The 115,343-nt window shown below is 52.2% G+C and carries 108 protein-coding genes, 2 pseudogenes and 1 riboswitch (3 of these 111 cut by a window edge); of the genes and pseudogenes, 34 read left to right on the forward strand and 76 right to left on the reverse strand.

Annotation, left to right across the window (positions count from 1 at the left end; translation table 11 throughout):
• Positions 1–688: the 5' end (the start) of a heparinase II/III domain-containing protein gene (locus J6J34_RS01305; protein WP_301898377.1), read on the reverse strand. Its footprint begins 1,745 nt before the window's first position; 688 of the gene's 2,433 nt are visible here — the first part of the coding sequence; it begins with the start codon at positions 686–688; its stop codon lies beyond the left edge, outside the window.
• A gap of 130 nt (positions 689–818) precedes the next feature.
• On the opposite strand from J6J34_RS01305, the gene msrA reads away from it, so the two are divergent.
• Complete coding sequence (gene msrA, locus J6J34_RS01310; protein ID WP_301898378.1) at positions 819–1,349, forward strand: peptide-methionine (S)-S-oxide reductase MsrA; 531 nt, start codon at positions 819–821, stop codon at positions 1,347–1,349.
• 146 nt (positions 1,350–1,495) lie between these two features.
• Here the strand turns inward: msrA and fdx are convergent, their stop codons facing one another.
• The 9 genes from fdx to suhB form a co-directional block, all read right to left on the reverse strand.
• Entirely contained in the window at positions 1,496–1,834 is a 339-nt protein-coding gene (gene fdx / locus J6J34_RS01315) for an ISC system 2Fe-2S type ferredoxin (protein WP_301719562.1), read from the reverse strand.
• Between the two features lie 15 nt (positions 1,835–1,849).
• Positions 1,850–3,745: a Fe-S protein assembly chaperone HscA gene (hscA, locus tag J6J34_RS01320; RefSeq protein WP_301898379.1), complete on the reverse strand. Its 1,896-nt coding sequence runs from the start codon at positions 3,743–3,745 to the stop codon at positions 1,850–1,852.
• 41 nt (positions 3,746–3,786) lie between these two features.
• A complete protein-coding gene (gene hscB / locus J6J34_RS01325; RefSeq protein ID WP_301719560.1) occupies positions 3,787–4,287 on the reverse strand; it encodes a co-chaperone HscB in 501 nt (166 codons plus the stop codon).
• Between the two features lie 2 nt (positions 4,288–4,289).
• Positions 4,290–4,613: an iron-sulfur cluster assembly protein IscA gene (gene iscA, locus J6J34_RS01330; RefSeq protein ID WP_301719559.1), complete on the reverse strand. Its 324-nt coding sequence runs from the start codon at positions 4,611–4,613 to the stop codon at positions 4,290–4,292.
• Between the two features lie 25 nt (positions 4,614–4,638).
• Positions 4,639–5,022, reverse strand: a complete 384-nt coding sequence (gene iscU, locus J6J34_RS01335) for a Fe-S cluster assembly scaffold IscU (RefSeq protein WP_301719558.1) — start codon at positions 5,020–5,022, stop codon at positions 4,639–4,641.
• A gap of 15 nt (positions 5,023–5,037) precedes the next feature.
• Positions 5,038–6,252, reverse strand: coding sequence for an IscS subfamily cysteine desulfurase (locus J6J34_RS01340; RefSeq protein WP_301719557.1), 1,215 nt, complete (start codon positions 6,250–6,252; stop codon positions 5,038–5,040).
• 30 nt (positions 6,253–6,282) lie between these two features.
• Complete coding sequence (gene iscR / locus J6J34_RS01345; protein WP_301719556.1) at positions 6,283–6,771, reverse strand: Fe-S cluster assembly transcriptional regulator IscR; 489 nt, start codon at positions 6,769–6,771, stop codon at positions 6,283–6,285.
• Positions 6,772–6,863: 92 nt separating this feature from the next.
• A complete protein-coding gene (gene trmJ, locus J6J34_RS01350) occupies positions 6,864–7,583 on the reverse strand; it encodes a tRNA (cytosine(32)/uridine(32)-2'-O)-methyltransferase TrmJ (RefSeq protein WP_301774406.1) in 720 nt (239 codons plus the stop codon).
• A gap of 6 nt (positions 7,584–7,589) precedes the next feature.
• Complete coding sequence (gene suhB / locus J6J34_RS01355; protein WP_301719554.1) at positions 7,590–8,390, reverse strand: inositol-1-monophosphatase; 801 nt, start codon at positions 8,388–8,390, stop codon at positions 7,590–7,592.
• A 201-nt stretch (positions 8,391–8,591) separates the two neighbouring features.
• Here suhB and J6J34_RS01360 point away from each other — a divergent pair, with 201 nt between their 5' ends.
• Positions 8,592–8,762, forward strand: a complete 171-nt coding sequence (locus tag J6J34_RS01360; RefSeq protein ID WP_301719553.1) for a DUF3545 family protein — start codon at positions 8,592–8,594, stop codon at positions 8,760–8,762.
• 40 nt (positions 8,763–8,802) lie between these two features.
• Here the strand turns inward: J6J34_RS01360 and ung are convergent, their stop codons facing one another.
• On the reverse strand, positions 8,803–9,450 hold the full coding sequence (ung, locus tag J6J34_RS01365) for a uracil-DNA glycosylase (protein ID WP_301774405.1): 648 nt from the start codon (positions 9,448–9,450) through the stop codon (positions 8,803–8,805).
• Positions 9,451–9,561: 111 nt separating this feature from the next.
• On the opposite strand from ung, the gene J6J34_RS01370 reads away from it, so the two are divergent.
• A complete protein-coding gene (locus J6J34_RS01370) occupies positions 9,562–10,341 on the forward strand; it encodes a glycosyltransferase family 2 protein (RefSeq protein ID WP_301898380.1) in 780 nt (259 codons plus the stop codon).
• A gap of 57 nt (positions 10,342–10,398) precedes the next feature.
• Here J6J34_RS01370 and J6J34_RS01375 read toward each other — a convergent pair whose 3' ends face one another.
• From J6J34_RS01375 to J6J34_RS01415, 9 genes are all read right to left on the reverse strand, one after another.
• Complete coding sequence (locus tag J6J34_RS01375) at positions 10,399–12,417, reverse strand: S9 family peptidase (RefSeq protein ID WP_301898381.1); 2,019 nt, start codon at positions 12,415–12,417, stop codon at positions 10,399–10,401.
• A gap of 201 nt (positions 12,418–12,618) precedes the next feature.
• Positions 12,619–14,445, reverse strand: a complete 1,827-nt coding sequence (locus J6J34_RS01380) for a DUF1302 domain-containing protein (RefSeq protein WP_301836065.1) — start codon at positions 14,443–14,445, stop codon at positions 12,619–12,621.
• A 108-nt stretch (positions 14,446–14,553) separates the two neighbouring features.
• Positions 14,554–15,519, reverse strand: a complete 966-nt coding sequence (locus J6J34_RS01385; protein ID WP_301836066.1) for a hypothetical protein — start codon at positions 15,517–15,519, stop codon at positions 14,554–14,556.
• Between the two features lie 195 nt (positions 15,520–15,714).
• Complete coding sequence (locus J6J34_RS01390; RefSeq protein WP_301719547.1) at positions 15,715–16,755, reverse strand: thrombospondin type 3 repeat-containing protein; 1,041 nt, start codon at positions 16,753–16,755, stop codon at positions 15,715–15,717.
• 121 nt (positions 16,756–16,876) lie between these two features.
• Complete coding sequence (locus J6J34_RS01395; RefSeq protein ID WP_301898382.1) at positions 16,877–17,821, reverse strand: hypothetical protein; 945 nt, start codon at positions 17,819–17,821, stop codon at positions 16,877–16,879.
• A 312-nt stretch (positions 17,822–18,133) separates the two neighbouring features.
• On the reverse strand, positions 18,134–19,129 hold the full coding sequence (locus J6J34_RS01400; protein WP_301836070.1) for a hypothetical protein: 996 nt from the start codon (positions 19,127–19,129) through the stop codon (positions 18,134–18,136).
• Positions 19,130–19,349: 220 nt separating this feature from the next.
• Entirely contained in the window at positions 19,350–20,285 is a 936-nt protein-coding gene (locus tag J6J34_RS01405; protein ID WP_301898383.1) for a hypothetical protein, read from the reverse strand.
• Between the two features lie 207 nt (positions 20,286–20,492).
• Positions 20,493–21,422: an electron transfer flavoprotein subunit alpha/FixB family protein gene (locus J6J34_RS01410; protein ID WP_301719543.1), complete on the reverse strand. Its 930-nt coding sequence runs from the start codon at positions 21,420–21,422 to the stop codon at positions 20,493–20,495.
• Positions 21,419–22,168 (reverse strand): electron transfer flavoprotein subunit beta/FixA family protein, encoded by a 750-nt coding sequence (locus J6J34_RS01415; protein WP_301719542.1) that lies wholly within the window; start codon positions 22,166–22,168, stop codon positions 21,419–21,421. The genes J6J34_RS01410 and J6J34_RS01415 overlap by 4 nt, the downstream gene beginning before the upstream one ends.
• Before the next feature lie 129 nt (positions 22,169–22,297).
• Between J6J34_RS01415 and J6J34_RS01420 the strand changes: the two genes are divergently transcribed.
• Positions 22,298–22,696, forward strand: coding sequence for a SufE family protein (locus tag J6J34_RS01420; RefSeq protein WP_301719540.1), 399 nt, complete (start codon positions 22,298–22,300; stop codon positions 22,694–22,696).
• A 35-nt stretch (positions 22,697–22,731) separates the two neighbouring features.
• Here the strand turns inward: J6J34_RS01420 and J6J34_RS01425 are convergent, their stop codons facing one another.
• From J6J34_RS01425 to rppH, 7 genes are all read right to left on the reverse strand, one after another.
• Positions 22,732–23,232 (reverse strand): DUF1543 domain-containing protein, encoded by a 501-nt coding sequence (locus J6J34_RS01425; RefSeq protein WP_301774396.1) that lies wholly within the window; start codon positions 23,230–23,232, stop codon positions 22,732–22,734.
• The gene (gene tcdA, locus J6J34_RS01430) at positions 23,229–23,996 is read right to left on the reverse strand and encodes a tRNA cyclic N6-threonylcarbamoyladenosine(37) synthase TcdA (protein ID WP_301836073.1); all 768 of its coding nucleotides are present in this window, start codon (positions 23,994–23,996) and stop codon (positions 23,229–23,231) included. Before tcdA ends, J6J34_RS01425 begins: the two co-directional genes overlap by 4 nt.
• An 871-nt stretch (positions 23,997–24,867) precedes the next feature.
• Positions 24,868–25,719, reverse strand: a complete 852-nt coding sequence (locus J6J34_RS01435) for a thymidylate synthase (protein ID WP_301898384.1) — start codon at positions 25,717–25,719, stop codon at positions 24,868–24,870.
• Entirely contained in the window at positions 25,716–26,540 is an 825-nt protein-coding gene (gene lgt / locus J6J34_RS01440) for a prolipoprotein diacylglyceryl transferase (protein ID WP_301835596.1), read from the reverse strand. The genes J6J34_RS01435 and lgt overlap by 4 nt, the downstream gene beginning before the upstream one ends.
• A 3-nt stretch (positions 26,541–26,543) precedes the next feature.
• On the reverse strand, positions 26,544–27,335 hold the full coding sequence (locus tag J6J34_RS01445; RefSeq protein ID WP_301719535.1) for a sulfite exporter TauE/SafE family protein: 792 nt from the start codon (positions 27,333–27,335) through the stop codon (positions 26,544–26,546).
• A 38-nt stretch (positions 27,336–27,373) separates the two neighbouring features.
• Positions 27,374–29,647, reverse strand: a complete 2,274-nt coding sequence (gene ptsP / locus J6J34_RS01450; protein WP_301898385.1) for a phosphoenolpyruvate--protein phosphotransferase — start codon at positions 29,645–29,647, stop codon at positions 27,374–27,376.
• Between the two features lie 2 nt (positions 29,648–29,649).
• Entirely contained in the window at positions 29,650–30,183 is a 534-nt protein-coding gene (gene rppH, locus J6J34_RS01455) for an RNA pyrophosphohydrolase (protein WP_301719533.1), read from the reverse strand.
• A gap of 88 nt (positions 30,184–30,271) precedes the next feature.
• Between rppH and mutH the strand changes: the two genes are divergently transcribed.
• The 8 genes from mutH (at position 30,272) to J6J34_RS01495 (ending at position 37,654) form a co-directional block, all read left to right on the forward strand.
• Positions 30,272–30,937: a DNA mismatch repair endonuclease MutH gene (mutH, locus tag J6J34_RS01460; protein ID WP_301774393.1), complete on the forward strand. Its 666-nt coding sequence runs from the start codon at positions 30,272–30,274 to the stop codon at positions 30,935–30,937.
• 24 nt (positions 30,938–30,961) lie between these two features.
• The gene (locus J6J34_RS01465) at positions 30,962–31,648 is read left to right on the forward strand and encodes a DUF2982 domain-containing protein (RefSeq protein WP_301774392.1); all 687 of its coding nucleotides are present in this window, start codon (positions 30,962–30,964) and stop codon (positions 31,646–31,648) included.
• Positions 31,649–31,720: 72 nt separating this feature from the next.
• On the forward strand, positions 31,721–32,167 hold the full coding sequence (locus J6J34_RS01470; protein WP_301835591.1) for an ATP-dependent zinc protease family protein: 447 nt from the start codon (positions 31,721–31,723) through the stop codon (positions 32,165–32,167).
• Complete coding sequence (gene rimK / locus J6J34_RS01475) at positions 32,164–33,069, forward strand: 30S ribosomal protein S6--L-glutamate ligase (protein WP_301719529.1); 906 nt, start codon at positions 32,164–32,166, stop codon at positions 33,067–33,069. The genes J6J34_RS01470 and rimK overlap by 4 nt, the downstream gene beginning before the upstream one ends.
• Before the next feature lie 104 nt (positions 33,070–33,173).
• Complete coding sequence (locus J6J34_RS01480) at positions 33,174–34,097, forward strand: succinylglutamate desuccinylase/aspartoacylase family protein (protein ID WP_301898386.1); 924 nt, start codon at positions 33,174–33,176, stop codon at positions 34,095–34,097.
• The gene (locus tag J6J34_RS01485; protein ID WP_301898387.1) at positions 34,098–35,177 is read left to right on the forward strand and encodes a class I SAM-dependent methyltransferase; all 1,080 of its coding nucleotides are present in this window, start codon (positions 34,098–34,100) and stop codon (positions 35,175–35,177) included.
• The gene (locus J6J34_RS01490) at positions 35,174–36,784 is read left to right on the forward strand and encodes a sensor histidine kinase (RefSeq protein ID WP_301898388.1); all 1,611 of its coding nucleotides are present in this window, start codon (positions 35,174–35,176) and stop codon (positions 36,782–36,784) included. Before J6J34_RS01485 ends, J6J34_RS01490 begins: the two co-directional genes overlap by 4 nt.
• Positions 36,785–36,898: 114 nt before the next feature.
• Positions 36,899–37,654, forward strand: coding sequence for a response regulator (locus J6J34_RS01495; protein ID WP_301719525.1), 756 nt, complete (start codon positions 36,899–36,901; stop codon positions 37,652–37,654).
• Here J6J34_RS01495 and J6J34_RS01500 read toward each other — a convergent pair.
• Positions 37,631–37,972 carry an Hpt domain-containing protein gene (locus tag J6J34_RS01500; RefSeq protein WP_301898389.1) on the reverse strand — a complete coding sequence of 114 codons (342 nt, stop codon included), beginning with the start codon at positions 37,970–37,972 and terminating at the stop codon, positions 37,631–37,633. The genes J6J34_RS01495 and J6J34_RS01500 overlap by 24 nt on opposite strands.
• Positions 37,973–38,142: 170 nt before the next feature.
• On the opposite strand from J6J34_RS01500, the gene folE2 reads away from it, so the two are divergent.
• From folE2 to J6J34_RS01525, 5 genes are all read left to right on the forward strand, one after another.
• A complete protein-coding gene (gene folE2 / locus J6J34_RS01505; protein WP_301774387.1) occupies positions 38,143–39,081 on the forward strand; it encodes a GTP cyclohydrolase FolE2 in 939 nt (312 codons plus the stop codon).
• Positions 39,082–39,159: 78 nt separating this feature from the next.
• Positions 39,160–40,173: an adenosine kinase gene (locus J6J34_RS01510; protein ID WP_301719522.1), complete on the forward strand. Its 1,014-nt coding sequence runs from the start codon at positions 39,160–39,162 to the stop codon at positions 40,171–40,173.
• A gap of 36 nt (positions 40,174–40,209) precedes the next feature.
• A complete protein-coding gene (gene ahcY, locus J6J34_RS01515) occupies positions 40,210–41,574 on the forward strand; it encodes an adenosylhomocysteinase (RefSeq protein ID WP_301774386.1) in 1,365 nt (454 codons plus the stop codon).
• Between the two features lie 11 nt (positions 41,575–41,585).
• On the forward strand, positions 41,586–42,167 hold the full coding sequence (locus tag J6J34_RS01520) for a GNAT family N-acetyltransferase (RefSeq protein WP_301774385.1): 582 nt from the start codon (positions 41,586–41,588) through the stop codon (positions 42,165–42,167).
• 16 nt (positions 42,168–42,183) lie between these two features.
• Positions 42,184–43,515 (forward strand): NAD(P)/FAD-dependent oxidoreductase, encoded by a 1,332-nt coding sequence (locus tag J6J34_RS01525; protein WP_301898390.1) that lies wholly within the window; start codon positions 42,184–42,186, stop codon positions 43,513–43,515.
• 8 nt (positions 43,516–43,523) lie between these two features.
• Here J6J34_RS01525 and J6J34_RS01530 read toward each other — a convergent pair whose 3' ends face one another.
• The 11 genes from J6J34_RS01530 to mdh all read right to left on the reverse strand — a co-directional run bounded on the left by J6J34_RS01530 (position 43,524) and on the right by mdh (position 52,623).
• The gene (locus tag J6J34_RS01530) at positions 43,524–44,672 is read right to left on the reverse strand and encodes an ABC transporter permease (RefSeq protein ID WP_301774383.1); all 1,149 of its coding nucleotides are present in this window, start codon (positions 44,670–44,672) and stop codon (positions 43,524–43,526) included.
• Positions 44,669–45,403 (reverse strand): ABC transporter ATP-binding protein, encoded by a 735-nt coding sequence (locus J6J34_RS01535; RefSeq protein WP_301719517.1) that lies wholly within the window; start codon positions 45,401–45,403, stop codon positions 44,669–44,671. The genes J6J34_RS01530 and J6J34_RS01535 overlap by 4 nt, the downstream gene beginning before the upstream one ends.
• Before the next feature lie 10 nt (positions 45,404–45,413).
• Positions 45,414–46,880, reverse strand: a complete 1,467-nt coding sequence (locus J6J34_RS01540; protein ID WP_301774382.1) for an alpha/beta hydrolase — start codon at positions 46,878–46,880, stop codon at positions 45,414–45,416.
• Between the two features lie 106 nt (positions 46,881–46,986).
• Positions 46,987–47,382, reverse strand: a complete 396-nt coding sequence (locus J6J34_RS01545; protein ID WP_301774381.1) for a DUF3718 domain-containing protein — start codon at positions 47,380–47,382, stop codon at positions 46,987–46,989.
• A gap of 91 nt (positions 47,383–47,473) precedes the next feature.
• Positions 47,474–47,980, reverse strand: coding sequence for a type 3 dihydrofolate reductase (folA, locus tag J6J34_RS01550; protein ID WP_301719514.1), 507 nt, complete (start codon positions 47,978–47,980; stop codon positions 47,474–47,476).
• Between the two features lie 76 nt (positions 47,981–48,056).
• Complete coding sequence (cgtA, locus tag J6J34_RS01555) at positions 48,057–49,229, reverse strand: Obg family GTPase CgtA (RefSeq protein ID WP_301898391.1); 1,173 nt, start codon at positions 49,227–49,229, stop codon at positions 48,057–48,059.
• Between the two features lie 76 nt (positions 49,230–49,305).
• Positions 49,306–49,563, reverse strand: a complete 258-nt coding sequence (gene rpmA, locus J6J34_RS01560; protein WP_126763782.1) for a 50S ribosomal protein L27 — start codon at positions 49,561–49,563, stop codon at positions 49,306–49,308.
• Positions 49,564–49,580: 17 nt separating this feature from the next.
• Positions 49,581–49,892: a 50S ribosomal protein L21 gene (gene rplU, locus J6J34_RS01565; protein ID WP_126763781.1), complete on the reverse strand. Its 312-nt coding sequence runs from the start codon at positions 49,890–49,892 to the stop codon at positions 49,581–49,583.
• Between the two features lie 143 nt (positions 49,893–50,035).
• The gene (gene ispB / locus J6J34_RS01570; protein WP_301898392.1) at positions 50,036–51,007 is read right to left on the reverse strand and encodes an octaprenyl diphosphate synthase; all 972 of its coding nucleotides are present in this window, start codon (positions 51,005–51,007) and stop codon (positions 50,036–50,038) included.
• A gap of 9 nt (positions 51,008–51,016) precedes the next feature.
• A complete protein-coding gene (gene rrtA / locus J6J34_RS01575) occupies positions 51,017–51,598 on the reverse strand; it encodes a rhombosortase (RefSeq protein ID WP_301719511.1) in 582 nt (193 codons plus the stop codon).
• Positions 51,599–51,690: 92 nt separating this feature from the next.
• Positions 51,691–52,623, reverse strand: coding sequence for a malate dehydrogenase (gene mdh / locus J6J34_RS01580; protein ID WP_301898393.1), 933 nt, complete (start codon positions 52,621–52,623; stop codon positions 51,691–51,693).
• 184 nt (positions 52,624–52,807) lie between these two features.
• Between mdh and argR the strand changes: the two genes are divergently transcribed.
• On the forward strand, positions 52,808–53,275 hold the full coding sequence (gene argR / locus J6J34_RS01585; RefSeq protein WP_301719509.1) for a transcriptional regulator ArgR: 468 nt from the start codon (positions 52,808–52,810) through the stop codon (positions 53,273–53,275).
• 46 nt (positions 53,276–53,321) lie between these two features.
• Here argR and J6J34_RS01590 read toward each other — a convergent pair whose 3' ends face one another.
• Entirely contained in the window at positions 53,322–54,236 is a 915-nt protein-coding gene (locus J6J34_RS01590; protein ID WP_301719508.1) for a Dyp-type peroxidase, read from the reverse strand.
• A gap of 160 nt (positions 54,237–54,396) precedes the next feature.
• Between J6J34_RS01590 and J6J34_RS01595 the strand changes: the two genes are divergently transcribed.
• Entirely contained in the window at positions 54,397–56,184 is a 1,788-nt protein-coding gene (locus J6J34_RS01595) for a DUF885 domain-containing protein (RefSeq protein WP_301898394.1), read from the forward strand.
• Between the two features lie 116 nt (positions 56,185–56,300).
• Here the strand turns inward: J6J34_RS01595 and J6J34_RS01600 are convergent, their stop codons facing one another.
• On the reverse strand, positions 56,301–56,678 hold the full coding sequence (locus J6J34_RS01600; RefSeq protein WP_301719506.1) for a DUF4870 domain-containing protein: 378 nt from the start codon (positions 56,676–56,678) through the stop codon (positions 56,301–56,303).
• A gap of 133 nt (positions 56,679–56,811) precedes the next feature.
• On the opposite strand from J6J34_RS01600, the gene J6J34_RS01605 reads away from it, so the two are divergent.
• Positions 56,812–57,726: an ATP-grasp domain-containing protein gene (locus J6J34_RS01605; RefSeq protein ID WP_301898395.1), complete on the forward strand. Its 915-nt coding sequence runs from the start codon at positions 56,812–56,814 to the stop codon at positions 57,724–57,726.
• Positions 57,727–57,882: 156 nt separating this feature from the next.
• Here J6J34_RS01605 and acnB read toward each other — a convergent pair whose 3' ends face one another.
• Positions 57,883–60,471 carry a bifunctional aconitate hydratase 2/2-methylisocitrate dehydratase gene (gene acnB / locus J6J34_RS01610; protein WP_301898396.1) on the reverse strand — a complete coding sequence of 863 codons (2,589 nt, stop codon included), beginning with the start codon at positions 60,469–60,471 and terminating at the stop codon, positions 57,883–57,885.
• 280 nt (positions 60,472–60,751) lie between these two features.
• On the opposite strand from acnB, the gene J6J34_RS01615 reads away from it, so the two are divergent.
• Complete coding sequence (locus J6J34_RS01615) at positions 60,752–61,150, forward strand: hypothetical protein (RefSeq protein WP_301774373.1); 399 nt, start codon at positions 60,752–60,754, stop codon at positions 61,148–61,150.
• Here the strand turns inward: J6J34_RS01615 and J6J34_RS01620 are convergent.
• Positions 61,064–61,951, reverse strand: coding sequence for a LysR family transcriptional regulator (locus tag J6J34_RS01620; RefSeq protein ID WP_301774372.1), 888 nt, complete (start codon positions 61,949–61,951; stop codon positions 61,064–61,066). The genes J6J34_RS01615 and J6J34_RS01620 overlap by 87 nt on opposite strands.
• A 224-nt stretch (positions 61,952–62,175) precedes the next feature.
• On the opposite strand from J6J34_RS01620, the gene J6J34_RS01625 reads away from it, so the two are divergent.
• From J6J34_RS01625 to J6J34_RS01635, 3 genes are all read left to right on the forward strand, one after another.
• Positions 62,176–62,763: a hypothetical protein gene (locus tag J6J34_RS01625; RefSeq protein WP_301774371.1), complete on the forward strand. Its 588-nt coding sequence runs from the start codon at positions 62,176–62,178 to the stop codon at positions 62,761–62,763.
• A gap of 125 nt (positions 62,764–62,888) precedes the next feature.
• Entirely contained in the window at positions 62,889–64,001 is a 1,113-nt protein-coding gene (locus tag J6J34_RS01630; protein ID WP_301774370.1) for an efflux RND transporter periplasmic adaptor subunit, read from the forward strand.
• Positions 64,001–67,081, forward strand: coding sequence for an efflux RND transporter permease subunit (locus J6J34_RS01635; protein ID WP_301774369.1), 3,081 nt, complete (start codon positions 64,001–64,003; stop codon positions 67,079–67,081). Before J6J34_RS01630 ends, J6J34_RS01635 begins: the two co-directional genes overlap by 1 nt.
• Here the strand turns inward: J6J34_RS01635 and J6J34_RS01640 are convergent.
• The 11 genes from J6J34_RS01640 to ampD all read right to left on the reverse strand — a co-directional run bounded on the left by J6J34_RS01640 (position 67,078) and on the right by ampD (position 82,974).
• On the reverse strand, positions 67,078–70,194 hold the full coding sequence (locus J6J34_RS01640) for an efflux RND transporter permease subunit (RefSeq protein ID WP_301898397.1): 3,117 nt from the start codon (positions 70,192–70,194) through the stop codon (positions 67,078–67,080). The genes J6J34_RS01635 and J6J34_RS01640 overlap by 4 nt on opposite strands.
• The gene (locus J6J34_RS01645; RefSeq protein ID WP_301774367.1) at positions 70,184–71,452 is read right to left on the reverse strand and encodes an efflux RND transporter periplasmic adaptor subunit; all 1,269 of its coding nucleotides are present in this window, start codon (positions 71,450–71,452) and stop codon (positions 70,184–70,186) included. The genes J6J34_RS01640 and J6J34_RS01645 overlap by 11 nt, the downstream gene beginning before the upstream one ends.
• Before the next feature lie 36 nt (positions 71,453–71,488).
• Positions 71,489–71,863 carry a hypothetical protein gene (locus J6J34_RS01650; protein WP_301774366.1) on the reverse strand — a complete coding sequence of 125 codons (375 nt, stop codon included), beginning with the start codon at positions 71,861–71,863 and terminating at the stop codon, positions 71,489–71,491.
• Positions 71,864–71,884: 21 nt separating this feature from the next.
• On the reverse strand, positions 71,885–73,960 hold the full coding sequence (locus J6J34_RS01655; protein WP_301898398.1) for a M13 family metallopeptidase: 2,076 nt from the start codon (positions 73,958–73,960) through the stop codon (positions 71,885–71,887).
• Positions 73,961–74,069: 109 nt separating this feature from the next.
• Positions 74,070–74,354, reverse strand: coding sequence for an encapsulin-associated ferritin-like protein (locus J6J34_RS01660; protein ID WP_126763758.1), 285 nt, complete (start codon positions 74,352–74,354; stop codon positions 74,070–74,072).
• A gap of 213 nt (positions 74,355–74,567) precedes the next feature.
• Positions 74,568–75,998: a dihydrolipoyl dehydrogenase gene (gene lpdA, locus J6J34_RS01665; RefSeq protein ID WP_301719492.1), complete on the reverse strand. Its 1,431-nt coding sequence runs from the start codon at positions 75,996–75,998 to the stop codon at positions 74,568–74,570.
• 89 nt (positions 75,999–76,087) lie between these two features.
• Positions 76,088–77,950 carry a dihydrolipoyllysine-residue acetyltransferase gene (gene aceF / locus J6J34_RS01670; RefSeq protein ID WP_301898399.1) on the reverse strand — a complete coding sequence of 621 codons (1,863 nt, stop codon included), beginning with the start codon at positions 77,948–77,950 and terminating at the stop codon, positions 76,088–76,090.
• 21 nt (positions 77,951–77,971) lie between these two features.
• Positions 77,972–80,641 carry a pyruvate dehydrogenase (acetyl-transferring), homodimeric type gene (aceE, locus tag J6J34_RS01675; RefSeq protein ID WP_301774363.1) on the reverse strand — a complete coding sequence of 890 codons (2,670 nt, stop codon included), beginning with the start codon at positions 80,639–80,641 and terminating at the stop codon, positions 77,972–77,974.
• Positions 80,642–80,659: 18 nt separating this feature from the next.
• A complete protein-coding gene (gene pdhR, locus J6J34_RS01680) occupies positions 80,660–81,406 on the reverse strand; it encodes a pyruvate dehydrogenase complex transcriptional repressor PdhR (RefSeq protein WP_301719489.1) in 747 nt (248 codons plus the stop codon).
• 131 nt (positions 81,407–81,537) lie between these two features.
• Positions 81,538–82,374 carry a regulatory signaling modulator protein AmpE gene (gene ampE, locus J6J34_RS01685; protein WP_301835572.1) on the reverse strand — a complete coding sequence of 279 codons (837 nt, stop codon included), beginning with the start codon at positions 82,372–82,374 and terminating at the stop codon, positions 81,538–81,540.
• Positions 82,375–82,974, reverse strand: a complete 600-nt coding sequence (gene ampD, locus J6J34_RS01690; RefSeq protein WP_301774361.1) for a 1,6-anhydro-N-acetylmuramyl-L-alanine amidase AmpD — start codon at positions 82,972–82,974, stop codon at positions 82,375–82,377.
• A 195-nt stretch (positions 82,975–83,169) separates the two neighbouring features.
• On the opposite strand from ampD, the gene nadC reads away from it, so the two are divergent.
• The 7 genes from nadC to zapD all read left to right on the forward strand — a co-directional run bounded on the left by nadC (position 83,170) and on the right by zapD (position 90,319).
• Positions 83,170–84,036: a carboxylating nicotinate-nucleotide diphosphorylase gene (gene nadC / locus J6J34_RS01695; protein ID WP_418055277.1), complete on the forward strand. Its 867-nt coding sequence runs from the start codon at positions 83,170–83,172 to the stop codon at positions 84,034–84,036.
• 81 nt (positions 84,037–84,117) lie between these two features.
• A riboswitch (cyclic di-GMP riboswitch) is annotated at positions 84,118–84,229 on the forward strand.
• A 170-nt stretch (positions 84,230–84,399) separates the two neighbouring features.
• Positions 84,400–84,885, forward strand: a complete 486-nt coding sequence (locus tag J6J34_RS01700) for a pilin (protein WP_301898401.1) — start codon at positions 84,400–84,402, stop codon at positions 84,883–84,885.
• Between the two features lie 119 nt (positions 84,886–85,004).
• A complete protein-coding gene (pilB, locus tag J6J34_RS01705; protein WP_301898402.1) occupies positions 85,005–86,702 on the forward strand; it encodes a type IV-A pilus assembly ATPase PilB in 1,698 nt (565 codons plus the stop codon).
• 9 nt (positions 86,703–86,711) lie between these two features.
• The gene (locus J6J34_RS01710; RefSeq protein WP_301898403.1) at positions 86,712–87,947 is read left to right on the forward strand and encodes a type II secretion system F family protein; all 1,236 of its coding nucleotides are present in this window, start codon (positions 86,712–86,714) and stop codon (positions 87,945–87,947) included.
• Entirely contained in the window at positions 87,947–88,843 is an 897-nt protein-coding gene (locus tag J6J34_RS01715) for a prepilin peptidase (RefSeq protein ID WP_301898404.1), read from the forward strand. The genes J6J34_RS01710 and J6J34_RS01715 overlap by 1 nt, the downstream gene beginning before the upstream one ends.
• Complete coding sequence (gene coaE / locus J6J34_RS01720) at positions 88,840–89,487, forward strand: dephospho-CoA kinase (RefSeq protein ID WP_301898539.1); 648 nt, start codon at positions 88,840–88,842, stop codon at positions 89,485–89,487. The genes J6J34_RS01715 and coaE overlap by 4 nt, the downstream gene beginning before the upstream one ends.
• Before the next feature lies 1 nt (position 89,488).
• Complete coding sequence (zapD, locus tag J6J34_RS01725; RefSeq protein ID WP_301898405.1) at positions 89,489–90,319, forward strand: cell division protein ZapD; 831 nt, start codon at positions 89,489–89,491, stop codon at positions 90,317–90,319.
• Positions 90,320–90,333: 14 nt separating this feature from the next.
• Here zapD and J6J34_RS01730 read toward each other — a convergent pair whose 3' ends face one another.
• The 4 genes from J6J34_RS01730 to J6J34_RS01745 all read right to left on the reverse strand — a co-directional run bounded on the left by J6J34_RS01730 (position 90,334) and on the right by J6J34_RS01745 (position 95,794).
• Positions 90,334–91,341, reverse strand: a complete 1,008-nt coding sequence (locus J6J34_RS01730) for a hypothetical protein (RefSeq protein WP_301898406.1) — start codon at positions 91,339–91,341, stop codon at positions 90,334–90,336.
• Between the two features lie 373 nt (positions 91,342–91,714).
• On the reverse strand, positions 91,715–92,110 hold the full coding sequence (mutT, locus tag J6J34_RS01735; RefSeq protein ID WP_301719475.1) for an 8-oxo-dGTP diphosphatase MutT: 396 nt from the start codon (positions 92,108–92,110) through the stop codon (positions 91,715–91,717).
• The gene (gene secA, locus J6J34_RS01740) at positions 92,097–94,820 is read right to left on the reverse strand and encodes a preprotein translocase subunit SecA (protein WP_301719474.1); all 2,724 of its coding nucleotides are present in this window, start codon (positions 94,818–94,820) and stop codon (positions 92,097–92,099) included. The genes mutT and secA overlap by 14 nt, the downstream gene beginning before the upstream one ends.
• A 38-nt stretch (positions 94,821–94,858) precedes the next feature.
• Positions 94,859–95,794, reverse strand: a complete 936-nt coding sequence (locus J6J34_RS01745; RefSeq protein WP_301898407.1) for a M23 family metallopeptidase — start codon at positions 95,792–95,794, stop codon at positions 94,859–94,861.
• 44 nt (positions 95,795–95,838) lie between these two features.
• On the opposite strand from J6J34_RS01745, the gene J6J34_RS01750 reads away from it, so the two are divergent.
• Complete coding sequence (locus tag J6J34_RS01750) at positions 95,839–96,303, forward strand: hypothetical protein (protein WP_301719470.1); 465 nt, start codon at positions 95,839–95,841, stop codon at positions 96,301–96,303.
• Positions 96,304–96,326: 23 nt separating this feature from the next.
• On the opposite strand, the gene lpxC is transcribed toward J6J34_RS01750, so the two are convergent.
• From lpxC to J6J34_RS01835, 17 genes are all read right to left on the reverse strand, one after another.
• Positions 96,327–97,238, reverse strand: coding sequence for a UDP-3-O-acyl-N-acetylglucosamine deacetylase (gene lpxC, locus J6J34_RS01755; RefSeq protein WP_301719469.1), 912 nt, complete (start codon positions 97,236–97,238; stop codon positions 96,327–96,329).
• Positions 97,239–97,350: 112 nt separating this feature from the next.
• Positions 97,351–98,568: a cell division protein FtsZ gene (gene ftsZ, locus J6J34_RS01760; RefSeq protein WP_301719467.1), complete on the reverse strand. Its 1,218-nt coding sequence runs from the start codon at positions 98,566–98,568 to the stop codon at positions 97,351–97,353.
• Positions 98,569–98,632: 64 nt separating this feature from the next.
• Positions 98,633–99,865 carry a cell division protein FtsA gene (gene ftsA / locus J6J34_RS01765; RefSeq protein WP_301774351.1) on the reverse strand — a complete coding sequence of 411 codons (1,233 nt, stop codon included), beginning with the start codon at positions 99,863–99,865 and terminating at the stop codon, positions 98,633–98,635.
• Between the two features lie 5 nt (positions 99,866–99,870).
• A complete protein-coding gene (locus tag J6J34_RS01770) occupies positions 99,871–100,629 on the reverse strand; it encodes a cell division protein FtsQ/DivIB (protein ID WP_301719464.1) in 759 nt (252 codons plus the stop codon).
• Positions 100,630–100,631: 2 nt separating this feature from the next.
• Positions 100,632–101,546 carry a D-alanine--D-alanine ligase gene (locus tag J6J34_RS01775; protein WP_301898408.1) on the reverse strand — a complete coding sequence of 305 codons (915 nt, stop codon included), beginning with the start codon at positions 101,544–101,546 and terminating at the stop codon, positions 100,632–100,634.
• Positions 101,543–103,033 (reverse strand): UDP-N-acetylmuramate--L-alanine ligase, encoded by a 1,491-nt coding sequence (gene murC / locus J6J34_RS01780; RefSeq protein WP_301898409.1) that lies wholly within the window; start codon positions 103,031–103,033, stop codon positions 101,543–101,545. Before murC ends, J6J34_RS01775 begins: the two co-directional genes overlap by 4 nt.
• Entirely contained in the window at positions 103,024–104,091 is a 1,068-nt protein-coding gene (gene murG, locus J6J34_RS01785) for an undecaprenyldiphospho-muramoylpentapeptide beta-N-acetylglucosaminyltransferase (RefSeq protein ID WP_301898410.1), read from the reverse strand. The genes murC and murG overlap by 10 nt, the downstream gene beginning before the upstream one ends.
• Positions 104,088–105,335 carry a cell division protein FtsW gene (gene ftsW, locus J6J34_RS01790; RefSeq protein ID WP_323125226.1) on the reverse strand — a complete coding sequence of 416 codons (1,248 nt, stop codon included), beginning with the start codon at positions 105,333–105,335 and terminating at the stop codon, positions 104,088–104,090. The genes murG and ftsW overlap by 4 nt, the downstream gene beginning before the upstream one ends.
• A gap of 25 nt (positions 105,336–105,360) precedes the next feature.
• Positions 105,361–106,746 carry a UDP-N-acetylmuramoyl-L-alanine--D-glutamate ligase gene (murD, locus tag J6J34_RS01795; RefSeq protein WP_301898411.1) on the reverse strand — a complete coding sequence of 462 codons (1,386 nt, stop codon included), beginning with the start codon at positions 106,744–106,746 and terminating at the stop codon, positions 105,361–105,363.
• A gap of 9 nt (positions 106,747–106,755) precedes the next feature.
• Positions 106,756–107,838, reverse strand: coding sequence for a phospho-N-acetylmuramoyl-pentapeptide-transferase (gene mraY, locus J6J34_RS01800; RefSeq protein WP_301719456.1), 1,083 nt, complete (start codon positions 107,836–107,838; stop codon positions 106,756–106,758).
• Positions 107,832–109,268, reverse strand: a complete 1,437-nt coding sequence (locus J6J34_RS01805) for a UDP-N-acetylmuramoyl-tripeptide--D-alanyl-D-alanine ligase (protein WP_301898412.1) — start codon at positions 109,266–109,268, stop codon at positions 107,832–107,834. The genes mraY and J6J34_RS01805 overlap by 7 nt, the downstream gene beginning before the upstream one ends.
• Entirely contained in the window at positions 109,265–110,752 is a 1,488-nt protein-coding gene (gene murE, locus J6J34_RS01810) for a UDP-N-acetylmuramoyl-L-alanyl-D-glutamate--2,6-diaminopimelate ligase (protein WP_301719453.1), read from the reverse strand. The genes J6J34_RS01805 and murE overlap by 4 nt, the downstream gene beginning before the upstream one ends.
• Positions 110,749–112,497, reverse strand: coding sequence for a peptidoglycan D,D-transpeptidase FtsI family protein (locus J6J34_RS01815; protein ID WP_301719451.1), 1,749 nt, complete (start codon positions 112,495–112,497; stop codon positions 110,749–110,751). Before J6J34_RS01815 ends, murE begins: the two co-directional genes overlap by 4 nt.
• The gene (gene ftsL / locus J6J34_RS01820; protein ID WP_301719450.1) at positions 112,488–112,805 is read right to left on the reverse strand and encodes a cell division protein FtsL; all 318 of its coding nucleotides are present in this window, start codon (positions 112,803–112,805) and stop codon (positions 112,488–112,490) included. The genes J6J34_RS01815 and ftsL overlap by 10 nt, the downstream gene beginning before the upstream one ends.
• Complete coding sequence (gene rsmH, locus J6J34_RS01825; protein ID WP_301835617.1) at positions 112,795–113,745, reverse strand: 16S rRNA (cytosine(1402)-N(4))-methyltransferase RsmH; 951 nt, start codon at positions 113,743–113,745, stop codon at positions 112,795–112,797. Before rsmH ends, ftsL begins: the two co-directional genes overlap by 11 nt.
• Complete coding sequence (gene mraZ / locus J6J34_RS01830; RefSeq protein WP_126763691.1) at positions 113,742–114,200, reverse strand: division/cell wall cluster transcriptional repressor MraZ; 459 nt, start codon at positions 114,198–114,200, stop codon at positions 113,742–113,744. Before mraZ ends, rsmH begins: the two co-directional genes overlap by 4 nt.
• A gap of 379 nt (positions 114,201–114,579) precedes the next feature.
• Positions 114,580–114,723, reverse strand: coding sequence for a hypothetical protein (locus J6J34_RS01835; RefSeq protein WP_301898413.1), 144 nt, complete (start codon positions 114,721–114,723; stop codon positions 114,580–114,582).
• 84 nt (positions 114,724–114,807) lie between these two features.
• Here J6J34_RS01835 and J6J34_RS12480 point away from each other — a divergent pair.
• A pseudogene (locus J6J34_RS12480) lies at positions 114,808–114,978 on the forward strand (hypothetical protein); the annotation flags it as partial.
• A 231-nt stretch (positions 114,979–115,209) separates the two neighbouring features.
• Here the strand turns inward: J6J34_RS12480 and J6J34_RS01845 are convergent.
• Positions 115,210–115,343, reverse strand: the 3' portion of a protein-coding gene (locus J6J34_RS01845; RefSeq protein WP_301898414.1) for a hypothetical protein. 46 nt of this gene lie beyond the right edge of the window; the window shows 134 of its 180 coding nt (coding positions 47–180); its start codon lies beyond the right edge, outside the window; it ends in the stop codon at positions 115,210–115,212.
• Positions 115,318–115,343, forward strand: a pseudogene (locus tag J6J34_RS12485) (GGDEF domain-containing protein) (its annotated part continues 373 nt past the right edge of the window); the annotation flags it as partial. The gene J6J34_RS01845 and the pseudogene J6J34_RS12485 sit on opposite strands and share 72 nt — an antisense overlap.

Raw genomic sequence — 115,343 nt, forward strand, 5'->3', positions numbered from 1 at the left:
AAATTGAGCGGATGGTATTATAGAGCTCATTTGGCTCAGGTGTGTTTGAGTAAACATAGTCGAGGGTCAGTTCTTCGCCGTTAAGGACGAATACGAGCTTTTCTGAGCTTGGGATTAGATAGTTAGGGGTTGCATTGTTGTCACTTGGTGTATAGGTCCAGTTGACTATTCGTTCATTGGTGTTTCCGGAAAGAGTAGCTAGCTCTTCACGCTCTCCACTCGTTCGCTGGACCAGCACCTTGACCATCGATTCTTGTAACGGCAACAAAAGTTCAAGTGTGACTGCGTAGCCTGACCCTTCCACCAGATGTTCCTTGGCTAACCTCGCTGACTTAAACCCGTTGTGAAGTTGAATCGTGACCCGAGTGGGGGCCGATGTCGCATTAGCAGTAACGACACGGTATGAAAACTCCTCATCGACCTCTTGCTCTGGAGCTGTATAAGTGAGCGTTCGTGATGTCACCTGGATTGAGCCTGATTTTGGCCCCTCGACCACCTCTAAACGGACGAAGTCATCCACCTGATCATTGCTCAACACATCAAGTTCTAAAGTTTCGACCCAGCTCTCCTCAAACATATCAGCTGCCGTTACTAAGCTCGGTGGGGTTTCAGGGCGCTGTTCTTCACTTCCACCACAACCTGACAGGTAAGCCAAAATAAATACAATGCAAAAAATACGTTTCATCATCTCATTCGTCATGTTGAGTTTTTATTAAATATATCATTTTACCTCATCGAGAAACATAAAATTAGCGCCACTACTGTATTGGTGTTGCCATTTATGATATAGATGTCTAAACGTCTACTAGGAGTAACGTATGACTCAACAAATTACATTAGCTGGCGGTTGTTTTTGGTGCATCGAAGGGGCTTTTAAGCAAGTCCGAGGTGTTTTAAAGGCTGAGTCCGGCTACGCTGGCGGGCACAGAGAGAACCCTACCTACGAGCAGGTGTGCGCTGGCGAGACGGGTCATGCTGAAGTCGTGCAAATCACCTTTGAGCCTACGGCGCTCTCGACTCGTGAAATTTTGGAGATTTTCTTTGCCCTTCATGACCCTACCCAGTTAAATCGCCAAGGTAATGATGTTGGCACCCAATACCGTTCGGCTATTTTTTATCAGAGCGAAGAGCAGCGTGTTGCGGCGGAAGATATTATTGCGGAAATGCGTGACGAGGGAACCTGGAACGATGAGATCGTGACGGAAATCGAGCCGCTGGAAAAGTTTTGGCCCGCCGAGGACTATCACGATAATTACGTTGAGCGTAATCCGCGAAATGCCTATTGTCAGGCTGTGGTCAGCCCCAAGCTTGCGAAGTTCAAACGTACTTTTGCCGAAAAGCTCGAGTAAAGATGTTCGCCATCCACCCTCGAAGTGGATGGCATCTCTCACATAATCTAGAAAGGGCTGCCCTTGGTAATTGGGCCGCCCTTTTTTAGAAGGGCTGCCCTTTCTGATTGGGCCTGCCCTTTTTTGGGAGGGCTGCCCTTTCTTTTCTAGTGGTTTTCTTTGACCATGTTGACGGTGTATTTGGGGATTTCGACGACCAGGTCTTCGCCATTGAGGCGAGCCTGGCAGCTGAGGCGTGAGTCGGGGTCGAGGCCCCAGGCTTTGTCCAGCATGTCATCTTCATCATCGTTAATTTCAGCGAGTGAGTCATAACCTTCGCGCACGTACACGTGGCAGGTCGTGCAAGCACAGACTTTCTCACAGGCATGTTCAATGCCAATACCGTTGCGCAACGCAACGTCGAGGACAGTTTCGCCGTCACTTGCTTCTACTGCGGTTCCCTCAGGGCATAGCTCATCATGGGGTAAGAATACGATTTTTGGCATTACTATTACCTCGGACTAAAGTTCGTTGACATTACTGCCAGACAGCGCTTTGCGAATTCCGGCATCCATGCGGCGTGCGGCGAAATCTTCGCTGGCTTGGTCGACAGCTTCAATGGCTTTCTCGATAGCATCGGCGCTGGTGCCGGCTCGGGCTGTGCGTAACGCTGACATCGCATTGTCGAGACGTTCCCGCTCTTGTTCATCAAGCAGCTCGCCATCAGCAGCTAATGCGCTGCTGAGCGCTTCCAGGACCCGATCGGCTTCGACCTGCTGTTCACGTAACATACGGGCCGCCATATCTTCCTGGGCATTGCTCATTGATGACTGAATCATACTGGAAATATCTTCATCCTTCAGGCCATAAGACGGTTTGACTTGAATCGAAGCGCTTACGCCACTGGATTTCTCCATAGCTGTAACACTCAGCAAGCCGTCCGCATCCACCTGAAAGGTGACCCGTATGTGGGCTGCACCAGCGGCCATCGGCGGGATATCACTGAGCACGAAGCGGGCTAAAGAACGACAGTCATCAACCAGCTCGCGCTCGCCCTGTACGACATGAATCATCATCGCCGTCTGGCCGTCTTTAAAGGTGGTAAATTCTTGCGCTTTAGCGACTGGAATGGTGGTGTTGCGGTCAACAACTTTTTCGACCAGCCCACCCATGGTTTCCAATCCTAACGATAACGGAATGACATCGAGCAACAGCATGTCGGAGTCTGGCTTATTGCCTGCCAGAATGTCCGCCTGCACTGCAGCGCCGATAGCCACGACCTGATCGGGATCAATAGATGTCAGTGGTGCGCGACCGAAAAATTCTCCGACAGCCTCGCGCACACGTGGTACCCGGGTGGAACCGCCGACCATGACGATTTCAAGCACTTCGTCCGCCTTCACGCCGGCGTCTTTCAGTGCTCGTCGGCAGTTCACCAGAGTGCGTCGTACCAAGGGTTCAATTAACGCGTCGAGCTGTTCCCGGGTTAGTGTCGTACGTAACTGCGAACCAGCGGTGATGCCCTCAATGCTGCTGCCAGGAGTGACGGTGACCGCGGTGCTGTCGGCATCGGTCAGAGCTTCTTTTGCCGCTTTCGCGGCGTTGATTAGGTCACGCTCGAAACGGGCCGGCACATCACCGGGTAAGTCCCATTCGGCTTTTAAGTGATTGACGATAAGCTGGTCGAAGTCATCGCCGCCAAGGGCGCTGTCTCCGCCGGTGGCCAGAACTTCAAATACCCCGCCCTGCAAGCGCAACAGCGAAATATCAAAGGTACCGCCGCCTAAGTCATAAACCGCGATCAAACCTTCCTGGCCCGAATCCAAACCGTAGGCTACCGCCGCTGCGGTGGGCTCGTTCAATAAGCGCAACACGTTGAGTCCAGCCAGCTGCGCAGCGTCTTTCGTGCTCTGCCGTTGGGCATCATCAAAATAGGCTGGAACCGTAATGACCACGCCGGTGAGCTCGCCACCAAGCGCTGCCTGCGCACGGGCAGACAAGGTGCGTAAGATATCTGCAGACACTTCGACGGCATTTTTTTCGCCGGCAGCCGTGTGAAAGACTGGCACGCCGTTGTCTGTTTCGCTCATGCGATAGGGTAAGTTGGAAAAGTTGCGCTGCACATCGGCCACGGTGCGGCCAATAAAACGCTTTACTGAAACGATGGTGTTTTCTGTTTCGATGGAGGCATCGGCATGCTTTGCTAATGCTTCATGTCCGGTGAGAACTTCGTCGGCACCGTAGTAGACAACTGACGGCAAGATTGCGCGCCCTTGTTCATCTGTTAATACTTGAGATTCACTGCTACGGACCGTCGCTACCAATGAGTTGGTCGTCCCGAGGTCAATGCCTGCAGCCAGGCGGTGTTGGTGCGGTGCGGTGCTTTGTCCAGGTTCTGCGATTTGCAGTAATGCCATTGAAAACCTCGTTAATCGTTATTCGTACGCGTCGCTGTTGCTTATTCGTCTTCCAACGCTTCTAGTTCGCGGCCCAGCTTTTGCATAAACTTAAGCTTACGAATGGTATCGGCAGCCTCTTCATTGGCGTTCGCTTCGATCTGCTGCTCTAAGGTGTTTTGCAACAGTTTCGTTTCTCGCTCGAGGTCCGCGAAAGCTTCGTCAATCGCTGCAAAATCACCGACGTTCAGCTCTTCAACCCGCTCGCGCCAAGCCATTTGCGCCATCAGAAATTCAGGATCCTGCAAGGTTTTTTGTTCATGCTGCATATCCACACCACGCAGCGAAACAATGTATTCGGCACGCAGCAAGGGATCGCGCAGCGTGTGATACGCATCATTCAACTGCGATGTGCGCTGCACGGCCAGCAACTTGTCGCGCTCACTGGCGTTGGCGAAACGGTCGGGATGCATGGCCTGTTGCAGCTTGCGGTAGCGCAGCTGCAAATCGGCCAGATCAAGAGCATAAACCGGGGTGATATCGAACAATTCGAAATGGTTCATGCTCAAACGTTAAAGCTCTCGCCACAACCGCACTCGCCTTTCGCATTCGGGTTGTTGAACTCAAAGCCCTCGTTCAGACCTTCTTTGACGAAATCAAGTTCAGTACCGTCAAGGTACACGAGACTCTTGCCGTCAATGATGATCTTCACACCTCTTTCTTCAAAAACGGTATCGGTTTCGTCAACTTCGTCAACGAACTCCATTACATAGGCAAGGCCTGAGCACCCGGTGGTTTTTACGCCCAAACGGATGCCCTCACCTTTACCGCGCTGTTCCAAAAACGAGCGGGCACGTTGTGCCGCTGCTTCGGTCATGGTAATTGCCATTGCTTACCCTTTAGCTCTTTTAGCCTTAACCTGCGTGTTTCTTTTTGTAGTCTTCAAGCGCTGCTTTGATGGCGTCTTCCGCCAGAATCGAACAGTGAATTTTCACTGGTGGCAACGCAAGCTCTTCAGCAATCTGAGTATTCTTCAGTTGCGAAGCTTCTTCTACAGACTTGCCTTTCACCCATTCTGTTACCAGAGAGCTTGAGGCAATCGCAGAACCACAGCCGTAGGTTTTGAATTTGGCATCTTCAATAATGCCGGCGTCGCTAATTTTTAACTGCAACTTCATTACATCACCACACGCTGGAGCACCTACCATACCGGTAGCAATCGAGTGGTCATCCTTGTCGAATGCGCCCACGTTACGCGGGTTTTCATAATGGTCGATTACTTTTTGACTATATGCCATAACTGATTACCTCTCTTAGTGTGCCGCCCATTCGACGCTGTCTAAATCAACGCCATCTTTGAACATTTCCCATAGGGGCGACATGTCGCGCAAGCGACCAATTGATTTCTGAATCTGGCTAATTGCATGGTCCACTTCTTCTTCGGTCGTGAAACGACCAAAACTGAAGCGGATAGAGCTGTGTGCTAATTCGTCATTGCGGCCTAGCGCACGAAGTACATAAGACGGCTCAAGACTCGCTGAAGTACAGGCTGAACCCGATGATACTGCAAGATCTTTAAGTGCCATAATCAGGCTCTCACCTTCAACAAAGTTAAAGCTGATATTGAAAATGTGCGGAACGCCCTGTTCCATATTGCCGTTGATGTAAACCTCTTCGATGTCTTTCACGCCGTTCCATAACCGGTCGCGCAGCGCACGGAAACGTTCGCGTTCTGCGGCCATTTCTTGTTTGGCGATGCGTGCAGCTTCACCCATACCCACGATTTGGTGGGTCGGCAAAGTACCAGAACGCATGCCGCGCTCATGACCGCCACCGTGCATCTGTGCATTCAAACGAACCCGCGGACGACGGCGAACATAAAGGGCGCCAATACCTTTCGGGCCATACATTTTGTGGCCAGAGAAGCTCATCAAGTCGACCGGCAAGTTTTGCAAATCAATCTCAATTTTACCTGCACTTTGCGCCGCGTCGACATGGAAAATCGTCTTATTCTCGCGACACAGGTTACCGATTGCTTCGATGTCCTGAATGACGCCAATTTCATTGTTAACGTGCATGATGCTCACCACTACGGTGTCTTCACGCAGGGCTTGCTTGAATACGTCTAAATCAAGCAGACCATCTTCTTTTACATCAAGATAGGTCACTTCGAAACCTTCGCGCTCAAGCTGACGACAGGTATCGAGTACCGCCTTATGCTCGGTTTTCGCGGTGATGATGTGCTTACCTTTCTTCTGATAAAACTCAGCAGCGCCTTTGATACCGAGGTTATCTGACTCGGTTGCGCCTGAGGTAAACACAATCTCACGTGGATCGGCATTGACTAACTCAGCGATCTGGTTACGAGCGATGTCGATAGCTTCTTCCGCTTGCCAGCCAAACCGGTGCGAACGGGATGCAGGGTTACCAAACTGACCATCTGGGGTCAGAAATTGCATCATTTTCTCGGCTACTCGCGGGTCAACCGGAGTGGTAGCTGCGTAATCAAAATAAATCGGTAGTTTCATTCAGTGCTACTCCTTAAGTTGTCAGACTGCTTATAACTGACAATTCAGTGCAATTTGTTGTTCGCGTTTCTTCTGCTCGGCGATAGAGGCATTTTGACGCTGTGCAACTTCATGAACGTCTTGCTGTTTCACCAGTTCCGCTAAGCTAATGTTCGCGAGAAAGTCTTCAATTCGATCACTTAGGTTTGACCAAAGCGAGTGGGTTAAGCAACGGCTGCCACCCTGACATCCGCCCTGTCCGCCACATCGTGTTGCATCAATACTTTCATCGACCGCTTGAATCACTGCGCTAATTGAAATTTCCTGCGGGCTAAAGCCCAGACGGTAACCACCGCCAGGTCCGCGCACACTGCTTACCAGACCATGCTTACGTAAGCGTGCGAATAATTGTTCAAGATAGCTCAGTGAAATTCCCTGCCGCTCCGAAATATCGGCCAGCGGCACGGGGCCTTGTTCTGTATGCAGCGCTACGTCTAACATTGCGGTTACGGCGTAACGTCCTTTCGAGGTTAAGCGCATAGCTAGTTTTCCTCCACGTTTATACCGTAATTTTCGCATTCCCGAGTATTTTAGTCAAGTATTACCAAGGCGGTATAACCTGAGCTGCCTGCTCAGCTTTTTTGCTGCTTATCAATTGAGGCAAGCATGCCGCGCAGAATATTCAGCTCGTTGGTCTCGGGGCGTGCCCGATTGAACAAACGGCGTAACTTAGCCATGACCTGTCCCGGGTGGTTCTTGATGATAAAACCGGTCTCTGTCAGGGTCTGCTCAAGATGTCCGTAAAAGCGCTCAAGGTCTTCTGTGAGTGGGTACTCACTCTCCGCGCCCGGTGGATGTTGATTTGCTTCAAGCCACTGCATGCGGACTTCGTACGCCAGGGTTTGTACCGCCATCGCCAAATTCAGCGAGCTGTAATCCGGGTTTGAGGGGATGTGAACATGGTGCGTACACTGCTGCAATTCGTCGTTAGTCAGGCCGCTACTCTCGCGGCCAAATACTAGTGCCACCTTATAGTTTGCGCTTTCCGCCAGCACTTGACGCGCTGCCTCGCGGGGGCCCAGCAATGGCCAGTCGAGGGTGCGATTACGCGCGCTGGTACCAATCACCAGCCCGCAATCGGCAATGGCGCTGCTTAGATCGTCAACGATGGTCGCGTTATGCAATACGTCGGTAGCTCCGGCCGCAAGTGCTGAGGCGTGACTATCTGGTTTCTGCACAGGATCCACCAGCGTCAACTGACTCAGCCCCATGGTTTTCATCGCTCGCGCCACCGACCCTATGTTGCCGGTGTGCGAGGTGTTGACCAGTACAATTCGGATATTATCCAGCATAACCGTTTACTTCATGCTTGTTGGAAGATGAGGACGAGCTTTGGTCAGCAAGTGCTGAACTACCTTCGGGTTGCCAGCAACCAGGTGCCCACTTTGCATAAAACCATGACCGCCAGCAAAGTCGGTTACCAACCCGCCAGCTTCACGCACAATCAGGCCACCCGCGGCGATATCCCACGGCTCCAGGCTAAATTCCCAGAACCCGTCAAACCGACCGGCGGCAACGTAAGCCAGGTCGAGCGCTGCTGCGCCAGCACGGCGCATGTCTGAGGTGTGCTCGAATAAAGCACCAAATACCGCCTGATAATGCGTTTGCAGGTCTTTGCGTTTGAACGGGAAACCGGTCGCCAGTAAAGCGCCATTAAGATCACGCTGGCTCTTCACCCGCAGGCGTTTGCCGTTCAGTTGTGCACCGGAACCTTTGGTCGCTGTGAAGAGCTCTTCACGCAACGGGTCATAGACGACCGCAGCTTGCACTGAGCCTTTATGCAGGTAAGCGATAGATATTGCGAAATGAGGAATGCCGCGCAGGTAATTGGTGGTGCCATCAAGCGGGTCAATGATCCACTGATGTTCGGGTGTGCTGCCCTCGATCACGCCACTTTCTTCCGCCAGAAAGCTGTGATCCGGGAAGGTCTTTTTAATCGTGTTAATGATCGCCTGTTCGGCTGCCTGATCGATTTCGCTGACGAAATCATTTTGGCTTTTCGCCTGAACATTGAAGTCGGCTTCGACACCGAAATTCTTAGTTAAGATTTTGCCCGCCGCACGCGCAGCGCGCACCGCGATGTTTAACATGGGATGCATACCAATATACCTGTGCTGTAAAAGAACGATTTTGTGGCCGCGGATTATAGTGGTTTCTGTACTCATCCGCAAGAAATCCATGCCTGCTTCTGCACGAATCTCCGGTGATATATCGCACAAGCCTCTTGTCTTTTTTATCGGCAGGTGTTATTAAAGTGTTGCGCTATGCCTAAAATAACAACTATAAGCTAGGAGGATCCAATGGATCATTCACAAGAGCTAAACGGTGTTGAAGCAAAACAAACCAAGTCACGTCGCAGTAAACGTAAGTGGCGGGAAATCGAAGCGCTAAAAGAAAAATACCGACTTCGCGACGAACTCAAAGACATGGACCACGGTCTCGATCTGGAGCTCGACGAACTCGAGTTCTGATGATACCACCCCGGTTCGTGCTTTGAAGTATTGAACGACGCTACCAGTGAATCGGTTGCTCCAGCAGCTCGTTGGTGCGACGGAAGTGTCCGCACGTGAGGAAGCCGCGGTGCGCTGATAATGGCGACGGATGAACTGCTGTCAGTACATGATGGCGTTGCCGGTCAATCAGCGCCCCTTTCTTCTGCGCGTGAGCGCCCCAAAGCAGAAACACAATGCCTTCACAGTGCGCATTGACCTGCTCTATTACCTTGTCGGTAAAACGTTCCCAGCCCCACTTTGCGTGCGAGCCTGCCTGCCCCTGTTCTACGGTCAGAACTGTGTTTAACAGCAACACTCCTTGTTCTGCCCAATGCGTTAGATCCCCGTGTTCTGGGATTTCATAAGCGGGGTAATCATGTTGCAAGGCTTTAAAAATATTCTTCAGCGACGGTGGTGCTGCCACTCCCTTGGGCACTGAAAAACAAAGTCCATGGGCCTGCCCTGGGCCATGGTAGGGATCCTGACCCAGAATCACCACCTTCAGCTGCGCCAGCGGGGTGAGCTTGAACGCGTTGAAAACTTGCTCCGGCGGCGGGTAAATCACCTTACCCTGGTCACGTTCCATTTGCACACGCTGCATCACTTCCTGAAAATAGGGCTGCTGTTTCTCTTCAGCAAGTAAATCGCTCCAACTTCTGTCGCTCATGCTCTGCCTTTTCTTCATTTGGGTTTGGGTTTCACCTTGAGGCGATTGTGCCTGATGGCTTATTTTGCGGTATGATTATGCGGTCTATAGAGTAACAATGCGAGGCTTTGCATGTCAGCAAAAAATGACGTTCCGCCAATGAGTGTCTTTGTCATCACTCTTAACGAGGAAGCGCACTTAGATGAAGTGCTTGAGAGCGTGCGCGGGGTTGAAGAAATTGTCGTGATTGACTCAGGCTCTACGGATCGTACACTCGAGATTGCCGCAAAGCATGGAGCACGGGTTGTCCACAACGACTGGCCTGGCTATCCGAAACAAAAAGAGTTTGGTATTGCCCAGTGTACGCACAACTGGATCCTGAATCTGGATGGCGACGAAGTGATGCCTGCCGGTGGCTTACAGATGATTCGTGAGCGTATCGCAGAGGGTGATATTAACGGGATCTGGATCCATCATGACGATATTTTTATGGGCGAGAGTTTGCGCAAGGCGCGTCACCACAAGTATCGCCGGGTGTACCGTAAAGACAAATGCCACATGAATACCGATGTCCTGGTGCATGAGCATATCGAAGTTGAACCGCCCCTTGCCTACCTGCCGATTTATCTCAAGCACTATGGTTACGATACCGCACACGGCTACATGGATAAGCTCAATACCTACTCATTGCTAAAAGCCAAACAACGTGAACAACAAGGACGGCCTTGCAGCCTGCCTCGTTTACTGCTGATCTTCCCGCTCATGTTCCTAAAGTTTTATTTAGGCCGGCAAATGATCTGGTCCGGTTGGCGCGGCTTTATCAAAGCCAACATCGATGCTTTCCACTTTTTCCTGACCGAAGCCAAACTCTACGAGATCGCCTACCGCAGCAAACAAACCCAAAAAAAATAGGAGGGGCAGCCCTCCTATTTTTCACGTCCTAAAATTGTAAGGGCTGCCCTTTCTTTGTTAGTGGGTTTCGAACCAGTGGAGGATGTAGGCGACTTTGCCGATCAGGTTCGAGGGGCGGCTGTAGATGCCGTGCGGGGCGTCAGGGACGCGTACCATTGCGGTTTCAACACCTGCCAGTTTCAAGGCCTGATAGTACTGTTCCGACTCGGAGATTGGTGTGCGATAGTCAGCTTCGCCGGTCAGTAACATGGTAGGCGTGGTCACATTCCCCACGTAGCTAATCGGTGAGTACTTCATGTAGTGCTCCAGGTTCTCCCATGGTAGGCCCGGGAACCAGTACTTGGTGAAGTAATTGTACATATCCGCGGTTAGCACAAAGCTGTACCAGTTAATCACAGGCTTGGCGACCACCGCCGCAGCAAAACGATCCGTATGACCGACGATCCAGGCAGTTAGCACACCGCCACCACTACCACCGGTGACGTACAGACGCTCTTCGTCAATGAAGCCTTTGGCAATCACGGCATCAACACCATCCATCAGATCATCATAATCCTGGCTTGGGTAGTTATGATGGATCTCCTGAGCGAAGGCTTCACCGTAGCTGGTGCTGCCACGCGGGTTGGTATACAAGACCACGTTACCAGCTGCTGCCATAAGCTGGACTTCAGCGGAAAAGCTCTCAGCATAGGCAGTATGGGGGCCACCATGGATTTCCAGAATTAACGGATACTTCTCTTCTGGATCGAAATCGGGTGGATACACAACCCAGCCCTGGATTTTGTAGTCACCATGTTTGGAGTCATACCAGATCTCTTCTACCCGGCCGAGCTCCTTATGCGCAAACAAATCTTCGTTTAGATGCGTCAACTGACGCGTCACTTTATTATCTTTCAGCATCAGGTCAGCTGGGCGCTGCGGATGCGCCAGTGTATAGACCAGCTGGCCATTACCCTGCACATCAAAGGCGCCGCCGCTATAGGGGCGTCCATAGCTCAAGCCACCCATATCGTCGGTGAGCTGGCTACGCTTGCCATTCAGGTTCTGATACACCACATGACCTTCACCATGACGATCATAGGAGAAGTAGACCCCGCGGCTGTCACCGGCCCATTTCACCTCATCGACACTGTAATCCAGGTCGCTGGTGAGCAAACGAGGCTCGTCGCCACCTAAGTCCATGACATAAAGCTGAGTCAGCTGGTGGCTCATCATTTCATCGTCATAACCTAACCAGGCTAGCTTTTTGCCATCCGGGCTGACACTGGGCGAACGATCCGGACCGACCCGGTCGGTCAACTGCTTGATGCTGCCGTCTTCCAGAGCGACGCGATACAGCTCTGAGTTCGCCGGTTGGTCAAAAGCATCCTCGCGTAAATTCGCCGAGAAGATGATAGATGCGCCATCCTTCGACCACGCCAATTGTCCGCCATGGTTGTACTCGTCCGTGGTCAGTTGTCGTGGCGTACCACCACTTGCTGGCATCACATAAATTTGGGTGTAACCGTCTTTCGCGTAGCCACCGCCATCAAAACGATAGTTGTCTTTATCAATGTACTTTGGCGGTGCTGCCCATTCCGCCCCTTTTGGCGCTTTGGGCAGGCTTACCGGAGGCTTTTCCGGAGCGGGCGTAAACATGGTAAACGCCAGCCATTTCCCGTCAGGTGACCAGCTTAAGTTGCCAGGTGACCCTGTCAGCCGAGTCACCGGCGCTTGATCGCGGGTGTCTGTCCAGTACAAGTGGATCTGGTTGCTGCCACTACGATTCGACACAAAAGCCAGTTTGCTGCCGTCCGGCGACCAGGTTTGCGAATGATCATTTGCGTCACCACCAATTAAGGGACGCATCTCACCTTTATGGTCAACGCGCCACAACGTACCGTATTTACGGTCGGACATAATATCCATGTAGTTGCGCACAAAGACGGTGTAATCACCCTTTGGATGAATCGTGGGTGAGCTGGCGTACTCCAGCTGAAATACGTCTTCAGCGGTAAAATGACTGCTGTTTTCGGCAGCGTTCGCGATGGCGGGAAACGCCAAAGTCGCAAGCGTTAACGCGAGCACTTTTTTCATTATGAACTCCTTTTACGGAAGGATACTTAAGGGCGAGATACGGCAACCATCACCCTGATGATGTTGTCATCTCACTTTAGTCTAAATTTTTTATTTTTACGTCTACTACAAGTACGAAGAATTAGGCACTTACGCAAGTGAAGTGGGATGAAAGGCACAAAAAAACCCGCCGAAGCGGGTTTTTGGTATCAGCAACAAGACTTAGAAGCTGTAGCTAAAGCTTACTGATGCGAAGTCACGATCACTGGCTGGCTCATAATCGCCACCCGTGTTGATGTTGTAACCCACGCCAATTTTGTACGACGACAGGTAGCTTGCATCGACACTTAAGCCAATGGTCTTACGACCTTCAATAAAGTTACTGTTCGGCGAGTAACCTTTTACATCGTGTCCAAAGGCCAGCGTCGGCGTTAAGTTCCAACCGGCTACAACGTTGTTGTACTCCGCAACAAAGCGGGTGCGATAGCCCCATGAAGATGCAGTAACAAAGCCTTCACAGTTAATATCAGCAGCTGGCGACGGGTTGCCCAACATCTGTTGGTCAGCCTGAGTCAGACACTTACCGTAAACTGGGTTACGACCGTAACGCTGTTCATCAAGGCTTGGCAGCGAATGAACTTTGTTCATCGCAACTTCACCGATAAAGGTCAGACGGCTTGCGCCCAAAACGTTATCAAGGAAACGAATACCAGTCAGCTGGAACTGACTTACATCCAGCTCATCGTAACCAGGCTGAAGTTCACCTAAGTTAGTAATCGCACCTGTCTCATCACGACGAATGCGGTTTGAGAATGTGCTCGGCACCCCAGCCCGCAAACCGGCAGTTAAGATTTCAGTGGTGTTGATTTGTACCGCCAGATCTGGACGGAAACTGTATTCACCACCGACCGACCATAGACCAAAGTTCGTACTGAAGCTGGCACCCATGATTTCTTGATCTTCAGGGTACTGCAACACATAGTTTGGACCTGCAATGGGCAAACCATCAGGGTGGCTTAGTCCTGGGCTTGGCTGCTCAACCCAGTTATAGGCTGAAATAATTGGCGTCTGGTTGTGAATGTTCATGTAGTACACACCAAACTCAACATCGAGGTCCATGTTGTAATGGCGCAGGGCAAAACCATACTGGCCACCATCATCAGGCTCGATATTAGGTGAACGGTCGAGGTAAGTACCAAATTCCACAGACTCACGGTCGCTCAAGCTGCTCGACGGCTGACCGGGTACCAAAGTAGGGTTCAGCGTGACCTTATTACAGCCCGGTCCGCCAAGAATATCGACGGTCGAGAAGAAAGTACCACAACCATCAAGCTTGGTGTTGTCCCACTCGTACTGATAGAACATGTCTAAGCTGGTTTCGTCAGTTAAACCTAAATTCAGGTTTACCATGCCTACTGGTAACAAAGCTTCTTTGATTTCAACACCAGGACGACGTACAGCGTTTACATCGATAGGGTTGATGGAGTTCACACCGTTAAAAATAAAGGTGCTTTCACCCCAACTTAATACCTGCCGACCCACCCGCAGGTTAGCTGGCATATCACCCAAATCAAAATAGGCGTAGACAAAAGCATCAAGTAACTCAAAGCCTGAACCTGTCGAATAGTCATCCAGACCATCGTTGTTCAGGGTTACGTCGGGAAAGTAATTGGTGGCTGTGTGACCATGGGGAACTTCATTGTTCTTGATGACATCATCATACCAATACTTGAAACGGACAAAGGCACCGTAATCGCCGCCGTCAATACTGAGGTCATGCACACCTTTGACAACCGAGGAAACAAGATCGCCCTGGTCGTAGTTCAGGTTACCGTCATCAGCAACACCTGACTGGCCCATGCCACCATCCATATTGCCGGGATGGATCAGGCGCATATCACGGTCTTCCATACGCCATGCAGCGCCGTATGAAATAATCGAATCGAACTTCACGCGGAAGTCACCCACTTCAAATTCTGCAGCGTGGGCCCCTGCACTTCCTGCGAATGCCAGCGCTATGGCTGTAGCGAGAGGTAATTTTTTTAGCATAGTTGTTCTTCTTTTCATGTTAGCCACCTAATCCCATTAGGATGTTATTAGCCCAATCATGTCCGATGAGTTGCAAATATGCAAGTGGTGTATTGAGAAAAATCGAACCTAGCGCGGCCGACGTGAATGATACCCAACTTGCGATGCATTGCGTAATACATTGGCCTCTTCCAGGCTTATGGAGCCGTCGTCATTGAGCTGTTTTATAAGCTTCATCGTGCAGTTTGCAGCTGTGTTACAGCGGGCGAACTCATCGCTTATAGTACAACCATCAGCGAATGCATAATTTGTCACCCCTGAGTCGTTCCAATCAAATACAACTGTTGAGCGGGTGTCAGAAGCAGGGCAGCTATCGGCATCATCAGCAATACCGTCCGCGTCAGCATCATCACCGCCGTAAGATACCCTCGTCGCATAACCTTGAACCATGCCCATGTCGCCGGCACCGGTAATGTTATCGATGGTGTTGTCGTAATAAAGGAAGGTGTAGTTGTAACTCCCCTCAGCTAACACGGGATAACCCGATGTATCTGTAAATAAGGAACTAACGCCGGCTGTTACCTCTGCTAACCCACCAAGGTTACGATTAAAAATACTTTGTCCCAAGGTGATCTCACGGCGAATGAACTGCTCATCGGAAGCTGAAATAATAGCCCATAGAGCGCTGCCTGAGGGCTCATCGCTGCCTTGCGCGTCACTACTAAAGAGAAACCACGAGAGCGCATCAACGGAAGCAGCAACTGGGAGATTATCGACATCGACGGTGCGATCATAAAGTACATCGCCAGCCGGCCCTGTTATTTCCATACGTAATGCCAGCGTCGCATTTAAGTAGTCTGTACCTAAACTGAAGAATCCAGCCGGCACAGCCTGCTCCGGATCTTGTACCACTGTCGCAGTAAAGGTTAATGGCTGGCTCAAAGGCCCTTGGTGATCCACTAAAGCAGGTAGGCTTGAGAACAGCAGCTCACCCTTAATTTGAATCGTTTCCTCAGCGGCAAGCGCCATAGGAGCGGCTGTAACTGACCCCATCAAAACGCTGCCAAGCAGAGCCCGGCGGATAGTTGTGCGCATACTGTTCCCCTTACTTATTTTTTGTTTTTTTGGAACGAGCTTCAGTGGCCCGCATGTCATCAACTTAATTGAAAACGGTTCGCTGCACAATATTCGAGCGGGTGTTAAGCAATAAAAAAGGCAATCTCCACCAGGAAGACTGCCCTTTTATGACTTTCCAGTCATTTTACTGAAAAGTTTCGCCTATCGGCTTTCTTAGTTATAAGAAGTATTTAACGCATTACGCAACATACGACCTTCGGTATAATCAATCACACCATCGTCTTGCAGACCATACACAACCTGTTTTTCACAGTAGCTAGGTCCGCTATACACTGGCTGGAACCAGCCCCAAGGTGATGATGGCTCTTCAGCTGCTTCAGCTTCACACTTCGCATAACGATCCATGATCGAGCAACCGTTCTCATCAACCCGGTTTGTCACCCCGGAATCCACCTCACCGAACAGCACGTTTTCATTAAGGATCGACGCCGGGCAGCTATCTACCAAATCCGGAACCCCGTCACCATCTGAGTCGAGATCGCCGTAACTTATAGCGAGTGCAATACCGCTCGCAAAACCACCAGTGCTCGCTACTTCCCGCTCTAGCATTGGCTCGTCATTGTCAAAATTATATTGAAACGGCTGGAATGTCTCGCCAGTTGCAAGTACCGGATAGTTGGTTGTATCTGCAAAAAGTGAACCCATTCCCGGAAAGATTAGCATGGGGACTGGCCCATTTTCACCTTGTGGCTCCTCTGGCCCACTGCTAAATGGGGTGTTACCTAAAGCGATCTCATGGCGTTGAAATCCCGCCTCTGAACTCAGCATAGCTCCCCAAAAAGCCCCCTCCATCATTTGTTCTAATTCCTCACCAGAATTAAAGGTAAATGCAGCAATATTCTCGCCGAATTCTTCACCGGAAGCGCCTTCAATATTCAAGCTCTGCTCAAAAATAAGATTATTATCCGGACCAAATATTTGCATGGCTATCTCGAAGGTCGAGGACCAATAAAATTTAGCATTTGGCTCATCGAACATCAGTTGAGCGGTAGCTGGGTTCTCACCCACACTCGCAACAAAACGCAGCGGGAAAAATTCCTGGTATGGCTGCAGTTCTGCGATATTGCTTTCAAAAATATCCCCTTCAATCACCACGGTCTGTTGCCCGGGTGCTTGTGCGTGTAGCGGCTGACTGAAAAGAGAAGTAACGGCTATAACACCGCTGACGAGAAGGAATGAGCAAATTGAGCGCATAGTATCACCTTGTAAAGTCTTATTATTTGCGAATAGAAAGATACGATTGCTAAAAGTAGACCTTGTGCATTTTTTATACAACCGTATCATTGCCGTGATCTAATGTTTTATTTATGTTAAATCAAAACATAGAGGAGTCATGAGACAGGCGCAAAGCATTACGCAACATGCGGCCTTCGCTGTAATCAATTATGCCCTCGTCCTGGAGCTGATAAACCACTTGCGATTCACAGTAGCTTGGACCGCTATAAACCGGCTGGAACCAGCCCCAAGGTGATGATGGCTGCTGTGCTTCGTCAGCTTTACATGCTGCGTAACGATCCATAATGGTGCAGCCGCTGGCATCGGTATAATTCGTCACACCTGAATCTACCCAATCAAACATTACGGTTTCACTTTCCAGTGAAGCAGCACATTGGTCGAGGTAATCAGGAACACCGTCATTATCGGTATCGACGAACACTACACTAATGGTATCGACATTACCCTCAGCTGACATGGAGATACCTCTACCTTCGTCACCGTTCATAACATAGAACGAGAACAACGCATCTACAGCTCCTTCGGCGATCGCTGGATAGTTCGACGTATCAGTAAGCAGAGTCTGGGTGGTTTCGCTCAGGTTGATCGTGGTATCCATATTGCGGCCATTGATGTCCATGCCTTGCATGGCGTAAGTAGCTTCTTCAGCAACCTGAGGGTCAAACCAAAACTGTGCTGTGCGTGAGTCAATGGAGGGCATGGTCGTCGACGAGTAGGTGGTGACCACAGGTGTTGAGATTGGCACGCCTTGATCGTCATAAAACATGACTTCCATTTGCAACACGGCATCCTCATAAAACTTCATGGTGGCCGTTGCCGAGCTTTCTGTCGCGGTACGATCTTGCTCAATTGTCACCACAAACCTTGAGCCAGGCGCTAATTGCGCAGGCCCCTGGAAGCTGTTCTCCAGTTGCGTAAGTTCACCTTCAATAGTAACGGTATCGGTTAGAGTTTGTGCCTGGCCTAAGCCGGTGAAGAGAGCAAGCCCGCAGCCTGCGATCATAGAATAGAGTGAAACTTTCATAACAATTCCTTGGTAGAGTTAGTGCGAAAAGCATGACCTCTGCTCTACTTCCTACGCTGAAATGTGTAATCCTGCTCAGCATGGACGCTAAACCCAAGCCAAACAACATGAAGTTAGTGTAGTCGATATGTGAGCATCATGTTAAACAAGAGTCTCAAGTATAGAACCCTCAGAGCCTGTCAGAAACAAAAAATCCCGCATAAAAATGCGGGATTTCAGTAGATACAAATGTCGGAAAGTCGCCATATTCCCCCTTGTCGAGCGGGCCGTCCAAGGAGGGGCTTTTAGCAAACATCTCAAACGTTACATAACTTATCGACGCCGGCCGTCCGAGCTATATGACAGGCTTAACGCGTTACGCAGCATACGACCTTCGGTATAATCGATCACGCCTTCATCCTGTAGCTGGTAAACAACCTGCTTCTCGCAGTAGGTTGGACCGCTGTAAACTGGCTGGAACCAGCCCCACGGTGATGTTGGCTCTTCAGCTTCTGCAACTGCACAGGCTGCGTAGTGATCCATGATTGCACAGCCACTTGCGTCAACATAGTTGGTCACCCCAGAGTTCAACCAACCATCGAACATCACAGTTTCGTCCATCAGCGAGGCTGGGCAAGAGTCAGCACTATCGGCGAAACCGTCACCATCCGCATCAAGCTCAGTCGCCAAAATGCTGGTTACCGTGCCGTAAAAGCTAAGATAGTAGTAGTCTTCCTCACCGTAACCATAGGATTCGAGCCAACCATTAAATTGTTGGTTCACGGGCGAAGTAGCGCTCAAAAGTAACGGATACGGGGTAAACTCAGCAAAAAAAGGAGCCATCCCATTATTCGTTATATAGCCGCTAAGACTGTTCCAATCGTTCGTCTCATTGGTCGTTTTACGGCCCCACCATTGCATGTATTTGTAGTCGTTTGTCACACCTCGTTCGGCATAGACATAAGTCTCCAATAATTCTTCCGCAGTCAGCTCTAAATCAAGAGTTGCAGGCGCAGTTATCTCTGCCCCAGCAGCATCATAGAAGGTATAAGATATATTATAGAGGTTTTCTTGAAATTGCTGGTACTCATAAGATGAACCTGAGTAAACGTAGAACGGTAATACCGATGTATCCTGCTCGACAACAAATTTAAAGCTGACAGCATTTTCCAGTTCAACCGGCACTTGGTTGTAATAGTAATGGCTGTAGAAATCCGTCACAGTCCCTTCAATTTCAACAGATTGAATTGTTTGCGCTTGTACCGCCGCAGCTCCCAAAGCTAAAAGACCAACAGCGCCTTGCACTGCATACCTTAGTTGTTTTTTCATTTTTATTTTTCTCTAACTCGTTGCTCTATGAGCATAATGATTGAGCCGATAGATACCGCGCAGCTCCCCTAAACTTTTGTTAGATTACACTGAGAACGCTTAGGATACAGCCATGATAATTGCGTTACTTATTTGTATTTTTTTTGTTCAGCGTTCACATTCTCATAAAAAAGCCCGCAGTGTTATGCGGGCTTACTGTCATTGATTTTGCACTCTGTGATTAAGAGGGCCCCTGTGAGCTATGCGAAAGATTCAAAGCATTACGCAACATCCGACCTTCTGTGTAGTCGATGATGCCGTCATCCTGCAGCCCGTAGACGACTTGTCGTTCACAGTAGGTTGGACCACTGTAGACTGGCTGGAACCAGCCCCAGGGTGATGTTGGTTGGGTTGCTTCTTCAGCTTCACAAGCGGCATAACGATCCATAATAGTGCAGCCACTTTCGTCAACATAGTTAGTAACGCCTGAGTCGACCCAGTCGAACATAACCGTTTCATCAGTCAATGAGAACATGCACGAATCGTTCAGGTTCGAGATACCATCATCATCAAAGTCTTCGTTCAAGCCACCGTAGTAGACGAAGTCGGGTTGGAATCCAACAGTACCGCTGCCTTCCATAGCTGTAAAAATATTGAGAGAACCTTGCAGATTGCCGTCACCGAAGTACTCAACATACCTAAAGGTTCCATTTACGTCTTCAAATACAGCTTGAGAGTTGTCACCGCTGTTCGTCACATCAACATAATAGGTGAACGACTCCATTGCTGCTGTTTCATAGTAGGTGTCAGAGAGTACAATCTGGCTTTGCGACTGAGCGGGTAACGGACCATCGAAATAATGCCATGAGCCGGTCAAAGTACCGTTTGCGTCAGTGGTTAATAGCGTTGGAAACGTCTGCGGAACTTCTACACCTGAACTATCCAAAAACTGAAGCTGGACAGACAGAAACGTATCCGTAAATGTCGCGGAGCCGGCGTAACCTGCAGTACTCATCATGCTTGAATCATAGGTAATTATTGCCCGCACCCGATCTATATCGCCTACGTCACTCAATACATTGCCAGAGGAGTTTATAAACCCCCCTTCAATAACAACGGTTTCTGTGGTCTGTGCCCAAACTGGGTTCATCGCAAAAGCCAGCAGCACAGTAATCATAAAACGTTTCATAATTTTGCCTCGCTAGATTGTTATCAACTTGAAAACTTGCGTTGATGCGCTGACTTCCAACTAGCGCTGTTCAAAAAGTAGTCGCATCGCGGAAATTAGCAACGTTACAAAGCGAAACCCGTAATGTTTTTTTAATGTAAAAAAAAAGCCCGCAACAGGTGCGGGCTTCTTACCAATCAGAGACCTAAAGAACAATTACAACTGCTTCTCTAACTCCGGCAATACCTCAAACAAGTCTGCCACTAAACCATAATCAGCGACCTGGAAGATCGGTGCTTCTTCGTCTTTGTTAATCGCGACGATGACCTTCGAGTCTTTCATACCTGCCAGATGTTGAATTGCGCCACTGATACCTACCGCGATGTAGAGTTCAGGAGCAACAATCTTACCGGTTTGGCCGACTTGCATGTCGTTTGGAACGAAACCTGCGTCCACTGCCGCACGGGAGGCCCCTACCGCAGCGCCAAGCTTGTCAGCGACTTTCTCCAGCAAGTGGAAGTTCTCGCCATTTTGCATGCCGCGACCACCAGAAATCACCACGCGCGCCGAGGTTAAATCAGGACGCTCAGATTCCGCCAGCTGTTCGCCAACAAACTCTGACTTATCATTTTCAATCACGGTATCTACGGTTTCCGTAGCAGCACTACCGCCTTCTGCAGCGACAGCATCAAAGGCTGTGGCTCGCACGGTAATGACTTTAATGGCATCTTCTGACTGCACCGTAGCGATCGCGTTACCCGCGTAGATTGGACGCTTGAAGGTATCCGCACTTTCCACTGCAATGATGTCTGATACTTGTGCAACATCCAGCAAGGCCGCCACACGCGGCATAAAGTTCTTACCCGTGGTGGTCGCAGGAGCCACGATATGGCTGTAATCTTTGCCCAGCTCAGCGACTAACGCGCCCAGATTCTCGGCCAGGAAGTGGCCGTAGACTGCGTTATCAGCAACGCGAACTTTGCTTACACCTGCTACTTTAGCGACTTCATCAGCGACGGACTGACACTCGTGCCCCGCCACTAATACTTCAACCTCGCCGCCCATTTGCTGAGCAGCTGCCAGAGTTTTCAGTGTCGCCGTGCTTAATTCATTATTGTCGTGTTCGGCAATGACTAAAATGCTCATAAAACTTTTGCCTCGTTCTTCAATTTGTCCACCAGTTCAGCAACGTCGGCAACTTTAACACCGGCACTGCGTTCTGCTGGAGACTCAACCTTAAGAAGTTTCACCGTACGGCTGATACTCACGCCCAGCTCATCCGCTGACGTAACATCAAGCGGCTTACGTTTGGCCTTCATGATATTCGGCAGCGACGCGTAGCGTGGCTCATTCAAGCGCAAGTCAGTAGTGACAATCGCAGGTAAGCTGAGTTTTACCGTTTGCAAACCGCCATCAACTTCACGGGTCACATTTACGCTGCCATCGGCCATATCGACTTTCGATGCGAAAGTCCCTTGTGGCATTCCGGTCAAGGCGCCGAGCATCTGTCCCGTCTGGTTGTTGTCAGAGTCGATAGCCTGTTTACCTAAAATCACCAGGTTCGGCTGTTCTTTCTCAACCACGCCTTTTAATAGCTTAGCGACAGCCAAAGAATCAGGCATATCTTCAGTTTCAACCTGAATCGCGCGATCCGCGCCCAGTGCTAAAGCAGTGCGCAATTGCTCCTGCACAGCTTTCGGGCCAATCGAGACCACCACCACTTCTTCGGCGATGCCTTGTTCCTTCAGTCGTACTGCTTCCTCAACCGCGATTTCACAGAACGGGTTCAGGGCCATTTTCACGTTGGCCAGATCAACGTCAGATTGGTCAGCTTTGACCCGCACTTTAACGTTGTAATCAATGACGCGTTTGACCGCCACTAATATTTTCATGTTGTCGTTCCTGTTACGTTATTTGGATTCACGTTATATCTTAGACTGCCCAAGATTAACATTTTTCGCGGCAAAAATGATACTATTCGGCTATCTTTTGCCTTGCGTGAGCGCAATTTTAGAGCTGCTATGGTGTACGGAAAATTAAACGAAAGTGATCTCTCAGCGCTGCAGTGGGAAGCTCAACAGCATCCTCAGCGGCTGAAATTTCTAATCGAACAAGCCGCCAAACTGCCGCCATTTCCACCAGAGAAGCGCGTACCAGAACATGAAGTGCACGGCTGCGAGGCTAAAGTCTGGCTGCTCTGTGAATGGCAAAACGAGCGTTTACTGCTGCAGTTGGACTCCGCCTCACGCGTTGTGAAAGGCCTGCTGGCGCTAATCTTCTTGGCCCTGCACCAGGCGACCCCAGCGCAAGTCGCAGCCTTCGAACTCGATGCCCTGCTGCACCAACTTGGCCTGCAGGATCTTGTCAGTACATCGCGGCGCAATGGCCTGCGCGCCGTGGTCAGTGCTATCCAGAATTAAAAGCAAGCAACTTGCCTGCCGGCACCGGCGGATGCCTACGCAATGACCTCGTAGCCTGACCAGTCAGGAACTAAAGGTTGCTCGACACCATCTTTTACCAGTTTGATGTGCCAGCCATCCAGCAAGTCCAGATTAAGACAATTATCCACATCGTAAAGATCATCTTTGTGCTGCTCGACACTGTCCGTCAATAACCGCTGATACCCCACCCGCTTGGCCTCGTCAGCAGATTTTGCCACCACCAGCGTAAAGTCATGAAATTCCGCCAGCCGATTTGGATAATAGCCGCCAAAATTAACAAACCACAGCTTCTCGGCTTGTTCCACCGGCGCCTGACTCAGCTCAATGCGGTAACCGTCGACATGATGCACCTGCACATAACTGTCCAGATGCAACCCTTGCAACGTGCCGTACCAATTCTTACGCAGCGCCGGATAGCAGTCCGCAACCGACTCGCCAGCCACAAACCGCACATCGTGCACCTCAATGTTCGCGCCCGGCGCCGAACCACCAATGTAAAACATATAGAGTTTCATTTGCGCTCCAGTTTTTCTAACAACAACGCCACCGCCTGCATCGCAAAAGTACAAGTCACCGGCATCGCCGCACCGAAGCCCGTACTGCAATCCATCCGCATCGAACCAGCGCCTGGCTTAGCATGACTCCAGCTACCATCACCTACCGGATAACGTAACTGCTCCGTAGAGTACACCGCCTTAACACCAAAGTTACGGCTTGGATTGCGCGAAAAATTGTAATCGCGCCGCAGCATCGAGCGCACTTTCGCCAATAATGGGTCCTGCGTCGCCTTCGCCAGATCCGCCGAGGTAACCTGCCCCGGATCAACCTGCCCACCAGCACCACCACACGTCACCAGCGGCAGCTTGCGACGCTTACACCAGGCAATTAATGCCGCTTTAACCGGAACACTATCAATAGCATCGAGCACCGCAGTCACCGGCTGACCCAGATAATCATCCAGATTTTCCGCCGCCAGAAAATCATCAATCACCCGCACCTGACACTTAGGATGAATATCACGCACCCGCTGCGCCAGTACCTCAGTTTTCAACTGCCCGACGGTACTCGTCAGCGCCGGCAACTGCCGGTTGATATTGGTCAGGCAGACATCATCCAGGTCAATCAGCGTAATCCCGCCCACTCCTGAGCGCGCCAGCGCCTCCACCGCCCACGAACCAACCCCACCAAGACCAATCACGGCCACATGATGTCGCTGAAAACGAGCAAATTCTTGCGCGCCATACACGCGCTCCACACCTGAAAATCTTTCGTCTGCCATTCGGTTTCTATCGTTAGAGAAATTAATACAATTATCGCAAAGTTTTATGCGAAACGCGACGGCGGGTGTGGGGGATGAACTCCAATGGCACGGGTGTCGGCCGCAGGGATGCGGCCGTCAAGCCCCCAGGGATGGGTTCACGGCGTCCCGTGGCATTGGAGTTCGTTCCCCGCACGAAGCCCGAGCAGGGACGCAGAGGCGGGTGTGGGGGATGAACTCCAATGCAACGGGTGTCGGCCGCAGGGATGCGGCCGTCAAGCCCCCAGGGATGGGTTCACGGCGTCCCGTGACATTGGAGTTCGTTCCCCGCACAAAGCCGCAGCAGGGCCGCGGAGGCGGGTGTGGGGGATGAACTCCAATGGCACGGGTGTCGGCCGCAGGGATGCGGCCGTCAAGCCCCCAGGGACGGGTTCACGGCGTCCCGTGACATTGGAGTTCGTTCACCGCACAAAGCCGCAGCAGCGACGCGGAGGCGAGTGTGGGGGATGAACTCCAATGGCACGGGTGTCGGCCGCAGGGATGCGGCCGCCAAGCCCCCAGGGACGGGTTCACGGCGTCCCGTGACATTGGAGTTCGTTCCCCGCACCAAGCCGCAGCAGCGACGCGGAGGCGGGTGTGGGGGATGAACTCCAATGGTACGGGTGTCGGCCGCAGGGATGCGGCCGTCAAGCCCCCAGGGACGGGTTCACGGCGTCCCGTGACATTGGAGTTCGTTCCCCGCACCAAGCCGCAGCAGCGACGCGGAGGCGAGTGTGGGGGATGACCTCCAATGGCACGGGTGTCGGCCGCAGGGATGCGGCCGCCAAGCCCCCAGGGATGGGTTCACGGCGTCCCGTGACATTGGAGTTCGTTCCCCGCACCAAGCCGCAGCTTAAACGCTAAACGGGTAGCTGATGGGATCGTGGTGTTGGTAGTTGTTGACTTTGAAATCGTCCAGCGTGACCCAGGTTTCCAAATCTTGCAGCGACTTGATATCAGGATTAATTTCTAACTGAGGGGCCGGGAAGGGCTCGCGCTGCAGTTGTACATCGCGCATCAGCGCCAGCTGATCTTCGTAAATGTGAGCATTCACTATCTTGTGATAGGCCTGCCCTGCTTTGTGTCCCGTGATTTGCGCCATCAACGCCAGGAAAGTAAACACCTGAACCTGATTGAAGTTCAAGCCCAGCGGCACATCGCAGGAACGCTGGTAACTGGTCAGATAAAGCGTGTCGCCAAGCAACGAAAAGTTATGGGTATGCATGCAAGGTCGCAAACAGCCCATGTGAAACTCGCCAGGATTATAAAAGCTGATAATCTCACCACGATCATCCACCCCGCGGCTCAGGTTATCGACCACCTTACGTAACTGATCCACATGACCACCATCCGGCTTCGACCAGCGTCGCCCCTGTACCCCATAGACGCGCCCCATATCGTCTTCGCCCTTGCGGTGCGAATTCTGTAACCAGGCTTCATTAAGGTTGGCGTTGGCATCCCAGGTTTTGCACCCTAAGGCACGAAAATCAGCCGCGCTATCGTAACCGCGGATGTAGCCTAAAAACTCTGCAATCGCCGCCTTCCAGTAGCTTTTACGGGTAGTGATTAACGGAAACTGATTGCCCGCAACATCGTATTCAAGATCAGCATTGATCACCGTTAAGCACCGCTTATCCGTGCGCTCGTTGGTCACCCAGACACCGTCATCGACAATGCGCCGGCAGAGTGCGAGATATTGATTCATGCCTGATCCCCTTTAGCGGCACCCCGGTGCGAACGGTACGCCCAAATCATTAAACCAAGACCGCCGATCACCATCGGCAGCGATAGCCACTGGCCCATTGACCAGCCGACGCTGAGCAAACCCAGGTGAGCGTCCGGTTGCCGATAAAATTCAACCACGAAGCGCGCTGTTCCGTAACCTGCCAGGAACAACCCACCAACCGCCCCAGTTGGCCGCGGCTTGCGACTGAACAACGCCAGCACAACAAACAACAACACCCCTTCTAACGCCGCCTGATAAAGTTGCGAAGGGTGGCGCGGCTCAGGCCCTGCGGCCGGGAAAATCATCGCCCATGGCACATCCGTCACGCGGCCCCACAGCTCGCCGTTAATGAAGTTACCAATGCGGCCAAAGGCAAGCCCCATCGGCACTAGGGGAGCGACAAAATCACCCACCTGCAAAAAGTTGATGCGCGTCACTCGCGAGAAAATCGCCAGCACTGTCAGCACACCTAGTAAGCCACCATGGAAAGACATGCCGCCACTGGCCATATCAAATAAATACAGCGGGTTTTCAATGAAGTAATTAAACTGATAAAACAGCACATAACCGATACGGCCGCCTAAAATGACGCCCATAAAGGACCAGAACAGTAGATCGCTAAAGCGTTTTTCCGTCCAGCCTACCGCTGCATAATGCGGCATCTGACACTGCCGCTTGCCCCAGAAATAGGCAAATGCGAGACCCAGGAGGTACATCAAGCCGTACCAACGTAATGCCAGAGGGCCAATACTAAATATGACCGGGTCGATGCCTGGATGCACCATAAACTCAGCTTGCATGTTTTATCCTATGAACAATTCGAGCGCCACCAATATCAGGAAGGCTGCAAATCCTCGTTGTAAATGTTTCACCGGTATACGCTGCGTCAAGGCAGCACCGAATGGTGCGCACAGCACCGAAGCAATTGAAATTGCCAGCCATGCCGGACCGTGGACATAGCCCAGCAGCCCGTTATTGGACTCCATTTGCTGCCCCAGCACAATAAACGCCAGCACCGCGCTGATGCCAATACTTAGGCTGCCCACCGAGGATACCGCAATGGCCTGCCGGATAGGGACCCTTAAACGTTGCAACAGGGGCACCGTCAGCGAACCACCACCGATACCCACCAGCGCCGACAAACTTCCGACCATCGCGCTGATGAACGCCATCAGGCGCTTCGAAACCCCGGTAATGGGCTCGCCGGTGCGTTGGGGTACCAGCATACGAATGGATAGTATCAGCAGCACCGCAGAAAAAATACGCTGCAGCCATTCGGGTTTGAGCTGAGTCGCCAGCCAAGCCCCAAAAATAGCGCCAACCATAAGCCCGGGAATCAGACGCCGCACCCAGAACCAACTGATTTGGCCGTGACGGTAATGCGAGCGCGCAGAGCTCAAAGTGGTCATCACAATCGTCGCAAGGCTGGTGGCGACCGCCATCTGCACCACTAATTCAGGCGGCACACCGAGCACGGGCAGCAGGTAAATCAACAGAGGAACAATAACCAGGCCACCACCAATACCCAACATACCGGCCAATAAGCCAGCAATCACGCCTCCGGCTAAACACCATAACCAGCCTGTGATGAGCACTGTGACTCCTTAGTTACCTGTAAGAATGGTTCCGGCGTTTAGCCGCCGGCACGAACAAAGCCACCTAAGCCCGCCTCTTCCAGCGTCATGGTGACAATTTTCCTGACTTCACGCGGTGACCGTGCGGCTAATGCTTTTGCCAACATTTCATCAAGATCCGCAGCCTTGATGTGCCGAATAATCCAGCGAATACGATCGATATTGTAGCTGTTCATGCTCAAAGTACGATAGCCCATCGCCAACAGCAATAGCGCGCCGCCGGGCTCTCCCGCTAACTCGCCACAGACCGAAACCGGCTTATCAAGTTCGTTTGCGCGCTGAATGATTTGCTGTAACGCGTGTAACACCGCCGGATGAAACGCATCATACAAACCTGCTACCCGTTGATTGTTACGATCGACAGCCAGCATATACTGAGTCAGATCGTTACTCCCCACCGAGAAGAAATCAACTTTATCGACGATGGTATGCATATGATAAACCATTGCCGGGACTTCAATCATGACGCCCAGTTTCGGAGGAATCAACTGCGTACGATCGTGGCCGTTAAATTCTTCAGACACCTCATGATAAGCCTGCTTTACCATTCGTGCAGCTTCATCAACTTCATCAGCACTGGTGATCATCGGCAGCAGAATATGCAGATTGTTACGACCCACCGCGGCCCTTAACATCGCTCGTATCTGCACCAGGAAAATCTCGGGGTGATCCAGCGTCATGCGAATGCCGCGCCATCCAAGGAACGGATTTTCCTCACTCATTGGCAAATAAGGTAGCGGTTTATCACCACCGACATCGAGTGTGCGCATCACCACAGTGCCCGCTTTAAATTGCTCGAGGATTTGCGTGTACAATTCCACCTGCTCATCTTCCGTCGGCAAGCGCTCGCGCATCATAAACGGAATCTCTGTGCGATACAGACCGACGCTGCTGATATCCAGTTCACTGAGCCAGTCACGCTCGGTATTCAGGCCCACGTTCAACTGTAAGGTTAGTCGCACGCCGTCCTCAGTTTCTACCGGCTGACCGCGCGCTTGTTCAACTTTTTCACGCAGCTCCAGTTCTTCTTCAGCCAACTGCCGGTATTCGTTTTCAACCTGCAGGGGTGGGTTCAGAAAGACATCACCATTATAACCATCGACGATCATGGTCTCGCCGTCGAGCTCATTCAGCTCAATATCATCGGCCCCCAGCACTGCAGGAATACCCATGCTACGCGCCATAATCGCTGCGTGGGAATTGCCCGAACCACGAACCGAAACGATGCCAAGAATCTCGGTATTGGGTAACTCTGCCAGCATGGTCGCGGTTACTTCATGGGCAACAAGGATGCATTCCGGAGGTGGCTCCAGGTGCTGCCGGGACTTTTCTTTTAAATGAGAAAGTATCCGCTGGCCAAGATCCCGCACATCACTGGCGCGTTCCCGGATGTACTCATCGTCAAGGTTTTCAAATTGGTTTACAAGATTCTCAACCACTAGCTTCAGCGCGGTTTGCGCGCGCCAACCGTCATTGATGGTTTGCTCGACTTCCTGGCCGAGATTGGTCGAATCCAGCATGGCATGATAAACGTCAAAGATCGCCAACGTCTCATCGGCGATTTGGCCTTTCATGCTTGCACTTAAGTCCAACAGCTCCTGCCGGGTGTGGGCAACAGCGGAACGAAAACGGCGGATTTCATGCTCAGGTTTATCAGATTTTTTCGGGGTGACTTCGCTTAAACGTGCTCGCGGCTTAACCACATAAGCTTGGCCGATGGCCACTCCGGGCGCTGCGGCGATGCCTTTTATGGTTTCCAGCCAGGGCGACTGCTTGGTGGTGCGTAAATAGCCTTTCACTTCGGCGTGCGCGATGACTACCGCCAGCTGCGCTGCCAGGGTCACTACAAAGGCTTCTTCGTCGCGGGTGAAAGCGCGGTCATGTTCCTGCTGCACCGCTAATACACCCAGCACCCGGCGGCGATGGATGACCGGAGCCACCAACATGGCGCTGTAGCGCTCCTCGTCGACCTCTTCTAATTTGAGAAACTTCGGGTGCTCGCTGGCATTGGCAATATTGAGCGGCTCTTCACGTTGCGCGGCAAGTGAGATGACCCCCTCACCAAAAGGCACATGAATCGGTTGATCGGATGAGATCCTGAGGCCGTCAGTTGCGGCCAGAGCAAATTGTTTTTGCTCGTGGTCCGCCAGATACACCGTACACGAGTCGGTTTGCAACGCTTCTTTGACTTGCCGCACCATAGTCTGCAGCGCCAGCTCAAAGTCTGGCGCCTGGTTCACGGCTTCCACAATGCGTTGCAACACTCGCAGCATAGTTAGCGTTTCCGTCTTGGTCCGCGCTGCCGTTTGCCACCAGGCCGCCCCTGGGCGGGATGGCTTGGCATGACAATGGGCGCAAACTCTTTCATCACGCGTCGGTAAACATCTTTCTTAAACGACACGACTTGCCGTACCGGGTACCAATAACTGACCCAACGCCAGTCATCAAACTCCGGATGTGACGAACAAAGCACATTTACGTCTTGCTCTTTGCACGTTAAGCGCAGTAAGAACCATTTCTGTTTTTGACCAATGCAAGTGGGACGTTGCTCGCGGCGCACGAGGCGCTTTGGTAAGCGGTAACGAAACCAGTGACGACTGGTATAGACAATTTCCACCTGATCGGGTTTTAATCCGACTTCTTCCCACAGTTCCCGGTACATGGTCTGTTCTGGTGTCTCACCATCATCAATCCCACCTTGCGGAAACTGCCAGCTGTGTTGCCCATATCGACGCGCCCAAAACACTTGTCCCTGATCATTACAGATAATGATTCCAACATTTGCGCGGAATCCTTCTGCGTCTATCACGCGGGCATCCTCTTAAATTCGACTTCTGTGGTCGATTTTTCCATAATCGGCACCTGAAAGAAAGTATTGTACACGATTAAGGAACATCATGAGTGACCTACGCACCCTATTTGATGCGGCCAGCGCCCTTGCCGGGCAGAGCTTTGCCGAACTTGCCGCGGCTCAGGGAATGCAAGTCCCGGCGGATCTGCGTCGCCATAAAGGCTGGGTCGGACAACTATTAGAGGCTGCGCTAGGCGCAAGCGCGGGTTCACAGGCTTTGCAGGACTTTCCCGAGCTAGGAGTGGAACTAAAAACCATTCCCCTTGATGCGCGCGGACGCCCGCTGGAGACTACCTTTGTCTGCACCACCCCACTAACGAACGTTGCTGGAGTGAACTGGGAAGCCAGTAACGTACGTAACAAGCTACAATGTGTGTTGTGGATCCCAATTGATGGACGGCGCTCCGTTGCTCTTGCCGAGCGCACGGTCGGCACCGCATTTTTGTGGCAGCCCAGCGAGAAGCAGGAGACGCAATTAAAAAGAGACTGGCAGGAACATATGGATCGGATCGCCATGGGCGAGGTCGAGCAAATCACTGCCCATCAGGGAGAAGTTTTACAATTGCGGCCCAAAGCTGCAAATAGTAGAGTTTTAACAGAAGCCATAGGTCCTTCGGGGCAGCTGATTCAAACGTTACCGCGCGGCTTTTATCTGAAAACCCAGTTCACCTGGCAGATAATTCGCGACACCTTTGGCCTTGACGATAGCTAAGGCAAACGAAAGCATAGGAGTCCAATGACACTTAAAGAGCTTGCTATTCAACCCAGTGCCCGTCGTGACGCCCTGACCTTCTGTGTGTTTGGCGTGTTGGTTTTTGCGGTCACCATGTTTCTATTTTTATCTGGTTTTGAACTTCCACAAGCCGCCTGGGCGATCATGTACATTGCCAGCGCTTCGCTGTTTTTGCTGGGTATTGCCAAGTTGGTGGAACCTCCGGTAAGTCTGATGATTTCGCCAGCGCAAATTCGCTACGAACATCGCCGCGGCAGCTGGCAGTTTGATTGGGATAACCTGATCCGCTTCGATATCCCACGTACTCATCGGGGCAATGAACTTGAAGAGCTCCCCTACATTGGCTTTCGTCTGAAAGATATCGAGCCGGTACTCGATACCATTTCTCCGCGACTCGCCGTGTATCTGGTGAGCGAGCAAAGGCATCTGCTGGTAGCGGCATTGCGCAGAGAGTTGCCGCCAGGGAGCGACTACACCCCCTTTTACGACATTCCAACCAGTTATAAAACCAGTAGCGGTAAAGTCTACCGTGGCGTCCAGGCGCTATTTGCAGTGCGTTGTGAGCAACTGCGCGAGCTACTGGGTTACGACCTGTATGTTCCGGCGAGTGCCCTTGACCGGCCGCTGGATGAATTTTGTCCGTGGTTACAAGAGGTTCAGAGCCACCGACACCAGGTCGACCAGCGCTAGCGCTTGCTGTTTAGCCGCTACAACTATATTCTGGAGGGTCTAAACTTCTCTTTATTTGGAGCATACTTGCCCATGCAAACACTTGGCTGGCGCGAATGGGGTGCACTACCGGACCTTGGCATTGACGCGATTAAGATGAAAGTGGACACAGGTGCCAGAACATCCTGTTTACACGCCTTCAAGCTTGAGCCGTTCCAACAAAACGGAGAAGACTGGTTACGTATCTGGATCCATCCGGAGCAGGAGTCCATGCGCGAGCATGTCTGTGAGGCGAAAATCCACGACCAGCGCGAAGTCACCGACTCCGGTGGTCACACCGAACTACGCTACGTCATTAAAAGCAAACTGGTGGTGGGTCAATTTGAGCAAGCTGTCGAACTGACTCTCACCAATCGTGATAGCATGAAATTCCGCATGTTGCTTGGTCGCCAGGCCATGCGAACTCATTTTTTAGTCGATCCTGACGCGTCTTATCTGTTAGGCACACAGCAACCCGAGCCAAAAGGAGTCAGCTCATGAAAATAGCGATATTATCGCGGAACGCAAAACTTTACTCCACGCGTCGTCTGATTGAAGCAGCTGAAGCCCGTGGCCACACGGTCGACGTACTTGACCCTTTACGGTGTTACATGGATATCAACGCCCGTGAACCCCTGATTCATATGAAGGGAAAAATTCTACCGACCTATGATGCTGTGATTCCCCGTATTGGTGCTTCAGTCACCTTCTTCGGTACCGCGGTATTACGCCAGTTTGAGATGATCGGCACTTACCCGTTGAATGAATCTGTGGCCATTTCACGTAGCCGCGACAAATTGCGCTCCCTGCAGCTGCTCAGTCGAAAAGGCATCGGCTTACCTATCACTGGCTTTGCAAGTCAGCCTCACGATATTCCCGATCTGATTGAAATGGTTGGCGGTGCACCTTTGGTCATTAAGTTACTTGAAGGTACGCAAGGCATCGGTGTGGTCCTCGCCGAAACCCGGCAGGCCGCTGAAAGCGTGATTGAAGCCTTTATGGGACTTAAATCGCACATCATGGTGCAGGAGTTTATTAAAGAAGCCGGCGGTGCCGATATCCGCTGTCTGGTGATCGGTGACAAAGTCATCGCCGCCATGAAGCGTCAGGCTAAAGCAGGCGAATTCCGTTCCAACCTGCACCGCGGAGGCTCTGCGCGCTTGGTGAAATTGACCCCGGCAGAACGAGCTACGGCGGTCAAAGCTGCGAAGACCATGGGACTGAATGTTGCTGGTGTCGACATTTTACGTTCCAATCATGGCCCTTTGATTATGGAGGTGAACTCATCTCCGGGTCTTGAGGGTATTGAAACAGCTACAGAAAAAGACGTGGCCAGTCAAATTATTAGCTTCATTGAAAACAACGCAAAAGCCCATCGCACACGAACCAAAGGGAAAGGTTAAAGGTGAAAAGACCTGCTTCATTTAAGCTGGCGGGACAGAAAATAGTTCCCGGCTCGCGGCATAGTATTAAAGTTCCCGCCGCTCGCTTATATAACGACACCCCCATGGACCTTCATGCCGAAGTATTTCATGGGGTGAAGCCCGGACCGGTACTTTTAGTCTGCGCTGCTATTCATGGTGATGAGCTCAATGGCATCGAAATTTGCCGGCGTTTAATCAGCCAGACGGATCCGCTTGAGCTGACCGGTACCTTGATTGTGGTGCCCGTGGTCAACGTATTTGGCTTTATTCAACAGTCTCGCTATTTACCGGATCGGCGTGATTTGAACCGCTGCTTCCCAGGCTCCGAGCGCGGCGCGCTAGGCAGTCGTTTAGCGTTTTTGTTCAACGAAACTCTGGTGCAAAGCGCAACCCATATCATCGACTTACATACCGGCGCAATTCACCGTAGTAACCTGCCACAGATCCGTGTCGATACCGACAATGGGGAGGCGTTAAAAATGGCGCATGCCTTTAACTCTCCGGTGATTCTGCACTCAAAAGAGCGGGACGGCTCCTTGCGCTCGTTGGCAACAGAGCTCGGCATCCCTTTGATTCTGTATGAAGCCGGAGAAGCATTGCGCTTTGACTACCCGGCCATTAAGTCAGGTGTGATTGGCGTACAAAACGTCATGAAGAGTCTGAAAATGCTTAAAGGCCGGCGCACGCGTAAGAAAGTCACCCCGGTCGTAGCGCATCGCAGCGCCTGGATCCGCAATGAGCACGACGGCTTAGTGATACCTCAGGTGCAGCTGGGGCAGACCATTCAAAAAAGTCAGGTCATCGCAGAGACCGTGAGTCCTCACGGCGATGACTTGCACCCTCTGCGCAGTCCCTTTAACGGTATTATCATCGGTATCAGTAATATTCCGGTGGCCAATGAGGGCGAAGCCTTGTTTAACGTGGCGCAGTTTGATGAAGATGTGTTCAGCGATGCATCCTCCAGTGTTGGTGTTTTCAGCGAAGCCTATGACGGAAAACCGGTATAAATGAAGCCTATAAAATCTCTAAGTCCCCCTTCCCAGTTGCTGATCCGACAGGCGGATCAGATCCGTTGCGAGGCCTTACTGGTGGTCAATCCGCCAGACCATGAGTGGCGTACAGAATTCCCCGTAGCCGGCGGCTGGCACTTGCACGCCGGTTGGTTCCATGCCTGGCAGGAGCTCGGCGAGGCGCACCAATTTGGCACAGCGCCACCGCAGCAGCAGTTTGATGCCGCACTGGTGTGGCTACCGAAAGAGAAAAAGCTGACCGATTATATGCTGCAGCAACTTGCTGCATTGTTACCTAAGGATGCTCCCATCTGGCTGGTCGGCGATAATCGTAGTGGTATTAAAAGCATTGCCAAACAGATTGAGGGCGCGTTCAGTCCCGCGCAAAAAGTCGCAAATGGTAATCACTCGACCTTACTTGTAACCACCCTGGTGGCGCCGCTTGAGCAGTGTGAACTTGATGCGTTTCAGCATATTTTCAGCGTTCCACCCAATGCTGGTAACGCAGCTGAAGAGATGACTGCGCCGCTTCAGGTCGCCAGCCTACCTGGTGTTTTTGCCCATCCTGGCATTGATGCAGGCAGTACCATGTTGCTGCAGCATTTACCAAGGTTTAAACCGGGCTCGGTACTTGATTTTGCTTGTGGTAATGGCGTGCTTGGTGCGTCACTACAACGCCAGCAACCGGGTTTACAACTGACTTATCTTGACGTCAGCGCTATGGCCCTGGCGGCCTGTGCAAAAACCCTGGAACTTAATGGCCTCAACGGTGAGCTTATCGCAGCAGATCACCTCAGCGCGGACTTGCCAAAATACAATTATATTGTCAGTCATCCGCCCTTTCATACCGGGCAGGCAACGGACTATAGTATCGGCCAGCAGTTTTTACGTAATGCACGGGAACATCTGGCTGTGAATGGCGAGCTCTGGCTGGTAGCGAATCGCTTTCTGCCCTGGCCCGAGCTTATTGAAGCAAGCTTCGGCCATTGTGAACGTATCGCGCAAGACACAAAATTTGCCGTTTACAGAGCCGTTCATAAGGTTCAACGCGCAGTGAAAAAAGGACGGCGCAGATGATCCGCACTGGCTCCATTCGTCAAGGGATCACTTGGCTAGTGGTCAGTCTTAGCGTACTGCTTTGTGCGTTTACCGCTCTTGTTCTTAGCTTGATGCACGTCAAACAATTAAACGAAAACGCCGAGCTGCGCACCCAGGACATCGCGAAAGTCGTGGCCGAAGCCACCAGTCGTTATTTACTGTTTGACGATGTCGAGGGGCTCAATAATTACTTGCGGTATCTGCAGGCAACGTCGTTTTTACAACACTTGCATGTGTACGAAAGAAACTCCGTCGCTGACAACCAGCGATTGCGTTATTTCGCCAGTTACAACCGCGAAGGTTTATCCCCCATTCCGGTTCGCACCGAAGTAGTTGAAAGCTTTAAAGGTGTCCGCAGCAGATCAACCTATATTGAAGCCGTGCAGCCGGTCACCATCGACGGCGAAATACTTGGCTTTGTCTATTTGCGCGGGAGCCGTGCGGGCATCATTTCAAGCACCTGGAAAACCTTCGCCACCGCCAGTGTCATGGTGGTAGTGGCGGGCCTCTTTGCTTTGCTGGTGTCGATGCGCGTGCGCAGTCGCTTGATGCGTCAGCTGGACCATTCGGTGGGGATCATCCAGCGCATCAGCCGGCATCGGGATTATTCGATCCAGCTACCGGAGTCCAATTTACTTGAGCTGCAGCAACTGAGTATTGCCGTGAATACCATGCTCAGTCGGGTGCGGCAACATCTTGAGCGGCAACAACAGGCCGAACGCCAGGCCAATGAGCTGAATACGGAGCTCGAGCGGCAGGTGCAGCAACGTACAACGGCCCTGCGTGAATCAAATGAAGAGCTCATGGCGACGCTGGAAAAACTTCATCAGTTCCAGCGCCAGCTCATTGAGAGCGAGAAAATGTCGTCGCTTGGGGATCTGATTGCAGGTGTTGCCCATGAAATCAACACACCCGTAGGGCTGGTACTCACTTCAACATCCATCTTGCAGGACAAACTCGATTTGATGCAGGAGAAGTTCGCGAATAACACCATCACCCGCAACGACTTTGAACGTTTCATGCAAGCCAGCGATGATAACCTGGGATTAATCCAACGCAATATTGAGCGCACCGCAGACCTTATTAATCAGTTCCGCCAGCTGGCCATGGATCAGTTTGCTGAGGAGGCGCGCGATATTCCGGCTTATGAGTTCTGCCAGTCAACCATAGCGGCGGTACAAAACCGTATGCCTGAACTGGCCGAAGTCGATGTGGTTATCGATTGTCCGCAAGACCTTCATATTCATTGTCGTTCCGGGCCTTTGCTGCATGTGCTGACCCAGTTAGTGCAAAACTCGGCAATTCACGGCTTCGAAGAACGGCTACGGGGCAAGATCACCCTGCAGATCCAGCGCCTGGACGCCAGTCATGTCGAGCTTCGCTACCACGACGATGGCGCCGGCATCCCGGAACAGCTGGGTCGGCGGGTTTTCGATCCATTTATTACCAGTCGTCGTCGCCAGGGATCAACTGGACTAGGATTACACCTGGTCTACAATTTGGTTACTCAGGCACTTGATGGCACCATTGATGTCGAATCAAAAGCGGGACGTTACACCGAGTTTCGTATAAAAATTACCGCTTAACGTAAAAACAGCTTTAAAGGCTTGCAGGAAATATACGCACTTATTAGAATCTCGTGCTACACTTTCCAGCACACCAGATTTCAACATATGTTAACGATGAACGGATCAATCAATATGAGCGCTAGATTACTAATCGTAGAAGATGAAGTCGTCACCCGTAACACCCTAACCCGGTTGTTTCAGCAGGAAGGCTACGATGTCTACGATGCTGCCGACGGCATGCAAATGCAACGTATTATGGCGCGTCAGCAAGTCGACCTGGTGATCATGGATGTCAACCTGCCGGGAAAAAGCGGCATTGAGCTTGCGGAGAACTTTCGCGAGAACGAAAATGTAGGTCTGATTTTCTTAACCGGCCGGGATGCCGAAGAAGATCGTTTACTGGCACTGGAACTCGGTGCTGACGACTACATTATCAAGCCGTATAATCCGAAAGAGCTGCTGATGCGTGTGCGCAACCTTTACCGCCGCATTGAAGCCATCAAAAATCAGCAAAAGACCATCGGCCACGACAGTATCGTGTACGAATTCAACAACTGGCGCTTAGAAAGCGACAGCCGTTGCTTGTTCTCTCCTGATGGCAAAATGTTCCGTTTGCCAAAAAGTGAATACCGGGCAATGGAGCTTTTTCTGACCAACCCGGGCAAAATCCTTGACCGTGAAACGCTGGTTAAGAAAATGCTGGATCGTGACTTACGCCCCAATGACCGTACCGTTGATGTCGCTATCCGCCGCATCCGTCGTCATTTTGAGGCTGACAGCCAGTCGCCAAATCTCATTACCACAATTCATGGCGAAGGCTATCGCTTTGTTGGTGACGTCAATGTCCGCCACCTTGAACAACCTTCACTGAATTCGCCGAGCGCTTAACCACGCCTCGATTTGATGTTGGTGCATGGGCAGCTCTGCTGTCCATTGCGCTAACTCTTCCTCAGCTTGCTGCCACTCCCAGTGTTCACGTTCAAAACGTTCCATAATATTGGCCAGCTGGCGCAATCCTACCGACCGGCACGCGCCTTTAATGCGGTGCGCCTGATTGCGAAATTCCTTCTCATCGCGCTTTTGCAGCAACCATTGCATGTGATTCAGATAGCCGCCTATGTTATCCGAAAAGGTCGAATACATATCCTGCACGCCATCGTCACCCATAAGCTCTGCATACTGTTCAAGTAGCTTTTTATCTAGCATAACCTGTGTTCCTTGTGCCAAATCGATAGCCCCAATCGAAAATCTTTCCTTCTGTACTGAACCCGATATGGCAAACTACCGTAATCAGGTTAAATCTAGTATACTATCGCCCCATTTTTGGGAAGTTTGTGTACATTCGTACTCACTGCAATGTTTGGAGCCGTATTCGCATGCCAATAGCTACACCGACAATGATGCCAGATATCGCCAATCAAACCAAAGCGCAAACTGAAGGCGCGCTTGATTGGGTCGGCATGAGTAACATCGAGATGCCATTGGTCGTTGGCGCAGCCAACGAACCAGAGCGTCCAGTTAGCGCGCTGGTCGATGCTTTTGTAAATCTTAAAGATCCAAAAGCCAAAGGCATTCACATGTCGCGACTCTATTTGTTGCTGGAGGATTTATCCAACAATAACGTATTGTCACACCAATCTCTCAGTAAATTACTGCATGACTTTATTGATAGTCATGAAGGCCTGTCTGATCAAGCTTACGTTAAGTTTAGCTTCGATTATCACTTACGTCGAAAAGCATTGATCAGTAAGAAGCCAGGTTGGAAAGCTTACCCGGTCACTGTGATTGGACGTTATGACCATGGCAAGCTGTATTTGCAACTCGCCGTTGACGTTCCCTACTCATCGACCTGCCCCTGCTCTGCAGCTTTGGCGCGGCAATTGATTCAGGATGCCTTTGCCGATCAGTTTGGTACTGATGCAGATGTCGACGCAGAAGTGGTGCACCGCTGGTTAGGCTCGACTCAGGGTATCGTCGCCACCCCACACAGCCAGCGCTCGATCGCTGAAGTGAAAGTGGTGATGGGCGAACAGATCTCCGAGCTTCCTATTATCGCGCTTATCGATTCGATTGAAGACGCGCTGCAGACGCCTGTCCAGGCCGCAGTGAAACGTGAAGATGAGCAAGAGTTTGCGCGGTTGAATGGTCAGAATCTAATGTTCTGTGAAGACGCTGCACGGCGCTTACAGCATGCACTAAACCAGCAAACGGCGTTCTCCGATTTCTGGGTACGTGTTAATCATTACGAATCTCTACACGCTCACGATGCAGTCAGCATTACTACGAAAGGTGTTCCTGGCGGCTTCCAGGCCTAATTTATCGACCTCTAAATCCGGCTGCTGTATACTTAGCGGCCGGATTTTTTTGTTTTAGAACTTATACCCGAGTATCGCATGGATTCTATTGATATCGTCGGCATTGGCAATGCGCTGGTCGACCAAGAGTTTGAAGTCACAGACCAGTTTTTACAGCAGCATAAAATCGAAAAAGGCATGATGACCTTAATCGAGGACATTGAACAAGAGCGTTTGATTGCCGAGCTCGCCAAACGCGGCGAACTTAAGAAGCAATCAGGTGGTGGTTCAGCTGCGAACTCTCTGGTGGGCTTCAGCCAGTTTGGCGGCAAAGCTTTCTATTGCTGTAAAGTCGCTGACGACCAGGCAGGACAATTTTACTGTGACGACATGGAAGAGATCGGTATTACCACCAATACCGGCAGTAAAAAGCATGAAGGTAAGACCGGCCGCTGTCTGGTCATGGTGACGCCTGATGCCGAACGGACCATGCGCACCTATCTCGGTATTACTGCGGATCTCAGTATCGCAGAGCTGGATGAAGACGCCATTGCGCGCGCCGAGTATCTCTACATTGAAGGCTATCTGGTGACCTCACCTGTGGCCCGTGAAGCCATCGCCCGTGCGAAGGAAGTGGCGCGCGCGAACGGCACCAAGATCGCCATGACCTGCTCGGATCCAGCCATGGTTAAATACTTCCGCGAGGGTATTGATGAGATCATGGCGGGCGGTGTAGACGTGTTGTTCTGTAATCAGGAAGAAGCACGGATCCTAACCGGCACCGACGACGTACAAGCGGCACTGCAACACTTGCAGCGCCATGCCAAGCTGGTTGCGATCACCTTAGGCAAGGATGGCGCCTTGGTCGGTGACGGTACGCGCCAGGTTGCAGTTCCAGGTATCCCGGTAAAAGCCGTCGATACCAACGGTGCTGGTGATATGTTCGCCGGCGCGATGATGTTCGGGCTGACCCGCAAGTACTCTCTGGCCGCCTGTGGCCTACTTGCCAGCCACGCTGCCGCAGCAGTAGTTGCCAGCTTTGGCCCGCGCTTGAGCCTGGATCAGCAGCAGCAGTTGCTCATCAAGCTTCAGCATGAGCCGGAATTTAATTAAACGACTTAAACGTTGTTCTTAAGCGAGGTTTTAGCTATGACAGATTATAAAGTTGCAGATATCAGCTTAGCCGATTGGGGCCGTAAAGAGATCTCAATCGCCGAATCAGAAATGCCGGCGCTGATGACCATTCGCCGCAAATACGCAGATGAGAAGCCGTTGCAAGGCGCACGCATCATCGGCTGTATTCACATGACCATTCAGACCGCGGTTTTAATTGAAACCCTGATCGAACTTGGCGCTGAAGTTCGCTGGTCGTCGTGCAACATCTTCTCCACTCAGGATCACGCAGCAGCAGCAATGGCCGCAGCCGGTGTTCCAGTGTTTGCCTGGAAAGGCGAGACTGAAGAAGAATACGAATGGTGTCTGGAGCAAACCTGTCATAAAGACGGTGAGCTGTGGGATGCCAACATGATTCTTGATGATGGTGGTGACTTGACCTTGTTAATTCACGACAAGTACCCGCAAATGCTGGATAAAGTACATGGTATCACTGAAGAGACCACCACCGGTGTACATCGTCTGCTGGAAATGTTGAAGCACGGTACCTTGAAAGTGCCTGCGATTAACGTCAATGACTCAGTCACCAAATCCAAGAACGACAATAAGTACGGTTGCCGTCACTCGTTAAACGATGCGATCAAGCGCGCCACAGATCACCTGTTGTCAGGCAAGAAGGCTTTGGTTATCGGCTACGGTGACGTAGGTAAAGGCTCGGCAGCCAGTTTGCGTCAGGAAGGCATGGTCGTGCGTATCGCTGAAATTGACCCGATCTGTGCGATGCAGGCCTGTATGGACGGCTACGAAGTGGTATCCCCCTACCTTAACGGCGTGAATACGGGTGAAGCTGGCGGTATCAATAAAGACCTCCTGCAAACCATCGACCTTATCGTCACAACCACAGGTAATGTTAACGTCTGTGATCAGCACATGCTGACTGCGCTTAAATCGACCGCTGTGGTCTGTAACATTGGTCACTTCGATAACGAAATCGATACTGCGTTTATGCGTAAAAACTGGCGTTGGGACGAGGTCAAGCCACAAGTACACATGATTCATCGCAGCGACGATGAGAACGATTACTTGTTGTTGCTATCCGAAGGCCGCCTGGTCAACCTCGGTAACGCAACGGGTCACCCAAGCCGTATCATGGATGGTTCTTTCGCGAATCAGGTACTGGCACAGCTGCACTTATTCGCTGAGAAGTTTGCAGACTTGTCTGAAGCAGAAAAAGCTGACAAGCTACGGGTAGAAGTGCTGCCAAAACAACTTGATGAAGAAGTTGCTCGTTATATGGTTCAGGGCTTTGGTGGTGTCATGACTAAATTGACCCAGGAGCAGGCTGATTACATCCATGTTGATGTCGCAGGCCCCTACAAAACCGACGAATACCGCTACTAATGGTGTCACCTATGACGCAAGCAAAACCGGTAGTGACCTACCGCGAACTAACGGCCGCCGATCACGCGGCCGTTATTGAATTAGGCAACCGGGTACATGGTGAAAACTATTTAACCGAAGAAAGCCTGGCCGACTACGTCGAGCGTGGCGAAAAAGACGGCGTTAACCTCAACTGGCTGGCGTTTGTCGGCGACCAGCTGGCGGGCATTCGGCTGACCTTTGCCCCTGGCAAATGGGACATCGACAGCTGGTGTACGCCTGCAGCATGGCCGGTGCCGAAAGAGCAGATGTGCTATTTCAAGTGCGCCGCGGTTGCAGAAATCAGTCGTGGCCTGGGTATTGGTCGCGGGTTACTCGATCGCTCCATTGCTGCTGCACAAACTCTGGGCTGTAAAGCTGGTCTTGCGCATATTTGGATGCAAAGTCCAAATAATAGTGCATACTCTTATTTTACTCGCTGCGGCGGAGAGATGATTCAAGAACATCCTGGCCGCTGGTATGAACTCTCGATTCATGGCGGCTACCATTGCCCCGTGTGTGACGGTGTTTGTCATTGCACTGCCGGAGAAATGGTGCTGCGCTTCGATCGCTAATAGAACGAGCCAACCTATGTACGACCCGCTTGTTGATAACTGTCCCGGCCCAGCGCAACCTCACGCTCGCAGTTATTGGCAGGCGACAACGAAGACACAACTCCCCCAACCTTCAGCAATTTTGCCAGAACGCACGGACTGCATTGTCATCGGCGCCGGTTACACCGGACTCAATGCCGCGCTGGAGCTCGCTAAACGCTTCGGCCAAAAGGTGGTGCTCATCGACGCAAACCGGATCGGTTGGGGTTGCTCCACCCGCAATGCCGGCTTCGCGATGCCTGGGACCGGCAGATTGGGCTACGGAGACTGGCAAAAGCGTCTGGGCGATGCCGGTGCACGTGCTATACAAGCTGAGTATCAGCGCGGCTTTGACCGCCTGGAGCAGCACCTTGAACTGTGCCCTCAGCAGTTACAGGTACAGCGTGGCGGTTACCTCAAAGTGGCTCATCAGCCCAGCGCTGTAGAGGGCCTTCGCAATAGCTATCAGACCTTAAAAGAGTTTGACCCTAACACGCGCTGGCTCGATTCCGACGCCATACAAGCGCGTATCCGCAGCCCGCAGGCCCATGCCGCCATTCACTTTCCACAAAGTTTTGGTATTAACCCGGTGCTACTCACGGCAAGTATTGCGCGTCAGGCCAGCGAGGCAGGGGTTACTCTGCTTGAGGACGCACCGGTTCAGCACTGGGATAAAGTGGGTGGCCTGCACCGCTTGCATACGGCCAAGGGGCGTGTGTGTGCACCGAACATCATTATCGCCACCAACGGCTATACTCCCAACCATCTGCACCCGAGTATTCACGGCCGTACACTGCCGGTGCTCTCCAGTGTCATCGTCACGCGCCCGTTGCATGCCGAGGAACGCCAGGCCATTGGGCTGAGCAGCAGCGAGTTGGTGATGGATACCCGCACGTTGAAGTATTATTATCGGTTGCTACCGGACGGGCGCCTGCTCTTTGGTGGTCGCGGTGCCATCCGCGGTAAAGATGCGGGTCATCCACGCTATGCCCGCCACCTGTTGCAGGCCCTACGCGGCAGCTTCCCGGCCTTACGTGAACTCACCAGCGAGCCAGCCGATTATTACTGGAGTGGCTGGGTGAGCGTTGCATTGGATGATTATCCACGCGTTTATAGTCCCGAGGAAGGGGTCTACACCAGTATGGGATATTGCGGTGCTGGTGTGACCTTTACTCAAATTGCCGGGCAACGGCTGGCGGAACTGGTGATGGGAGAAGAGTTACCACCCCTTCCGTTTTATCAGTCACCGCTACCCGAGTTTCCTTTTCCCCATTTTCGTCGTGTCGGTCAATGGGCTTTTTACCAGCTCGCTCGCTGGCGAAGCCTGTAACCCTGACCTTAAAGTCCGAACACCACTTTTTCACTGCTAAGCATACGGCTAATCAGACGCAGCAACAACATTGAAACCAGTACCGTCGCTACTGCACTTACTGCCATAGCGCCCCACTGCAGTGACTCACCTTTAATAATATCCAACAAAGCCTGATGCTGCCCGGTCAAAGGTAAGTAATACAGAATTTGGTTTTTCACGCGCGCAAACTCAACGCCAAATACCACCAGCATAGGCGCCATTAACAGCAGCGAGATATAGGTCTGCGCTTCTTTGAAGCTTTTCGCCCGGAACGACACGAACAGTTGCAATGCGGTCGCCAACAACGCCAGCGGCACCAACAGCAACATGATTAAGAGAATCATGGGCCAGGCCAACACAATACTGATGCCGATTTCATGCAGTGGTAAAAACTTAAAAATGAACGGAATCAGCACCGCGCTTAAAATCCCCCCGAACATGGCAAATGCCGATGCCGCAAGCGCTTTGCCCCAGACCAGCTGCTCAGTGGTCAGCGGCTGTGATAGCAACAGCTCCAGTGAATTGCGCTCACGTTCGCCGGCACTGATATCGATGGCGACGTTCATGCCTGAGAAAAATACCGAAAGTAAAATAAAGATCAGCACACTACCGAGCAAGATGGCGGCCTTTGAGCCTTTGGTTGCAGTATCGTGTTTGACCAGATCGACGCCCTGCGTTATACGTGGATCAATGCCACGCATTTGCAAACGAATATAACTCAGTTGCCGGGTGTAATTTTCAACCGCGCTTTCCACCCGACGAATATCTGTACGTTGCTTCTGTGACGAAAAATCCGCGGTCAGCGTGACTTTCGCAGGCTGCGCCGTGGCAATATTGTCTTCCCACTCTGGCGCAATCGCCAATGTAATCGGCTGCTGCCCTGCTGGCCAGTCTTCATCCCGCGTCACTATCCCTTGTCGTTCCAGATGTGCCACAAATGCTGGCGCATATTCAGCGCCTTCAATATCGATTTTCACATTACTGGTATCGGTAAGCTGGCTAATCAATACGTAAAACGCCACCGCCATCAGCAAGGGACCGAAAAATGCGTAAGACATAGCCGCCATAACCGAGCGTTTATCGCGCAAAGCATCCTTTAATTCTTTACGCATAACAATGTTTACTGGTGATCTCATGCTGCAATACCCTCATCGGTACCAATAATTTTTACGAAAGCTTCTTCCAGTGCTTCTTCCCCTGTCTGCTCACAGAGTTCGGTCGGTGTACCTTGCGCAGCGACCTTGCCAGCAGCGACCACCACCACCTGATCACAAAGAGCAGCCACTTCTTGCATGACGTGGCTGGAAAATAAAATACTGGTACCTTGATCGCGTAACTCGCGCAGCAGGTCACGTAAAATACGGGTGCTCATAACGTCGAGCCCGCGACTCGGTTCATCAAGAATCAAGTGCTTAGGTCGGTGCACAATGGCCTGGGCCAAAGCAACTTTCATCCGCTGGCCCTGCGAGAATCCTGTCGCGCGACGGTCGGCAATTGCATCCATGTCCAGCCGTGAGATGACGTTCTGCACCGCAGTTGCGCCGGCGTCACCTTCAAGACCATGGAGCGTTGCGAAATAGGCAATTTGCTCGCGGGCAGTCAGGCGCTCGTAGAGGCCAAACTTGTCCGGGAAAATGCCGATCTTCTTGCGCACCGCAAGCGGCTCCAGATTGGCATCGATGCCGTCAATCAGGGCCTCGCCTGTATCTGCTTTGAGCAGACCATAAATCGTCCGCAGACAGGTGGTTTTGCCGGCACCGTTAGGGCCAAGTAGTCCGGTGATCTGTCCTTCAGGCGCGCTAAACGTCAGGCCATCAAGAGCCGTCACCTTACCGAAGGATTTTTTTAGTGATTTGACTTCGATCATGATGACTCTCTTATAATCCTTTGCCGTTACTATTCAGAATAAAAGGTTGCGGGCGTTGTTCTGTCAGACACTCAGAATCGAGCTTTTGCAAGTCCAGATCTTTGATAAACTCGCTCGCCAGGCGGTTTGCGCAGGTATGACCGACAATGGTATGTGCGCCCTGAGGCGCCACCAGATGGCGACTGTTACTCAGGGTTTCCGCAGCCAGCTCGCCCCAGGCCGGCGGTGTTACCGGGTCCAGCTCGCCCGACAGCAACAAGGTTGGAATAGCACTTTCCACCGGCGTAAACCACTCGTCTGGACGTTCTTGTTTCGGCCACACCGAACACATATCGATAAAGGCATCGGCAGTGCGGCTGCCGATAAAGGTATTGTCACCATCCGCAGTCAGCAGCTCAGGTGTCGCCCGCGGCAAGTCTTCACTGCACAGCACACTTAGCGTAAGTCCCATATAAAGTTCAGACTGTGCCATGGTACTTCCTAATAAGCCGGTTAACGGGGTGTAATCGCCCTCAGCAGTGCGTTGAATCACATAAGGTAGCATTTGCCGCGTCGTGGGATGATAAAGCCCCACACGCATCACCGAGCTTAGCCGGCCGGCAGTCACAAGAATATCAACCGGCTCGTTACTCAGCGGGTCTCTGACGGTCAGGGGAACGGGGTCAACTTCAAGTTGTTGCATCAGGGTACGGTAAGTGAGGTCAAGATTAGGAAACGTCTCGCTACAGACCTGCGACGCTTTGCAACGGGCAAGCAATTGTTCAAAAGAGTCTGCGCCATGACGGCCAAAGGGACCCACCACCACTTGCACGGGCGCTACTGCGTCAAGTACGGCAGCACGCACCGATTGCGGCGCTTCGCGCATGTAAACCAGCCCGGCGCGTGATCCATAAGAACCACCGTAGAGCGTGACCTGTGGGTAGCCTAAAGCTTCCCGCACAGCCTCAAAATCGCGAATGGCATTCACGGTATGGTATTGAGTTAAGTCAACATCGGTAAACTTAGCCAAGCAGTTTTCTGCCATCTCCGCTAAGTCGATAGCATCGTCCGCCTTGACCAACTCTTCGACATGGCTCATGGCACAACTAAGCGGATTGGAGCCGCCAGTCCCACGTTGGTCGATGAGCAGAATATCCCGCTGCTGCCGGACGTTCTGGAAAATACGCGCAATCATGCTGCCGAGTTCTGTCGCTGCTTGGCCTGGGCCGCCGGCTAAAATCAATAGGGGGTCGTCTTGTTTACTCTCGCGCACAGCGGGCAACACCGCGAAATTGATGCCAATGGTTCGGCCGTCAGGTGCATCGTAATTTTCCGGAACCTGCAAGGTACCGCAGCGCAGTTGCTCAGAAATGTCTTTCAGGTAACAGGACTCGAGCTCCACCTGAGCTGACGGCACGGGTGCAGCGGCATCCTGCGCATGAGTTGCAAAGCTCGCAACTGCGGCAGCCAACAAAAGAGGTGCAATGGAGATTTTCATGCATTGTTATCCATTTGTAACGAATGCAGACAGTCTAAACGTTCGGGCAAGCTTCGGAAAGGGTTAAAACTGTAAAGAAATGTGGCATTCGCCCGGCAAACAACGCTTAAGGCTGGAAACGACGTGCGAGTATTTCACCAATCGGCGTCTCTAACAGGTTACGCTCTCGCATCCATTCGAAATCGCCCACCTGTCTGATGTCATCAATATGGACACTGCGGGCAATAAAGCTACCGATATCATGGGCATCATTTTTAACAGCAAACTGAATCAGCGTGGCGTCATTACAGCGGATATTGGAATAAACATCACGCAAGCGGATCCGCATGTCGCGAAGCTTACGCTGCAAACGTACCGTATGATTGTCGCGCACATAGGCGCAGAAGACTAACGCAACTTCTTCGGACTCTAAGTAGGATTGTGCTGACGCCGGTAAACTGAGCGGCATCAAGACCATCGCAGCGCTAGTTGCAGCTAGCCATGATGTAATCGATTTGAACATCGAATAACCTCAAGTGTTCTCACTGGAGCTCATCCTACCCTGCTCATTCAAGCCTTACAACGGAATATATTGTTAACAGGCAGGTCTACTTTTACAAATTATTTACGCGTTCGAACACCTGAGTACTGAAGGAATGAGGATTATTTTTATCGGCGGGGTGCTCGACTTGCTCTTTTAGCTCCCACTCTCCGAGTGCATGAAAATCCGGAAACCAGGTATCGCCTTCGACCTTAACATCAATCTGCGTCAGGTAGAGACGCGCTGCATGGGGCAGAAATTCCTGATAGACGTGACCGCCACCGATGACCATCAACTCTTCAGTATCTCCAGCCGCTGTTACGGCTTGGCCGGTATCACTTACCCAGACCACGCCCTGCTCGTCAGTATAAGGCTGCTGATACTTGCGGCTGAGCACGATATTGGTACGACCGGGCAGCGGCCGACCAATGGATTCGTAGGTTTTGCGTCCCATCACTACCGGCTTACCCATAGTGATGCGCTTGAAATGTTGCAGTTCGGCGGGTAAATGCCACGGCATATCACCGTTTTTTCCGATAACCCGGTCGTGGGCCATGGCCGCAATCAATGCAATTCGCATAAAAAACCTCGTTGCTCGTGCACCAGGGTGCTCATACCCGTCCGCTGGCTACGAGCAACGCCTGAATCAATTGTTATTATTTCTGATAAATCACTTCGACGTCGTAATCGTCATCGTCGAAATCATCATCGTCATCATCGTCGTCTTCATCATAAGCTTCCAGTTGCTCCTGATGGTAGTTGTCCCATTTGAACTCTGTGGTTGCCTGAGTCTGCTCTTCCACATCTTCGGCGGAAGACTTAGGCAACTGCTCAAGGTAGGTCATGACCTCTTTGCAAAGCTGTTCGGTACCCTGCTTACTCAATGCAGAGATCTGGTAAACCGGACCTTCCCAGTCCAACGCTGCAGTAAGCTCAGCAATACGCTCAGCAACTTCTTCTTCGCTGATAAGGTCAACTTTATTGACCACCAGCCAGCGCGGTTTTTCCGCTAACTTGGGGCTGTACTTTTCCAGCTCATTAACGATGGTGACCGCTTGCGTCGCCGGATCGGTTCCATCATAAGGTGCTAAATCGACCAGGTGCAAGAGTAGGCCACAACGCTCCAGATGTTTCAGGAACTGAATCCCGAGGCCCGCGCCTTCTGCGGCACCTTCAATCAAGCCAGGAATGTCAGCAATGACAAAGCTCGCGTGGGGTACCGGCCGCACCACACCCAGATTGGGAACCAGTGTGGTAAACGGATAATCGGCAACTTTCGGCTTCGCTGCTGACACCGAACGGATAAAGGTCGATTTGCCGGCATTCGGCATGCCCAGCAGGCCGACATCGGCAAGCAGCATCAGCTCTAATTTGAGACTGCGAATTTCGCCGGGAGTACCCATGGTTTTCTGCCGTGGAGCACGGTTGGTACTGCTCTTAAAACGGGCATTACCCAGACCATGGAAGCCGCCTTTGGCGACCATACGGCGCAAACCGTGGCGAGTTAAATCGCCCAGCACTTCGCCGGTTTCTTCGTCGGTGGCACGAGTACCCACAGGCACTTTCAACACGATGTCTTCACCGCGTTTACCGGTACAGTTTTTACCCATGCCATTTTGACCGCGTTGCGCACGGTGGATGCGCTCAAAGCGATAATCAATGAGAGTGTTCAGGTTTTCGTCGGCTTCCAGATAAACATCGCCGCCATCGCCACCGTCACCACCGTCGGGGCCACCTTTGGGGATATATTTCTCGCGTCGAAAACTTACTACGCCGTTACCGCCGTCGCCAGCTTCAACCCGAATTTCGGCTTCATCTACAAACTTCATACTTTTCTACCTGCCACTATAAAAAAACCCCGCCACACAGGACGGGGTTTCTATGTTTTTCGTTAACTCGCCTGAATTAGTCAGTAACGATGCTAACGTATTTGCGGTTCTTAGGACCTTTCTCCGCAAAAGAAACTTTACCGTCGCTCAGAGCGAACAAAGTGTGGTCACGACCAATACCGACGTTATCACCAGCGTGGAAACGAGTACCACGTTGACGAACGATGATGCTACCAGCTAATACTGACTCACCACCGAAGCGCTTTACACCCAGACGTTTACTTTCTGAGTCACGACCGTTTTTGGTTGAACCACCAGCTTTTTTGTGTGCCATGTGTCGTTACTCCTTAATTAACCGTTAATACCAGTGATCTTCACTTCAGTGAACCACTGACGATGACCTTGATGTTTCATGTGGTGCTTACGACGGCGGAACTTGATAATGTTCACTTTGTCAGCACGGCCATGGTTGACGACTTCCGCTTTTACGGATCCACCAGAAACAAAAGGCGCGCCGATTTTCACGTCATCGCCGTTCGACATCATTAACACTTCGTCGAACTCAACCACTTCACCGGTGGCTGCTTCCAGCTTTTCCAGGCGGACGATTTGGCCTTCAGTCACACGGTGCTGCTTACCGCCACTTTGGAATACTGCGTACATAGTTTTCTCCGATTCGCCCTTAGGGGCACGTTAGATTTAAATCAGGGCGCGAATTATAGGCGAACTTAACGCCCGAGTAAAGAGTGTTCTTCGTTATTCGTAGGTCGCGCCAACTGTACCTACGCTCATACCTGCTTTTGGCTTTAAGCGAGCCTGTCCACGGCAATATCCGCCAGTGCGTGCAAGGCCTCGCGATGCTCTGACGCAGGTAATACTGCCAGTTGTTGTTGCGCTAACTTAGCTTCAGCCAGCGCCCGGTCCCGCGTGTAATCAAGCGCACCGGTGCGGCGCATTGCCGTTAATATGGTTTGCAGATGCTGACGTCCATCACCCTGCTCGATAGCTGAGCGAATCAGCTGTGCTTCTTCCTCATTGCCATGCCACATTGCGTACAGCAATGGTAAGGTAGGCTTACCTTCGGCCAGATCATCACCGGCCTGTTTCCCCATGACTTCGCTATCTGCAGTGTAGTCCAACAGATCATCGACCAGCTGAAACGCGGTACCCAGATGACGCCCGTAAGCCGCTAAAGCATCTTCGCTGGCCTGGGACTGATCCGCCAGCACCGCACCAAGTTGCGTCGCGGCTTCAAACAACTTTCCGGTTTTACCGTAAATGACGTCAAAATAACTGGCTTCGGTGGTCTCCGGATCGTTGCAGTTCATCAACTGTAAGACTTCGCCTTCGGAAATGATATTCGTAGCATCCGCCAGAATCTTCATGACCTTCATCGAGTCGAGTGTCACCATCAGCTGAAACGCGCGGGTATACAGGAAGTCGCCTACCAGTACGCTAGCTTCGTTGCCAAACACAGCGTTAGCAGTTTCCTGGCCACGGCGTAATTCAGAGGCATCGACCACGTCATCGTGCAACAGGGTCGCGGTATGAATAAACTCAATGATGGTCGCCAGGGTCAGATGACCACGTCCTTCATAGCCGACAGCGCGAGCTGCGGTCACGGCAAGCAAGGGTCGCAGACGTTTACCGCCACTGTTGACGATATACAGGCCAAGCTGATTAATCAGGGCTACATCTGATTGTAGTTCAGCCCCGATCAGTTGGTTGACACCGTTCATGTCGGCGGCCATTAACGTATTAATTTCAGATAACTTCATTCGGCAACGCTAGCTATGGTTTAAGGTTAAGATTTTACAAAGAAATGCTAGTACAAGTCCAGCAACAACTCCGCCTGTATGTGCGGCAAACGCTAGTCCACTGAGTTCCGGCAGATAAATCAGGTCAAATACGACTTTGCCCACTAAGCCGATCAAAATAAGCGCACCCAGCCAGCGTTTTTGCAGTACATCTGTCAATGCACAATAGGCAAAAATGCCATATAAGGTTCCTGAAAATCCCGCATAGAAGCGTACGTCAGGATCAAAGTAGACCTGCGCCAGGCTACTACTTAGCATAATCACAGGAACGCCCAGCCAGCGACGCCACCCGCTTTGGTGATCGATGAACAGTGCCCAGCAGACCAGCAGGCCTAACAGGTTCAAACCTAAATGTGGCCAATTATGATGCACCAGCTGACCACTGAAAAGCTGCCATAAATGCTGCCCTTCGATGACCCCATGACGGTTGAGCTTAAGCATGTCTTGCCAGGCATTGGGAAGCATCATGATGAGGGTCAGCAACACCATAACACTAACTGTAGGTAGCAGCGCCTCACGTGAAGTAGGAATCGTTAAACCGAACAACTGCATCGCTGGATTCACCTATAAAAAAGCGCCGGGAGCTGCTAGCAGCTGACCCGGCGCTTATGTCGTATGACAACGCTAAGGAAGCAGGGCTGCCCTTACTTGACGAAATCCAAACCGGTTTGAATGTCGTTCTTCAAGCCGTCGAGCATTGACGCTTTCGCTTTTTTCTCGAAATCGCTCAGTTCGCCATACGGCAGGATTTCTTCAACACCCTTTGGACCTAAACGGACAGGATGAGCGAAGAACAAGGCATCGCTACCATCGGTTTCCACATAAGTGCACTCAATAACACTGTCGTCGCCCTGCAAGGCTTTGACCAGTGACAAGCAGAAACGCGCTGCCGCCTGCCCCATAGAAAGGGTGGCAGAGCCGCCGCCGGCTTTCGCTTCAACAACTTCAGTACCGGCATTCTGGATGCGGTGCGTCAGTTGCTCAATTTGCTCGTCGCTGAAATCAAGACCGGTTTGCGACAACAGTGGCAGAATCGTGGTACCGCTGTGGCCACCAATGACCGGAACCTGAACTTCTGCAGGGTTCTTGCCGTGGATCTCGGCAACAAAGGTTTCTGCACGAATCACATCCAAGGTAGTGACACCAAACAGCTTGTTTTTGTTGTAGACGCCTTTTTTCTCTAGCACACGCTTGGCGATGGCAACAGTGGTGTTTACCGGGTTAGTGATAAGGCCAATCGCTGCATCCGGGCAATTATCTGCAATCGCTTCAATCAGATTGGAAACAATACCGGCATTGATATTGAACAGATCCGAGCGGTCCATACCAGGCTTACGTGGCACGCCGGCTGGGATCAATACGATGTCTGCGCCAACCAGTGCTGGTGCCAGATCATCTTTGCCATAGCCTTTGACATTGACTGCGGTCGGGATGTGGCTGAGATCAACAGCAACGCCTGGTACTACGGGCGCAACGTCATACAGCGCCAGCTCAGATCCAGCAGGTAATTGGGTTTTTAAAAGTAATGATAGTGCTTGGCCGATACCGCCAGCTGCACCTAAAACTGCAACTTTCATCTCAGACTCCATCCAGTTGTTAGGGAAATTTTTGATGCCAAAAGCCTACTCCAAAAGCGTCCAAATTACAACCGAAAGGCGCCTGGCTAGGCGTTTGTGAGCTTTTGCGATAGACTGACGTTTCAACGGGTTGGCAAGCGCTTATCCCGGTCAACGAAACGAACTCAAGAGGCCATTTTGCACCATGACCCAAGCCAAACCAGAAGCGATGATTGATACCTTTAAAGGGCTATTGAAAGAAGAGCGGTATGGCTCGCAAAGCGAGATTGTAGATGCCATGAAAGAGTTAGGCTTCGACAATATTAGTCAATCTAAGGTCTCACGGTTGCTAAGCAAATATGGCGCGGTGCGCACCCGTAATGCCCGGCAGGAAATGGTCTACTGTCTGCCGGCGGAATTAGGCATCCCTTCCACGCGGGCTCCATTATCGCAATTAGTACTGGATATTCAGCATAATGATGTGATGGTGATTATTCGTACCTCACCAGGCGCCGCGCAACTTATTGCGCGCTTACTCGATTCTGTCGGCAAGAAAGAAGGTGTACTTGGTACGATTGCCGGGGACGATACGATTTTTATTGCGCCGGTCAAAGTGTCTGACATCGACTTTACGCTACAGAAGGTGACCGAGCTGTTTGAGAACGTCGCTTAGCCGTTGTGTCCGCTGGTGATCGTTATGGCGCAAACAGAACTCATGGCTACTGCGTCAGGAAATCGACGGATGGCGCAAAGAATGCGGCATTACTGACAGCTTCAGTGTAGTCCAGCAAGGGATCGTAATCGCCGTTCTCATCCGCTATATAGCGTTGCTTTAACCACTGCAGTATGTCACGCGACTGGCCGGAAAAGTACATGGCGAGTAAGCCCTGCTCGCGCATATCGCCCCATGGCATATTCTGACGCAACATACTTAAAGGTTGTTCACGTTCATTCTGAAGTTTGGCCTTTTGGGTATGCGAGACCATCTGCAACACGGCTTCACTGATACGTTCTCCGGTAAGCTTCTTGCGGCCGATCACAAACTCCTGCATCTCTTGCGTAAGCTGTTCCCAGCGCCGCAAATCGTGCCGGAATTTCTGCACATACAAGTAGCTGCCGCCGGCGAATACCGGGTCATCATCGGCATGAATCAGTGCCAACTGACGACGGCGAATGCCGCGTGGGTTTTCCGGCGCATCAATAAAGCCAGTCAGATCACGTCCATCCATAAATCGAAACGTCGGTAACTGTTCAGTGAGCTCGACGTCGTGACCAAGCCACTCGAGCAGCGCGCGGGCACTGTGATAATTGACATCGAAACGATCCGAGCGCACGGTCAGTAACAGGTCGACGGGCTCACGTGGCGCCTGTCGATCACCATCACGCAGGTCGGGAAACTGCCCCAGTTGTGAGGGCCGCTGCTGAGGATAAAGAATGTCCCAGTAATCACTGCCGATAGCGACGTAACCACTGAGTAAAGCTTCTGAAAAGCGCTCGTCAAGCTCATTGAGCAGAGCAGGAATTCGGGCTAACTTACGCCGTACACTCACAACATCATCGGTCATTACGTTCAATGATAATGTTAAGCCATGCAAATTCGGCTCTGCGAAGATGCCTTTTTGCGCTTGTGCCATGGGTGTCCTCACCAATTTGTAATCGTTATTGTTAGCGGTACTTGCTCGAAAAACCATGCAGCTTGGTCGCAACCAACTTGCGCTGCTTAACAACTGGCATACAATGCTTGTCAGTCTAGCAAAGATTATCTAAAAAAATGAGAATTTAAGCGGAGTTATTATGGGACTACCACAGCGATTTACAACTACTTTGATGGCCGCCTCGCTGGCCATGCTATTGGGCGGCTGCGCCACAACTTCAGGTGCAGATGCCTCAGCAACAGCTGCTGAAACCAGCACGGTGGCCAGTGAAGACCAGCGTTTTACCACTATGGCAGAACGCGTTTGGGAAGGCATGCAAAATCCTGTCGGCAGTGAAAACCTTGATGCTGCGCTACCGAGCATGACGCCAGAGGCACTTGCGGCCCGCGCTGAGCAACAACGGCAGTGGCTCAACGAGCTACAAAGTATCGATACCGACGCATTATCTCGTCAGGCCTATATCAATTGGCGCATGCTCACTTACCGTCTGCAAAATAATGTCGACAGTTATGACTTTAACGAACATTACATGCCGTTAAACGCAGAAGGCGGATTTCACAGTTCTTTATCTTTCATGGTGCGCAATACCGCCCTTCGCAGCTATGAAGACTACCAGAATTATGTCGCTAAGCTGGCCACGGTTCCACGGTATATGAATGAGCAGACCGCCTGGCTTGAGCGCAGCCTGAAACAAGGCTACACCCAGCCGCGTGCAGCGATGGTCGGCTTTGAAGACAGTATCGCTGCCTTCATTGTGCAGGACCCGCGCGATAGCGTGTTCTACCAACCCTTGTTGCAGCAGCCGGCGTTTATCGATGATGCCCAATGGGAAGCCTTACAGGTGGCCGCAGCACAAGTCATTGACGATGCAGTGATTCCGGCTTACCAGAACTATTTTGACTTTATGGTGATGGACTATCTGCCGAACTGCCGTGAGTCCGTCGGTGCCAGTGCTTTGCCCAACGGCGATGCTTATTATCAGAATAGAATTGAGCACTTCACCACGCTGAGCCTGACCCCAGCCGAGATCCACGCCAAAGGGCTGGCCGAAGTTGCGCGTATTCGCAATGAAATGGCAGTGGTGATTGAGCAATCTGGCTTTGACGGAAACTTTGATGAGTTTGTCGAATTCTTACGCACGGATCCGCAATTTTACCCGACCTCTGCTGAAGAGTTGCTAAAAGAAGCTTCTTACATTGCCAAACGCATGGATGGTGAGCTGCCGAAGTTCTTTAAACTGCTGCCACGGCAACCTTATGGTATTGCACCTGTGCCAGCTGAAATTGCGCCTAAGTACACCACTGGCCGCTATGCCGGAACCTCACGTGACGACCGCGCCAGCTTCTATTGGGTCAATACTTACGCCCTTGACCGCCGTCCGCTGTATCAACTGGAAGCTTTGACCTTGCACGAAGCGGTACCTGGTCATCACCTGCAGGGCGCCTTGGCACGGGAAATGGAAGACGTGCCCAGCTACCGCCAACAGACCTACATCTCAGCTTTTGGTGAAGGTTGGGGACTCTATTCAGAATGGCTCGGCCTGGAAGCGGGTTTTTATCAGGACCCCTACAGCAACTTCGGCCGCTTGAGCTATGAAATGTGGCGTGCTGCACGTTTAGTGGTCGACACCGGCATGCATTCGATGGGCTGGAGTCGCGAAAAAGCGATGGACTTTATGGCTGCCAATACCGCGCTGAGCCTGCATAATGTGCGCACCGAGATCGACCGCTACATCACCTGGCCTGGGCAAGCGTTATCCTACAAGCTCGGTGAAATTTTGATCCGCTCGCTGCGCGCCGAAGCTGAAGCCGCTCTTGGCGGTAAATTCGACATCCGCGAATTCCATTACCAGGTTCTGAAAAACGGTAGTATCCCGCTTGATGTCCTTGAGCAGGAAATCCGCAACTGGATCGACTCGCAAGCCTAACAGCAAGAAAGGGCAGCCCTAACATTTTAAAGACACAAAAATAGAAAGGGCTGCCCTTAACTTTTGCGGGCAAAAAAAAAGGAGGAGCTGCCCCTCCTTTTTTGTGAGCATATGGATTAAATCTTGAAGAACTTAATCGTCAGTGGGTAGTTTTGCACGATGCCGTCGTTGGCCCGGATAGCTCCCATAATTGCGAAAATGATGTGGCAGATGCCGAGAGCGATAAGTAAGAAAATACCGATCACGACAAAACTCAAGATGACACTGATGATACCCCAGATAAACGCTGAGATAATCCAGTTGAAAACAACTTTGCCGTGCGCATCAATATAAGGGTTTGTATCCTTCTTACTCAGCCACATGACCAGCGGCACAATAAGGCCCGCAAACGGAATTAAATAACCGGCGAATTGCGAGAGATGCAACAGCATGGCATAAGTGCGGTCTTCCTGGCTGGGTCCGGTGATAACAGTTGTTTCTTGTACAGGCTCCATTATTCGGTTCCTTTTTTATTTGAGTTGTGATGTATTAAGAATTGCTGCGTCGCCACAAATAGTCAACATAAACTCTAATACGTTATCGCTGCTTATGCTAGTCTGAACCGAGATTATCCAGAGATTTCAATTTATGCTCGTCGCTCCGCAAATCATCACAAATCGGGCCGCTAAAGTTGTCCACAGTGCGTTTGATCGCCTCGGCAGCAAGCTATTGCCCTATCGGTATTTAAGGCCCTTTAGTTATTGGGATAATTATTACGGGTTAAATCCGGACATTACCCAGGAATATTTCCAGTTGCTCGATTACGCCACCATTCAGCGCTTTGAGAATAAGGGATACATCGCCCGGCGAGTGGCTGAGCTTGGCATAAAGAATGTTTTTCCAAAAAGCTACTTTTCCGTCGCCGATGTTTTTGCAGAGCAGCCTGGCCCGGATGCTATCTGGTTCGTAAAACCTACCCATCTAACCGGTGGTAAGGGCATCACCTGCCATACGACAGAGTCCCTGAAAGATTTAGAACTACCAAAACACTACTTTATCCAACAGCAAGTGACAGATATAGAATTATATGAAGGCCGCAAATACACCGCCCGTGCTTATGTTTTTATACACAACAAGAAACTCTATGTCTTTGATGATGGTTTTGTGATGATTCATGGCCTGCCCTACGATGAAAAGAGTACTGATTTTGCGACGCAAGTTGACCATCGCGGCTATCATATCGCGGGCAGTCCAATAAAAATGAAACAAATTTCTGAGTTACCGAATGCCGATAGGAAACTTAAAAGTATTCAGAATAAACTTCATCGACTAAAGCCTGTGCTTGCAGAAATGATCAGCAAAAGTTCCGACGTACATTACGGGCTATTGGGAATAGATCTACTCTTCACACGAACTCATGATGCACTCTTTATTGAGTTAAATTCGAAGTCTAATTTCATTCATACTGAACTCATAAATGACTCACTTAATAGTCCATTTTTTAGTTCATTTTTGACCACGCTTTATACCGGCGAAGTCGACGCACGACTCACCCAGATATAGCTTCACTTTTTGTAAAAAAATAGAAAGGGCTGCCCTTCCTGAATTTGCGTGTACGAGATCGGCAGGGCTGCCCTTTCTTAGATTGCGGGTACAAAAAAGGAGGGCTGCCCCTCCTTTTTATTTGCGGTCGCGAAGAGAGGGCTGCCCTCTCTTGGGTTAGGCGACTTGGATGCTGGGGATGATGTTGGCTTTGGCGGCGGTTTCGGCGTCGCGGAAGGCGTCCATCTGGTCGAAGTTGAGGTACTTGTAGACTTCGCCGGCCATTGCATTGATGTCCGAGGCGTATTCCATGTACTCGGCTGGCGTTGGCAGCTTGCCTAAAATCGCGCCCACTGCAGCAAGTTCAGCGGAGGTCAGGTAGACGTTAGCACCATCGCCAAGGCGGTTCGGGAAGTTACGGGTTGAAGTCGACAACACGGTCGCGCCCGCTTCTACGCGTGCCTGGTTGCCCATGCACAGTGAACAGCCTGGCATCTCAGTGCGCACACCGTTGTTGGCGTAGATGTTGTAGTAACCTTCTTCGCGCAACTGTGCTTCGTCCATTTTGGTTGGCGGCGCAATCCACAGCCGCGTGTTCAGCGCTTCGGTGTTCTTCTCCAGCAACTTACCTGCTGCACGGAAGTGACCAATATTCGTCATACATGAACCGATGAACACTTCGTCAACTTTGTCGCCTGCGACTTCACTCAGGAACTTCGCATCGTCAGGGTCATTCGGGCAACAGACGATAGGCTCTTTAATTTCTGCCAAATCGATTTCAATCACTTCCGCGTATTCAGCGTCGGCATCAGCACGCATCAGTGACGGATTTGCCAGCCAGTCTTCCATCTTCTGGGCACGGCGCTCAAGAGTACGCACATCGCCGTAGCCTTCGTTGATCATCCAACGCAGCATGGTAATGTTAGAACGCAGGTACTCTGCGACTGACTCTTCTGACAAGTTGATGGTACAACCTGCGGCAGAACGTTCAGCAGATGCATCAGACAATTCGAACGCTTGCTCAACGGTTAGGTGGTCAAGGCCTTCGATTTCCAGAATACGACCAGAGAATGCATTTTTCTTGCCACGCTTCTCAACGGTCAACAAGCCTTCTTTAATCGCAAACGCAGGAATTGCATGCACCAGGTCACGTAAAGTAATACCCGGCTGCATTTCACCTTTGAAGCGCACCAATACCGACTCTGGCATATCCAGTGGCATCACGCCTGTTGCTGCTGCGAACGCGACCAGACCAGAACCTGCCGGGAATGAAATACCTAGTGGGAAACGGGTATGCGAGTCACCACCAGTACCGACAGTGTCAGGCAGCAGCATACGGTTCAACCAGCTGTGGATGATACCGTCGCCAGGGCGCAATGAAACACCGCCGCGGTTCATAATGAAGTCAGGCAAGGTATGTTGCGTGTCGATATCCACCGGCTTCGGATAAGCTGCAGTATGACAGAATGACTGCATGGTTAAGTCGGCAGTGAAGCCCAAACAGGCCAAGTCTTTCAGTTCATCACGGGTCATTGGACCGGTGGTGTCCTGCGAACCTACGGTGGTCATTTTCGGCTCGCAATAGGTACCCGGACGGACGCCGTCCATACCACAGGCTTTACCTACCATTTTCTGCGCCAGGGTATAGCCCTTGCCGCTATCAGCAGGTTGCTCGGGTTTGAGGAACAAGTCCGAAGGACCCATGCCCAAAGATTCACGAGCTTTCTCGGTCAGACCGCGACCGATGATCAGGTTGATTCGGCCACCGGCGCGAACTTCGTCAAGGATCACACGAGAAGCGTAATCGTACTCAGCGATAACGTCGCCCGCTTCGTTCTCGATTTTACCCTCGTAAGGATGAATGGTGATCACATCACCCATGTTCATCTTTTCGACGTCTGCTTCAAACACCAACGCGCCAGCGTCTTTCATGGTATTGAAGAAAATTGGCGCTACTTTGCCACCAATACAGATGCCGCCGGCACGCTTGTTTGGTGTACCCGGCATGTCTTCACCAATAAACCACAACACTGAGTTGGTCGCTGATTTACGTGACGAGCCAGTACCGACCACGTCGCCTACGAAAGCGACTGGATGGCCTTTTTCTTTCAATTCTTCGATTTGCTTAGCAGCGTCGGTGACACCTTCGCGCGGCATTTTGTACATGGCTTTAGCGTGCAGCGGAATGTCTGGACGTGACCAGGCATCAGGTGCTGGTGACAAGTCGTCGGTGTTAGTTTCACCCGTCACTTTAAAGACAGTGGCTTTGATTTGCTCAGGCATTTCGTTGCGGCTGGTAAACCATTCCGCATTCGCCCATGACTCGACCACTTCTTTCGCCAGCGCATTGCCAGCTTTCATTTTCTCTTCAACGTCATGGAAGGCATCGAACATCAGCAAGGTATGCTTTAGTTCGTAAGCGGCGAGTTCACCAAGATCAGCGTCATCTAACAAATCAACCAAAGTCACGATGTTGTAGCCACCGTGCATGTTGCCAAGTAACTTCACAGCGTCCTGCTTGGTGATAACCGGACTTGAGACTTCGCCCTTAACCAGTGCAGATAAAAAGCCAGCTTTTACATAAGCGGCTTCGTCGACGCCCGGAGGCACACGCTCAGACAGGAGTTCAACCAGGAATTGTTCTTCGCCAGCAGGCGGGTTTTTCAGGAGTTCTACGAGATCAGCGACTTGTTCTGCGGTTAACGGCTTTGGTGGAATGCCTTCGGCAGCGCGCTCTTCAACATGCTTACGATAGTCTTGCAGCACAGATTACCTCTACTTTGCTATGCGGATGAAACTTGCGGGTGAAAAAGTGGCGCAATTATAGGGGTTTTGACTACTAATTAAAATTCATAGGAGCACATAAAAGGTAATCTTTAGCATAAGTTTCATGAATAGCTAAGCCCTTGGCGAGGACCTTTCCAAAATGTCAGCTGGCGGGTTTACAAATGCTTACACTTAGTTGCTGGAAATGCGTTCGTTGACATAAACCTTTCACACTCTTGGTCTATCCTAATAGGTAGGGCACCTGGGGGGGGGCCTAATTATGAAAACTGCAATGATGAAATCCGTACACGCTTTATCAGCACTAGCCATGTTTACTTTGGTCAATGGTATGGTCAGTACTTCCGCCATCGCGTCGGTTGAGGTACAAAACGCCAATAAAATCATAGCTCAACAGGTTTACCGCTACACTTACGCACCTGAGAATTACGCCGGCAGTATCGATCATGAGCTGGGCATCATGCAACAGACGTTGATGGCAGATGTCCGCAAAGACAGTATGCTAAGCGCGCGCGCCGGGCTTGAAACCAGCGCCAATGAGCTGCGCGATATGACCAGGCTAGCTGAGCTTAGCCTAAACACCAGCGCTGAACGAGCGCCAGATCATCTCTTCGGCCGGCCCAGCTATACGCTCCGCCGATCGTACCAGATGTACCTCTAAGTTCACGTTATTGATGAATCCGGGGATGTCGATGCGTTGTAACGCTTTGCGTTGCAAAGCATCCCCGACTAAATCGCCGGGAATAATACCCCAGCCCATACCTGCCAGCAATAATTCACGCTGCGTGATCGAGTCATTGACCCGAATGCGCTGCTTACTTGGCATACGGATGATGCTGTCGAGATCTATCCCGACGTCCTGATTCTGTGGGATCAGCATGGGTAGCTCAAGCAAGTCATGCCGCTGAAGCTCCTTTAAGTTTCGCCCTGCCAATAATGCTGGGGCACATACCACCAACAGCTCGAACGGCCGCACCCGTATGGTCTCGAAGTCGCCGTACTGGCGAAAAATCGGTAACCACGGTGAGAGTGCCAGCTCGGCTTCGCCGCTGCTAATTTTACGTAGCACCCGCAGTTGTGAATCACCACTAAGCAACAGCTCGGTCGCCGGATACTGTTGTTGCACCTCATGCATCGCGGAAAACAACGCCGAGGGCGCGCAGGTGTAATCATAAGCAAGGCGCAGCTGGGGCTCAGCACCGGTCTGTAATTGTTCCGCCAATGATTGTAGCCGTTGCTGCTGGCGAATCACCTCACGGGCCTGGCGTAAAAACTGCCGACCCCGCGCCGTAAGCGTTAAGCGATAGCCACTGCGATCGAACAACTCAAACCCAGCGTCCTCCTCGAGATGCTTTAGCCCCATGCTCACCGCCGCCTGAGTGCGGTGCATTCGTTCCGCAACACCTTGCACGGAACCGGTGTCGGCAAGGTGCAGAAGCATTTCCAACTGGTTTAGTTTCATTGTGGAACCTTAAAACGTTAATTCCTCTTGGTATCCACCGCCGTCATAGCATCTGACCTCTGAATACGGTGGTCTTTTATGGTCATCTTCTACTTTTACTATCGCAGAAAAAACTAATTAAATCTGTTTCAACTTAGGGGAAAATGTGCAAGTAAAAAAGGATTGAAAACGACCAAGGTCTGCATTATTATCTTTGTTACATTATAGCAACAGGATTGTTATTTATGTTTTGCAAAATATTGGCTGGGGTCTTTTTTATAGCTGCCACCGTCACAGTTGTGTTTGCAGGAAAGGCAACTGCAGGGGCAGTAGATGATCGCTCAAGTACACAGTTGAACGTTGAAGTGGTTCAGCGGGGGGCTGAATTGGTCCGCATTCAGTTTGATGCTGGAACGGCTGGCGATCTACCTTTACCCGCGGACTTACATGAGATCGTTGAACCATCAATTATCCACATGGTAGGAGACAAGCAAACTACAAATGCTGAACGAGCTAATTCAATTGTTCGACATATACAATATTTTTCACAGGTCGAGCCTAGGGACTTCAATTTCTATATTGATTCGAAGAAAACGCGAGATGGTAGTAATTTTGTCGGGTTTTGCGTCGATTATGGAGAAAACATTATCCATGTAACCTGTAGCCGAGCTGTACTTGATTTATCCACGTTAGATTTTAAGGATTTAATGAAAAAGAACGGGATCGACTTTAAGTTGATACAAGATAAGGCTGCTTCGGACAACCACCGGGTGGCGGAGGCGCTATTGAAATTTGATTCGTACAAGAAGGCACAACAATCTTTCAACCCGTAGCTTAGCGCCGATAGATATTTAGCTTTTCTTATTGTCTTTTTCATTTTTATTCAGTATTACTTTATATATATTAGAGTTAAACTTCATGCCAGTAAATGACACTACTCTTTTTTGAAAAGGTAACCATGTACAACTGGCAATGTTTGGCATTCGCATTATCTCTGAGCATACTCGCGGGTTGCGAGCCCACGCCCGCACTCCAGCAAGCTGATCCCGTCGTGCAACCGGTTAAACTCCATGAGGTCGGCAGTTTAACGGAGCATAGGTTTCGCGAGTTCCCTGCAGTGCTGGAAGCAGCGCAGGTGGCACAACTAGCGTTTCGGGTCGGCGGTGAGATCGATGCTTTCCCTATCAAAGCTGGAACTACCGTACAACAAGGTGAGCTCATCGCCCGTCTCGATCCAACCGACTATCAGTTGGTATTGGATCAGGCCCAGGCTCGCTTTGAACTCGCTCAGGCACAATTCCAACGCACCGAAAGCCTGGTCGAACAAGGCGTGATATCGCGCCAGCAGTTCGACGAAACCAAAGCCAATCTGGAAGTGGCGCGGGCAAACCTCGAAACGGCGAAGGCCAATGTACGTTATACCGAATTACGTGCGCCCTTTACCGGTACCATCGCCCATGTTTTTGTTGAAGCCTTCGAAACCGTGCAGCCACAACGTCCCATTGCCACCTTACAGATGGACGATGCCATCGATGTCAGTATCACTGTGCCGGAACAGTTATTCGCCCGTGTCCAGCGTCAGCTGGATTATCAGCCCGAAGTCATCTTTGCCGCCGCTCCAGAGCAGAGCTACCGTGCGCAACTAAAAGAATGGGATACCACGGCCGATCCTGCGACCAACACCTACAAAGTCGTCTTCACTATGCCAACTCCAGCGGAGTTTAACGTGCTCCCAGGCATGTCCGCGACCGTGCGGGTCGACTCCTACGCCGTTGCAAGCCAGCCGACCAAGGGCGTGCTGATCCCCACTACCGCAGTATTCTCTGACACGACAGCGCCCGTAGAGGCGCCACACCGGGTTTGGGTTTTCACCCCCCTGACGAACACAGGTGAAGAACAAAGCGCAACAGGCACCGTGAGTCAGCGCGAAATTCAGGTCGGTCGGGTCACAGGCTCCAGCATCGAAGTCACCGCGGGCTTGAGTGCGGGCGAACAGATTGTAGTAGCGGGCGTCCATGCCCTTGAAGAAGGCCAGCAAGTGCGGCGCTGGATTAAGGAGCGAGGCCTGTAATGGATATCGCTCGTTACAGTATTCGGCGCAGCACCACCAGTTGGTTACTCCTTGTATTACTTTTAGTCGGCGGTGTGTTAGCACTTACCAACATCGGCCGTCTGGAAGACCCGGAATTCACCCTGAAAAAAGCCATGGTGATCACCGCCTACCCGGGCGCGTCGGCGCAACAGGTCGAAGAAGAAGTGACTTACCGGCTGGAAAACGCTATTCAGGAGCTGGGCAACATTGATCACATCAACTCCATCTCAAAACCGGGGCTGAGCCAGATCACCGTAGACATGAAGACCACTTTGCGTGCAGATGATATGCCCCAGATCTGGGATGAGTTACGCCGCAAAGTGAACGATGTCACGCGTCGTCTTCCGCCCGGTGCCGAGCAGCCTATCGTACGCGACGACTTTGCCGACGTTTACGGCATTATGCTGGCGGTGACTGGGGCTGGCTACAGTTATGAGGACATCAAAGACTACACCGACTTTTTAAGGCGCGAGCTGGTACTGGTGGAAGGTGTCGGCAAAGTTCTGATCGACGGTGACCAGCAAGAGCAGGTCATCGTTGAGATCTCCCGAAGTAAACTCGCGAACGTTGGCATCCCGCCCGCGCAAGTGCTGAATCTGTTACAAACCCAGAATGTCGTCGCCGATGCAGGTCGGGTACTTAGCGGCGATGAGCGTATCCGTCTGCATACCACCGGAGAATTTGCCAAGGTCGAAGATCTGGCCGATCTGATGATTAGCAATCCCGGTGCCAACGAGCGCATTCTTTTGCGCGATGTGGCCACGGTCAGCCGGGACTACCAGGAGATTCCCGAGCACTTGGTCCGCTTCAATGGCCAGCCATCGCTCTGGTTAGGGATTTCCTTTGGCCCTGACGTCAACGTCGTCGACGTCGGCCGGCGGGTGGAGCAACGGCTGGCGGAACTCAGTTACGCACAACCCGTGGGTATCGATGTTGCCTACATTTATGATCAACCTGCGGAAGTCGACAAGTCAGTCCAAAGTTTCCTTCTCAACCTGGCCGAAGCCGTTGCCATCGTGGTAGTGGCTCTTTTGCTGACGATGGGCTTACGCAGCGGCGTGTTGATTGGCAGCGTATTGCTGGTCACTGTGCTCGGTAGCTTTATCTTTATGTACCTGCTGGACATCCAGCTGCAACGCGTTTCCTTAGGCGCCCTCATCATCGCCCTCGGCATGTTGGTCGATAACGCGATTGTCATTGCCGAAGGTATGCTGGTCGGCGTGCGACGTGGTTTGTCGCGCCTGCAGGCCGCAAGTGTCATCGTACAGCAAAATATCTGGCCTTTACTGGGTGCCACTGCGGTCGCAGTCATTGCCTTTGCACCCATAGGCTTGTCGGAAGATGCCAGCGGTGAATACGCGAATTCATTATTCTGGGTGCTGTTTATTTCATTATTCCTGAGCTGGTTTACCGCCATAACCCTGACCCCTTTCCTTGGCAATCTGCTCTATCGCCGGGATGCCCGTGCCATGAGTGCCAAAGATCAGCCAGAAGACGATGACCATGTCTATCAGCACTGGGTTTTTCGCGGTTACCGCAAACTCCTGCGCCTTTTCCTGCAATGGCGCAAGACCACCATGCTGGTCATGCTGGCCTTACTGGTGGCGGCGGTCGCTGGCTTTACCACGGTCAAACAGTCGTTCTTTCCACCATCGAACACGCCCATGCTGTTTGTCGATGTCTGGTACCCGCAGGGCACCGATATTCGGGCCACCGCAGAGCAGGTGGCTGAACTCGAAGCCTATCTGCAAGAAACCTATCCAGACCTTGATTATGTTGCCAGTACCATAGGCCGCGGTGCGCCACGTTTCACCCTCACCTACATGGTGGAAAAGTCCTACGAAAGCTATGGCCAACTCATCCTGCGCGCGCAGGACAATGACAAGCTCGCCACAGTGCATGAAGGGCTCACGGCCTATCTGAACCAGCACCAACCAGACGTGCAGTTTAAGATGAAACCCGTAGAGATGGGACCGTCGCAAAACGCCAAAATTGAGGCGCGCTTCAGTGGCCCTGACCCGCTCGTGCTGCACAGGCTTGCAGCTCAAGCCGAAGCTATTATGGCGCAAGACCCGGGCGTGCGTAATCTACGCAACGACTGGCGCCAGCGTACCAAAGTACTGCAGCCGGTATTCAATGAGCCCGCAGCGCGGCGACTGGGCGTGACCAAGGCCGACGTGAATAACGTGCTGAAACGCAATTTCAACGGTCAGACCGTAGGCCTGTTTCGTGACGGTACCCAACTGATGCCTATTGTGGTCCGCGCGCCGCTGGAAGAGCGCCGTGAAGTTTCCGACTGGCATGAACTGCAGATCTACTCACCAGCGCTGCAGCAGCATATCCCTATGGCTCAGGTGGTCAGCGCTATGCAACTGGTGGCCGAGGACAATCTCATCCTTCGGCGCGACCGTAAGCGCACCCTCACGGTGATGGCCGATCACGACGTATTCGGCGACGAAACAGCTGCCATGGTACTTGAGCGTATACGCCCAGACATCGAAGCCTTGCCATTACCTGTCGGTTACCGGCTGGAATGGGGCGGTGAACATGAAGCCTCGCAAAAAGCCACTGGCGCAGTGTTTCAGGCCTTGCCGCTGGCCTTTGTGGTGATGTTTATTATTACCGTTCTGTTGTTCAACTCCATCCGTCAGGCCGGGGTATTGTGGACCACGGTGCCCCTGAGCGTCATTGGTGTCACCCTGGGTCTGGCACTGTCAGGTCAGCCCTTTGGCTTTATGGCGCTGCTTGGCTTTCTCAGTTTATCGGGAATGTTAATCAAAAACGGCGTGGTACTACTGGAGCAGATCCGGGTGGAACTGGCTGCCGGCAAACAGGCACTGGTCGCTCTGGAAGATGCTGCAGTGACCCGGGTACGACCGGTGGTCATGGCAGCGGTCACCACTATTTTAGGCATGGTGCCGCTGTTATTCGATGACTTCTTTGTCAGCATGGCCGTGGTCATTATGTTCGGCCTCGGCTTTGCGACGTTACTTACCTTAATTGTTGTGCCGGTGATGTACGCGCTGGTCATGCGCGTACCCCACCAGCAAAACGCTTAGCTTAATTTCCGGCGGTGCCATAACAGATAGACCGCCGGCAACAACAACAATGACAGCAGCGGCGCCAGAATCATACCGCCAATCATGGGTGCTGCGATACGCTGCATGACTTCACTACCGGTGCCATGGGTCAGCATAATCGGCAACAAACCAGCAATGATAGTGATCACTGTCATCGCCTTCGGCCGCACCCGCAGTACCGCACCTTCCTCTATCGCACTATAGAGTGTTGCACGGCTACGTTGTTTACGGTCCTTCCAGGCATTGTTGAGGTAGAGCAACATCACCACCCCAAACTCCGCCGCGACCCCGGCCAGTGCAATCATACCCACCATAACTGCAATCGACAGGTTATAGTCCAGCCACCAAATGAACCACAGGCTACCGGTCAGCGCTAATGGCAGTGTGGCCATGATCAGTGCCGCTTGTTTGAACGAGCGGAAGGTCAGATACAGCAAGATCAAAATCACCGCTAAGGTCACCGGTACCACTTGCTTTAACTTCGCTTCGACGCGTTGCATCGATTCGTACTGTCCTGACCACGACAACGAGTAGCGCGGTGGCAGCTCATAATCAGCCAGCATCGGCTCGGCAGCGGCAATCACATCACCCACGGCGACATTAGGATCCACATCGATAAACACCCACCCCGTCGGCCGGGCGTTCTCACTACGGATCATCGCTGGCCCAACAGTCATCTCAACATCAGCCACCTGCTCCAAGGTCACCCAGGTACCACTGGCACTCGCAATCGGAAGCTGTTTGATAGTCTCCACATGATCCCGAAGGGCACGTGGGTAGCGCAATGTGATCGGGTAGCGTTCCGTACCTTCCACGGTCTCGGCAATTTCCGCACCGCCGATGGCAAACCTGATAGCACGCTGAATCGCCGCTTGATTGATACCATAACGAGCTGCTTCGTCCAGCCGCGGCCGGATCTCCAGATAACGTCCTGACGCAGGCCGCTCGGCAAAGACTGAAGCGACGCCCGGCACACCGTTTAAGCGCTGCTCCAGTTCACTGCCGATCTGCTGAATCTCAGCCAGCTCAGGACCCGCAATTTTCAGTCCCAGTGGGGTTTTCAATCCCGTCGAGAGCATATCAATGCGAGTTTTTATCGGTTGTACCCAGGCGTTGGTGATGCCAGGTACCCGTACTGTAGCGTCCAGCTGCTCGATGATTTTCTGCAAGGTCATGCCTTCACGCCACTCACTTTCAGGTTTCAGCTGAATGGTGGTCTCGAGCATGGTCAGCGGCGCTGGATCCGTCGCCGTATCGGCACGTCCGGTTTTGCCAAATACGCTCTCTACTTCCGGAACCTGTTTGATCAACCGGTCGGTGCGCTGTAGCAACTCACCGACTGCGCCGGGACTAATCCCAGGTAAGGTCGTAGGCATGTAGAGCAAATCACCTTCCTGCATGGTCGGCATAAACTCACTGCCCATTTTGCTCAGCGGATAGTAACCACTTACTGCCACTATAACTGCCACAACCACGGTCAACTTCGGCCACGCCAACACGCCATGTAATACCGGCCGGTAAATCCATATCAGACAGCGGGTTAACGGGTTACGTTGCTCGCTGATGATTTTGCCACGGACAAAGTAGCCCATCAGTACCGGTACCAGCGTAATCGCCAGTAATGCTGCTGCCGCCATAGCGAAGGTTTTGGTGTACGCCAGCGGCGCGAACAGCCGTCCTTCCTGAGCTTCCAGTGAGAACACCGGTACGAAACTCAGAGTGATAATCAGCAATGACAGGAACAGCGCGGGACCGACTTCGACGGTAGCGTTGCGGATCAGCTGCCAATGCGTAGCGCCCTTTGGCTCCTCGCCATGTTCCTCGCGGTAGTGCTCAAGATGTTTGTGGGCGTTTTCGACCATGACGATGGCGGCATCCACCAACGCGCCAATGGCAATGGCAATACCGCCAAGACTCATGATGTTGGCGTTAATGCCAAGCGAACGCATGACAATAAAGCTCATCAATACCGCCAGTGGCAAGGTGATAATTGCCACCATCGCCGAGCGAATGTGTAACAGGAATAAGATGGTGACGAGGGCAACGAACCCCATCTCTTCCAGCAATTTGGTGGTCAGGTTATCGACCGCACGATGAATAAGCTCCGAGCGATCATAGGTGGGCACGATTTCGACCCCGGCAGGCAAGCCTTGCTGCAGACTCTTTAGTTTATCGCGCACACGTTCGATGGTGGCCAGAGCATTCTCGCCATGGCGCATGACCACGATGCCCCCGACCACTTCGCCTTCACCGTTTAGCTCAGCAATACCGCGACGGCTTTCCGGGCCGCGGCGTACCGTTGCCACGTCAGCCAAGGTGATATTGGTACCAGCAGCGCTTTGCACCGGCAACGGCAAGTTCTGTAAGTCATCCAGCGACTGAATATAACCTGTGCCGCGCACCATGTACTCAGCTTCGGCCATTTCGACAATGCCACCACCGACTTCCTGGTTAGCAGCAACGATAGTCGCCTGCACTTGTTCTAAAGTAAGGCCGTAAGTCTGCAAACGGCGAGGTTCAACCACCACCTGGTAGGCTTGCACCATACCACCGACGGTCGCCACTTCTGACACCCCTGCAACACTTTGCAGTTCCTGCTTCAGGAACCAGTCCTGCAGGCTGGTCAGTTCGCCCAAATGATGCTGCCCGGTGCGATCCACCAAGGCATACTGAAACACCCAGCCGACCCCACTGGCGTCAGGGCCAAGTCGCGGCGTTACGCCTTCCGGTAAACGCTCACTGGCTTGATTCAGGTACTCAAGCACCCGGCTGCGCGCCCAGTAAATATCGGTACCTTCTTCAAACAGGATATACAGATAGGAATCACCGAAAAACGAGTAGCCACGCACCTGAGTTGCACCCGGTACAGCCAGCATTAAGTTCGCCAACGGCCAGGTCACCTGCTCTTCCACCAATTGCGGTGCTTGTCCGGCATAAGGTGTCTTCACAATAACCTGTACATCAGATAAATCCGGGATGGCATCCAGCGGTGTGCTGGTCATCGCGCGCCAGCCGAACCAGGCAGCGAGCAGTGCAGCAATGAGTACGAGAATGCGATTACGCAAACTCCAATCAATAATACTAGTGAGCATGGCCGCCTCCACTGCTACCTTGCAGGCGACTACCTTTCAGGCTGGCTTCAGAATCAAGCAGGAACTGGCCTGAGGTGACCACGCGCTCGCCGGCACTTAAACCATGCATAATCTCGGCTTCATCATTCACAATTAAACCTACGTGCACATCACGCTGCTCAAAGGTCTGGTCGTCCGTCTGGACGATCACCCGGTTGTTGGTTCCGGTCATAATTAACGCGCTGACAGGCACCGCCAACACATCGCGCTTAGGCCCGCCATAAAGCTCCACTTGCGCCTGCATACCCACGTGCATACTGCCTGCATCAACATCCTGCGGTAGCTTTATACGCACGCGCTGCGTTTTCGCAACAGGGTCCAGTTCCGGATAAATATAATCGATTTCTGTTTCGTAGGCATTGAGGCCAGCGGCTGGCAAGGTCACATCCACCGGCGCCTGTGGCCGCATCCAGTCGGCGTAACGCTCAGGCACGTCAGCAATTAACCAGACATTGTTGGCACCGGTCACTGTCATCAGCTCAACGCCAGGCTCGACATACATGCCCTCAGCAACATTGAGCGCTGTCACCACCCCGGCATGCTTAGCAAACACAGGGACGCGGTAAAGGATCTCACCCGTTTGCTCCAGTGTCTTCACCTGCTCAGCGGTCAGCCCAAGCAGCTCCAGACGCAAGCGACCATCGCGGATCAGGCGCTGCTTTTGCTGCGCAGATAAGCCATTAATGGTATCCAGAGTTTGCAGAAAGTCTTGTTGCGCGATGACCAGTTCTTTGCTGTAAATACTGTAAAGTGGGTCGCCAACCTGCACTTGCGTGCCCTCACTACGAACGAAGAGTTCTTCCAGCCAGCCGGATGCCCGCGTGTGGCTATGCCAACGCGCATTGTCATTCCACTCGACGGTAGCCAGGGTCGGCAGATAGCGCCAAAGCGTTGTTTCTGCAACAGTCGCGGTGGTGATGCCCAGGTTTTGCTGCATCTGCCCGCTCACCTGCACCACAATCTCATCCACCTGAACCTGTGGCTCAAGATCCATGCCGCAAATCGGACAGGTACCTGGTTCATCGCGCACAATGTGGCTGTGCATCGGGCACACGTATTCGATCGCATCTTCATCGTTCAGCTGTTGCTCAGCGGGGGTTGGCGCGGTTAAATCCTGCTGTTGTTGATGCTCAGAATGATCGCTATGATCTTGTGCCGCAACGGCAGAAACCATAAGAATCACGGCAATGACAGCCACTAGAAAACGTTGTAAAAACATAACTTACTCCTGCAATAAAAACTGAAAAAGGTTTAATCAGCTGTTTGCAGGCATTGGGGGACGATCGTGACGATCCTGACGGGTTAATAAATGACGTGAAGGGAGTAGCCACTGTCCTTGCTCACTGGCAGGTGCGGCTGAAGTAAAACTTGGCAGCAGCGCTAAGGCGCTGGCGCCACAATGGTGCTGGCAATCGCCACAGCTACCATCGCAATCCATTTGCGCGGCAAAAGACGCAGCTTGCGCCTTTACCGATTCATCACAGCAGGCATGATCCGCCGCCATGTCAGCATGATGGCTGACCACAGTCTCACTCGCGACATCCCCGAAAGACGCGGACGCAGCAGCAACTGGCGCCGCGAGCGGCACCAGAAGTAATGAGACAATAATCAACCAAAGAAATGCTTTCATGGCGACAGTCTAACCTATTCCTTACCAGATAGTCACGCGTTCTTCTGGCGGCAAGTACAGATCATCACCTGGCTTGACGTCAAAAGCTTCGTAAAATGCTGGTACATTCACAACTGTTCCGTTCACACGGTAATACGCTGGTGAATGCGGGTCGCTCAACACCTGGTTGCGCGTGTATTCATCACGTTGCTTGGTCTGCCAGACTTGCGCCCAGCCCAGGAATACGCGTTGCTCACCCGTGAAACCATCAAGTACTGGCGAAGGTTCGCCATTCAGTGAGTCGACATAGGCACGGTAACCAATGGTTAAACCGGCTAAGTCACCGATGTTTTCGCCAAGGGTTAACTCACCATTAACGAAGACATTCTCAAGTGGCTCATAAGTACCGTATTGTGCCGCTAATTGCGCACCGCGCTCATCAAAAGCTGCACGGTCAGCATCGGTCCACCAGCTTTGCAGGTTGCCGTCGCCATCGTATTTTGAACCCTGATCATCGAAACCATGACCGATCTCGTGACCGATAACGGCACCAATACCACCATAGTTCACTGCATCTTCAGCATTCATATCGAAGAATGGCGGCTGCAAGATGCCCGCCGGGAACACGATCTCGTTACGTACCGGGCTGTAGTAGGCATTTACCGTCTGCGGCGTCATCCCCCAATCTTCAGCTTTTACCGGCTCACCGATTTTGCTGATGTTTTCCTGATAGTCAAATTCAGCAGAGCGCTTGTAGTTACCTACCAGATCATCTTCCGCTACGACCAACGCTGAATAATCGCGCCATTCGCTTGGATAACCGATATAAGGAGTGAACTTGCTCAATTTCTCCAAGGCTTTTTGCTTAGTTTCTTCGCTCATCCACTCGAGTTCTTTAATGGATTCGCCATAAGCTTTGATCAAGTTATCGACCAGAGTCTCCATCCGATCTTTCGCTTCGGGTGGGAAATACTCGGCAACGTACAACTGACCAAGAACTTCACCTAAGGCGCTATCAGCGGCATCAACACCACGCTTCCAGCGAGGCTCCTGCTCCGGCGTACCACGCAGAACTTTACCGTAGAACGCGAACTGGCGGTCGTTGATCTCTTCACTTAATGCATTGGCAAAATTGCTGACCAGACGCAAGCTCATGTAGTGCTGCCAGGTATCCAGCGGTACATTTTCGAACATGCCACCGAAGTCTTCGAAGTACGAAGGTTGACGAACTACAGCTTCCTGCACCGTTGCAATACCAGCGGCCTCGGTGTAAGCGCCCAGGTTAAATGCACCCAGCAACTCCTGCACTTCTTCCATGGTCTTTTTGTTGTAGGTCTTATCAGCATTACGGCTCTCGACCCGGCTCCATTGTACTTCGGCCAATTTGGTTTCAAGCTCAAGCACCTTTTCAGCTGCTGTTGTTGCTGTCTCCGCGTCGTAGCCAACCAGAGTCAGCATGTCGCCGATGTAGGACTGGTAGGCATCCCGAATTTCGACAAACTTCTCTTCGTCTTTCAGATAGTAATCACGGTCCGGTAAACCCAAACCGGCTTGCGACATGTACATGGTATTCACATCAGGATTTTTCGCATCAGCGTAGACATAAAAACCAAAGGGTGAACTCACACCCAGACGTGCGAGTTGTGCAAACTGGGCAGCCACCTGATCATGGTTCTGCAACTTGCTGATCGCTTCTAAGTCACCAGCAATGGGCTGATAGCTCAGGTTATTGAGACGCTCGACGTCCATAAAGCTATTGAAGAAGTCACCGATTTTGTCAGCGTTGGAGCCTGGCTCTGGTGAACTGGCCGCAGCGGTTTCAATGATCTTACGCAGGCGTTCCTGGTTTTCGTCACGCAGTTCGTTGAATGAGCCCACCCGTGACCGGTCCGCAGGAATTTCGGTTCTCTCAACCCAGCCGCCATTGACATAGGTAAACAGGTCGTCTTGTGGGCGAACTTCAGTGTTGAAGTCGTTCATGTCCAAACCTGAGCTTAACTGCTGCTGTACTTGCTCAGCAGCTTGCTCGTTCGCAGTTTCGGTTTGGTTTTGCGGCGAACATGCTGCAACACCAAGGGCCAGGGCCACACTTAGGGCCAAAGTACTCACTTTACGCATAACTTCCTCATAAAATTCAGGAGCGTTTTTGGCCATTCGATAGCAGTTAGGGAAATACTTCCAGCCCAATCTAATCACTGATCTCGAATGGCCAGTAACGGCTTCGTTGTTAATGTCCTATCACGTCGTCGGTGAATAGGTAGTCTTTCAATTGTTCATCAAACTTCTTGTCACGGCGACGAATCCATTCCAGGGTCATGGCCGCATGTTCTTTCTCTTCATCACGATTGTGAATCAGTATTTTCTTGAGCTCATCATCTTTGCAGACGTCAATGCGTTGGTTGTACCAATCCACAGCTTCCAGCTCTTCCATGAGGGAAATCAGGGCACGGTGCATGTCACGGGTTTCGTCCGAAAGTAACTCGTAGGGTTCATGATAACCTTCATTCGCCATAACTCGCTCCTTTTCTTTTGTTAAAAAGTCTTTCTGCGAAGCACCTCTTTACCTTACGGGATGCGCCGCAGCTATACAACTGGAATGCTATGGTATGTATCTTGAAATGATCAGTTTTGGTCGCAAAAAAAACACCGCGGTGGCTGAGCCATCGCGGTGTTTTGTTCGAAGTGTCGTGATGTACGAGAATTAGACCCGTACCAGAACTACGGCCTACTTCTTCTTCTTCGCTTTTTTGTTTGGCAGGTCGGTGATTGAGCCTTCAAACACTTCCGCCGCCAGTCCTACAGATTCGTGCAGGGTTGGGTGAGCATGGACAGTAAGCGCGATGTCTTCTGCGTCACAGCCCATTTCGATAGCGAGACAGATTTCGCCCATCAATTCACCACCGTTGCTACCTACCACAGCGCCACCGATGATGCGGTTGTTCTTGTCGAACATCAACTTGGTCATGCCGTCTGTTGCGCCTTGTGCGATGGCTCGACCAGAAGCTGACCACGGGAATACCGCTGTATCGTACTCAATACCTTGCTCTTTAGCTTCTTTCTCGGTCAGACCCGCCCACGCAACTTCTGGATCCGTGTACGCAATCGATGGAATCACTTTCGGATCGAAGTAGTGTTTCTTGCCAGAAATAACTTCCGCAGCAACGTGACCTTCGTGAACAGCTTTGTGCGCCAGCATCGGTTGGCCAATCAAATCGCCAATCGCAAATATATTCTTCACGTTGGTACGCATTTGCTTGTCGACTTCGATGAAACCACGGTCAGTCACTTTCACACCAGCTTTATCGGCAGCAATCTTCTTGCCGTTTGGCGCACGGCCCACAGCAACCAGAACTGCATCATATTTAACTGGCTTGTCAGGTGCGTTATCGCCTTCAAAGGTGACGTGAATACCGTCTTTTTTGGCTTCCACTTTAGCAGCTTTGGTGTTCAACATGATGTTGTCGAACTTGCTCTTCATTGACTTAGTGAAAGGCTTGATGATGTCTTTGTCTGCTGGCGGGATCAGCTGTTCGGTCATTTCGACCACGTCGATTTTCGAACCTAAAGCGCTGTACACACAGCCCATTTCCAGACCGATAATACCACCGCCAAGAACCAGCATGCGATCAGGAATGAAGCGCAGCTCAAGTGCCGCTGTCGAGTCCCAGACACGCTCGTCGTCATGAGGTACGAAAGGCAGTTTGATCGATTGTGAACCGGTCGCAATAATGGCATGCTCGAAGTTAACAACAGTTTCATTACCATCGTCATCTTTTACTTTCAGCTGCTTATCGCTGGCGAACTCGCCGTTACCCGTAACGACCTTCACTTTACGCATTTTGGACATTTGCCCAAGACCGCCAGTCAACTGACCGACAACTTTCTCTTTGTGCTTACGGATTTTGTCGAGGTCGATTTTAGGCTCGCCAAACTCAACGCCCTCAGCGTCCATGTGTTTCGCGTCTTCAATATGCTTAGCAAGGTGCAGCAAGGCTTTGGATGGGATACAACCCACGTTCAGACAGACCCCACCAAGGGTGCTGTAACGCTCAACAAGTACAGTATCTAAACCTAAATCAGCAGCACGGAATGCAGCTGAGTAACCACCGGGGCCTGCACCGAGTACGACCACTTGGGCATTAATTTCTTTGCTCATGACGACCTCTTACTTTCGTAGAATTTCGTTGAATTCGGTTAACTTTCGCGCGGGGCGCATTATAGCAGCCCCGCCACGATTTGTTTAATTTATAGAATCATCTTACGGATATCTGACAACACGTTGCACAGATACACACTAAAGCGCGCCGCAACCGCACCGTCAATGACACGATGGTCGTAAGACAAGCTGGTTGGCAACATTAACCGCGGCTCAAATTCATTGCCGTTCCATTTCGGTTTCATTTCACTTTTTGAAACCCCGAGGATGGCGACATCCGGCGCATTCACGATGGGTGTAAACGCTGTACCACCAATACCGCCCAGGCTGGAAATTGAGAAACAACCGCCCTGCATGTCCTGCGCTTTCAGCTTACCGTCACGAGCCCGCGTGCTGACATCAATGAGTTCTTCAGAAAGCTCATAAATGCCTTTCTTGTCGACATCACGAATCACCGGCACTACCAAGCCTCCAGGGGTATCCACCGCAATCCCGATGTTGATGTATTTCTTCATGATCAGGTGCTCGCCATCTTCATGCAGCGACGAGTTGAATTGCGGGTACTCCTGCAGCGCTTTGGCAACGGCTTTCATGATGAACACCAACGGGGTGATCTTCACGCCGTCTTTTTTCTTCTCCTGCAGCTTGTTTTCCTGCTTACGGAAGTTTTCAAGCTCGGTGATATCCGCTTCATCAAATTGCGTGACGTGCGGGATGGTGACCCAGTTGCGATGCAGATTCGGACCAGAAATCTTCTGAATGCGAGACATCGGTACTTTTTCGACTTCGCCAAACTTGCTGAAGTCGACTTTTGGTGGTGCTATCACCTGCAAGCCACCCGCACCTTGCGAGGTGCTGCCTGATGAGGTCGCTTTCGGACGTGACAGTTCATACTTCACGTACTCTTGCACGTCTTCTTTGAGGATGCGGTCTTTGCGGCCAGAGCCTTTGACCTGGTTCAGATCGACACCAAACTCGCGGGCTAAACGACGCACCGCTGGTGAAGCATAGGCTAAACCTTCTGCTTTACCTTTCTTGTCGAGCGGATGATCAGGCACTGGCGGCGCCTTGCGCTCCCCACTCGCGGTCGCCCGACCGCTTGGGTCAGACCCGGAGCGGTCTGACCCTTCTGCATCTTCGTCAGAAGATGCACCGGCGTCAGCCGGCTTAGAGTCTGAAGGCTCAGAGTCCGAAGACTTAGACTCAGAAGCCTTCTTATCTTCAGACTTCTTACCACCAGACTCATCGGCAACTTCCAAAGTAATCACCAGCGAGCCTTCTTTCACTTTGTCGCCGGTACTCACTTCCACGGATTTCACCGTACCCGCTTGCGGGCTAGGTACGTCCATGGTGGCCTTGTCGGTTTCCAGCGTGATCAAGCCATCTTCTTTTTCGATGGTGTCACCGACGCTGACCAGCACCTCAATCACATCCACTTCACCGTCGTCACCAATATCCGGCACCTTAACGTCGATAACCTTGGTCTCACCGCCCTCCAGGTCAGACCCGGAAGGGGCTGACCTTTCTGCATCTTCATCAGAAGATGCACCGGCGTCAGCCGGCGAAGATCCAGAATCATCGGATGAATCATCGGCGTCCGGGCCAGACCCGGAGCGGTCTGACCCTTCTGCATCTTCGTCAGAAGATGCATCGGCGTCAGCCGACGAAGATCCAGAATCATCGGACGAATCATCAGATGAATCATCCGATTCACCCGCAGCCTCGATCATCGCAATCAAATCGCCTTCACTGATCTTATCGCCGACACTGACCTTGATGTCACTTACGGTACCAGCAAAAGGCGCAGGAATATCCATCGACGCCTTGTCACTTTCTACGGTGATCAAACCGTCTTCAGTGTCAACGCTATCGCCTTTGCTGACAATAATTTCAATAACTTCGACTTCTTCGCCGCCCACATCGGGGACGAGCACTTCTTTTGCATCTGCCATGTTTGTCTCCGCTCCCGTCGCTTACGCGTACAGTGGGTTGATTTTGCTAGTGTCGATATCGAAATCCTTAATGGCTTTGGCCACTACTTTGCTATCGATATCCCCGGCTTTGGCGAGTTCTGCTAAGGCCGCCACTACAATATACTCGGCACTTACTTCAAAGTGGCGACGCAAGTTCTCGCGGCTGTCTGAACGACCAAAGCCATCAGTACCCAACACGCGGTAAGGTGTTGGCACCCAGGCACGGATCTGGTCAGCATAAAGCTTCTGATAATCCGTGGCAGCAATGGTTGGCCCCTTGGCCTTGCTGAGTACTTTGGTCACATAAGCTTCTTCAGCTTTCTTGCCTGGATTCAGCATGTTGTGACGATCCACATCCATACCGTCGCGGGCCAGCTCGTTGAACGAGGTCGCGCTGTAAACTTTCGACGATACGTTGTACTGCTCCAACAAGATAAGTGCGGCTTTGCGCGCTTGCTGCAAAATGGTGCCCGAACCCAGCAACTGTACCTGACCTTTAGAGCCTTTAGCTTTATGCTCTTCCAGTTCGTAGATACCTTTGATGATACCTTCTTCGGTACCCTCAGGCATTTCCGGTTGCTGGTAGTTCTCATTCATGACCGTCAGGTAGTAGAAAACGTTTTCCTGCTCACCGTACATGCGGCGCAAGCCATCTTGCACGATGACCGCAACTTCATAACCGAAGGTCGGGTCATAGGTCACACAGTTAGGGACGGTATTGAACAACAGGTGACTGCTGCCGTCCTGATGCTGCAAACCTTCGCCGTTCAGCGTGGTACGACCGGCGGTACCGCCAATCAGGAAGCCACGGGCCTGACTGTCGCCTGCGGCCCAGACCAAATCACCCACACGTTGGAATCCGAACATCGAGTAATAGATGTAGAACGGAATCATAGGTTCGTTGTTGGTCGAGTAGCTGGTCGCTGCTGCTACCCATGACGCCATCGCACCCAGTTCGTTGATACCTTCCTGCAGCACCTGGCCTTCTTTATCTTCACGATAATAGGCGACCTGATCCGCATCCTGCGGCTCATATTTCTGGCCCTGACTGGAGTAAATACCCACTTGACGGAACAAGCCTTCCATACCAAAAGTACGGGCTTCGTCTGGGATAATCGGCACAATACGCTTGCCGATTTTCTTGTCTTTCAACAGTGAGTTCAGGACCCGCACAAATGCCATGGTAGTTGAGATCTCACGATCACCTGAGCCTTTTAAGACCGACTCAAAGGCTTTCAGAGCCGGCATTTCCAGCTCGACGTCGGTGTTCGGGCGACGCACTGGCATGTAGCCGCCAAGCGATTCACGACGCTCGCGCATGTACTTCATTTCCGGGCTGTCGTCCGGGAATTTGTACAGTGGGATGTCTTCCAACTCGCTGTCTTTAATTGGAATGTTAAAGCGGTCACGGAAGTGCTTGATCGCATCCATGTCCATTTTCTTGACCTGGTGGGCGATGTTTTTACCTTCGCCGGCCGAGCCCATGCCGTACCCTTTCACGGTTTTAGCAAGAATAACCTGTGGCCGGCCCTTGGTGTTAACCGCTTTGTGGTACGCCGCGTAAACCTTAACCGGGTCATGACCACCACGGTTCAGGCGCCAGATGTCTTCATCGGACAAGTTGGCGACCATTTCTTTGGTCTCTTCGGTTTTGCCAAAGAAGTGTTCACGCGTGTAGGCGCCACCTTTAGCTTTATAGTTCTGGTACTCGCCATCCACGCTCTCTTGCATGATTTGCGCCAGCTTGCCTTCGGTATCCCGATACAGCAGCGGATCCCAGTAGCGACCCCAGATCACTTTGATCACTTCCCAACCAGCGCCGCGGAAGGTGCCTTCCAGCTCCTGGATGATTTTGCCGTTACCACGAACAGGACCGTCAAGGCGCTGCAAGTTACAGTTGACGATAAAGGTTAGGTTATCCAGACCTTCGCGAGTCGCCAGGCCAATCGCACCTAAGCTTTCTGGCTCATCGACTTCGCCATCCCCTAAGAAGCAGTACACGCGTTGGTTAGAGCAATCTTTAATGCCACGGTCGGTCAGGTATTTCAGGTAACGCGCCTGATAAATCGCCTGAATCGGGCCTAAACCCATAGATACGGTTGGGAACTGCCAGAACTCAGGCATCAGTTTTGGATGCGGGTAAGAACTCACACCTTCGCCATCAACTTCCTGACGGAAATTGTTGAGCTGGTCTTCGCTGATACGACCTTCCAGGAACGCACGGCCGTAGATGCCGGGTGAGGCATGGCCCTGAATAAACAGGAAGTCACCGCCGTCTTTATCGGTCGGCGCGCGGAAAAAGTGGTTGAAGCCCACATCGTAGATCATCGCTGATGAGGCAAAGCTCGAAATATGACCGCCAAGCTCCAAGTCTTTTTTCGAGGCACGTAAGACCATGGCCAAGGCGTTCCAGCGGACTGCCGAACGGATACGGGCTTCCATGCTCTGGTCACCAGGCATGGTCGGTTCCTGACTTGCCGGAATGGTATTCAAGTAAGCGGTGGTGGCCGCATACGGCAGATAGGCACCGCTGCGACGCGCTTTCTCAATCAATGATTCCATCAGGAAATGACCGCGCTCCGGGCCATCTTCTTCTAACACGACTTCGAGGGCATCAAGCCACTCGCGTGTTTCCTGTGGATCAAGGTCGTCTTTCAAATGGTCAGTCATACTCTATCCTTACCCAGTTTACGTTCGGCGCAGTGACCGCTGAATCCGTGACTGTTCACGGTTGGAGGTCAATAACGCGTGTTCAATATAGGCTAGCAGCTGATGGCAAGCTTCGCGCGCTTGCTCGGGCTCGCCAGCTGAAATGGCAGTCACAATGTGCTGCCGGTGTTCGTGCAGTTGTTGCATGACGCCAGCTTTGTGTGACAGGTCGTGCAGGTTTTGCTGAATGTTTTTCTCTAACAGTGGCTGCATACTCCGCACCAGGTGCAGGAGGATCACATTATGCGATGCTTCGCAGATGCGCAGGTTGAATTCGTTGAGTGCATGCGCTTGTGCGGCGAGTTCCGCGTCATCGTCCTGCTGAATCGCGGCAAAGCTCTCGGCAATACGAGCAATGTCCGTTGGGGTGCCACGCATCGCGGCATAATAAGAAGAAATACCCTCGAGCGCGTGGCGAAACTCGAGCAGGTCGAACTGCGATTCAGGGTGCTGTGTTAGCAGTTCCAGGAGTGGCTCCGCCACGCGCTTCTGCATGTTATCGCAAATATAAGTGCCGCCGCCTTGACGTCGCTCAAGTAAACCACGAGCTTCTAATTTTTGAATGGCTTCGCGCAAACTCGGCCGCGACACCGAAAACTGATGGGCAAGATCACGCTCTGACGGCAAACGCGCGCCAGCTTCTAGCGTGCCATCAACAATCATGCCTTCAATGCGCTGCATGATGACGTCGGACAGTTTGGTCGGTTGTATGCGGTCAAATGCCATTCATTAAGAACCTTAGCAGATTGATTCTGGCCCCACGGCTCTGGGCGGCGATGTGCCCCGATAACGGTGGTGCATTGGTCTTACCAAACGTATTTTAGACTAGTTCAGGCATGAACCCAAACATTAATTCATCAGAACCAGCCCGCAATCGTCATTACTGCCAACAAGACGATGAAAAACAGAAGGTTACGCTTTAGCAGTGCAACAGTGGTCAGAGCAGTTGAGGTCACATCATCCTCATGCCCCGGTTCCAGCTGTTCGGCTGCCGCTGCAACCTTACTCAATGCAGCAAAGTTGTTTTGCGGAGTATTGCCCACTGAACTCAGCCATACCGGCAGCGCCTTGCCGAAGTTCCCCACCATTAAAAAGCCAAAGGTCATGATGCGGGTCGGTAGCCAGTTGATGATCAGCTGCAATTGTGTCCAGGCTTTGCTGTGCGGGTGTTTCATATCGCGCAATGTGGCATAAGCGAGCACCCCGAAGATACCAAACAACACGTAATAAAACAGCGGTGCAAAGTAATAGCGTAAATGGATCCATGCCAGTAAATCGTGAACCGGTGCCGCGTCGTGAACGCCCGCTGCGCGCCGTATCTGCCGTAGTTGCTCGGCGGTGGCTCCGGTATCGCCCAGATTGGCAGCTTCGAGGTAGGCTTTATAGGCTTTGCGCGCCTGCCCGCATTGCATGCAGGCCAGCAAAGCAAGTACGCCAACGACAAAAGACAACAGGAAGGAGTCCACCAGCAACACCACAAAAGTGATGATTAAGGCCGGCAGTATGGCCCATACCACCTCGCCCAGCAGGTGTTGCCGCCATTCTGAAATTTTTTCCTGCGAGTCACCGCCGAGCTGGGTTTTCTTAGCCTGCCATTGCTGCCAGCGCAGCACAATGCGGCGCCAATGCAGATTGCGACTCAAGGTCACGGAGCGCTCTAACGAGTACGCCAATAAAATCGCCAATAATTGCATTTAATCATCCTCGCTATGCAGCTGCTGGTTCACAAGCTGCTTAAAATGCTGCCAATCAAAAGCTGGGCCCGGATCGGTCTTACGTACCGGCGCAATGTGCTGATGGCCAACAATCCGCTGCGCTGTCAACGCGGGGTAATGCTCTACCAGAGCTGCGGCGACCCGCGCAAGTTGTTGATACTGTTCTTTAGTGTAGGGCTCGGTGTCCGTTCCCTCAAGCTCAATCCCAATCGCGAAGTCATTACAGCCTCGGCGCCCACAATAATGCGAGATCCCCGCGTGCCAGGCGCGCAGGTGAAAGGGTACATATTGCACGATGCGTCCGTCGCGGTGGATTACCATGTGGGCTGAGACTCTCAGCCCTTTAAGAATAGCAAAGCTCGGGTGCGCCTCGGGATCCAGTGTGCCCATAAAAAGCTGGTCAATATAGGGCTGTCCGAACTCACCGGCAGGCAAACTTATGCCATGCACCACCAGCACACTGATATCGGTCGGGTCACTGCGCTGATCATGATGCGGTGACAGCTTTTGCTCGGCATCCCGGTACTTACCGTTATTAATGCTAGCGTTCGGGTCAGATTCAGTTTTGTCTGTGCTCATTTGCGGCTTCTGCTTTCCACTTGTTGTCGACGTTATCCGAGGGCCTGCCATTGTCACCCCCGCGGCGACCCATTACAATAAGCGCTTTCCTGAACGACCACAACATCATCACCAGAGTCACCAACAGAGAGACCGTTCATCATGGATACTCGTGTACAGCCTGAACTTCTTGCCGCCGACCGTCAGCACATGGTCATGCGCGCCCTTACCGAAGACTTAAACGGTCCCTTAGATGAACTGACAAAAGATGAACTGACAAAAGGTGAACTGACAAATGAACAAAGTGGCGCGCTGGACATTACCGCGCAACTGATTCCGGCCAGCCAGCAAGCGCATGGCCGCATCATTACCCGCGAAGATGCAGTGATCTGCGGCACGGCGTGGGTCGATGAAGTTTTCCGCCAGCTGGGTGATGACGTCAGTGTCGACTGGCAGGTTGCCGATGGCGACCGCGTCAGCGCTAACACTCTGCTGTGTGAATTGCGTGGCCCTGCCCGCAGCATACTCACTGGCGAGCGGACCGCGCTTAACTTTTTACAAACCCTGTCAGGGGTGGCCACCACGACCGCCAGCTACGTTGACCTCTTAGCCGGTTCGTCAACTAAGTTGCTTGATACCCGCAAGACCATTCCGGGTCTTCGCACCGCCTTAAAATACGCAGTGGTCTGTGGCGGTGGCAGTAACCATCGCGTCGGTCTCTATGACGCCTATTTGATCAAAGAAAATCACATCATGGCCTGTGGGTCGATTGACGCAGCGATTAAGGAAGCCCGCCGTTTAAACCCCGATAAAATCGTTGAGATCGAGGTCGAAAGCCTGGAAGAGTATCAGACTGCGATGGCTGCAGGTGCGGATATTATCATGTTAGACAACTTCAGTTATGAGGATATTCGTAGCGCTGTTAAGCTGAGGTCAAAAAATGTTCGTATTGAAGTGTCGGGAAATATCGTCCGAGATCAGCTAGAGACCTTAGTAAGTACCGGAATTGATTACATTTCTTCGGGCGCGCTTACCAAGCACATAAAAGCGGTCGATCTTTCTCTGCGCATTTCAGATGTCTAACTATTGACGAAACCCTTACATCTGCTATGTTTACTAAGCAGTGCGCAATCCGCAGGTTTAGTCTGTGGAATGCCAGGCAATTGCTTTAAAAGGCAAAACCGTTGTGAGGCGGTGACGCAAAACCTCCGGTCCCTACCGGTGCCTTTTCTGACCTTTTAACGTAAAGGTACTGGCGGATAGCGGGGCTGCAGGCTAAAGTCTGGTGGATGGAGTGGCTATTTCGGCTTTCACGGTCGCAAAGCGCAACCACAGTCTTTCGGCTGATGCAGAGTTTGTTGTTGTTGGTGTGTTAGACCAACAAGGGAATGCCACACCGTACAACAATTATAATTGAATACTATCGTACCTTTCGGGAGATTTGACATGAAAGCGCAAGTACAAAAAGGTTTTACCTTAATCGAATTGATGATTGTAGTAGCAATCATCGGTATTTTGGCGGCCGTCGCCATTCCACTTTATTCTGACTATACGCAGCGTGCGAAGGCTAGTACGGGTATGTCTGCTTTGTCTTCATACAAGACAGCAATTGCTCTGTGCTATCAGAAACAAGGATCGTTTGCTAGTTGTTCCACGGCCGGGACTAACGGCATCCCTGATGGAGTAACAGCCCCAGCGTCAGCTACCGCAGATGCCCCAGTAGCAGGCCTTCGTGAGGTTACAATCGGAGCAGACGGCGTTATAAACGCTACTTTAGATGCAGTTCCTGCAACTGGAACAGGTTTTATCGATGTCACCTTAACTCCTGCAGCGGCAGCGGGCAGCGCAAATATGTCTTGGACGATTGCATGTTCCGATTTTGCTGCAGAAGACGGCAGCCGTGTAGATGGTTGTACGGTAGGGACAGCCTAACAAAAGTTGGGCATAGCTCGAAAAGTGTTGCGTAATAACGAACCGCCTGAAAGTGGTTCCTTAGTACATTTATATGATGGGCTGGGTGTTCCCAGCCCACTTTTTTTGAGAAAGGGATTATGCTGCATCACTCACTAGCGGCTCTTCTGCTTCGCGACAGACGGATTCCCGAAGCGCAACTGAAAAGTTGTAGCGAGTATGCATGGGAAACCAAGTTACCTTTCACCAGTGTTTTATTAGAGCGTAAACTGATTCAGCCGGACGAACTGGCGGCTTTTTGCTACCAGGAATCCAATTGTCCCTGGCTTGACCTGGACGCTTTTAATTCCGAACTTATCCCGCCACAATTTATCAATGAGCGTTTGATCCGCAAGAACCATGCTGTGCCTTTGTATCAGCGCGGTAATGTCCTTTACATCGCAGTGTCCGATCCCACCCGAATTGAAACTCTGGACGAGTTTCAGTTTCGCACTCGTTTACAATCGGAAGCGGTGCTGGTTCAGGAAGACAAGTTACAAAGGCTTATTGATAAGTTGTTGGAGAATGAAAGTACCATGCTGGGTGTTACCGCTCAGGATGAGCAGGAACTGCGCGAAATTGACGCTGAAGGTGAAATTCGCGAGGAGCACGGCGCGGTTTCCGTCGACGGCAAAAATGATGCTCCTATTGTTATTTATATTAACAAAATGCTGCTCGACGCCATCAAACGCGGCGCTTCGGATTTGCACTTTGAGCCTTATGAAGGCGAGTACCGGATTCGTTTTCGTATTGATGGCGTTTTGCATGAAATCGCCAGACCTCCTTTTGCGTTGTCAGCACGGATAGCTGCGCGCCTAAAGGTAATGTCACAGCTCGATATCGCTGAACGCCGGCTACCACAGGATGGCCGCATCAAGCTGCGTCTATCGAAAAACAAGGCCATCGATTTCCGGGTGAGCTCTTTGCCTACTATGTACGGTGAGAAACTGGTGCTGCGGATTCTGGATTCAGCGTCCGCCATGATGGGCATTGAATCCCTAGGCTATGCGCCGGATCAAAAGAGGCTCTACGAAGAAGCGCTGGCAAGACCACAGGGTATGATTTTGGTCACTGGACCAACCGGTTCAGGAAAAACAGTTTCTTTGTACACTGGCTTGAATATCCTGAACACCCCCGAAGTGAATATTTCGACCGCGGAAGACCCAGTTGAGATTAACCTTTATGGTATCAACCAGGTGCAAATTAATGTGAAGGCTGGCCTGACCTTTGCCGATGCCCTGCGCTCTTTCCTGCGTCAGGATCCCGATGTGGTCATGGTGGGTGAGATCCGCGACCTCGAGACCGCCGAAATTGCCATAAAGGCCGCACAAACGGGTCACTTAGTGATGTCGACCCTGCACACCAACTCTGCGGCGGAAACCCTGACCCGCTTAATGAACATGGGCGTACCCTCCTACAATATCGCTGGCTCTGTTTCGCTTATTATCGCGCAGCGCCTGGCCCGACGACTTTGTAGTGAGTGCAAAGAACCAGAAGAAATTCCCAACGAAGAGCTTCTGCGTCAGGGCTTTACGGAAGAGCAAATTCCTAATCTGACCATCCATAAACCCGTGGGTTGTGACCGTTGCACCAACGGTTACAAAGGTCGTACAGGGATTTATGAAGTCATGCCAGTGACGGAAGCCATCCAGGAGCTTATTATGTCCAGTGCGGGTTCCATTCAAATTGCCCGGCAAGCACGAAAAGAAGGCTATAATTCATTACGACAGTCCGCATTAGAAAGAGTCGCTGACGGCACCATCAGCCTGGCGGAGGCAAATCGCGTCAGCAGCAACTAAGGGTTGGCTATGGCAACTGCAGCTAAAAAAAGTAAAAAAATAGAAGACTTCAGCGAATTCCAATGGCAGGGACTTAACCGCAGAGGCCAGAAAGTAAAAGGCCTGATGCGGGGCGATAGTGAAAAAGAAATTCGCTCTCGATTACGTGACCAAGGCATCAATCCGCGCTCAGTCAAAAAGAAAGCCAAGCCGCTCTTTGGCCATAAGAAAATTAAAGGTGCAGACATTGCACTTTTTACGCGTCAGATTGCCACCATGCTGGAAGCCGGCGTGCCTTTGCTGCAAGGGCTGGAGATGGTGGCCAAGGGTACGGATCATGTCAAAGTCCGTAATCTGATGCTGACCCTTGCTGATGATGTTGGTTCAGGCTCACCCTTAGCCAGCTCTTTGCGCAAACATCCAGAAGTTTTTGACCCTTTGTACTGTGATTTAGTGGAATCCGGAGAAGAGTCCGGCTCTCTCGAAGCTATATACGATCGTATAGCCACCTACCGGGAAAAGTCTGAAGCATTAAAAGCCAAAATCAAGAAAGCCTTGGTTTACCCCTCGGCGGTTATTGTGGTGGCTATTGCAGTCACTATGATTTTGCTGGTTTATGTCGTGCCTCAGTTCGAAAGTGTTTTTAGAGACTTTGGCGCTGAACTACCCGCTATGACTCAATTTGTAGTGGAACTTTCAGAGCTTATGCAAGCCTACGCTGTGTATGTTATTGCCGGATTTATCGCCGCTGGCTGGCTGTTTGGCCGGGCCATGGTCAAAAGTGAGAAATTCCGTGACAAAGTCCAGGCGATTTCCTTAAAAATTCCCGTAGTCGGCATGATTCTTGACAAAGCGGCCGTCGCCCGCTTTGCCCGCACCCTCTCCACGACCTTTGCAGCGGGTGTGCCGCTTATCAGTGCACTGGAGTCCGCCGCTGGCGCCTCGGGTAACTCTGTTTACCGCGACGCCATTTACCGCATTCAAAGCGATGTGACCTCAGGCATGCAAATGAACACCGCCATGGTCAACGCCGACATTTTCCCGACCATGGCCACGCAAATGGTCTATATCGGCGAAGAATCCGGCTCTCTGGACGACATGCTGGCAAAGGTCGCGGATGTGTACGAACGTGAGGTCGACGACCTGGTCGATAACCTGACCGCGCTGCTGGAACCTATGATCATGGTCGTGATCGGCGTCCTGGTCGGTGGCCTGATTATTGCCATGTACCTGCCCATCTTCAACCTTGGTGCGGTGGTCGGTTAATGCTAGAACAACTTAATGATGTCTACCCGTCGTACAGCCATCTGACGCTGCTGTTAGGACTGGTGTTGGGGCTGGTGGTCGGCAGCTTTCTCAACGTGGTCATTGGCCGCTTACCGGTGATGATGCAACGTCAATGGCAGCGCGATTGTGCTCTGGTCTTGGAAACAGCGACGCCAGAAACAACGCCGAACCCAGCAGCTGAGCCCTCCACCTTTAATATTTCAACGCCCGGCTCACACTGTCCCAAGTGCAAGCACCCGATTAAATGGTACGACAATATTCCGGTGTTGAGCTGGTTGCTGCTGAAAGGCAAATGTCGCAACTGTAAGGCCCGCATTTCACTGCGTTACCCGGCAATAGAGATTCTGACCGGTGTGGTGTTTGCCAGTATCGCATGGTTTTATGGGGCCGGCTGGCCTGCTCTCTACTACATGATTTTCGCAGCTTTGCTGATCGCGATGTTTTTCATCGACTATGATCACATGCTGCTGCCCGACCAACTCACGTACTTTACTCTTTGGCTAGGTCTGTTTGTGGCTTGGGCCGGTGGCCCGGTAAGCCTGCCCGACGCCGTCATGGGTGCCATTGCCGGCTATTTATTCCTTTGGTCCGTGTACTGGGCCTTTAAGCTACTTACCGGTAAAGAAGGTATGGGCTACGGCGACTTTAAACTGCTGGCAGCTTTTGGCGCCTGGGCAGGCTTTCAGCTGCTGCCCGTTATTGTGCTGGCAGCGGCCTTTAGTGGCGCCGTTATCGGTATCACCCTTCAGCTCATCCAGCGCGATAAACGCGGGCAACCGATTCCCTTTGGACCTTTTCTTATTCTCGGCGGCGTAATTGCCTTAATCTGGGGTGAGCCCTTGCTCCATTGGTACTGGGGGCTGGTGCGTATCTGATGTGGGTGCTCGGCTTAACAGGAGGGATCGGCTCAGGCAAGACCACTGTCTCGGATCTGTTTTCCAGTCACGGCATCACTGTTGTTGACGCCGATGTGATTGCCCGTCATATCCTGGATCAAGGTACACCCGCACTCGCGGCTGTAACAGAGCGTTATGGCAAGCAGGCGTTAACCGATGACGGTTCGCTTAACCGGGGCTGGTTGCGAGAAAAAATCTTTGCCGAGCCGGCAGAAAAAGACTGGCTTAATCAGCTGACGCACCCGCTCATCCGCAGCCAGCTGCTGGAAGAGCTGGAAGCTGCAGCCTCACCCTACGTGATTCTCTCTGCGCCCTTGTTGGTTGAAAATAACCTGACCCGACTCTGTGACCGCGTGCTGGTGGTCGATGTCAGCGAAGAAACCCAACGCCAACGAACCTTGGCGCGCGATAAGGTCAGCAACGATCAGATCGAGCAAATTCTTGCCGCTCAAGCTTCCCGCAACGAGCGCTTAGCGGCAGCAGATGATGTCATTAACAACGAAGGCACGCTCAGCGAACTGGCGCCGCAGGTCAAAGCGTTGCATCAGGATTATCTGGGACGAGCGCACCTGAAACGCGCCCGTGAGAAGGCGCTGCAAACCGACCAGGGACAGGAGGACTGAGATGAGTTACCAGTCAGACTTGTTTCAAAGCGTTGCAACGGCCGAAGAAGCGGTTATCATAGAGCCAATGACTGAAAAAACTGAATATGCAGCAATCAATTACGAATATCCGCTCCATGAGCGGGTACGTACTTACCTGCGCCTGGAACATCTTAAGCAGTTACTCAAACCTGAGCAAACTGTCGACGCAACCAACTACTCGCGCTACTTCGACGCGTTGTTCGCCATACTGGAGCTCTGTGAGCGCAGCGATGTGCGCACGGATGTGCAAAAAGACCTGGACCGCCGCAAGGCACAATTACTGGTCTGGGCGCAGCATCCCGACGTCAACCAGCAGCAAGTGCAGGCCCTTAACACGCGCGTACAAGAGGCCAGTAAAGCGATTCATTCACTGACCCGTATCGGTAGCCACCTGAAGCAGGATCGCTTGCTGAGCGTCACCCGGCAACGCTTCGGTATGCCTGGCGGTACCTGTAATTTTGACGTACCACAACTGCATTTCTGGTTGCATCAGGCACAGCAAAAACGCGACGACGATTGTCAGCGCTGGTGGCACGAGTTTGAGGTGTTATTTAACGGGCTTGAACTTGAGCTGGAGCTGCTGCGTGGCCAGGCCCATTTTCAGTGGGTGGTCGCCGAAGGCGGGCTGTTACAGGAAAGTACCGAGCCCTTGAGCCTGTTACGCCTGAGAGTTCCTGCTAAGGTGCCGGCCTATCCGGTGATCAGCGGCCATAAGCAACGTTTCAGTGTCCGCTTCCTCAGCTGTGCCCCACAACAAGGTAAAGCATCGTTTGAAAATAACGTTGAATTCGAACTGGCGCTCTGCCCCTAATACCCTAATGAAAGCTACTCTGATGATGGCACATCAATTAAATCGGAATGTCTTTCGTCTTCATCAACTTTCCTCCCGCTAAAAATTTCTTTTCGCCTTCTGTTTTCATGAACTTTGAAATTTAGATATTTTGACTCGTCAAAACTCGCGATGGAAACTACGCGTTGGTATGAAATCGTAATTTTGTGGCTCTCAAGCACCGCGACCGCTTTTTTCCGGTCAACTTCCGAAAGAGCCCTGTACTCATCCGGAGTGCGTGACAGTTCAATTAATACGTCTTCATAAACCGTCGTTAACTCGAGACACATATCCTTATCATCACGATATCCAGAACAGAGTGGAATGATTGATAGTTCCTGGTCTTCCTGGTGGTCTAGGGGTGTTTTTACCTCGTTTGGGTAACATACGTAACAGCGTCTGGTATCAAGGGTTAATAGCAGCGGGCTTGGGGAAAGGAACGTATCGATTACATGAGTTATGTATCCGTTGTCAGTACACTTTTTGTATACAATTAAGTCTAAAAGATAATCGCTACGTTTCTTTAGTAACGGCCGTTTAGGTTTTCCGCGGCGATCGTTAGTTAGTGCTGGATCTGTTTCAGATGCTTGCTGATTAATCGTTAATGAATGACTCGTGGATCCGTAGGTAGCATCATTTTTACTATCTGAATAAAGAATATAAAACGATCTGAAAATGACACGGTTTAACAGCCGTGCAAACATATCTGCGCCAATTATACCCAGTAGTAAAATTGAGTATAAATTAAACTGCGACTGCGTCATTTCTGGGAATGCTCGAGCTAGAAATTCGAAAGCCAACGAACTTTGACTGGTAAAAGGCCAGGTTAGTGCGAACAGAGCCGCTGATAAGCCGAAAACAACTAACCCTATTCCTAGACACTTATAAAGCAGATGGTGCCCTTGATATTTCGATAAACGATATTTTGAAAAGATAAAGCGGGAACTAAAAAGATAGCCCGAGAGCGCCATGCCTAATAGGGCTAGAACAGTCACAGAAATCATTTTCGTCTTCCTTAACGACAGACCTCTTCCGGCAAAGAATTATTGACAGTCAGCCTTCAATCTACGGGCTTGACGAGTTACTTCGTCATTGCTGAGAAGCGATTCGACGTCCAATGAAACTTTCGATGCATTCACGTTTACCTTGAGCGCGTTGGCGTAGGTCTTTGCAGCAGACACGTCACTCGACAACAGAGCGAATAGCCGTTCCAATAGTGAGGCCAAACGAGACCCTTCCGTGTAACGCTTTCCTTGATGCGTTGCCTCAATCATATCTTTGACACTGGACATAATGATGCTCCTTCATGAGATTATCTATTAACCTACCTCAATAACCAGAAAAATTCCAGAATGTACCTGAAAATAGGAAATGTCTTCAATCAGTGAGTAACTCAATAATGGCTTCATTGGCTTCTGGGAATTGATAAGCTCCCAGCGCGTACACCGGCACCCAGAGCCACTCCTGACCGTCACACTGACTCACCTCGCCAGTAAAGGTGGTAATCCGCCAGACGTCCAACACGACGCGTTTATCGTTATAAGCATGATTGATCACCGTCAGCGGCGACGCTGACTCTACGCTAATATTGCACTCTTCCCGCAACTCACGCACTAAGGCGTCATAAACCGTTTCCCCGACCTCAACTTTACCGCCGGGGAACTCCCATTTATCGCCTTGATGTAAATCTTTATGTCGTTTACTGATAAACACGTCACCATCGGTGTTTTCTATCACACCAACGGCGACGTGAATGGGATCAGAGTTTGCCATGACAATGCTTGTACTTTTTACCTGAGCCACATGGACAAGGTTCATTACGTCCCACCCGCGGTCCGGCCTGGGCCGGTGCTGGCGGTGCCGCTTGTGGTGCTGGCTGGCTATCTGCTGGTGCAGTAGCGCTGGCACTTTCGTGTTTGAACTCCTGCTGCTGACGCGCGGCGGCTTCGCGACGCTTCTGCTCAACCGCTTCCACATCTTCTTCGGCGCGCACACGAACCTTGCTGAGTATCGTCACAACATCAAGTTTCAGTGCTTCCAGCATATCTGTGAACAGCTCGAACGCTTCGCGTTTGTATTCCTGCTTAGGATTTTTCTGCGCATAGCTGCGCAGGTTGATGCCCTGACGTAAATGGTCCATCGCCGCCAGATGCTCTTTCCAGTGCGAGTCGAGGCTCTGTAACATAATAGCTTTTTCAAACTGACGCAGAACCTCTTTACCGACCTGCTCTTCTTTCGCAGCATAGGCTTTTTCAAGTTCTTCAGCGATCTTCTCACGCAGTTTTTCTTCATGCAGATTATCGTCTTCATCTAACCACTGCTGAATCGGCAGCGGTAAATCGAAGTCTGAGCGCAGCCGTTCTTCCAGGCCTTGCACATTCCACATTTCTTCAAGTGATTGCGGCGGAATGTACTCATTGACCACCTGCTCAATCACGTCCGCGCGGATCACCTGCACGGTTTCGGAAATATCGCCTTCATCCAGCAGTTCGTTACGCTGTTCGTAAACGACTTTACGCTGGTCGTTGGCGACATCATCAAACTCAAGCAATGCCTTACGAATATCGAAGTTGCGACCTTCAACTTTACGTTGTGCATTTTCAATCGCTCGCGTCACCCATGGGTGCTCAATTGCCTCGCCACGTTTCATGCCCAGGCGCTTCATCAGACCAGCCATGCGATCCGAAGCGAAGATACGCATCAGACTATCTTCCAGTGACAAGTAGAAACGTGATGAACCCGGGTCACCCTGACGACCGGAGCGGCCACGCAACTGGTTATCGATACGACGTGATTCGTGACGTTCGGTACCAATGATATGTAAACCACCAGCAGCCACCACGGCGTCATGGCGCTTCTGCCATTCGGCTTTCACTTTATCGATTTGTTCCTGACTGGGGTCTTCGAGTTGTTCGATCTCCACCTGCAGGTTACCACCAAGCACGATATCCGTACCCCGGCCGGCCATATTGGTCGCGATGGTAATCGCGCCTGGCATACCTGCCTGAGCGACAATTTCCGCTTCTTTGGCGTGGAACTTGGCGTTCAGTACTTCATGAGGAATCTTTTTCTTTCTTAAGAAGTTCGATAACAGCTCAGAGCTTTCAATCGAAATGGTACCCACCAATGCGGGCTGCATTTTTTCGCGGCACTCTTCGATGTCGGCAACAATGGCTTCAAACTTCTCTTCGGCAGTGATAAAAATCAAATCGGGACGGTCATCGCGAACCATCGGCCGGTTGGTTGGGATCACCACGGTTTCCAGGCCGTAAATCGACTGGAACTCAAACGCTTCAGTGTCAGCGGTACCTGTCATACCCGCGAGCTTGTTGTACAGCCGGAAATAGTTCTGGAAGGTGATCGATGCCATGGTCTGGTTTTCGTTCTGGATCTTCACGCCTTCTTTGGCTTCCATGGCCTGATGCAAGCCTTCCGACCAACGCCGGCCTTCCATAGTACGACCCGTGTGCTCATCGACAATGACGATCTGGTCATCTTTAACGATGTAATCGACATCTTTCTGGAACAGGTGATGGGCACGCAATGCAGCATTAACGTGATGCAGCAAGGTGATATTGGTTGCCGAGTACAGGGACTCGTCCTCGTCCAGCATGCCACGCTCTTTCAGGATGGCTTCGACGTTTTCCTGACCATTCTCGGTCAGATGCAGCTGTTTTGCTTTTTCATCAATAGTGAAATCGCCTTCGCCGCGCTTCTCTTCCGTGTCCTCTTCGTCAGCACGGGTCAGCAGCGGCACAATTTCATTCATTTTGATGTACAGCTCAGAGCTGTCTTCGGCAGCACCAGAGATAATCAAAGGCGTGCGTGCTTCATCGATCAGGATCGAGTCGACCTCATCGACAATGGCGTAGTTAAGTTTGCGCTGCACCCGCTCTTTTGGCGAAAACGCCATGTTATCGCGTAGGTAGTCAAAGCCAAATTCGTTGTTGGTACCGTAAGTAATGTCGGCCAGATAGGCTTGCTGCTTTTCCTGGTGCGGCATGCCGGGTACGTTAAAGGCCACGGTCATGTCGAGGTATTCAAACAATGGGCGGTTGGTTTCGGCATCACGACGCGCAAGGTAGTCATTCACGGTCACGATGTGAACGCCATCGCCAGATAAGGCATTCAGGTAGGCGGAAAGTGTCGCAGTAAGGGTTTTACCCTCACCGGTACGCATTTCAGCAATGCGGTTGTCGTTGAGGATCATACCGCCGACCAGCTGCACATCGAAGTGCCGCATATTGAACACCCGTTTACTTGCTTCACGAACCGTCGCAAAAGCTTCAATCAGCAGGTCATCAAGGGTTTCACCGTTGCCCAGGCGTTGTTTGAATTCAGCGGTTTTTTGTTTGAGTTCGCTATCGCTGAGTGCTTCAAATTCTGGCTCTAAGGCATTAATCGCAGCAACCTGTTTTTGCAATCCTTTGAGGATGCGGTCATTGCGACTTCCAAATACTTTGCGGAAAAGACTACCAAACATGTGATTATTTAATCCTGTATTTAAATGACAATGATGCTCTAGCGAGCATCACGATAAACATACTTGCTGGGATCAATCTGGCGTTCGTTGCGCAACACCTCATAGTGTACATGAGGCCCCGTAGAGCGCCCTGTACTGCCCAGTTTCGCGATTTGTTGGCCACGGGTTACTACGTCGCCCTCTTTTACTAAGAGTTCGGCACAATGGCCGTAGCGCGTTTTTAATCCGCCACCGTGGTCAATCTCAACCAGTTTTCCGTAACCGTACCGCTCACCCGACCAGGTCACGACACCTGCACCTGTAGCAAAAACACCGGCATCTTCCGCTAAATTCGCGAAATCAATACCGCTGTGCATGGTTGGCGTACCGTTAAACGGGTCTTTGCGTACGCCATAATGTGAACTGAGCCAACCGTCGTCAACTGGACGTCCGGCCACGTAGCTCTCTGCAGAGATATGATGACTCATTAACACAGATTCAAGTAGCGCCAGCTGTTTTTGTTTATCTTCCAACTGCGCCAGCACCGATTCCAGATCACTGATGACATCGCCCGAGGCCAGTTTCGGCGCATCGAGAATGGAGGTCTCAGGACCGCCCATTGCCAGCACCTCCTGCTCGCGGCTTTCGAGTTCACTGGCATCAATTTCAGCGGCATCCGCCAAGCGGCCACCCAGATGCTCTAAACGACGCAGTTTGGCGCGCATTTCACCCAGCGAAATCGTTAACGCGGTCAATTTCTTCTCCGCGTCGGCTTTGATTTCCTGAATAGCTGCTGATTGCGCCGCCAGCTGGATCTGCTCGGCGGTTATTTTACTGCGGACAGCATCTGCGCTGACGCCGCCAGACGCGCTCCAGGGCTTGCTAAAAGCCAGCCCGGCAAGCACGACAACGCCAAGCAACGACGCTAAGCGACGGCGACTCAAACGCAAACCAAATTTAACTTTGGAGCCTCTATAGAAGACTGATAGACTCATGCAACCTCTCGTTGCTAAAACATTAACTGGGCTATTATCGGGTTATGCCACGCCGCCGACCGAAAAAACTGGATCAACTGCTAGGTAGCCAGCGATTACAACAGTTTGCTGACTTTACCGAGCAACATCAACGCTGGCAACAGCTATTACGCGACTGTTTCGAGAAACACTCGCTGCAGCAACTCTTACCCCAGTGTGAAGTCATTGCGGTAGGCGCTTCTGCCCTGATCCTACAGGTTTCCTCGGCACCGATCGCGCAGCGCCTAAAAACCGACCAAGCGGGCATTATAACGTATTTTCAAACTCATGCTACGCCTGCGGTGACATCCCTTGAGATCCGCATTCGACCAGGCCGTCATGTGAAGTCTACAGAAACACCGCCAGCACCAGTAAAAGTTGAAGTAAAAGAGTCAGATACCGTGCGCAAGCTACGTGAGCAGGCGGAGTTATGTGAGGAGCCGCTGCGTTCGCAGCTATTGGCGTTAGCCGATAAATACAGTAGCCCGTAGGTTTGCTACGGGCTGCCGTTAGCTTAAGCGGTGACCGGGTTGCCGAAGGTGATTGGAGCTTCGACGGTTTCGTCTTCGAAGGTAACGAATTCCCAGGCTTCCTGGTGTTGCAGAACTTCCCGCAACAACTGATTATTCAGCGCGTGGCCTGATTTAAACGCCCGCAAATGACCCAGAATCGCGTGGCCACCCATGTACAGGTCACCCACAGCGTCAAGGATCTTATGCTTGACGAACTCATCGTCGTAACGCAGACCATCACTATTAAGTATGCGGAATTCGTCCAACACCACAGCGTTGTCAAAACTACCGCCCAGCGCCAGGTTGTTCTCACGTAAGAACTCGATGTCCTTCATGAAGCCAAACGTACGCGCCCGGCTGATGTCTTTCATAAAGCTGGACGTACTGAAGTCCATACTGACAACCTGATTGGTATCAGCAATCGCCGGATGGTCGAAGTCGATGGCAAAATCGATGCGGAAGCCATTGTGGGGTAGTAGTTCCGCCCATTTGTCACCTTCTTCAACCCGAACCGGTTGCTTGATCCGGATAAACTTTTTCGCTGCGCCCTGTGTTTCGATGCCCGCGCTTTGCAGCAGGTAAATGAAAGGATGCGAGCTACCGTCCATGATTGGAATTTCATGGCTGTCGACTTCAATAATGAGATTGTCGATCCCCATCGCAGCAACTGCCGCGAGCAAATGTTCAACCGTAGAGACACGTACGTTGTCATCGTTAATTAAACAGGTACACATGCGGGTATCACGCACCAACTCGGCATCGGCACGAATATCCACTGCGGGTTTTAAATCGACACGACGAAACACCAGACCGGTATTCGCCGGTGCCGGACGCAGGGTCAATTGAACCTTGTTGCCTTTGTGCAAACCCACACCTGTGGTTGCAATAGACTGTTTAATTGTGCGTTGTTTCATCGTTCGCTCTCATTCTCACTATGTCGTCTGACCAGTAAAAGGCGCAATAGTTTACCCATAAATTGCGTTTTTCGCAATTTTCTAAACCGCTTTACCTAATCTTTACGCTGTTTTAGTCTACTTGACGACGTAAAAACGCTGGGATATCAAGATAATCCATATCTTTGTTGCCCTGCGCCTGTGGTTTCGCTGTTGGCTTTTCAACCTGAACTTCGTAATCTTCCTGTTCCAGCTCTTCCGTATCTTCGTCAAGCACTCGTGCGGTCGCGGCACCGCTGCCCTGGTAGCCGGCAGAACGTCCATAAGCTGCATCACGCGGCTTGTCACGGCCAGGGTTATTCACCAGTGAAATATCTGGCTTGCGCTCGGCACCAATGCCGGTGGCGACCACGGTAACGCGCATCTCTTCCGACATTTCCGGATCGATGACCGTACCCACAATCACTGTGGCATTTTCTGAAGCGAAGGCTTTTACCGTGTTACCCACGATTTCAAACTCTTCAATGCTCATGTCCATGCCGGCAGTAATATTGACCAGCACGCCACGGGCACCTGACAAGTCGATGTCTTCCAACAGCGGACTGTTGATCGCCATTTCAGCAGCTTCTTGTGCACGTTCTTCACCGCGCGCAATGCCGGTACCCATCATGGCAGTACCCATCTCACGCATAACAGCTCTTACGTCAGCAAAGTCGACATTGATCAAACCGGTACGGGTAATCAAGTCGGCAATACCTTGTACCGCACCCAACAAGACGTTGTTTGCTTCACTGAAGGCAGACAACAAGCTGGTGCCTTTGCCTAATACTTTCAGCAGCTTCTCGTTCGGGATAGTGATCAAGGAATCGACGTTACGCGCCAACTGCGCGATACCTTCGTCGGCAATCGCCATCCGCTTGCGACCTTCGAACGGGAAGGGTTTGGTGACCACAGCTACGGTCAGAATCCCCAGCTCGCGCGCGACTTCTGCAACCACTGGCGCAGCACCTGTACCTGTGCCACCACCCATGCCTGCAGCAATAAAGATCATGTCCGCACCCTGCAGATTTTTCTTGATCTCTTCACGCGACTCTTCAGCCGCCTGCCGGCCAACTTCAGGGTTGGCACCGGCACCCAGTCCTTTGGTAATGTCATCACCCAGTTGAATGGTCACGTGGGCACCGTGGTTACGCAAAGACTGCGCATCAGTGTTAGCAGCAATAAACTGCACACCTTCGATGGATTCTGTGATCATGTGTTTGACGGCATTACCACCACCGCCACCTACACCTATCACTTTTATGACGGCATCGCTGTCAAAGTTGTCGACTACTTCGAATACTTCAGACATGTTGTTTCTCCTTTTACCTGCTTAGTGTACTACCCCAAAAATAATTTCCAAAGTGTTGTTTTTATTAAAATTCACCTTTAAACCAACCGTGTACGCGTTTCCACAAACCGATCACGTTATTATCACGCGCTTCGTCCTGGCGCGCTTGCAGATCTTCCTGGCCGTAACGGAGTAAACCGACGGCCGTGGCGTAGGTTGGGTCCTGCACATAATCACTTAAGCCCTGCATTCCCAACGGTTCGCCTAAGCGCACGGGCATCTGAAATATCTCTTCGGCAAATTCAATGGCGCCTTCCATGCGACCACAGCCACCGGTTAACACGATGCCTGCAGCAATTTGCTCATCCAACCCGCTTTGTTTTATCTCGTCCCGGATCAATTCAAACAGTTCCTGGTAGCGCGGTTCAACCACCTCAGCCAAAATATGTCGTTGCATCACCCGCGATGGCCGACCACCGACCGACGGCACTTCGATGTTGTCGTCTTTACTGACCAGCTGACAGAGCGCACAGGCGTATTTGGTCTTAATTTCTTCAGCGTGATTCAGTGGCGTGCGGAAAATCTTCGCAATATCACTGGTCACCTGATTACCGGCTGCTGGAATCACGGCGGTATGACGCAGCACACCACCGGTGTAGATGCAGATGTCGATGGTGCCTGCGCCCATATCAACCAGGGCTACACCTAAATCTTTTTCATCGTCAGTCAGCACCGAGTAACTCGACGCCAGGGCCGAGAAAATCAAACGGTCGACGCGAAAGCCACAACGTTCAACAGCTTTTTCAATGTTCTTCGCCATGTCGTTGGCACAGGTGACGATATGAACCTTTGACTCCATGCGCACCCCGGACATGCCAATCGGGCTCTTGATGCTCTCCTGTGAGTCAATCACGAACTCCTGCGGCAACACGTGCAAAATGCGGCGTTCCTGAGCAATAGGTACCGATTTGGCAGCATGAATAACGCTATCAACGTCGTCCTGGGTGACCTCTGCCTCGTTAATAGGGACCATGCCACTCTCGTTCTGGCAGGAGATATGGCGTCCGGAAATATTCAGGTACACCGAAGCGATGCGACTGTCCGCCATCAGTTCCGCTTCTTCAACGGCACGTTGGATCGACTGCACCACCAGGTTCAGGTCATTCACACCGCCTTTATCCATGCCCCGGGCCGGCGCCGCGCCGACGCCAATGACACTGATTTCACCATCAGGCATGACTTCGCCAATCAACGTCACAATTTTACTTGTGCCGATATCTAAGCCAACGACCATGTTCCGTTCTGTTGCTTTTGACATGCCTATTAACTCTCTCGTTGTTGTTCTTCTGGGTCGCGCCAGCGTACAGCGACACCCGTGTCATAACGTAAATCCACCGAATCCAGTGGCGCATCCTGATGCTTGCGCAGTTGCGGCTGCAAATCGATAAACCGCTGTACCCGCTCCAGCAAGGCCTCGCGGCCAAGTCGTAAACTGGTGCCATCATTAAGCAGCAGCTCCAACGCAAATCGCTTACTCAAGTCCAGCTGGCTGACCTGAAAGCCGTTTAAACCCAGCAGTTCACTGGTATTGCGATAGTGCTTTACCACCTCAGCGACCGCATGTTCCGGGCCGGAAAGATAGGGCAGAGCTTTCCTCAGCACCGACTTATCTGCGTAAAACACTGTCCCTTCCTGATTGACCAGCGCATCATCACGCTGATTTGCATTCCAATGCGCAAGTGGTTGCTGTTCAACCACAAATACTTTCAAAATATCCGGCCATTCTTTGCGTACGGAAGCTCTTGCCACCCAGGGCATCGCTTCAACGCGCGTGCGAATCTGATCCACATCTGCTGAGAAGAAACTCCCCAGCGGCTCACCCAATAAGGTGTCGCGCACATCGGCTGGAGTCAGATAGGCCAATTCGCCTTGCACCACCAGTCGTTTTAACGGCACTTCCTGAGCATCCATGGCGGTGTAGTACAACCAGCCGATACCGGTAAAGGTGCTGGCAACCACCACCAAAAAGAACGCAAGACCTGACCAGAAGTGCCAGTTAACATTACGTTCCGCCGCGGCCATTTTCAGCCCTCTCCGTGGCGTAAAATCGCCACCACCAGTTGCTCGAAACTCATGCCGGCGGCCTTCGCTGCCATCGGCACCAGACTCTTCTCTGTCATCCCCGGCACCATATTGGCTTCCAGTAACCGGAAATGGCCATATTTGTCACACATCACATCAACGCGGCCCCAGCCAGCGCCATCAAGACTGCGAAACGCCGCTTCAGCCAGTTGCCGCAAAGCGAGCTCTTCGACCTCGCTTAAGTCCGCCGGGCAGTGATATTGCGTATCGTTGGCCTGATACTTCGCATCGTAATCGTAAAATTCGTGGCTGGTTTCTAACCTGATGGCCGGCAAAGCTTTATTGTTCAGCAATGCCACCGTGAACTCCGGCCCACTCAGCCAGCTTTCGACCAGCACTTCATCATCAAACTTCCAGGCTAAAGCCACCGCAGCTTCAAGTTGTGCAGCAGTGGCTGCAGAACTCATACCAATGCTGGAACCTTCCTGGGCCGGCTTGACCATCACCTTGCCACCCAATTCGCCCAGTAACCTGGCATAGTCCAGCGTCTCGCCCTGACTCACGACCACGCTTGGCGCGACAGGTAAACCCGAGGCTTGCCAGATCTGTTTGGTTTTGACCTTGTCCATTGCCAGCGCACACGCCAGCACACCACTGCCGGTGTAAGGGATGCCTAAATAATGCAATGCCCCCTGAATAGTGCCATCTTCGCCACCCCGGCCATGCAACACGTTAAACGCCCGGGTGAAGCCTTGTTCTTTCAGTTCTGCCAGTGGGTTATGGGCTGGATCAAAGGCATGCGCGTCAACCCCCGCGTTACGCAAGGCCTGAACCACAGCCTGTCCCGAACGCAGCGAGACTTCCCGCTCGGCCGAGTCGCCACCCAGCAGCACCGCAACTTTGCCAAACTCGCTCATGCCTGCTCCTCCGTGTAAGCTGCACCCGCCCGGCGCAAGGCATCGGGCTGTAATTCGGTGGCCGCTAAGTCTTTTGCGATGGCCCCAATATTGCCAGCGCCTTGCGCCAACAACATATCCTTGGGTTGCAAAATGTCAGCCAGAACTTTCATAAGTTCGCCCCGGTCACCGACATAAATCGGCTCAACTTTTCCGCGCAGTCGCAGCGATTTCGCCAGCGAACGACTATCTGCGCCCTGCACCGCTGCCTCGCCGGCACTATAGACATCGAGCAGCAACAGCACATCGACCTCTGCCAACACCGAGACAAACTCATCGTATAAATCCCGGGTGCGTGAGTAACGATGCGGCTGAAATGCCATGACCAGGCGATGTTCAGGCCAACCGGCCCGGGCCGCGGCTATGGTCGCGGCAACTTCAGTCGGATGATGACCATAATCATCGATGAGCATGACCTCGCCCTGTTGGTTATCCCGCTCACTTGGATACTGGCCGAGTAACTGAAAGCGGCGACCGATACCACTGAAATCTTTCAATGCCTGTTGAATGGCCGCGTCGTCGATACCTTCATCGGTGGCGACTGCGATCGCGGCCAGCGCGTTGAGTACATTGTGCCGGCCAGGCAAGTTGACCGTCACGTCCAGCGGCGCTTTCGCTTTACGATGAACCTTAAAGTGACTCTGTCCGCTCTGCTGCTGGTAATCGGACCCACGCACATCAGCATCGTCGCTAAAGCCATAGGTCGTCATTTGCCGGCCAATCCGCGGCATTAACTCGCGAATCACCGGATCATCGACACAAATCACAGCCAGGCCGTAAAACGGCAGGTTGTGCAGGAAGTCGATATAGGTATCCAGCAAACGGTTGAAGTCACCACCGTAAGTGTCCATATGATCGGCTTCGACATTAGTGACCACTGCGACCATAGGTTGTAAGTGCAGAAACGACGCATCCGACTCATCGGCTTCGGCAATCAAATATTTACTCGAACCCAAGCGGGCATTACTACCAGCACTGTTGAGCAAGCCACCAATAACAAAGGTTGGATCCAGTTCCGCCTCGGCAAAAATACTGGCCAGCAACGAGGTTGTGGTCGTTTTGCCATGGGTGCCAGCCACCGCAATCCCATGCCGGAAGCGCATCAGCTCCGCCAGCATCTCAGCGCGGCGAACCTGTGGAATAAACGCGGCCTGAGCGGCTTGTAACTCGCTGTTGTCCGGCTGTATTGCCGAGCTCACCACGATGACATCAGCGCCGGCAACATTGCTCTCGTCATGCCCCATGTAAATCGTAGCGCCTAACTCAGCCAGACGTTTGGTGTTAGCGTTTTCAGCCAGGTCTGAACCGGTAATGGTGTAGCCCTGATTCAACAATACTTCGGCGATACCGCCCATTCCGGCACCACCGATTCCGACAAAGTGGATTCGGCGGACACGGCGCATTTCCGGTACGCTGACAGCGGTGAATGGGGTTGACGTCATAGCCATTGCTCACACCTCTCAACCACGACTTCGGTGGCATCGGGACGCGCCGCCGCCTGGGCCCGCGTCCGCATTTGTTCTAATTGTTCAGGATGCGCAAGCCAGTCTTCCAGGATGTCGACCAACGGCTGAATTTTCTCCAGCTGGGCTTGCGGCAACAATGCGCCGGCTCCGGCGCTTACCAATTCTTTCGCATTAGCGGTTTGATGGTCATCGACCGCGTGCGGCAAAGGCACAAAGAGTGCCGGTGTCGCGACCACTGCCAGTTCACTCACGGTCAGTGCGCCAGCCCGGCAGATCACGACATCAGCCTGCGCATAGGCGCTGTGCATGGCCTCGATAAATTCCACCACTTCAACAGCGGCGATGCCTTGCTGCTGATACGCCTGCTCAACCTCGGCGACGCGGCCCTGACCGCACTGATGTACGACCTGCAGTCGCTGCAGTGCGCTCAGTTGGCCCACTGCTTGCGGCACTGCCAGATTGAGCGCCTGAGCACCAAGACTGCCACCGACCACCAGCAAGCGTAGTTTGTCATCTGTTGATTTTTGCGGCTGTGCACCCATCCAGTCGGCGCGCAACGGGTTACCCGTAACTTCCGCGCCGGGCAGCTGCTGCTGTGCAGCGGCGAAGCCGACCATCACGTGCTGGGCGAAGCGCGCCAGCATTTTGTTCGTTAATCCGGCCACCGCGTTCTGTTCATGTACCAATAACGGAATCCCTGCCGCTTTTGCGGCGAGTCCGGCAGGCCCGCAGACATAGCCGCCGAAACTCAGCACCACCTGCGTGCGATGCTGACGATAAAGTTTACGGCACTGACCGATGGCTTTCAGCATCCGCAGGGGCATCATCAATTTGCGTAACACGCCATGACCGCGCAGCCCTTGCATGGAGATCTGCTCCAACTGGAAACCAGCGGCGGGCACGACGCGTGCCTCTAAGCGTTGCTCCGTAGTGCCAAGCCAGACCACGGTGTGGCCGCGCTCGCGCAATTTTTCGGCAACGGCCAGGGCAGGAAATACGTGGCCACCGGTACCAGCAGCAGCAATCATAATCTGGCTCATGCTGAAGCCCTCCGTCGCCGTAGCCCGGTCCGTGGAGTGACCTTCACACTTGCCACCCGTATTTCGTAGTCAATGCGTAATAACACTCCCAGTGCGACACAGCTTACCAACAGGCTGGTGCCACCATAAGAAATCAGTGGCAGGGTCAGACCTTTGGTGGGCAGCATACCGGCCGCAGCGCCTATGTTGACCAGTGCCTGAAAGGCAAACCAGATGCCGATGCCATAGGCGACAAAGGCGCTGAAGCGCGCGTCCATCTGCAGCCCCCGGCGGCCAATCAAAAGTGCCCGCACAACAATGGCAAAGACCGCCAGCAACACCGCTACGATGCCCAGAAAGCCAAGCTCTTCCCCAACTACGGCCATGATAAAATCCGTATGTGCTTCAGGTAAGTACTGTAATTTCTGAATGCTGTTCCCCAGGCCTTGGCCCAGCCAGTCACCCCGGCCAAATGCCATCAGCGACTGGGTCAGCTGATAGCCGCTGCCAAACGGGTCCTGCCAGGGATCAAGGAAAGAGGTCACGCGCTGCATACGGTACGGCTCTTTAATGATTAACAGGGTCACCACCACAGCGAGGGTGATAATGATGCCGAAGAACTGCCACAACCGCGCGCCAGCCAAAAACAGCATGCCCACAGCAATGCTGACCATCACCGCCATTGAACCGAAATCCGGTTGCATCAGCAGCAACACCGCAAAACAGGCCAGCACGCATAGCGGTTTAAAGAATTCTTTCAGGTTTTCCTGCACCAGATTGATACGCCGCGCCAGGTAGCTACTCAGGTAAATGACGAAAAAGAATTTAGCCAGTTCCGCCACCTGCAACGTAATAGGTCCGAATTTGAGCCAGCGCTGAGCGCCATTGACTTCATGGCCGATGAGCAGCACTACAATCAGTAACGCCAGGCCCAGTAACAGCAATCCGCTGCTACCTTTGAACCACCAGTCGGACGGTACCTGTACCACGGTCGCCAGCAACGCCAACCCAAGGGTCAGGTACATGCAGTGACGAATGACAAAATGAAACGGATTATTGGTTAAACGCTCGGCGACCGGAAACGACGCTGAACTGACCATTACCAGACCAAACGCCAGCAGGCCCAGGGCCAGCCATAACAGCACGCGGTCATAAAGAATGCTCTGCTCTGGCAACCACCAGTCGCGAATCCGCGTCCACGGCGACTGCCCGGCAGCAACTTCCTGAATGCTGAGTTCAAGTTGCTGCTCTTTACTCTCTTTCAGCTGCTTGGCGCGAAGTGCTGCGGTATCAGTCATGCGGCACCTCCTGCGCTTGGTTCTCTTGCAGTTGCTCCAGCACCGCGGTTTTAAACTGCTCACCGCGGTCCTGATAATTTTTAAACATGTCCAGGCTGGCGCAGGCTGGTGCCAGTAACACCGCACTGTTGCGGGTAGCCAGTTTGTCCGCAACCCGAACCGCTTCCGTTAAATCCTGTACCTGAGTCACCTGATCGTGATGCTGAGCAATACGATCCGCATCACGGCCAAGCACGATGAGTTCATCAACCAATTGCAGCGCGCTTCTGAACGTGACGAAGTCAGCGCCTTTACCATCGCCGCCGGCGATCAGGATAAGTTTACCGGTGACCAGCGGACGCAAGCCCTCAATGGCCGCTTCCGCGGCGCCAATATTGGTTGCTTTTGAGTCGTTTATCCAGCGCACACCGTCGCTATCGGCCACCAGTTCACAGCGGTGGGGCAGCCCTTTAAATGCCCGTAATGCCGGTAGCACTTTGGTTAACTCAATTCCCATGCTCAGCACTAACGCCAGGGCAGCCTGCACGTTCAGCAGATTATGCACGCCGGCAAGCTGCAACTCCGATGCGGCGATTAACGGCTCATCCGCGACGCAGATAAACAGCTCATCATCACCCTGGCACAGGCCCAACAAGCCCGGCACTTCGTTATCAGGGGCGTCACGACCGAAGCTAAGCTGCTGCGCGAGGGGGATGGTCTGCGGCGCGGTGACACGCTGATCACGATTCCAGATGCCGAGCTCGGCATTGCTATAGATACGATGTTTAGAGGCAGTATAAGCCTGCCGGTCAGCATAGCGATCTAAATGGTCATCGCTGATGTTGAGCAGCGCCGCGGCGTGCAGCTTAAGGTCGTGCATGCTATCCAGCTGAAAGCTCGACAGCTCAAGTACGTAAACCTCCACCTCCGGAGCCAGTACGTCCAGCATCGGCACGCCGATATTGCCACCCACCGCTACATTCTTACCGGCGGCGCGCAACAGTTCACCGGTCAACTGAGTAACCGTGGACTTGCCGTTCGAGCCAGTGATCGCCAGCACCGGTGCCTGCGCATAGTGCGCGAAGATATCCGCATCCCCAACCAGGCAAATGCCGGCGTCCTGGGCCATTTGCAATGCCGGCAGGCGCAAATCCAATCCCGGACTGACCACCAGCAGGTCGCAGGCGGCGAGTTCGCCAATATCAAGTTCACCGGTAAAGAGTTCCAGCGAGCCATCTAATTGCTGTAACTCGTCCGCCAGAGGCGGCTGCGCACGCGTATCAAACACTAACGGTCGAATCCCCTGCTGCAACAGAAAGCGCACACACGAAAGTCCCGACTGGCCGAGTCCGACCACGCCGATGACATCGTATTTGTGCAGTGCTGCAAGGTAACTCAAGACCGCTCCTTAACGTAGCTTCAAGGTCGCCAGACCTATCAGGACAAAGACCAGTGACAAAATCCAGAACCGCACGATAACCCGTGGCTCTGGCCAACCTTTCAATTCGTAGTGGTGATGAATGGGTGCCATTCTGAACACGCGCTTGCCGCGCAGTTTGAACGAGCCCACCTGGAGCATCACGGATACAGTTTCCATCACAAACACACCGCCCATGATGAATAAAATCAATTCCTGCCGGACCATGACCGCAATGATTCCCAGCGCCGCACCAAGGGTCAGCGAGCCGACATCGCCCATAAAGACCTGCGCCGGATAGGTGTTGAACCAAAGGAAGCCCAGCCCGGCGCCGCAGATGGCGGTACAGACCACCAGCAGCTCGCCGGATAATGGCAAGTGCGGGATGTTCAGGTACGCGGCAAAATTGATGTTGCCTGAAACATAGGCAAAAATGCCTAAGGCGCCAGCCACCATGATGACGGGCACAATGGCCAGGCCATCCAGACCATCCGTCAGATTCACAGCGTTACTGGTGCCGACCACCACAAAGTAGGCAAGCAGGATGTACAGCATGCCAAGCTGTGGCATCAAATCTTTGAAGAAGGGCACCAGCAACTGAGTTTCAGCGCCAACGGTGGCGTTGGCATAAAGCACAACAGCTGCTGCGGTGGCAATCACCGATTGCCAGAAGTATTTCCATTTGGCCGGCAAGCCCCGCGAATTCTTTTGTACCACTTTGCGATAATCGTCGATAAAGCCGACCAGCCCAAAGCCAATCACCACCCCCAACACCACTTGCACGTAGCGATTGGAAAGGTCAGCCCAAAGCACGGTGGAAAGTACGATGGCGGCAATAATCAGCAGGCCGCCCATGGTCGGGGTACCGGCTTTACTCAAATGCGACTGTGGCCCGTCATCACGAACCGCCTGGCCGATCTGCAAGCGCTGCAGATAGCGAATCAACCGTGGTCCCATCCACAGCGCGATCAGCAGCGCCGTCAGCACACTTAAAATAGCGCGCATGGTCAGGTAGGAGACGACGTTAAAGCCGCTTGCAAACTGGGTTAAATAGTCAGCTAGCCAAACTAGCATGCGTGTTTTCCTTCTTGGCCTAAGCTTGGGTGTAATTCGCTTGCGCGTGCTTGCAGGGCTGCGATAACACGTTCCATATGGGCACTACGTGAGCCTTTCACCAAAATGGTAATAGGCGTTGAAGCCTGTTGCGCAGCTGCAATAATGGCATTCACCAAAGCGTCCTGGTCGGAAAAATGTCTGCCACCACGGCCATTGAACACTTCACTGGCGCTCTGGCTCAGCACTCCCAAGGTATAAAGATTGTCGATATTAGCTTGAATCGCGTAGGCGCCGATCTCTTCATGATAATGGCGGGCGTCCTCACCAAGCTCTCCCATATCGCCGAGCACCATCATGCGCCAGCCCGGGTAAACTGCAAGCATGTCCAGCGCGGCTTTCACCGAGCCAACATTAGCGTTGTAACTGTCATCAATGAGTTTGATATGGTCACTTAAAGGCACCACCTGCATGCGTCCGGGAACTGGCTTTAAAGCCGCCAGGGCAGCCTGTGCATCAGCGAGCGGACAACCTACCTCAACGGCAGCAGCTATGGCTACCAGTGCATTGTCAACGTTGTGTAAACCTGGCAGGTTAAGCGTGATTCGTGCTGATTCCGCGGTGCCGCTCAATGCTTTGTCCAGATCCACAGTAAAGCTGGCACAGCCCTGCTCGTCGATCGCAACATCGGTTGCGCGAATCGCAGCGCCGGTGTCCTGACCAAAGGTCAAATGGCGGCAATGGGTAATCTGTTTTTGCCAGGATGGCGCAAACTCTGAGCGAATCGGGGTCAGCGCTAAGCCATCGGCATTCAAGCCTTTAAAAATTTCGGACTTGGCGCGAAATACACCATGCACGCTACCAAACCCTTCCACATGCGCCGGTGCGACATTATTGATAATGGCGACATCCGGTTGTGTTAAGCGGGTGGTATAAGCAATTTCACCCAAATGATTTGCCCCCAGCTCGATAATCGCCAGGTCATGGCTTGGCTCTAAGCGCAATAAGGTTAAGGGCACGCCGATGTCATTATTAAAGTTGCCCGCTGTGGCCAGCACATTGCCCTGGGTTTGCAAAATCGCCGCCAGCATCTCTTTGACGGTGGTCTTGCCACTGCTGCCAGTGATAGCAATAGTTTTTGGTTGCACACTGGCTTTTACCGCGGCGCCGAGCTGACCCAGTGCATGACGGGTATCAGCGACCACAATTTGCGGTACCTGCTGCGCGTCTGGCAGGTCCACATGACGTTCGACCATGAGTGCTTTCGCACCTTTACTCACGGCATCGGCCGCAAACTCATGGGCATCAAAATTAGGCCCCTGCAGAGCAATGAATAAGCAGCCCTCGGGCAGCTCACGTGTATCGGTACTGACCGACTCAATACTGCAGTTATCGCCAAATAACTGACCGTCGACGGCACGACTAATCCACTGCATATCTGTTTTGATCATGACTGCCCCCCGCTCACCTGTTGTCTCACTAACAACTCAGCAACCAGCGCGCGCTCATCATAGGCAATGCGCTGCTGGCCAATTACCTGATAATCTTCATGGCCTTTACCGGCCAGCACCACAACGTCTTTCGGCTGGGCTTTGGCAATAGTTTCAGTAACGGCGCGCTCGCGTCCGGCAATAACCTCAACCTTGTCCTGCTGAGGGATCCCGGTCAAAATATCGCGCACAATCTGCTCCGGCTCTTCCGTACGGGGATTGTCGTCGGTCACCACCACGCGGTCGGCGAATTGAGCGGCGACGGCGCCCATTTGCGGGCGTTTGCCACGGTCGCGGTCACCACCGCAGCCGAATAAGCACCACAGCTCGCCGTGACAATGCCGGCGCAGGGCAGTTAACACCTGCTGCAAGGCATCCGGCGTATGCGCGTAGTCAACAATAACCAGCGCCTGGCCCGGTTGCGTAAAGGCTTCCATGCGTCCGGGCACAGGATGCAATCCACGCACCGCCTGACAAATTGCGGCCCAGTCGAAATCCAGCCGGGCAACGGCAACCATCGCCGCCAGCAAATTGTAAATATTGAACTCGCCCAACAGCGGAGAAGCGACCGGGTACTCAAGGCGCCCGCTCTCGGCGGGGACGTTGAGCGTGAAATCTGTACCGGCATCACCAAAATGCACTGCACTCGCATACACGCCGTGCTCATGCTGCTGCGGATGTAAACTAAAACGCCACGCATCGGGACGGTCCGGCAGCCAGGCGCTTAATGCCGCATCATCACTGTTCAATACAGCGTTTGCGGAGCTAAGCTCGGTAAACAGACGCCGTTTGGCACCGGCGTAATTGCTCATCGTGCCGTGGTAATCCAGGTGATCGCGGCTGATATTGGTCGCCACTGCGACAGCAAAAGGAATAGCTTCCACGCGTCGTTGCACCAGGGCATGCGAGGAAACTTCCATTGCCACCACGGTCGCACCCTCGGCACGCAGGGCGGCCAGGCGTTGCTGCACCGCAATCGGATCCGGGGTGGTGTGGGTTTCCGGAAGTAAAGCGCCAGGGAAACCGCTGCCTGTGGTACCAATCACACCCGCTTTCACACCCAGTCCATCCAGCAACTGGGCTATCAAATAGGTTACGGAGGTTTTGCCATTGGTGCCGGTAACCCCGATCACCTGCAGATGTTTGCCGGGTTCGCCGTAGAATCGTGCCGCAATGCGCGACAACTGCTCTTTCAACTGGGGAACCTCAACCACTACCGTGTTGCCATGCTGCTCGACATCGACGCCATCGGCTTCACAAAGCACCACGCTTGCGCCCGCAGCGATGGCCGCATCAATGTAATCGCGGCCGTCGACCTGATAGCCCGGCACCGCTACAAAAGCATCGCCTGGTGCCACTTGCCGACTGTCCAGTTTCAGGCCACCAATGGCGACCTCCGGCAGGGGCAAAGGGTAGACAGGTAAAAGCTGTGGCAACTGCATCATTGTCCACCTCCAAAGCCTGCGACCCGCAGTTGCGTGTCTTCCAGATGGTCAGGGGCAACATTCATTGCCCGCAGTGCGTCACCGACGATTTCCGCGAAAATAGGTGCGGAAACGGTACTGCCATAATAATCATCACCGCTTGGTTCATTGATCGTTACCACTACCGCGATGCGGGGGTCGCTCACCGGCGCCACGCCGGCGAACAAGGTCACGTATTCATCACCGTAGCCACCGGCAATTGCTTTTCGTGCCGTGCCGGTTTTGCCCGCCACCCGATAGCCTGGCACCCGCGCGTTTTTGGCGCTGCCATCTGCGACCACCTGCTCTAACATCAGCAGTACCGCTTCAGCATTCTCACGCGATACCACTTGGCGGCCGGGCGGCAATTCACCCTCTGCGCGACGCTGAATGGTTAACGGACGGTGCACACCGCCACTGGCGATGACCGAGTAGGCCTGGGCCAACTGCAGTGTCGTTGCCGTCAGGCCATAACCAAAGGATAGCGTTGCCACCTCAAAATCTGACCAGCGTGTGCGATGTTGCAGCACGCCATAACTTTCTCCAATCATGCCAATACCTGTGTCATTGCCGAGGCCGACCGCAGCATAGGTTGCCAGTAGCTGCTCGACACCTGTGAGTAAGGCAATCTTGGACGAGCCCATATTGCTGGAGTTCTGTAAAACTTCGGTAATGCTCTGCTCGCCGCGGTTGATCGGATCGCTGACCCGGCGACCGCCGAGGCGCATCCAGCCAGGATTGGTATCGATAATGGTATCTTTCTCAATTGCGCCAGCTTCCAGTCCGGCTAAAACCACCAATGGTTTCATCGTTGAGCCAGGCTCGTAGGCATCGGTAATGACCCGGTTACGCATGCGATGCGGTTGCAAATCGGTGCGATTATTCGGGTTAAAGGACGGGCTGTTGACCATCGCCAATACTTCGCCAGTGTCAACATCGACAATCACTGCTGAACCCGAGGTTGCCTGATGATAGCGCACGGCTTTTTTCAACTCGGCATAGGCCAGTGATTGCAAACGTTGATCAATACTTAGCGTTAATTGTTTTGGTTGTTTGGCGGCGGTAGTACTTATTTCTTCAACAACCCGTCCTTGTGCATCCTTGCGATACAGCCGTTCACCCGGCGTCCCTGTTAGAACCTCGTTATAAGCGGCTTCAAGCCCCTCAATGCCCATACCATCGATATCGGTAAAACCCACCAGATGCGCGGTGATTTCACCGACCGGATAGAACCGGCGTGATTCAGTTTTTAAATAGATGCCAGGAATTCCCAACTGGCGCACGTAATCTGCGACCGCTGGCGTGACCTTGCGCTCCAGATACACAAACCGGCGCTTCGGATCGGCGACCCGGGCCATTAAGGTGTCCACATCAGTACGGAAAACCTCAGCCAGCGCCAGCCAACGCTCGCGATTCGCTAAGCCCTGGCCCTCGTGTACGCGCTGCGGATCTGCCCATACGGTTTGCACGGGCACACTTACCGCGAGCTCGCGGCCGTGACGATCGACGATGGTACCGCGCTGTACCAGGGTTGGATCCATCCGTAGCGAGCGGCGATCACCTTCGTAAATCAGTTGCTCAGGCTCAATCACCTGGATGAAAGCGGCGCGCCCAACCAGACTTGCAAACACTGCAAATACGACAAACAGAGCAAAGTAAAAACGTCCCTGCCCTAAATGCGGCTGTATGCCCTTTTTCTGATTGCGCTTCCGAGGTGTTACTGCCATGGCACCAGCACCTCCTGTTTTCCTTCCGGACGAACCATGCCTAGCCGCTGACTGGCAATCCGCTCTACCCGACTGTGCTCGGTCAACGCCGTTTGCTCGATTTGCAAGTGGCGCCACTCGATGTCAATTTGATCACGCTGCGATAACAGATCATCGCGTTCTATGGTCAACAAACGATTCGCATGCGCGATATAGATGACTGCCAGTGCGCTGGCCAGGATGCAGGCAAATAACAAAATCACCAGCTTCTGCTGGCGTAAGTCATTAAACAACACAGATAACAAAGTCGGCACGCGGCTATTGGTCATAAGGTAACCTCTCTGCCACACGCAACACAGAACTGCGCGCACGAGGGTTGTCGCGCGTTTCTGCAGCACTGGGCTTGTTCGCTTTGCCAATCAGTTTCACGGTTTCACCGCGATCGATTTGATCATCACGCAGTGGTAACCCCGCCGGAATGGCTTTTCCTTTGCTTTGTGCCCGAAGGAAGCGTTTCACCAACCGGTCTTCCAGGCTATGAAAACTAATTACCGCCAGTCGTCCATTGGGTTTCAGACCAGTGATTGCGGCTTTCAGCGCCTGTTCAATTTCATCCAGCTCGCCGTTGATGTGGATACGAATACCCTGAAAACTACGGGTGGCGGGATGCTTATGCTTATCTTTGAAGGGCACGGCCTTATCTATTAAGTCAGCCAGCTGCTTAGTGGTGGTCAGTGGTTGCTCGTCACGATGTTGCACGATGGCCTGCGCAATACGCCAGGCAAACCGCTCTTCGCCATACTCGCGCAACACGAAGGCAATTTCATCGGCAGTTGCCGTCATTAAAAATTCCGCTGCTGTCATGCCGCTGCTGGTGTCCATACGCATGTCCAGGGGACCTTCACGCATGAAACTAAAGCCGCGCTCAGCATCATCAAGTTGTGGGGATGAGACGCCAAGATCAAATAAGATACCGTCAAGCTTGCCACGCAGTTGCTGCGTTTCCAGCACGTCATCAAGACGTGAGAAGGGAGTGTGGATGATGGTAAAGCGTGGGTCGTCACGCAGAGCTTCAGCGGCTTCAATCGCGGTGGGGTCGCGGTCGAGCGCTATCAGTCGGCCCTGGTCATTGAGTTGTGACAATATGGCGCGTGAATGCCCCCCTCTTCCAAAGGTGGCATCGAGATAAGTTCCGTCCGGTCTGATGGCAAGAGCCTCGATTGACTCCTGTAACAGCACCGAGACATGTTGCGGCGCTTTTGTCATTATAATGAGAAGTCTTGTAGTCGATCACTGAGTGCCAAATCGTCCTGTTGTTCTGCTGCCATATCAGCAGCAACCTGTTCTTGCCATGCCGCGTCTGACCAGAGTTCGAACTTATTGAGCTGACCGATAATCATGATCTTTTTATCCAGATCTGCGTGTTGACGCAGGGTTGGAGCAATCAGGATACGGCCATTTTTGTCCATCTGGCAGTCTTCGGCGTGACCCAACAGTAAACGTTGAAGACGACGCTCTGCGGGGTTCATACTGGATAAGGTGGTAAGTTTTTGTTCGATGATTTGCCATTCCGGCAAAGGATATAACAACAAGCAAGGCTGCTTGATATCTATGGTACAGACCATCTGGCCTTCACAGTCAAGCATAAGGCTCTTCCGATACTTTGCTGGTATCGCAAGACGGCCTTTGTCATCTAGACTTAATGCTGCTGCACCACGAAACATAAAATTGATCCACTATTACCCACAAATCCCCACAATGTGACAGTCTAGGTGCCGATCTTTCCCACTGTCAAGAAAAAAAGGGGACTTTGCGACATGCGACAGGGCTTGACGCACTGATAAATGTGCTAGAAGATGCTATTGCGAATCATTATTACAATAATAAGCCGAAACATTGCGTAAACTTATCAGTGACTTAATGAGAAAACCGACGCACTACACGCCAGCGCAGGCGAAGTGGCGTATGGTGCGCGATTTTTTTGGCTTATTTTTTATCGCCGCCGCCCTGCTCTTCGCTGTTTATTCTATTGTCGAGACTGAACGTGTGCAGCAGCGCGAGATCGAAAAACGTCGTGCTCTGGAGCATCTGAGTTCGATGCGTTCAAGTATCGAACATCGTATTCAGGCTAATGTGCTGGTCCTGCGCGCGCTGAAACCCGAAATTCTCTGGCAAGACACCCCCGACCGCAGTCGTCTGCAAAAGATTCTGGATGAGTTTTTGACGACTGAGCTCGATATCAGTCACCTGGCCCTGGCTCCCGATCTACGTATCAGCTTTATCTACCCGCGTGCCGGTAACGAACAGCTGCTCGGCACCGATTACCGTAACGTGCGTGAGCAATACCATGAAATCCTGCGCGCCATTGGCGGTCAGGACATTATCCTGAGCAGCCCGGTGAATTTGCTGCAAGGGGGCACGGCGTTCATTGCCCGACTTCCTATTTTCCAGGCCGACGGCAGCTTCTGGGGGATTGCCTCACTGGTCATTGATCATGAGCACCTGTTCCATGAGGTCGGCTTCTACGATCACCCTGAATACCAGTTTGTTGTCTATCGCCAATCACTCAACAATGGAGCTGACATTATCAACGGCGACGCCGCAGTGCTCGAGCTTGACCCCATAAAGACGGATGTTCAGGTGCCTGGCGACCAATGGCAGCTGGCGGTGTCACCACGCCGCGGCAGTTGGCTTGATACCGAGCAGGGTTACTATGTGCACTGGTTAACAGGTTTAGCAGTTACCGCACTTATTGTTGCCGCTTTCGCGGTGCTGATCCTGACTCAGCGGCGCTTGCGCTTTGCGCTGCATACCATCAGTTTTCAGGCCCGTTTTGATCCGCTGACCGGCCTTGCCAACCGCAATTA

The organism is Pseudidiomarina terrestris (assembly GCF_030466405.1).
GTDB classification, from domain to species: domain Bacteria; phylum Pseudomonadota; class Gammaproteobacteria; order Enterobacterales; family Alteromonadaceae; genus Pseudidiomarina; species Pseudidiomarina terrestris.

Coding starts and splice junctions, on each gene's coding strand:
- msrA (WP_301898378.1), top strand. CDS start 819: ATGACTCAACAAATTACATTAGCTGGCGGTTGTTTTTGGTGCATCGAA.
- fdx (WP_301719562.1), bottom strand. CDS start 1,834: ATGCCAAAAATCGTATTCTTACCCCATGATGAGCTATGCCCTGAGGGA.
- hscA (WP_301898379.1), bottom strand. CDS start 3,745: ATGGCATTACTGCAAATCGCAGAACCTGGACAAAGCACCGCACCGCAC.
- hscB (WP_301719560.1), bottom strand. CDS start 4,287: ATGAACCATTTCGAATTGTTCGATATCACCCCGGTTTATGCTCTTGAT.
- iscA (WP_301719559.1), bottom strand. CDS start 4,613: ATGGCAATTACCATGACCGAAGCAGCGGCACAACGTGCCCGCTCGTTT.
- iscU (WP_301719558.1), bottom strand. CDS start 5,022: ATGGCATATAGTCAAAAAGTAATCGACCATTATGAAAACCCGCGTAAC.
- J6J34_RS01340 (WP_301719557.1), bottom strand. CDS start 6,252: ATGAAACTACCGATTTATTTTGATTACGCAGCTACCACTCCGGTTGAC.
- iscR (WP_301719556.1), bottom strand. CDS start 6,771: ATGCGCTTAACCTCGAAAGGACGTTACGCCGTAACCGCAATGTTAGAC.
- trmJ (WP_301774406.1), bottom strand. CDS start 7,583: ATGCTGGATAATATCCGAATTGTACTGGTCAACACCTCGCACACCGGC.
- suhB (WP_301719554.1), bottom strand. CDS start 8,390: ATGCATCCCATGTTAAACATCGCGGTGCGCGCTGCGCGTGCGGCGGGC.
- J6J34_RS01360 (WP_301719553.1), top strand. CDS start 8,592: ATGGATCATTCACAAGAGCTAAACGGTGTTGAAGCAAAACAAACCAAG.
- ung (WP_301774405.1), bottom strand. CDS start 9,450: ATGAGCGACAGAAGTTGGAGCGATTTACTTGCTGAAGAGAAACAGCAG.
- J6J34_RS01370 (WP_301898380.1), top strand. CDS start 9,562: ATGTCAGCAAAAAATGACGTTCCGCCAATGAGTGTCTTTGTCATCACT.
- J6J34_RS01375 (WP_301898381.1), bottom strand. CDS start 12,417: ATGAAAAAAGTGCTCGCGTTAACGCTTGCGACTTTGGCGTTTCCCGCC.
- J6J34_RS01380 (WP_301836065.1), bottom strand. CDS start 14,445: ATGCTAAAAAAATTACCTCTCGCTACAGCCATAGCGCTGGCATTCGCA.
- J6J34_RS01385 (WP_301836066.1), bottom strand. CDS start 15,519: ATGCGCACAACTATCCGCCGGGCTCTGCTTGGCAGCGTTTTGATGGGG.
- J6J34_RS01390 (WP_301719547.1), bottom strand. CDS start 16,755: ATGCGCTCAATTTGCTCATTCCTTCTCGTCAGCGGTGTTATAGCCGTT.
- J6J34_RS01395 (WP_301898382.1), bottom strand. CDS start 17,821: ATGAAAGTTTCACTCTATTCTATGATCGCAGGCTGCGGGCTTGCTCTC.
- J6J34_RS01400 (WP_301836070.1), bottom strand. CDS start 19,129: ATGAAAAAACAACTAAGGTATGCAGTGCAAGGCGCTGTTGGTCTTTTA.
- J6J34_RS01405 (WP_301898383.1), bottom strand. CDS start 20,285: ATGATTACTGTGCTGCTGGCTTTTGCGATGAACCCAGTTTGGGCACAG.
- J6J34_RS01410 (WP_301719543.1), bottom strand. CDS start 21,422: ATGAGCATTTTAGTCATTGCCGAACACGACAATAATGAATTAAGCACG.
- J6J34_RS01415 (WP_301719542.1), bottom strand. CDS start 22,168: ATGAAAATATTAGTGGCGGTCAAACGCGTCATTGATTACAACGTTAAA.
- J6J34_RS01420 (WP_301719540.1), top strand. CDS start 22,298: ATGGTGTACGGAAAATTAAACGAAAGTGATCTCTCAGCGCTGCAGTGG.
- J6J34_RS01425 (WP_301774396.1), bottom strand. CDS start 23,232: ATGAAACTCTATATGTTTTACATTGGTGGTTCGGCGCCGGGCGCGAAC.
- tcdA (WP_301836073.1), bottom strand. CDS start 23,996: ATGGCAGACGAAAGATTTTCAGGTGTGGAGCGCGTGTATGGCGCGCAA.
- J6J34_RS01435 (WP_301898384.1), bottom strand. CDS start 25,719: ATGAATCAATATCTCGCACTCTGCCGGCGCATTGTCGATGACGGTGTC.
- lgt (WP_301835596.1), bottom strand. CDS start 26,540: ATGCAAGCTGAGTTTATGGTGCATCCAGGCATCGACCCGGTCATATTT.
- ptsP (WP_301898385.1), bottom strand. CDS start 29,647: ATGCTGCGAGTGTTGCAACGCATTGTGGAAGCCGTGAACCAGGCGCCA.
- mutH (WP_301774393.1), top strand. CDS start 30,272: ATGAGTGACCTACGCACCCTATTTGATGCGGCCAGCGCCCTTGCCGGG.
- J6J34_RS01465 (WP_301774392.1), top strand. CDS start 30,962: ATGACACTTAAAGAGCTTGCTATTCAACCCAGTGCCCGTCGTGACGCC.
- J6J34_RS01470 (WP_301835591.1), top strand. CDS start 31,721: ATGCAAACACTTGGCTGGCGCGAATGGGGTGCACTACCGGACCTTGGC.
- rimK (WP_301719529.1), top strand. CDS start 32,164: ATGAAAATAGCGATATTATCGCGGAACGCAAAACTTTACTCCACGCGT.
- J6J34_RS01480 (WP_301898386.1), top strand. CDS start 33,174: ATGGACCTTCATGCCGAAGTATTTCATGGGGTGAAGCCCGGACCGGTA.
- J6J34_RS01485 (WP_301898387.1), top strand. CDS start 34,098: ATGAAGCCTATAAAATCTCTAAGTCCCCCTTCCCAGTTGCTGATCCGA.
- J6J34_RS01490 (WP_301898388.1), top strand. CDS start 35,174: ATGATCCGCACTGGCTCCATTCGTCAAGGGATCACTTGGCTAGTGGTC.
- J6J34_RS01495 (WP_301719525.1), top strand. CDS start 36,899: ATGAGCGCTAGATTACTAATCGTAGAAGATGAAGTCGTCACCCGTAAC.
- J6J34_RS01500 (WP_301898389.1), bottom strand. CDS start 37,972: ATGCTAGATAAAAAGCTACTTGAACAGTATGCAGAGCTTATGGGTGAC.
- folE2 (WP_301774387.1), top strand. CDS start 38,143: ATGCCAATAGCTACACCGACAATGATGCCAGATATCGCCAATCAAACC.
- J6J34_RS01510 (WP_301719522.1), top strand. CDS start 39,160: ATGGATTCTATTGATATCGTCGGCATTGGCAATGCGCTGGTCGACCAA.
- ahcY (WP_301774386.1), top strand. CDS start 40,210: ATGACAGATTATAAAGTTGCAGATATCAGCTTAGCCGATTGGGGCCGT.
- J6J34_RS01520 (WP_301774385.1), top strand. CDS start 41,586: ATGACGCAAGCAAAACCGGTAGTGACCTACCGCGAACTAACGGCCGCC.
- J6J34_RS01525 (WP_301898390.1), top strand. CDS start 42,184: ATGTACGACCCGCTTGTTGATAACTGTCCCGGCCCAGCGCAACCTCAC.
- J6J34_RS01530 (WP_301774383.1), bottom strand. CDS start 44,672: ATGAGATCACCAGTAAACATTGTTATGCGTAAAGAATTAAAGGATGCT.
- J6J34_RS01535 (WP_301719517.1), bottom strand. CDS start 45,403: ATGATCGAAGTCAAATCACTAAAAAAATCCTTCGGTAAGGTGACGGCT.
- J6J34_RS01540 (WP_301774382.1), bottom strand. CDS start 46,880: ATGAAAATCTCCATTGCACCTCTTTTGTTGGCTGCCGCAGTTGCGAGC.
- J6J34_RS01545 (WP_301774381.1), bottom strand. CDS start 47,382: ATGTTCAAATCGATTACATCATGGCTAGCTGCAACTAGCGCTGCGATG.
- folA (WP_301719514.1), bottom strand. CDS start 47,980: ATGCGAATTGCATTGATTGCGGCCATGGCCCACGACCGGGTTATCGGA.
- cgtA (WP_301898391.1), bottom strand. CDS start 49,229: ATGAAGTTTGTAGATGAAGCCGAAATTCGGGTTGAAGCTGGCGACGGC.
- rpmA (WP_126763782.1), bottom strand. CDS start 49,563: ATGGCACACAAAAAAGCTGGTGGTTCAACCAAAAACGGTCGTGACTCA.
- rplU (WP_126763781.1), bottom strand. CDS start 49,892: ATGTACGCAGTATTCCAAAGTGGCGGTAAGCAGCACCGTGTGACTGAA.
- ispB (WP_301898392.1), bottom strand. CDS start 51,007: ATGAAGTTATCTGAAATTAATACGTTAATGGCCGCCGACATGAACGGT.
- rrtA (WP_301719511.1), bottom strand. CDS start 51,598: ATGCAGTTGTTCGGTTTAACGATTCCTACTTCACGTGAGGCGCTGCTA.
- mdh (WP_301898393.1), bottom strand. CDS start 52,623: ATGAAAGTTGCAGTTTTAGGTGCAGCTGGCGGTATCGGCCAAGCACTA.
- argR (WP_301719509.1), top strand. CDS start 52,808: ATGACCCAAGCCAAACCAGAAGCGATGATTGATACCTTTAAAGGGCTA.
- J6J34_RS01590 (WP_301719508.1), bottom strand. CDS start 54,236: ATGGCACAAGCGCAAAAAGGCATCTTCGCAGAGCCGAATTTGCATGGC.
- J6J34_RS01595 (WP_301898394.1), top strand. CDS start 54,397: ATGGGACTACCACAGCGATTTACAACTACTTTGATGGCCGCCTCGCTG.
- J6J34_RS01600 (WP_301719506.1), bottom strand. CDS start 56,678: ATGGAGCCTGTACAAGAAACAACTGTTATCACCGGACCCAGCCAGGAA.
- J6J34_RS01605 (WP_301898395.1), top strand. CDS start 56,812: ATGCTCGTCGCTCCGCAAATCATCACAAATCGGGCCGCTAAAGTTGTC.
- J6J34_RS01615 (WP_301774373.1), top strand. CDS start 60,752: ATGAAAACTGCAATGATGAAATCCGTACACGCTTTATCAGCACTAGCC.
- J6J34_RS01620 (WP_301774372.1), bottom strand. CDS start 61,951: ATGAAACTAAACCAGTTGGAAATGCTTCTGCACCTTGCCGACACCGGT.
- J6J34_RS01625 (WP_301774371.1), top strand. CDS start 62,176: ATGTTTTGCAAAATATTGGCTGGGGTCTTTTTTATAGCTGCCACCGTC.
- J6J34_RS01630 (WP_301774370.1), top strand. CDS start 62,889: ATGTACAACTGGCAATGTTTGGCATTCGCATTATCTCTGAGCATACTC.
- J6J34_RS01635 (WP_301774369.1), top strand. CDS start 64,001: ATGGATATCGCTCGTTACAGTATTCGGCGCAGCACCACCAGTTGGTTA.
- J6J34_RS01640 (WP_301898397.1), bottom strand. CDS start 70,194: ATGCTCACTAGTATTATTGATTGGAGTTTGCGTAATCGCATTCTCGTA.
- J6J34_RS01645 (WP_301774367.1), bottom strand. CDS start 71,452: ATGTTTTTACAACGTTTTCTAGTGGCTGTCATTGCCGTGATTCTTATG.
- J6J34_RS01650 (WP_301774366.1), bottom strand. CDS start 71,863: ATGAAAGCATTTCTTTGGTTGATTATTGTCTCATTACTTCTGGTGCCG.
- J6J34_RS01655 (WP_301898398.1), bottom strand. CDS start 73,960: ATGCGTAAAGTGAGTACTTTGGCCCTAAGTGTGGCCCTGGCCCTTGGT.
- J6J34_RS01660 (WP_126763758.1), bottom strand. CDS start 74,354: ATGGCGAATGAAGGTTATCATGAACCCTACGAGTTACTTTCGGACGAA.
- lpdA (WP_301719492.1), bottom strand. CDS start 75,998: ATGAGCAAAGAAATTAATGCCCAAGTGGTCGTACTCGGTGCAGGCCCC.
- aceF (WP_301898399.1), bottom strand. CDS start 77,950: ATGGCAGATGCAAAAGAAGTGCTCGTCCCCGATGTGGGCGGCGAAGAA.
- aceE (WP_301774363.1), bottom strand. CDS start 80,641: ATGACTGACCATTTGAAAGACGACCTTGATCCACAGGAAACACGCGAG.
- pdhR (WP_301719489.1), bottom strand. CDS start 81,406: ATGGCATTTGACCGCATACAACCGACCAAACTGTCCGACGTCATCATG.
- ampE (WP_301835572.1), bottom strand. CDS start 82,374: ATGCAATTATTGGCGATTTTATTGGCGTACTCGTTAGAGCGCTCCGTG.
- ampD (WP_301774361.1), bottom strand. CDS start 82,974: ATGAGCACAGACAAAACTGAATCTGACCCGAACGCTAGCATTAATAAC.
- nadC (WP_418055277.1), top strand. CDS start 83,170: ATGCGCGCCCTTACCGAAGACTTAAACGGTCCCTTAGATGAACTGACA.
- J6J34_RS01700 (WP_301898401.1), top strand. CDS start 84,400: ATGAAAGCGCAAGTACAAAAAGGTTTTACCTTAATCGAATTGATGATT.
- pilB (WP_301898402.1), top strand. CDS start 85,005: ATGCTGCATCACTCACTAGCGGCTCTTCTGCTTCGCGACAGACGGATT.
- J6J34_RS01710 (WP_301898403.1), top strand. CDS start 86,712: ATGGCAACTGCAGCTAAAAAAAGTAAAAAAATAGAAGACTTCAGCGAA.
- J6J34_RS01715 (WP_301898404.1), top strand. CDS start 87,947: ATGCTAGAACAACTTAATGATGTCTACCCGTCGTACAGCCATCTGACG.
- zapD (WP_301898405.1), top strand. CDS start 89,489: ATGAGTTACCAGTCAGACTTGTTTCAAAGCGTTGCAACGGCCGAAGAA.
- J6J34_RS01730 (WP_301898406.1), bottom strand. CDS start 91,341: ATGATTTCTGTGACTGTTCTAGCCCTATTAGGCATGGCGCTCTCGGGC.
- mutT (WP_301719475.1), bottom strand. CDS start 92,110: ATGGCAAACTCTGATCCCATTCACGTCGCCGTTGGTGTGATAGAAAAC.
- secA (WP_301719474.1), bottom strand. CDS start 94,820: ATGTTTGGTAGTCTTTTCCGCAAAGTATTTGGAAGTCGCAATGACCGC.
- J6J34_RS01745 (WP_301898407.1), bottom strand. CDS start 95,794: ATGAGTCTATCAGTCTTCTATAGAGGCTCCAAAGTTAAATTTGGTTTG.
- J6J34_RS01750 (WP_301719470.1), top strand. CDS start 95,839: ATGCCACGCCGCCGACCGAAAAAACTGGATCAACTGCTAGGTAGCCAG.
- lpxC (WP_301719469.1), bottom strand. CDS start 97,238: ATGAAACAACGCACAATTAAACAGTCTATTGCAACCACAGGTGTGGGT.
- ftsZ (WP_301719467.1), bottom strand. CDS start 98,568: ATGTCTGAAGTATTCGAAGTAGTCGACAACTTTGACAGCGATGCCGTC.
- ftsA (WP_301774351.1), bottom strand. CDS start 99,865: ATGTCAAAAGCAACAGAACGGAACATGGTCGTTGGCTTAGATATCGGC.
- J6J34_RS01770 (WP_301719464.1), bottom strand. CDS start 100,629: ATGGCCGCGGCGGAACGTAATGTTAACTGGCACTTCTGGTCAGGTCTT.
- J6J34_RS01775 (WP_301898408.1), bottom strand. CDS start 101,546: ATGAGCGAGTTTGGCAAAGTTGCGGTGCTGCTGGGTGGCGACTCGGCC.
- murC (WP_301898409.1), bottom strand. CDS start 103,033: ATGGCTATGACGTCAACCCCATTCACCGCTGTCAGCGTACCGGAAATG.
- murG (WP_301898410.1), bottom strand. CDS start 104,091: ATGAGCCAGATTATGATTGCTGCTGCTGGTACCGGTGGCCACGTATTT.
- mraY (WP_301719456.1), bottom strand. CDS start 107,838: ATGCTAGTTTGGCTAGCTGACTATTTAACCCAGTTTGCAAGCGGCTTT.
- J6J34_RS01805 (WP_301898412.1), bottom strand. CDS start 109,268: ATGATCAAAACAGATATGCAGTGGATTAGTCGTGCCGTCGACGGTCAG.
- murE (WP_301719453.1), bottom strand. CDS start 110,752: ATGATGCAGTTGCCACAGCTTTTACCTGTCTACCCTTTGCCCCTGCCG.
- J6J34_RS01815 (WP_301719451.1), bottom strand. CDS start 112,497: ATGGCAGTAACACCTCGGAAGCGCAATCAGAAAAAGGGCATACAGCCG.
- ftsL (WP_301719450.1), bottom strand. CDS start 112,805: ATGACCAATAGCCGCGTGCCGACTTTGTTATCTGTGTTGTTTAATGAC.
- mraZ (WP_126763691.1), bottom strand. CDS start 114,200: ATGTTTCGTGGTGCAGCAGCATTAAGTCTAGATGACAAAGGCCGTCTT.